General features: G+C 61.0%; 102 protein-coding genes and 3 pseudogenes (2 of these 105 running past the window's edge). 40 read left to right on the top strand and 65 right to left on the bottom strand.

The window, feature by feature from the left end; genetic code table 11:
- The 3 genes from ACTORR_RS25685 to gstA form a co-directional block, all read left to right on the top strand.
- Positions 1-824, top strand: the 3' end of a protein-coding gene (locus ACTORR_RS25685; RefSeq protein ID WP_313364241.1) for an ABC transporter permease. 898 nt of this gene lie to the left of the window's left edge; only the last 824 of its 1,722 coding nucleotides appear in the window; the start codon falls outside the window, past its left edge; the stop codon is at positions 822-824.
- 9 nt (positions 825-833) lie between these two features.
- On the top strand, positions 834-2,138 hold the full coding sequence (locus ACTORR_RS25680; protein WP_313364242.1) for an ABC transporter ATP-binding protein: 1,305 nt from the start codon (positions 834-836) through the stop codon (positions 2,136-2,138).
- 121 nt (positions 2,139-2,259) lie between these two features.
- On the top strand, positions 2,260-2,865 hold the full coding sequence (gstA, locus tag ACTORR_RS25675; RefSeq protein WP_054883315.1) for a glutathione transferase GstA: 606 nt from the start codon (positions 2,260-2,262) through the stop codon (positions 2,863-2,865).
- 62 nt (positions 2,866-2,927) lie between these two features.
- On the opposite strand, the gene ACTORR_RS25670 is transcribed toward gstA, so the two are convergent.
- The 4 genes from ACTORR_RS25670 to ACTORR_RS25655 all read right to left on the bottom strand — a co-directional run bounded on the left by ACTORR_RS25670 (position 2,928) and on the right by ACTORR_RS25655 (position 7,696).
- Complete coding sequence (locus ACTORR_RS25670) at positions 2,928-3,422, bottom strand: DUF1543 domain-containing protein (protein ID WP_054883316.1); 495 nt, start codon at positions 3,420-3,422, stop codon at positions 2,928-2,930.
- Between the two features lie 139 nt (positions 3,423-3,561).
- The gene (locus ACTORR_RS25665) at positions 3,562-3,930 is read right to left on the bottom strand and encodes a cytochrome d ubiquinol oxidase subunit II (protein WP_313364243.1); all 369 of its coding nucleotides are present in this window, start codon (positions 3,928-3,930) and stop codon (positions 3,562-3,564) included.
- Positions 3,931-3,939: 9 nt separating this feature from the next.
- Entirely contained in the window at positions 3,940-5,316 is a 1,377-nt protein-coding gene (locus ACTORR_RS25660) for a cytochrome ubiquinol oxidase subunit I (RefSeq protein ID WP_313364244.1), read from the bottom strand.
- Positions 5,317-5,341: 25 nt separating this feature from the next.
- Positions 5,342-7,696, bottom strand: coding sequence for an FdhF/YdeP family oxidoreductase (locus ACTORR_RS25655; RefSeq protein WP_441344019.1), 2,355 nt, complete (start codon positions 7,694-7,696; stop codon positions 5,342-5,344).
- A gap of 178 nt (positions 7,697-7,874) precedes the next feature.
- On the opposite strand from ACTORR_RS25655, the gene ACTORR_RS25650 reads away from it, so the two are divergent.
- On the top strand, positions 7,875-8,384 hold the full coding sequence (locus tag ACTORR_RS25650; protein ID WP_054883320.1) for a ferritin-like domain-containing protein: 510 nt from the start codon (positions 7,875-7,877) through the stop codon (positions 8,382-8,384).
- 41 nt (positions 8,385-8,425) lie between these two features.
- On the opposite strand, the gene ACTORR_RS25645 is transcribed toward ACTORR_RS25650, so the two are convergent.
- Complete coding sequence (locus tag ACTORR_RS25645; protein ID WP_313364246.1) at positions 8,426-9,301, bottom strand: manganese catalase family protein; 876 nt, start codon at positions 9,299-9,301, stop codon at positions 8,426-8,428.
- A gap of 61 nt (positions 9,302-9,362) precedes the next feature.
- Complete coding sequence (locus tag ACTORR_RS25640; RefSeq protein ID WP_054883322.1) at positions 9,363-9,716, bottom strand: general stress protein; 354 nt, start codon at positions 9,714-9,716, stop codon at positions 9,363-9,365.
- A 309-nt stretch (positions 9,717-10,025) separates the two neighbouring features.
- Here ACTORR_RS25640 and ACTORR_RS25635 point away from each other — a divergent pair, with 309 nt between their 5' ends.
- Complete coding sequence (locus ACTORR_RS25635; protein WP_313364247.1) at positions 10,026-10,244, top strand: hypothetical protein; 219 nt, start codon at positions 10,026-10,028, stop codon at positions 10,242-10,244.
- A gap of 94 nt (positions 10,245-10,338) precedes the next feature.
- Here the strand turns inward: ACTORR_RS25635 and ACTORR_RS25630 are convergent, their stop codons facing one another.
- Complete coding sequence (locus tag ACTORR_RS25630; protein WP_313364248.1) at positions 10,339-11,415, bottom strand: M28 family peptidase; 1,077 nt, start codon at positions 11,413-11,415, stop codon at positions 10,339-10,341.
- 299 nt (positions 11,416-11,714) lie between these two features.
- On the opposite strand from ACTORR_RS25630, the gene ACTORR_RS25625 reads away from it, so the two are divergent.
- The gene (locus tag ACTORR_RS25625) at positions 11,715-11,924 is read left to right on the top strand and encodes a general stress protein (protein ID WP_054883325.1); all 210 of its coding nucleotides are present in this window, start codon (positions 11,715-11,717) and stop codon (positions 11,922-11,924) included.
- Positions 11,925-11,988: 64 nt separating this feature from the next.
- Here the strand turns inward: ACTORR_RS25625 and ACTORR_RS25620 are convergent, their stop codons facing one another.
- Positions 11,989-12,147 (bottom strand): hypothetical protein, encoded by a 159-nt coding sequence (locus tag ACTORR_RS25620; protein ID WP_178075564.1) that lies wholly within the window; start codon positions 12,145-12,147, stop codon positions 11,989-11,991.
- A gap of 36 nt (positions 12,148-12,183) precedes the next feature.
- Positions 12,184-12,345, bottom strand: a complete 162-nt coding sequence (locus ACTORR_RS25615) for a hypothetical protein (protein ID WP_313364249.1) — start codon at positions 12,343-12,345, stop codon at positions 12,184-12,186.
- Positions 12,346-12,513: 168 nt separating this feature from the next.
- On the opposite strand from ACTORR_RS25615, the gene ACTORR_RS25610 reads away from it, so the two are divergent.
- Positions 12,514-14,307: a glycoside hydrolase family 15 protein gene (locus ACTORR_RS25610; protein WP_313364275.1), complete on the top strand. Its 1,794-nt coding sequence runs from the start codon at positions 12,514-12,516 to the stop codon at positions 14,305-14,307.
- Between the two features lie 10 nt (positions 14,308-14,317).
- Here the strand turns inward: ACTORR_RS25610 and ACTORR_RS25605 are convergent, their stop codons facing one another.
- The 5 genes from ACTORR_RS25605 to ACTORR_RS25585 all read right to left on the bottom strand — a co-directional run bounded on the left by ACTORR_RS25605 (position 14,318) and on the right by ACTORR_RS25585 (position 18,604).
- Complete coding sequence (locus ACTORR_RS25605) at positions 14,318-15,457, bottom strand: glutathione-independent formaldehyde dehydrogenase (protein ID WP_099814529.1); 1,140 nt, start codon at positions 15,455-15,457, stop codon at positions 14,318-14,320.
- A gap of 252 nt (positions 15,458-15,709) precedes the next feature.
- Complete coding sequence (locus ACTORR_RS25600; protein WP_441344018.1) at positions 15,710-16,234, bottom strand: ProQ/FinO family protein; 525 nt, start codon at positions 16,232-16,234, stop codon at positions 15,710-15,712.
- 120 nt (positions 16,235-16,354) lie between these two features.
- Positions 16,355-16,705 (bottom strand): hydroxyisourate hydrolase, encoded by a 351-nt coding sequence (locus tag ACTORR_RS25595; protein WP_054883329.1) that lies wholly within the window; start codon positions 16,703-16,705, stop codon positions 16,355-16,357.
- Entirely contained in the window at positions 16,702-17,205 is a 504-nt protein-coding gene (locus tag ACTORR_RS25590) for a nucleoside deaminase (RefSeq protein ID WP_262110143.1), read from the bottom strand. The genes ACTORR_RS25595 and ACTORR_RS25590 overlap by 4 nt, the downstream gene beginning before the upstream one ends.
- A gap of 61 nt (positions 17,206-17,266) precedes the next feature.
- Positions 17,267-18,604 carry a nucleobase:cation symporter-2 family protein gene (locus ACTORR_RS25585; protein WP_441344017.1) on the bottom strand — a complete coding sequence of 446 codons (1,338 nt, stop codon included), beginning with the start codon at positions 18,602-18,604 and terminating at the stop codon, positions 17,267-17,269.
- Between the two features lie 182 nt (positions 18,605-18,786).
- Here ACTORR_RS25585 and ACTORR_RS25580 point away from each other — a divergent pair, with 182 nt between their 5' ends.
- Positions 18,787-19,701 (top strand): LysR family transcriptional regulator, encoded by a 915-nt coding sequence (locus ACTORR_RS25580; RefSeq protein WP_313364252.1) that lies wholly within the window; start codon positions 18,787-18,789, stop codon positions 19,699-19,701.
- A 10-nt stretch (positions 19,702-19,711) separates the two neighbouring features.
- On the opposite strand, the gene ACTORR_RS25575 is transcribed toward ACTORR_RS25580, so the two are convergent.
- The 3 genes from ACTORR_RS25575 to ACTORR_RS25565 all read right to left on the bottom strand — a co-directional run bounded on the left by ACTORR_RS25575 (position 19,712) and on the right by ACTORR_RS25565 (position 23,804).
- Positions 19,712-21,097, bottom strand: coding sequence for an MFS transporter (locus ACTORR_RS25575; RefSeq protein ID WP_054883333.1), 1,386 nt, complete (start codon positions 21,095-21,097; stop codon positions 19,712-19,714).
- 77 nt (positions 21,098-21,174) lie between these two features.
- Complete coding sequence (locus ACTORR_RS25570) at positions 21,175-22,758, bottom strand: aldehyde dehydrogenase (NADP(+)) (RefSeq protein ID WP_313364253.1); 1,584 nt, start codon at positions 22,756-22,758, stop codon at positions 21,175-21,177.
- A gap of 98 nt (positions 22,759-22,856) precedes the next feature.
- Complete coding sequence (locus tag ACTORR_RS25565) at positions 22,857-23,804, bottom strand: LysR family transcriptional regulator (protein WP_262110135.1); 948 nt, start codon at positions 23,802-23,804, stop codon at positions 22,857-22,859.
- A 115-nt stretch (positions 23,805-23,919) separates the two neighbouring features.
- Here ACTORR_RS25565 and ACTORR_RS25560 point away from each other — a divergent pair, with 115 nt between their 5' ends.
- Both ACTORR_RS25560 and ACTORR_RS25555 read left to right on the top strand, forming a co-directional pair.
- The gene (locus ACTORR_RS25560) at positions 23,920-25,101 is read left to right on the top strand and encodes a fumarylacetoacetate hydrolase family protein (protein WP_313364255.1); all 1,182 of its coding nucleotides are present in this window, start codon (positions 23,920-23,922) and stop codon (positions 25,099-25,101) included.
- Between the two features lie 19 nt (positions 25,102-25,120).
- Entirely contained in the window at positions 25,121-26,905 is a 1,785-nt protein-coding gene (locus ACTORR_RS25555; protein WP_441344016.1) for an IlvD/Edd family dehydratase, read from the top strand.
- Positions 26,906-26,921: 16 nt separating this feature from the next.
- Here the strand turns inward: ACTORR_RS25555 and ACTORR_RS25550 are convergent, their stop codons facing one another.
- Positions 26,922-27,314: a RidA family protein gene (locus tag ACTORR_RS25550; RefSeq protein WP_313364257.1), complete on the bottom strand. Its 393-nt coding sequence runs from the start codon at positions 27,312-27,314 to the stop codon at positions 26,922-26,924.
- A 123-nt stretch (positions 27,315-27,437) separates the two neighbouring features.
- Here ACTORR_RS25550 and ACTORR_RS25545 point away from each other — a divergent pair, with 123 nt between their 5' ends.
- Both ACTORR_RS25545 and glsB read left to right on the top strand, forming a co-directional pair.
- Positions 27,438-28,346, top strand: coding sequence for a LysR family transcriptional regulator (locus ACTORR_RS25545; RefSeq protein WP_313364258.1), 909 nt, complete (start codon positions 27,438-27,440; stop codon positions 28,344-28,346).
- A 103-nt stretch (positions 28,347-28,449) separates the two neighbouring features.
- Positions 28,450-29,358 (top strand): glutaminase B, encoded by a 909-nt coding sequence (gene glsB / locus ACTORR_RS25540; protein ID WP_441344015.1) that lies wholly within the window; start codon positions 28,450-28,452, stop codon positions 29,356-29,358.
- 17 nt (positions 29,359-29,375) lie between these two features.
- Here the strand turns inward: glsB and ACTORR_RS25535 are convergent, their stop codons facing one another.
- Positions 29,376-30,500 (bottom strand): sensor histidine kinase, encoded by a 1,125-nt coding sequence (locus ACTORR_RS25535; RefSeq protein ID WP_262110131.1) that lies wholly within the window; start codon positions 30,498-30,500, stop codon positions 29,376-29,378.
- 150 nt (positions 30,501-30,650) lie between these two features.
- Between ACTORR_RS25535 and ACTORR_RS25530 the strand changes: the two genes are divergently transcribed.
- Positions 30,651-31,013 (top strand): response regulator, encoded by a 363-nt coding sequence (locus tag ACTORR_RS25530; RefSeq protein ID WP_313364259.1) that lies wholly within the window; start codon positions 30,651-30,653, stop codon positions 31,011-31,013.
- Positions 31,014-31,127: 114 nt separating this feature from the next.
- Here ACTORR_RS25530 and ACTORR_RS25525 read toward each other — a convergent pair.
- Positions 31,128-31,622, bottom strand: a pseudogene (locus tag ACTORR_RS25525) (homocysteine S-methyltransferase family protein); the annotation flags it as partial.
- Between ACTORR_RS25525 and ACTORR_RS25520 the strand changes: the two are divergent.
- Positions 31,622-31,960: pseudogene (locus ACTORR_RS25520) on the top strand (transporter substrate-binding domain-containing protein); the annotation flags it as partial. The pseudogenes ACTORR_RS25525 and ACTORR_RS25520 overlap by 1 nt on opposite strands.
- Positions 31,957-32,778 carry an amino acid ABC transporter permease gene (locus ACTORR_RS25515; protein WP_313364260.1) on the top strand — a complete coding sequence of 274 codons (822 nt, stop codon included), beginning with the start codon at positions 31,957-31,959 and terminating at the stop codon, positions 32,776-32,778. The pseudogene ACTORR_RS25520 and the gene ACTORR_RS25515, both read left to right, overlap by 4 nt.
- Positions 32,779-33,033: 255 nt before the next feature.
- On the opposite strand, the gene ACTORR_RS25510 is transcribed toward ACTORR_RS25515, so the two are convergent.
- Complete coding sequence (locus tag ACTORR_RS25510; protein ID WP_313364261.1) at positions 33,034-33,528, bottom strand: GNAT family N-acetyltransferase; 495 nt, start codon at positions 33,526-33,528, stop codon at positions 33,034-33,036.
- A gap of 221 nt (positions 33,529-33,749) precedes the next feature.
- On the opposite strand from ACTORR_RS25510, the gene ACTORR_RS25505 reads away from it, so the two are divergent.
- The 5 genes from ACTORR_RS25505 (at position 33,750) to ACTORR_RS25485 (ending at position 37,693) form a co-directional block, all read left to right on the top strand.
- On the top strand, positions 33,750-34,658 hold the full coding sequence (locus tag ACTORR_RS25505; RefSeq protein WP_313364262.1) for a DUF2167 domain-containing protein: 909 nt from the start codon (positions 33,750-33,752) through the stop codon (positions 34,656-34,658).
- Between the two features lie 304 nt (positions 34,659-34,962).
- A complete protein-coding gene (locus ACTORR_RS25500; protein WP_262110122.1) occupies positions 34,963-36,126 on the top strand; it encodes an AAA family ATPase in 1,164 nt (387 codons plus the stop codon).
- 121 nt (positions 36,127-36,247) lie between these two features.
- Positions 36,248-36,631, top strand: a complete 384-nt coding sequence (locus ACTORR_RS25495) for a hypothetical protein (RefSeq protein WP_313364263.1) — start codon at positions 36,248-36,250, stop codon at positions 36,629-36,631.
- A gap of 450 nt (positions 36,632-37,081) precedes the next feature.
- On the top strand, positions 37,082-37,324 hold the full coding sequence (locus ACTORR_RS25490; RefSeq protein ID WP_060513428.1) for a hypothetical protein: 243 nt from the start codon (positions 37,082-37,084) through the stop codon (positions 37,322-37,324).
- A gap of 102 nt (positions 37,325-37,426) precedes the next feature.
- Positions 37,427-37,693 carry a DUF3077 domain-containing protein gene (locus ACTORR_RS25485; protein WP_313364264.1) on the top strand — a complete coding sequence of 89 codons (267 nt, stop codon included), beginning with the start codon at positions 37,427-37,429 and terminating at the stop codon, positions 37,691-37,693.
- 581 nt (positions 37,694-38,274) lie between these two features.
- Here the strand turns inward: ACTORR_RS25485 and ACTORR_RS25480 are convergent.
- The 5 genes and pseudogenes from ACTORR_RS25480 to ACTORR_RS25460 form a co-directional block, all read right to left on the bottom strand.
- Positions 38,275-38,460 (bottom strand): annotated as a pseudogene (locus tag ACTORR_RS25480) (aldehyde dehydrogenase family protein); the annotation flags it as partial.
- A gap of 280 nt (positions 38,461-38,740) precedes the next feature.
- A complete protein-coding gene (locus ACTORR_RS25475; RefSeq protein WP_313364265.1) occupies positions 38,741-39,346 on the bottom strand; it encodes a fumarate hydratase C-terminal domain-containing protein in 606 nt (201 codons plus the stop codon).
- 10 nt (positions 39,347-39,356) lie between these two features.
- Positions 39,357-40,229, bottom strand: coding sequence for a fumarate hydratase (locus tag ACTORR_RS25470; RefSeq protein WP_054911565.1), 873 nt, complete (start codon positions 40,227-40,229; stop codon positions 39,357-39,359).
- Between the two features lie 60 nt (positions 40,230-40,289).
- Positions 40,290-41,492, bottom strand: coding sequence for a 3-oxoadipyl-CoA thiolase (pcaF, locus tag ACTORR_RS25465; RefSeq protein WP_313364266.1), 1,203 nt, complete (start codon positions 41,490-41,492; stop codon positions 40,290-40,292).
- 32 nt (positions 41,493-41,524) lie between these two features.
- A complete protein-coding gene (locus ACTORR_RS25460) occupies positions 41,525-42,865 on the bottom strand; it encodes an MFS transporter (RefSeq protein ID WP_441344014.1) in 1,341 nt (446 codons plus the stop codon).
- A gap of 234 nt (positions 42,866-43,099) precedes the next feature.
- Between ACTORR_RS25460 and ACTORR_RS25455 the strand changes: the two genes are divergently transcribed.
- Both ACTORR_RS25455 and ACTORR_RS25450 read left to right on the top strand, forming a co-directional pair.
- Entirely contained in the window at positions 43,100-44,374 is a 1,275-nt protein-coding gene (locus ACTORR_RS25455) for an OprD family outer membrane porin (protein ID WP_161892640.1), read from the top strand.
- An 83-nt stretch (positions 44,375-44,457) separates the two neighbouring features.
- Positions 44,458-45,309, top strand: a complete 852-nt coding sequence (locus ACTORR_RS25450; protein WP_054911569.1) for an alpha/beta fold hydrolase — start codon at positions 44,458-44,460, stop codon at positions 45,307-45,309.
- A gap of 54 nt (positions 45,310-45,363) precedes the next feature.
- Here ACTORR_RS25450 and ACTORR_RS25445 read toward each other — a convergent pair whose 3' ends face one another.
- The 7 genes from ACTORR_RS25445 to ACTORR_RS25415 form a co-directional block, all read right to left on the bottom strand.
- The gene (locus ACTORR_RS25445) at positions 45,364-46,128 is read right to left on the bottom strand and encodes an enoyl-CoA hydratase-related protein (protein WP_054911570.1); all 765 of its coding nucleotides are present in this window, start codon (positions 46,126-46,128) and stop codon (positions 45,364-45,366) included.
- Positions 46,128-47,015: an amidohydrolase family protein gene (locus ACTORR_RS25440; protein ID WP_313364268.1), complete on the bottom strand. Its 888-nt coding sequence runs from the start codon at positions 47,013-47,015 to the stop codon at positions 46,128-46,130. The genes ACTORR_RS25445 and ACTORR_RS25440 overlap by 1 nt, the downstream gene beginning before the upstream one ends.
- A complete protein-coding gene (locus tag ACTORR_RS25435; RefSeq protein WP_313364269.1) occupies positions 47,015-47,656 on the bottom strand; it encodes a carboxymuconolactone decarboxylase family protein in 642 nt (213 codons plus the stop codon). The genes ACTORR_RS25440 and ACTORR_RS25435 overlap by 1 nt, the downstream gene beginning before the upstream one ends.
- A 3-nt stretch (positions 47,657-47,659) precedes the next feature.
- Positions 47,660-48,871, bottom strand: coding sequence for a CaiB/BaiF CoA transferase family protein (locus ACTORR_RS25430; RefSeq protein WP_313364270.1), 1,212 nt, complete (start codon positions 48,869-48,871; stop codon positions 47,660-47,662).
- 16 nt (positions 48,872-48,887) lie between these two features.
- Positions 48,888-49,568, bottom strand: a complete 681-nt coding sequence (locus ACTORR_RS25425) for a glutathione S-transferase family protein (RefSeq protein WP_313364271.1) — start codon at positions 49,566-49,568, stop codon at positions 48,888-48,890.
- 86 nt (positions 49,569-49,654) lie between these two features.
- Positions 49,655-50,281 (bottom strand): glutathione S-transferase family protein, encoded by a 627-nt coding sequence (locus tag ACTORR_RS25420; RefSeq protein ID WP_313364272.1) that lies wholly within the window; start codon positions 50,279-50,281, stop codon positions 49,655-49,657.
- Positions 50,278-51,036: a GntR family transcriptional regulator gene (locus tag ACTORR_RS25415; RefSeq protein ID WP_082416100.1), complete on the bottom strand. Its 759-nt coding sequence runs from the start codon at positions 51,034-51,036 to the stop codon at positions 50,278-50,280. Before ACTORR_RS25415 ends, ACTORR_RS25420 begins: the two co-directional genes overlap by 4 nt.
- 192 nt (positions 51,037-51,228) lie before the next feature.
- Between ACTORR_RS25415 and ACTORR_RS25410 the strand changes: the two genes are divergently transcribed.
- The 3 genes from ACTORR_RS25410 to ACTORR_RS25400 are packed head-to-tail and all read left to right on the top strand — an operon-like array spanning position 51,229 to position 54,489.
- The gene (locus tag ACTORR_RS25410) at positions 51,229-52,755 is read left to right on the top strand and encodes a 3-hydroxyacyl-CoA dehydrogenase (RefSeq protein WP_441344013.1); all 1,527 of its coding nucleotides are present in this window, start codon (positions 51,229-51,231) and stop codon (positions 52,753-52,755) included.
- Between the two features lie 9 nt (positions 52,756-52,764).
- A complete protein-coding gene (locus tag ACTORR_RS25405) occupies positions 52,765-53,544 on the top strand; it encodes an enoyl-CoA hydratase-related protein (RefSeq protein WP_313364877.1) in 780 nt (259 codons plus the stop codon).
- A gap of 45 nt (positions 53,545-53,589) precedes the next feature.
- Entirely contained in the window at positions 53,590-54,489 is a 900-nt protein-coding gene (locus ACTORR_RS25400) for a 2-hydroxyacid dehydrogenase (protein WP_441344012.1), read from the top strand.
- Here the strand turns inward: ACTORR_RS25400 and ACTORR_RS25395 are convergent.
- From ACTORR_RS25395 to hpaH, 7 genes are all read right to left on the bottom strand, one after another.
- On the bottom strand, positions 54,479-55,924 hold the full coding sequence (locus tag ACTORR_RS25395; protein ID WP_313364875.1) for an aldehyde dehydrogenase family protein: 1,446 nt from the start codon (positions 55,922-55,924) through the stop codon (positions 54,479-54,481). The genes ACTORR_RS25400 and ACTORR_RS25395 overlap by 11 nt on opposite strands.
- A gap of 68 nt (positions 55,925-55,992) precedes the next feature.
- Complete coding sequence (locus ACTORR_RS25390) at positions 55,993-56,940, bottom strand: fumarylacetoacetate hydrolase family protein (protein ID WP_313364874.1); 948 nt, start codon at positions 56,938-56,940, stop codon at positions 55,993-55,995.
- Positions 56,941-56,962: 22 nt separating this feature from the next.
- Positions 56,963-58,270, bottom strand: coding sequence for an MFS transporter (locus ACTORR_RS25385; protein ID WP_313364873.1), 1,308 nt, complete (start codon positions 58,268-58,270; stop codon positions 56,963-56,965).
- Between the two features lie 43 nt (positions 58,271-58,313).
- Positions 58,314-59,180 (bottom strand): hypothetical protein, encoded by an 867-nt coding sequence (locus ACTORR_RS25380; RefSeq protein WP_313364872.1) that lies wholly within the window; start codon positions 59,178-59,180, stop codon positions 58,314-58,316.
- Between the two features lie 15 nt (positions 59,181-59,195).
- Positions 59,196-60,671 carry an aldehyde dehydrogenase family protein gene (locus ACTORR_RS25375; RefSeq protein ID WP_313364871.1) on the bottom strand — a complete coding sequence of 492 codons (1,476 nt, stop codon included), beginning with the start codon at positions 60,669-60,671 and terminating at the stop codon, positions 59,196-59,198.
- Between the two features lie 47 nt (positions 60,672-60,718).
- Complete coding sequence (locus ACTORR_RS25370; protein WP_313364870.1) at positions 60,719-61,516, bottom strand: aldolase/citrate lyase family protein; 798 nt, start codon at positions 61,514-61,516, stop codon at positions 60,719-60,721.
- Positions 61,513-62,316 carry a 2-oxo-hept-4-ene-1,7-dioate hydratase gene (hpaH, locus tag ACTORR_RS25365; protein WP_054911584.1) on the bottom strand — a complete coding sequence of 268 codons (804 nt, stop codon included), beginning with the start codon at positions 62,314-62,316 and terminating at the stop codon, positions 61,513-61,515. Before hpaH ends, ACTORR_RS25370 begins: the two co-directional genes overlap by 4 nt.
- A gap of 121 nt (positions 62,317-62,437) precedes the next feature.
- Between hpaH and ACTORR_RS25360 the strand changes: the two genes are divergently transcribed.
- Entirely contained in the window at positions 62,438-63,352 is a 915-nt protein-coding gene (locus ACTORR_RS25360) for a LysR family transcriptional regulator (protein WP_313364869.1), read from the top strand.
- Here ACTORR_RS25360 and mhpT read toward each other — a convergent pair.
- From mhpT to glcE, 4 genes are read right to left on the bottom strand one after another with little or no spacing between them, the layout of a single operon-like run.
- Complete coding sequence (gene mhpT / locus ACTORR_RS25355; RefSeq protein WP_313364868.1) at positions 63,349-64,572, bottom strand: 3-(3-hydroxy-phenyl)propionate transporter MhpT; 1,224 nt, start codon at positions 64,570-64,572, stop codon at positions 63,349-63,351. The two genes, ACTORR_RS25360 and mhpT, sit on opposite strands and share 4 nt — an antisense overlap.
- A 60-nt stretch (positions 64,573-64,632) precedes the next feature.
- On the bottom strand, positions 64,633-66,102 hold the full coding sequence (locus ACTORR_RS25350) for an FAD-linked oxidase C-terminal domain-containing protein (RefSeq protein ID WP_313364867.1): 1,470 nt from the start codon (positions 66,100-66,102) through the stop codon (positions 64,633-64,635).
- A complete protein-coding gene (gene glcF, locus ACTORR_RS25345) occupies positions 66,095-67,345 on the bottom strand; it encodes a glycolate oxidase subunit GlcF (protein WP_313364866.1) in 1,251 nt (416 codons plus the stop codon). The genes ACTORR_RS25350 and glcF overlap by 8 nt, the downstream gene beginning before the upstream one ends.
- Positions 67,336-68,457, bottom strand: coding sequence for a glycolate oxidase subunit GlcE (gene glcE, locus ACTORR_RS25340; protein WP_313364865.1), 1,122 nt, complete (start codon positions 68,455-68,457; stop codon positions 67,336-67,338). The genes glcF and glcE overlap by 10 nt, the downstream gene beginning before the upstream one ends.
- Positions 68,458-68,660: 203 nt before the next feature.
- On the opposite strand from glcE, the gene ACTORR_RS25335 reads away from it, so the two are divergent.
- On the top strand, positions 68,661-69,602 hold the full coding sequence (locus ACTORR_RS25335) for a LysR family transcriptional regulator (RefSeq protein ID WP_313364864.1): 942 nt from the start codon (positions 68,661-68,663) through the stop codon (positions 69,600-69,602).
- Positions 69,603-69,644: 42 nt separating this feature from the next.
- Here the strand turns inward: ACTORR_RS25335 and ACTORR_RS25330 are convergent, their stop codons facing one another.
- Positions 69,645-70,907 (bottom strand): OprD family porin, encoded by a 1,263-nt coding sequence (locus ACTORR_RS25330; protein ID WP_313364863.1) that lies wholly within the window; start codon positions 70,905-70,907, stop codon positions 69,645-69,647.
- Positions 70,908-71,068: 161 nt separating this feature from the next.
- Complete coding sequence (locus ACTORR_RS25325) at positions 71,069-72,088, bottom strand: AraC family transcriptional regulator (RefSeq protein ID WP_313364862.1); 1,020 nt, start codon at positions 72,086-72,088, stop codon at positions 71,069-71,071.
- A 277-nt stretch (positions 72,089-72,365) separates the two neighbouring features.
- Here ACTORR_RS25325 and ACTORR_RS25320 point away from each other — a divergent pair, with 277 nt between their 5' ends.
- From ACTORR_RS25320 to ACTORR_RS25310, 3 genes are all read left to right on the top strand, one after another.
- Positions 72,366-72,683 carry a type II toxin-antitoxin system PrlF family antitoxin gene (locus ACTORR_RS25320; protein WP_313364861.1) on the top strand — a complete coding sequence of 106 codons (318 nt, stop codon included), beginning with the start codon at positions 72,366-72,368 and terminating at the stop codon, positions 72,681-72,683.
- Between the two features lie 541 nt (positions 72,684-73,224).
- Positions 73,225-74,589 carry a site-specific integrase gene (locus ACTORR_RS25315; RefSeq protein ID WP_064590676.1) on the top strand — a complete coding sequence of 455 codons (1,365 nt, stop codon included), beginning with the start codon at positions 73,225-73,227 and terminating at the stop codon, positions 74,587-74,589.
- A gap of 126 nt (positions 74,590-74,715) precedes the next feature.
- Complete coding sequence (locus tag ACTORR_RS25310) at positions 74,716-75,711, top strand: hypothetical protein (protein WP_148661755.1); 996 nt, start codon at positions 74,716-74,718, stop codon at positions 75,709-75,711.
- 193 nt (positions 75,712-75,904) lie between these two features.
- Here ACTORR_RS25310 and ACTORR_RS25305 read toward each other — a convergent pair whose 3' ends face one another.
- The 4 genes from ACTORR_RS25305 to ACTORR_RS25290 all read right to left on the bottom strand — a co-directional run bounded on the left by ACTORR_RS25305 (position 75,905) and on the right by ACTORR_RS25290 (position 79,179).
- On the bottom strand, positions 75,905-77,383 hold the full coding sequence (locus tag ACTORR_RS25305; protein ID WP_281690738.1) for a YfjI family protein: 1,479 nt from the start codon (positions 77,381-77,383) through the stop codon (positions 75,905-75,907).
- 3 nt (positions 77,384-77,386) lie between these two features.
- Positions 77,387-77,644 carry a helix-turn-helix transcriptional regulator gene (locus ACTORR_RS25300; protein ID WP_281690739.1) on the bottom strand — a complete coding sequence of 86 codons (258 nt, stop codon included), beginning with the start codon at positions 77,642-77,644 and terminating at the stop codon, positions 77,387-77,389.
- A 313-nt stretch (positions 77,645-77,957) separates the two neighbouring features.
- Positions 77,958-78,167, bottom strand: a complete 210-nt coding sequence (locus ACTORR_RS25295; protein WP_081272913.1) for a helix-turn-helix domain-containing protein — start codon at positions 78,165-78,167, stop codon at positions 77,958-77,960.
- A 319-nt stretch (positions 78,168-78,486) separates the two neighbouring features.
- Positions 78,487-79,179 (bottom strand): YagK/YfjJ domain-containing protein, encoded by a 693-nt coding sequence (locus tag ACTORR_RS25290; protein WP_064590685.1) that lies wholly within the window; start codon positions 79,177-79,179, stop codon positions 78,487-78,489.
- Positions 79,180-79,876: 697 nt separating this feature from the next.
- Here ACTORR_RS25290 and ACTORR_RS25285 point away from each other — a divergent pair.
- The 5 genes from ACTORR_RS25285 to ACTORR_RS25265 all read left to right on the top strand — a co-directional run bounded on the left by ACTORR_RS25285 (position 79,877) and on the right by ACTORR_RS25265 (position 83,860).
- The gene (locus ACTORR_RS25285) at positions 79,877-80,206 is read left to right on the top strand and encodes a hypothetical protein (RefSeq protein WP_064590696.1); all 330 of its coding nucleotides are present in this window, start codon (positions 79,877-79,879) and stop codon (positions 80,204-80,206) included.
- Between the two features lie 71 nt (positions 80,207-80,277).
- The gene (locus tag ACTORR_RS25280; protein WP_064590699.1) at positions 80,278-81,246 is read left to right on the top strand and encodes a DUF932 domain-containing protein; all 969 of its coding nucleotides are present in this window, start codon (positions 80,278-80,280) and stop codon (positions 81,244-81,246) included.
- A gap of 75 nt (positions 81,247-81,321) precedes the next feature.
- Positions 81,322-82,326 (top strand): YqaJ viral recombinase family nuclease, encoded by a 1,005-nt coding sequence (locus ACTORR_RS25275; RefSeq protein WP_064590702.1) that lies wholly within the window; start codon positions 81,322-81,324, stop codon positions 82,324-82,326.
- Between the two features lie 76 nt (positions 82,327-82,402).
- Positions 82,403-83,317, top strand: coding sequence for a recombination directionality factor (locus ACTORR_RS25270; RefSeq protein WP_064590705.1), 915 nt, complete (start codon positions 82,403-82,405; stop codon positions 83,315-83,317).
- A gap of 45 nt (positions 83,318-83,362) precedes the next feature.
- Positions 83,363-83,860 carry a JAB domain-containing protein gene (locus ACTORR_RS25265; protein WP_064590708.1) on the top strand — a complete coding sequence of 166 codons (498 nt, stop codon included), beginning with the start codon at positions 83,363-83,365 and terminating at the stop codon, positions 83,858-83,860.
- Between the two features lie 337 nt (positions 83,861-84,197).
- On the opposite strand, the gene ACTORR_RS25260 is transcribed toward ACTORR_RS25265, so the two are convergent.
- The 7 genes from ACTORR_RS25260 to ACTORR_RS25230 all read right to left on the bottom strand — a co-directional run bounded on the left by ACTORR_RS25260 (position 84,198) and on the right by ACTORR_RS25230 (position 91,790).
- Entirely contained in the window at positions 84,198-84,866 is a 669-nt protein-coding gene (locus ACTORR_RS25260; protein ID WP_064590712.1) for an OmpA/MotB family protein, read from the bottom strand.
- An 11-nt stretch (positions 84,867-84,877) separates the two neighbouring features.
- Complete coding sequence (locus tag ACTORR_RS25255) at positions 84,878-86,827, bottom strand: hypothetical protein (protein ID WP_064590715.1); 1,950 nt, start codon at positions 86,825-86,827, stop codon at positions 84,878-84,880.
- Positions 86,824-88,095 carry a hypothetical protein gene (locus ACTORR_RS25250; RefSeq protein WP_064590718.1) on the bottom strand — a complete coding sequence of 424 codons (1,272 nt, stop codon included), beginning with the start codon at positions 88,093-88,095 and terminating at the stop codon, positions 86,824-86,826. The genes ACTORR_RS25255 and ACTORR_RS25250 overlap by 4 nt, the downstream gene beginning before the upstream one ends.
- 21 nt (positions 88,096-88,116) lie before the next feature.
- Entirely contained in the window at positions 88,117-89,058 is a 942-nt protein-coding gene (locus ACTORR_RS25245) for an ATP-binding protein (protein ID WP_064590722.1), read from the bottom strand.
- Between the two features lie 320 nt (positions 89,059-89,378).
- The gene (locus tag ACTORR_RS25240; protein WP_064590725.1) at positions 89,379-90,527 is read right to left on the bottom strand and encodes a hypothetical protein; all 1,149 of its coding nucleotides are present in this window, start codon (positions 90,525-90,527) and stop codon (positions 89,379-89,381) included.
- 28 nt (positions 90,528-90,555) lie between these two features.
- On the bottom strand, positions 90,556-91,365 hold the full coding sequence (locus ACTORR_RS25235; RefSeq protein WP_064590728.1) for a ubiquinol-cytochrome C chaperone family protein: 810 nt from the start codon (positions 91,363-91,365) through the stop codon (positions 90,556-90,558).
- A gap of 155 nt (positions 91,366-91,520) precedes the next feature.
- Positions 91,521-91,790, bottom strand: coding sequence for a hypothetical protein (locus tag ACTORR_RS25230; protein WP_064590730.1), 270 nt, complete (start codon positions 91,788-91,790; stop codon positions 91,521-91,523).
- A 121-nt stretch (positions 91,791-91,911) separates the two neighbouring features.
- On the opposite strand from ACTORR_RS25230, the gene ACTORR_RS25225 reads away from it, so the two are divergent.
- Positions 91,912-92,784, top strand: a complete 873-nt coding sequence (locus ACTORR_RS25225) for a helix-turn-helix transcriptional regulator (RefSeq protein WP_064590733.1) — start codon at positions 91,912-91,914, stop codon at positions 92,782-92,784.
- Between the two features lie 19 nt (positions 92,785-92,803).
- Here ACTORR_RS25225 and ACTORR_RS25220 read toward each other — a convergent pair whose 3' ends face one another.
- Positions 92,804-93,682: a hypothetical protein gene (locus ACTORR_RS25220; RefSeq protein WP_064590736.1), complete on the bottom strand. Its 879-nt coding sequence runs from the start codon at positions 93,680-93,682 to the stop codon at positions 92,804-92,806.
- Between the two features lie 110 nt (positions 93,683-93,792).
- On the opposite strand from ACTORR_RS25220, the gene ACTORR_RS25215 reads away from it, so the two are divergent.
- Positions 93,793-94,902 (top strand): helix-turn-helix transcriptional regulator, encoded by a 1,110-nt coding sequence (locus ACTORR_RS25215; protein WP_064590738.1) that lies wholly within the window; start codon positions 93,793-93,795, stop codon positions 94,900-94,902.
- Here ACTORR_RS25215 and ACTORR_RS25210 read toward each other — a convergent pair whose 3' ends face one another.
- The 3 genes from ACTORR_RS25210 to ACTORR_RS25200 are packed head-to-tail and all read right to left on the bottom strand — an operon-like array spanning position 94,903 to position 101,862.
- The gene (locus ACTORR_RS25210; RefSeq protein WP_064590741.1) at positions 94,903-98,670 is read right to left on the bottom strand and encodes a DEAD/DEAH box helicase; all 3,768 of its coding nucleotides are present in this window, start codon (positions 98,668-98,670) and stop codon (positions 94,903-94,905) included. It abuts the gene before it with no gap.
- Positions 98,654-100,648, bottom strand: a complete 1,995-nt coding sequence (locus ACTORR_RS25205) for a hypothetical protein (protein ID WP_064590744.1) — start codon at positions 100,646-100,648, stop codon at positions 98,654-98,656. Before ACTORR_RS25205 ends, ACTORR_RS25210 begins: the two co-directional genes overlap by 17 nt.
- The gene (locus tag ACTORR_RS25200; RefSeq protein WP_064590757.1) at positions 100,645-101,862 is read right to left on the bottom strand and encodes a hypothetical protein; all 1,218 of its coding nucleotides are present in this window, start codon (positions 101,860-101,862) and stop codon (positions 100,645-100,647) included. The genes ACTORR_RS25205 and ACTORR_RS25200 overlap by 4 nt, the downstream gene beginning before the upstream one ends.
- A 204-nt stretch (positions 101,863-102,066) precedes the next feature.
- Between ACTORR_RS25200 and ACTORR_RS25195 the strand changes: the two genes are divergently transcribed.
- The 3 genes from ACTORR_RS25195 to ACTORR_RS25185 all read left to right on the top strand — a co-directional run bounded on the left by ACTORR_RS25195 (position 102,067) and on the right by ACTORR_RS25185 (position 105,862).
- Positions 102,067-104,163: an AAA family ATPase gene (locus ACTORR_RS25195; protein WP_064590760.1), complete on the top strand. Its 2,097-nt coding sequence runs from the start codon at positions 102,067-102,069 to the stop codon at positions 104,161-104,163.
- An 84-nt stretch (positions 104,164-104,247) separates the two neighbouring features.
- The gene (locus ACTORR_RS25190; protein ID WP_064590764.1) at positions 104,248-105,270 is read left to right on the top strand and encodes a helix-turn-helix transcriptional regulator; all 1,023 of its coding nucleotides are present in this window, start codon (positions 104,248-104,250) and stop codon (positions 105,268-105,270) included.
- Positions 105,271-105,325: 55 nt separating this feature from the next.
- Positions 105,326-105,862, top strand: coding sequence for a GIY-YIG nuclease family protein (locus ACTORR_RS25185; RefSeq protein WP_281690743.1), 537 nt, complete (start codon positions 105,326-105,328; stop codon positions 105,860-105,862).
- Here ACTORR_RS25185 and ACTORR_RS25180 read toward each other — a convergent pair.
- The 4 genes from ACTORR_RS25180 to recB form a co-directional block, all read right to left on the bottom strand.
- Positions 105,859-106,641, bottom strand: coding sequence for an SIR2 family NAD-dependent protein deacylase (locus tag ACTORR_RS25180; protein ID WP_081272915.1), 783 nt, complete (start codon positions 106,639-106,641; stop codon positions 105,859-105,861). The genes ACTORR_RS25185 and ACTORR_RS25180 overlap by 4 nt on opposite strands.
- Positions 106,642-107,151: 510 nt before the next feature.
- Positions 107,152-107,745: a tetratricopeptide repeat protein gene (locus ACTORR_RS25175; protein ID WP_064590769.1), complete on the bottom strand. Its 594-nt coding sequence runs from the start codon at positions 107,743-107,745 to the stop codon at positions 107,152-107,154.
- Positions 107,746-108,036: 291 nt separating this feature from the next.
- Entirely contained in the window at positions 108,037-110,130 is a 2,094-nt protein-coding gene (gene recD, locus ACTORR_RS25170; protein ID WP_064590771.1) for an exodeoxyribonuclease V subunit alpha, read from the bottom strand.
- Positions 110,127-112,740, bottom strand: the 3' portion of a protein-coding gene (recB, locus tag ACTORR_RS25165; protein WP_064590773.1) for an exodeoxyribonuclease V subunit beta. Its footprint extends 1,061 nt past the window's final position; 2,614 of the gene's 3,675 nt are visible here — the last part of the coding sequence; its start codon lies off the right edge, out of view; it ends in the stop codon at positions 110,127-110,129. Before recB ends, recD begins: the two co-directional genes overlap by 4 nt.

Here is a 112,740-nt window from a genome sequence, read left to right as displayed (position 1 = left end):
AACTGGCCAAGGGCGTGCAGAGAACCATGGGCTGGTTCGCCCAGCGCCACGACGGCACCGTGGCGCGGCGCCCGTGGCTGCGCCTGCCGGCCTGGTGGCCGCGCGCCTGGGACATCCTCCTGGTGCTGGCCTGCGCCTTTGCCTTTTTCCGCCTGGGGCTGTTCGTGCACCAGGACGTCGGCTGGGGCGAAGCCCTGCACGTGCTCGGCCTGGGCCTGATCACGCTGTGCCGGGTGATGCTGCTGATTGGCCTGGCCTCGCTGGTATGGGTGCCGCTGTCGATCTGGATCGGCCTGCGCCCGCGCTACTCGCAGAAGGTGCAGGCGCTGGCGCAGTTCCTCGCCGCCTTCCCGGTCAACCTGCTGTTCCCGCTGGTCGTCCTGCTGCTGGTGCATTTCCAGCTCAGCCCGAACATCTGGCTGAGCCCACTGATGGTGTTCGGCACCCAGTGGTACATCCTGTTCAACGTGGTGGCGGGGGCTGCGGCCATTCCCTATGAACTACGCCTGGCCGCCGACAACCTTGGCCTGCGCGGCTGGCTGAAATGGAAGCGCGTATACCTGCCAGCGGTGTTTCCCAGCTTCGTCACCGGCGCCATCACGGCCAGTGGCGGTTCGTGGAACGCCAGTATCGTCGCCGAGTACGTCAGCTGGGGCGACACTTCGCTGGTGGCCGACGGCTTGGGCAGCTACATCAAGCAGATGACCGATGCCGGCGACTTCCACCGCATTGCCCTGGGCATCGGCGTGATGTGCATCTATGTGATGCTGCTGAACCGCTTGTTCTGGCGCCGCCTGTACCTGCGCGCCGAAAGCCGTCGTTGAGGACCTGCCATGAAACAACCACCGCTGATCCAGCTCAAGGGCGTGAGCAAGGCCTTCCGGGCCGCCGACGGCACGCCGCGAACCATCCTCGAAGGCGTCGACTTGCAGCTGCGCGAGCGTGAAATCGTCGCCCTGCTCGGCCGCTCCGGTTCGGGCAAGTCGACCCTGCTGCGGATCATCGCCGGCCTGATCGGTGCCGACCGCGGCACCGTCACCTACCGCGGTCAGCCGATCCACGGCCCGCTGGGCGGTGTGGCCATGGTCTTCCAGACCTTCGCGCTGTTCCCCTGGCTGACCGTGCAGCAGAACGTCGAACTCGGCCTGGAGGCCCAAGGTGTGAGCCCGGCCGAACGCGAGCGCCTGGCCGACGCCGCGCTTGAACTGATCGGCCTGTCAGGCTTCGGCGGCGCCCTGCCACGCGAACTGTCCGGCGGCATGCGCCAGCGCGTGGGCATCGCCCGTGCCCTGGTGATGAACCCCGAAGTGCTGCTGATGGACGAGGCCTTCTCGGCACTTGACGTGCTCACCGGCGAAACCCTGCGCGACGATATGCTCGAGCTCTGGGAGGAACACCGCATCACCACCCGCAGCATTCTGGTGGTGTCGCACAATATCGAGGAGACGGTGATGATGGCCGACCGCATCCTCATCCTCTCCAGCGACCCGGGCCGGGTGCGCTCGGAACTGCACATCGACCTGCCGCGCCCGCGCAACGCTGACTCAGAAGAGGTCCGCGCGCTGATCGACGAGGTCTATGCGCTGATGACCCAGCGCCCCGAGGCCATCGCTGCCGCAGGCGCGCCACCGGCCGTGGAGCTCGGCTACCGGCTGCCCGACGCCGATATTGCACGGATGGAGAGCGTGCTCGAACTGATCGCCGGCGAACCGTTCAACGGCGAGGCCGACCTGCCGCACCTGGCCGAGGAAACCGAGCTGCCCGACGAAGTTCTGTTCCCGATCTACGAGGCACTCGGCCTGCTCGGCTTCGCCCAGGTGGTCGAGGGCGACATACGCCTCACACGCCACGGCCGCAATTACGTGACCGCCCGCCAGGCGCGGCGCCAGGACCTGTTCGCACGCCAGTGCAAGGGCCGCGTGTCGCTGATCGGCTACATCCTCGACAGCCTGCACCTGGAGCCTGCCGGCCTGCAGGAAAAAACCGTGCTCGACCGCCTGACGGAGTACATGGACGCCGAGGAAGCCGAGCGTGTGCTCAAGGTGGCCATCGAGTGGGGGCGCTATGCCGAGCTTTATGAGTACGACTTCCACACGCGCCGCCTGACCCTGGCCCGGGAAATCATCGATGAGCAGTGACTGTGCTGGCCGCTGGTCAGCGGTTTGCCAGAGACCCTGCTTTGCTGTCATAACCTGAGCGCTGCACAGCGCCTCACCACGCCAGCCGTATCCCGGCTGGCCCACTCAATGGGAGAAGACCATGAAGCTCTTTTACTCGCCGGGTGCCTGTTCACTCTCGCCGCATATCGTCCTCAACGAACTGGACCTGCCCTACACCGTCGAAAAGGTCGACCTCAAGACCCATACCACGGCCAGCGGCGCGGATTTCTACACGCTCAACGCCAAAGGCTATGTGCCAGCCCTGCAGCTGGATAACGGCGAGGTCCTCACCGAGGGCCCGGCCATCATCCAGTACCTTGCCGAGCACAAGCCCCAGGCCAACCTGCTACCGCCTGCTGGCACGCTGGAGCGCGCGCGGGTGCAGGAATGGCTGAACTTCATCGGTACCGAGCTGCACAAGACCCTCGCCGCGTTGTTCAACCCGAGCATCAGCCCGGAGGCCAAGAGCAAGACCATCGAAACCTTCGGCAAACGCCTGGGGTTCGTCGACAAGGCGTTGCAGGGCAAGGATTACCTGACCGGTAACGCTTTCAGCGTGGCCGATGCCTACCTGTTCACCATCGTCAACTGGGCGCCGATGCTGAAAATCGACCTCTCGCCCTGGCCAACGGTGGTGCAGTTCCAGCAGCGCGTCGCCAACCGCCCGGCCGTGCAGAAAACCCTGAAAGCCGAAGGCTTGATCTGACCCGCACCAGGTTCGAGCGGCCAGCCCTTCGCAGGCCTGCGCCGCTCGCCTGGCTGGCAAGGCTATCCCAGGACGATGTAGTCGTTGCGCTGCACGATCCCGGCATGCGGCCCTTCAACCAGGTGCACATAGCGGCCGCCCACTTCATCAATGGGCAAGCAGTCGTCAACGTCCAGCACCGCATCGGTGTGGGCCTGCGCCCAATGTGACAGGATCTGCCGCTTGCCTTTTGCCTTGGCCTCGCGTTTGTCCCTGGCCACGACCAACAGATAATGATGCGCTTCGCCGAACGTCTGCGACTCGTAGCCCCCCAGGTTGATGAAGTAAAGGCGCGGTGCATCGGGTAATGGCGCCAAGCTGCTCAATTCCACCCGCCAGCCCTCGACGCCATCGACAGCCATCCAGGCGTCGATATGCATGCCTTTAAGGCTGCCGAACCAACTGTCACGCAGTTGCGGGTAGGCTTGTTCAAGCGTATCGGCCACCACGAAAGCGACATCGTGCACCTCGATTCTTGCCCGAGGGTGTTTACCGCCAAGCAGCACTACGAAAAGCATTCATTACCCCTGTCATCGGCTTCTGCTCAGGATCGGCATCTGCAAATACCTTGTCATGTGAGGTAAGCCCAACACTGGCGAACCATCGACACGTCGATAGCATGGAGGTTATCAGGGTTTGTGCAGTAGTACTGGAAGGTCAAGGCTGCGCGTTGGCTTCTTCGCGGGCGCCCGCTGCCACCCGGATTGCTGTTCGGTTCAATGCCATGGCACGCATGATCAGCGCCAGGAACATGACGATGAAGGGTAGGTACAACGCCGGTAGCAGCACCGCATACGCCAGCGGAAACAGCGCCAGCAGCCCTCCGCCACCCAGCACCAGCCAGGTTTCGTTCGCGTCCCAGATGGGCAAGATCGACACCGCCATGGCGCGTCGTCGCCCGGCGCTGCGGGTCAGCCCCAAGAGAATACCGACGCCCAGATCCGTACCGTCGAGCAGCACGTAGCTGAGCACCGAAAACGCGAGAGCGGCAGCTGAAAGCAAAACGATCACGTCACCTTCGAGCATGGGCGCACCTCATGACCTGTCGATTTCATCCGCAAGGGTCGGCTGCGGTTCTGGCTCCCCTGCCTTGGCAGGATGACGCAGGATGCGCAGCAATACCCACAAGCCGATGCCGAACACCACCAGATAAAAAACCAGAATCACGCCGGTAGCGCCGACGGCCTGCTCCCTGGATACAGGCGATACACTGTCAGCCGTTCGCAGCACGTTGTAGACCGTAAAGGGTTGGCGGCCAACCTCGGTGACCACCCAGCCACTGATCATGGCGATGAAACCGGCCGGCGCCATCAGCACGCAGCAACGGTGCATCCAGCGCGCCGTGTACAAGCGCTGTCGATGGCGCAATACCAGGCTGGTGATGCCGAGGACGATCATCAGCAGCCCCAGGCCCACCATCAGGCGAAAGGCCCAGAACACAATCGCGACAGGCGGGATGTCCTGCGGCGCGAATTCCGTGAGCGGGGTGATCGAACTGCTCAGGTCATGGCGCAGATACAGCGATGCTACGCGTGGAATCGCCAACTCGAAATGATTGCGCCGCTCGGCCATGTCGGGTAGTGCAAACAACCGCAGCGGTTCACCTGCGCCAGGTGCAGGGCGCACCCATGCGCCCTCCATCGCAGCCACCTTCTGTGGCTGGAACCGCAGCGTGTTCTCGCCATGCAGATCGCCTGCCACAAGCTGAACAGGTGCGAGTACGGCAAGGGTCCACATCGCCATGCTGAACTGTAGCCTGGCATGACGGTTGGAGGGCTCGCGCAACAACTGCCATGCACTCGCGCCAGCGATGAGCAAGGCGGTGGCCAGGAAGGTGGCCAGCATCATATGGGCGAAGCGATAAGGGAAAGACGGGTTGAAAATGATCGCCCACCAATCCTGCGCGATAAACCGCCCATCCGGGCCAATGCCGAAACCGCGCGGTGTGTGCATCCAGGCGTTTGCCGACAGGATCCAGAACGCACTGATGATGGAGCCGACAGCCACCGCGCAGGTGGCAAAAAAATGCAGCTTGGGTCCCACCTTTTTCATGCCGAACAGCATGATCCCGAGGAAACCTGCCTCCAGGAAAAACGCCGCCATCACCTCGTAGAACATCAGCGGCCCGAGGATTTCCCCTGCCTGGGTGGAAAGCCGTGACCAGTTGAGACCCAACTGGTATTCGAGGATGAGGCCTGACGCCGTACCGATCGCGACGTTGAGCGCGAACAGCTTCAGCCAGTACCGGTAGATATCCAGATAGACCTGCTGCCGGCGCCACAGCCACAGCGCCTCCAGCACCAGCAGGAAATTCGCCAGACCAATGCTGAACGCCGCCAGCACGATATGAAAGCTGATGGTCACGGCGAACTGGGCCCGTGCGGCCATCAGCCCCCATTCGACACTCTCCATAGGGCTCCCTCTGCTCGACGACCCGCTACACGACCTGGTCAGTTGCGGGCACGGCATGCTCGAGATCATCGGCATCTGGCTGCGCAGCGATCAAGATCACGGGCACCGATTTCGCGGCCGGTACCTTGCTGCGTCTGGCGTGGTGCCATAGCGGGACGAGCGCATTGGACTCCGGGTAGTAAGACGCAGCGCACCCTTCCGGGATGTCGTAGGCGATGATCTGGAAAGGCCCTGCCTCACGCCGCACAGCCGGTTCAATGGCCGTGCGCAAGCGCACCCAGCCGCCCGGCACGAAGCCCAGGCGTACGATATCGTTGCGGTTGAGGAACACCACTTTGCGCGTGCCCTTCACGCCCCTGAAGCGATCATCGTAGCCGTACACCGTTGTGTTGAACTGGTCATTGCTGCGCAGCGTCATCAGTTGCAGGACATTGCGGCCCGCCTCCCCGGTCAGGACATCATCATCCTCGTCCAGCGATGCGGGCGTAATGAACCGGGCCTTGCCCGACGGCGTGGCCCATTGGCGCTGCGCCGCACCCAAGGGCCGATGAAACCCACCGGGCTCCCACATGCGTGTTTCAAAGTCATGGAAGATGTCCGGATAGACTTCGCTGATGGCCTGGCGAACGCGTGCGTAGTCCTGGCTCCAGTGCAGCCAGGGTATGGCGACGGCGTCGCCCAGCGTGGCGTCGGCCAAGGCGGCGACAATCGCCAGTTCCGAGCGCAACTGCTCCCCTGCCGGTTCTGCAGTGCCACGCCAGGCGTGAACGCAACCGGTACTGTCTTCAGTGGTGTACGTCTGCTCGATGCCACCCTGGCGGTCGATTTCGATCCTGCCCAGGCAGGGCAGCAGCCAGGTGTGTTCAGCGGGTACCAGGTGCGTGCGATTGAGCTTGGTGGCGATCTGCACGCTCAGACCAAGCCCCGCCCACGCAGGCTCCATTCGACTTGTGTCGGGCACCGCGCGCAGAAAGTTGCCGCCAAGCCCGATGAACCCCTTCACACTGCCATTGAGAATGCCCTCGCAGGCCTCGACCGTGGTCAGGCCTTTGTGCTCAGGGACCTTGAAGCCGAACAGTGCCTCGATCTTGTCCTTGGGCACCTTTGCCGGGTCTTCGGTGATCCCTACGGTGCGCTGGCCCTGCACATTGGAGTGCCCCCTAACCGGGCAGATACCGGCTCCCGGCTTGCCGATATTGCCGCGCAACAACAGCAAGTTGACCAGCATTTGCACGTTACCTACGCCGTGCCGGTGTTGGGTCATGCCCATGCCATAGACGATCATCACCTTCTCGCTGCGCGCATACACCGTGGCGGCGGCCTCCATCGCGCTGCGGCTCAGGCCGGACCGGTGCTCCAGCTCAGCCCATGCATAGCCCCGCACCTGTTCCATGAAGTCGACCAGGCCCTCGGTATGTTGCGCGAGGAAAGCGTGATCCAGCACTGGCGGCTCGCCGTTGATTTTCGACCGGTCCTCCATCTCCAGCAGGGCCTTGGCAATGCCCATGACGGCAGCGGTGTCGCCGCCGATGGCGACCTGGTGATATTGGGTGCTGATGGCCGTGGATTTCGGACCGAGCATTTCAGTGGGGGACTGGGGATTGACGAAGCGCTCCAGTCCCCGCTCCCGGATCGGGTTGAAGGTAATGATCGGAACGTTGCGCTTGCGCACCTCTTGAAGCGGATGAAGCATGCGTGGGCTGTTGCTGCCGACGTTCTGCCCGAAGAAAAAGATGCAATCGGTGTGTTCGAAATCGGCCAGTGTGACCGTGCCCACCGGCACGCCAATGCTTTCCTGCAAGCCCACCGACGTGCTTTCGTGGCACATGTTGGAACTGTCGGGAAGGTTGTTGGTGCCATAGGCACGGGCAAACAGCTGGTAGATGAATGATGTCTCGAGCGATGCGCGCCCTGACGCATAGAACACCACCTCGTCGGGGCTCAGCGCACGCAGTTGCGTGGCGATTGCCTCGGTAGCCTCCCCCCAGGTCGTCACCACATACCGATCGGTGTGCTTGTCATACCGCAGCGGATGGGTAAGACGGCCGTGCTGCTCCAGCTGGTAATCCGTCCAGCCACGCAATTCGCTGAGCGAATGCGCCGTGAAGAACTCGGGTGAGCTGCGCAACGCGGTCAATTCCCACGCCGTCGCCTTGGCGCCGTTTTCGCAAAATCCCAACGCGTGGGGATCGCCAGGCTTGGCCCATGCACAACTGACACAGGCGAAACCTTTGGGCTTGTTCTGTTTGGTCAACGCACGCGTGCCGTTGATCAGGGTCTGCTCGCGCCAGAGGATGTTCAGCACCGAATGGGCAGACCCCCAGCCTCCCGACGCAGAGGTATAAGGTCGAAAATGCGAAGTGCCGTGGATCATCCTCATGCCGACCTCGTCTCGTTATATGTATCTAAACGTTACGAGTACGACGCCTACCTTAAGTTCGGCGCTGCTGCCCGGTGGAATCCGCTTCTGCCCATGCCCCATTCGTCGATTGAACTGAGCGCGGCGCCGCTGAACGCTCTCCCAACAGATACCTATCACTGGATGCGAGGTACTGATCATGGCAAGTGCGAAAGAAAACCTGCTCGACTGGCTGCGTGACGCCCATGCAATGGAGCAACAGGCCGAGAGCATGCTAAAGGGACAGGCAGAGCGGCTGGAACATTACCCCGAGCTCAAAGGCCGCATCGTCAAACACATCGAAGAGACTCAAGGGCAGCAGCGCGTGCTGGTCGAATGCATCGAGCGCCTGGGCGGCAGCACCTCGACCTTGAAGGATCTGGCGGGCAAGCTCATGGCGTTCGGGCAGGCGGTCGGCGGGATGACCATGAGCGATGAAGTGGTCAAAGGGGCGATGGCAGGCTATGTGTTCGAAAACCTGGAGATTGCCTCCTACACGGTGCTCATAGAAGCCGCCGAAGCGGCCGGCGACAGCGCGACGGCGCAAGCCTGTCGTTCGATCCTCAAGGAAGAAGTCGCCATGGCCGAATGGCTCAAGGCGCATCTGCCGGAAGTAACCCGCGCATTCCTGGCCCGCTCGGCCGACCCTGATGCAGAAGCCAAGCGCTGAATACGCATCCCGCGCCGGACGAACTCCGGCGCGGGCATTTCTCATTGCTGCCCACTGTTCACTTTGCCGAGTTCCGCTCCGGTCAGAGGTTGCGCATCCGGGGCCGACTGGGTACGCAGCTTCATGGCTGCGAGGGTGTCTGCGCCGCGTTCATCTAGCTGGACACTGGCCGAGCCATCGCCACCATCCACAGCGGGACGCGGCTCATCGACGTAAATCCAGTCCTGCCCTTCATTCCAGGCCCCACGCATCTCCCCGCCCTGGGACAGGTTGAAATACGTGCGATTGAGCTCAGGGTCGCCGGGCAACTTGCCTTGCGGGAAGTTTGGCTGGATAGCGTGCAGTGCTTTTTCGAACGACATCTGGTGGGCGATCTCGCGGCTCATCAAGAAGCCCAGGGCATCCTTGATGCCGGGATCATCGGTGACATTGATCAGCCGTTCATAGACGATCTTGGCGCGCGCCTCGGCGGCAATGTTCGAGCGCAAGTCGGCCGTCGGTTCGCCAATGGTGTCGATATAGGCCGCGCTCCAAGGTACCCCGGCGGAATTGACCAACGGGGCACCGGCACCGTATAGCAGGCTGGTGACATGGGAGTCATTGCCGGCGCCGGTCAGCGAGCGGTACAGCTCGCCCTCGGCCTCCACGCCTTCGGCCAGGCTGCCCTTGGCGCCTTTGTTGAGCATCACCACAATCGAGCCGATGATCTCCAGGTGGCTGAGCTCTTCGGTGGCAATGTCGTAGAGCATGTCCTTGCGTCCTGCGTCATCCTCACTGACCGCCTGGGTGAAGTAGCGCATCGCGGCGGCCAGTTCGCCCTGCGGCCCGCCGAACTGTTCAAGGAGCAGATTAGCCAGGCCGGGGTTGGGTTGTGCCACGCGCACGGTGTATTGCAATCGCTTGTTATGCATGAACATAAGCAGGTCCTCATCAGTGCGCCGAGGGCAGCTGGGCTGCCCCCTGCACTTTCATGGATGATCAGCGGTTGTCATCACTCTTGCGACCGCCGCCGTGGCTGTGCTGGCCACCTACACGGCCGGCTTCGGAAGCCTTTTCGCGGTCATTGGCGAAATTGCCCCCTGACGCCTGGCCACCTTTATGGCCCGCTTCGGAGGCACGCTCAGGGTCGTTCTTGAAATTGCCTCCCGAGGCCTGCCCCCCTTTGTGGCCTGCTTCAGAGGCGCGTTCCGGATCGTTCTTGAAGTTGCCGCCTGACGCCTGGCCGCCTTTGTGCCCGGCTTCGGAAGCCTTTTCCCGGTCGTTGGCGAAATTGCCAGGATTGGTGTTTGCGTTGCCGCCTTGATTACCGCGGTTGTCCTGATTGCTAGCCATGATTGACACCTCATGTCGGTAGGTACACACAGGAAGATCTGTGTTTATCAGTGACCGGTACCAAGCGCCGCATCGTGCATTGAATTTCGAAAAGGCGGACGAAACGCGCTAATCAACGCACGCCTCTATTTTTGGCAAAAGGCTGCTGGTGCTTGGGTATTCGCAGTGCCGATAAAGGCGACTCTCAATGCCATGGCCACGACCAACTGCGGCATTACAGCCGACCATCAACCGGGGTGAACGGATGCGACTGCGCCACGATCAACCAGAAGGTTCGCGCCACTATCTATCTGCAAAGGGACATTCGACATGGCCAGCTACCTGTACTTGATCAGCTACATCCTCGACAACCAACCCGGCACGTGCGAGTTGCGCAGTGAGCAGGAAGACCTCAGTCGCGAAGCTGCCCGCGATTATCTGCAGGGCCTGCACCGCAACGAGGCGTCATCCTTCACTGATGTTCAGGTTCAGCGTCTTGAACATGACCATGAGCCCGGCACATCGCCAAGGCATTACCAGCAGCCGTGACGGGCTACCGGCACGGCCGTGATGTCCGAACGGATAGCTACGTTGAGATAGCTTCGTTGAGATAGCTTCGTTGTGACGTCGGTCTGAGCCAGGCTCACGCTGTTGTCCGTTGCGGACCGCCAGCCGTCGAGCCTGCCAGATACTCCACCAGCGTCGCAGCGCACGCCGAAATACCCTCCACCGGCACCATCTCGAAACCGTGGGTGTTTTCAGTGGGAATAGCGATGCAACCCGCCTGGGCATCAATGCCCGTGCTCAGCACCGCACTGGCGTCGGAGGCAAAATCCACCAGCAGTGCCGACTGCGGCGCATAACCTGCTCGCCGGCTGGCGGCGATCAACGCCTGAACGACGGTGCGGCTGTAGTAGCCCTTCTGGTCGCCGGTATTGATGATCGGGTTGACCGAGAGCTGCGTACCGTATTCTTCCAGCACCGGCCCCACCTCGACCGCGATGGTGGTTTCGCCTGGCAGCCTGGAAGCCGCGTACAGGGCGCCGGCATTGGACTCCTCCTCCAGGGTGGTCAGGACGAACCAGACGTCTTGCCGCAGCTGTTGCCTTCTCTGGTGCAGCAGCCGTGCGCAGTGGATCACCGCCGTCAACGGCGCCCGGTCATCGAGGAAATGAGCCGCGATACAGTCATTGACCCGGAAGGGTTTGCGCCAATGCTGGCTGAGCACCACACGCGTGCCAGGCCGCACGCCTGCTTGCTCCAGCTCGGCTTTTGAGGTGCGGGTAACGACGTAGACATCCTTCCACTGAACATTGCCTGCCAGCACATCTCGCCCGTTCGAAGTACGACCGCTGTTATGCATCGAGCCGTAAGACAGAACACCTGGCAGGGTCTTTTCATCGCCCAGGATATCGACAGGACAGACGCCAAAACTGATGGGCTGCGCCCCGCCCAGGGCCAGGACTTCCAAGGTGCCGTCAGCACGAACGTTCTTGACGATCATGGCGATCTCATCAAGGTGAGCCATGACCCGGATGGCTGCATCAGGGTCACAGGCACGAGACGCTCGAACGACCCCGATCACATTCCCGGCCCTGTCGACATAGGCCTCGTCGCACACGTCTTCCAACGCTCGCAGGCAGATGGCCCGAACTTCATCTTCCTGGCCGCCCGGGCCACGGGCGTTCAGCAACTCAGTCAGCAACGCTTCAATGTCCAACGGTCATCCTCCTCTGCTGATCGCTAGCGGTTGACCTGAACGTCGTACGCCACGTTCAGTTGCGTCCTGCCAGCGTGGCGAGCCAACGGGGATGACCAGTTTTTGAACTGACAAAGGCCGGGACGCTGATAAAACAGATTGCAGATACTGGCTGCCCAGGCTCTGCGGCGCGATTAACTCCAACTCGGGTCCTTTCATGCATTTCGTCCGGCAACGGCGAATTAGCGGGAGCATTGCCCCCTGCCGAAGCGTCGGAGTTGAACACAGACTTTCCTGTGTGCCACATGAGGTGAAAGATCATGGCTAACAATCAAAGCAACCGTGGGCATCAAGGCGGTACCGCACAGAACAACCCAGGCAATTTTGCCAATGACCGGGAGAAAGCATCCGAGGCAGGCCGCAAGGGCGGCCAGGCTTCCGGCGGCAACTTTGCCAACGACCGCGAACGCGCATCGGAGGCTGGCCGTAAAGGCGGACAGAACAGCCACGGCGGCGGTCGCAACAGCTAAGGGCATCGGCCTTTGCTGAATGTGCCGGGGCGAGGCATCGCCCCGGCATTTTTTTGCACCGCGCTCAGAGCGATTGGCCATCGTCGCCGATGTCTTCCTCAGCCTCTGCGGCATCGGTGGCATCGGCGTCATTCAGCGGCGGTGAAGTGGGTTTTTCCGGATCGTTGATGAAAGGCACACCACTTGGGCCGTGCTCTTCGAGCCCTTCAGTCTTGGGTTGCATGGCAAAGCCTCCAGGTCGGCATGGTGGGGATGAAACTCAGCGCTTCTGTCGCCCGTGGCCACGCGCCGTTTTCTGAGCAGTGGAGTCATGCGATGTACCGGTCGAGCCATCGGGCCGACGGGCATCGTTATCCCGCTCCTGTTCGCCACTAACCTTTGTTTGCGCGCCTGGCTGCTGCGGTTGGGCTTGTTTGGTCATGTCGCACTCCTCGTTTTTACTCATTACAAAAGGGAAGCCGGCGTGAGGCGCAAAGTTCAGGCGAGGTATGGGAACGGCGGATAAACGAACTTGGCGCGCAATCGGTATGTCCCACACAGAACACGAGCTCTCGCAGGCATGCCGATGGAAAGACAACCGATCGAGGGGATGCAATACGGTGCGCCTCAGCGGGACGAAGGGGGCTGGCTACCCCTGGAAGAATACGGCGCGCTGGGCGATGGACGCTCCGTTGCACTCATCGGCCTGGACGGCTCCATCGACTGGTGGTGCGTCCCCCATATGGACTCCCCGCCCCTGTTCGACAAGCTGCTGGCCCCGCAAACGGGCGGCTACTTCTCGATTACCCCCAGCGCGCCGTTCGTTGCCGAGCGCCGCTACCTGCCCGACAGCAATGTGCTCGAAACCACCTTCATCACCGATGAGGGTCGCGCCCGCCTTACCGAGTCCCTGAACAGCGGCCCTGCCGGCCGGTTGCCCTGGGCCGAACTGGCCAGGCGCATCGAAGGCATCGAAGGGCAGATGGACTTGCACATCGCCATCGATTTCGGCACCCAGGCCGATACGGTCAGCCCCTACCTGGCACCGAATGACAACGCATGCGTGTTCCATGCAGGCCGCATACTCGGCATGTTCCTGCATGATCACCAGGTACAGGTCAAGCGCAAGGACGACCTGGGCGTGCGGGCCTCGCTCAGCGTTGCCGCGGGGCAGCGCACAGTGGTCGCGATCATCGCCGGGCGTGATGAGCCACTGGTAGTACCGCCATTAGCCTTGATCGATGAACGCATCGATGGCTCGCACCGGGAGTGGTGCCAATGGTCCAGGAGCCTGGTCTACGATGGCCCGTACAAACCGCTGGTCGTGCGCAACGCGCTGGCACTCAAGCTGCTGCTGTCCTCGCCCAGTGGCTCGATCATGGCGGCAGCCACCTCATCGCTTCCTGAACGCATCGGTGGCAACAAGAACTACGACTACCGGTTCGCCTGGATCCGTGATGCCGGCTACACCATCGAAGCGTTTCTGAGCATCGGTGCGCAGCCAGAAGCCAAGGCCGCCTTCAGCTGGTTGCTGCGTCGGCTGGATGAACACGGGCCACGGGTGTTCTATACCCTGGACGGGGCAATCGGTGCTTGCGTGCGCCCGGTCGACCTCCCCGGCTACAAGCACTCGCCGCCCGTGGTCGGCAACGATGCCCGTGACCAGCTGCAACATGGCGTATTCGGCGATATTTTCGAAACTGCCCGCTGCTTCATCGACTGCGGCAACATTCTCGACTCGCCCAGCGCCATGATCCTGTCGGCACTGGCCGACCAGTGCGCCGACGGCTGGAGACAGCAAGACGCCGGTATCTGGGAACTGCCGGACAAGCAGCATTACACGATGTCCAAGATCAGCTGCTGGCAAGCCTTGAGCCGGGCCATCGAGCTGGCCGATGGCGGCCACCTGCCCACCACCTGCCGGGAACGCTGGGATCGCGAGCGGCAACGCGTTCAGGCATGGATTGAAGCCCACTGCTGGAGCGAGGCACATCAGGCGTACCTGTTCTACCCAGGCAGTGATCGGCTGGACGCTTCGCTGGCACTGGCGGTGCGCTTCGGTTACCCCAGCGTGGAACGGCTACGCAGCACCCTGGAGGCGGTACAGGAGGAGTTGGGTGCCGGCCCATTCCACTACCGCTACAGCCAGGCCAAGGAGGAGGAAGGTTGTTTTCTGGCCTGCACGTTCTGGGTGATCGAGGCCTGGGCCATCCTCGGCCAGCAAGCGCGAGCCGAGGCGGCCTATGGCAAAGCGTTGGGCGCACTGTCGCAGGGGGTGGGCATCTACTCGGAGATGGTCGACCCAAAGAATGGACAGTACCTAGGCAACCTGCCGCAGGGCCTGAGCCACCTGGCCGCGCTGCGGGCAGCGTTGGCCATCGGTGGCTATCGCCCTGAACGATGATGCCCTCGGCTCAAGCCGCTGGCTTGAGCACCACCTTCGTCCAGCCATCATCCCTTGCATCGAAATGCTGGTAGGCCTGCGGGCCTTCAGCAAGCCTCAGGCGGTGAGAAATAATCTGCGAGGGCTTGGCCCGCCCATGGTGGATAAGCGCTGCAAGACGGCGATTGTACGCCTTCACATTCGCCTGGCCGGTGCGGATCTGCTGGCCTTTGAACCAGAACGCGCCGAAATCGAAGGCCATCTTGCCCTCTTTCGCCAAGTCGTTTTTCGCACCAGGGTCTTGCGGCACGAACACGCCCACGACACCTATGCCACCGGTGGCCTTGGTCGAAGCGACCAGGTTGTTCATGGTGAGGTTGTTCACTTCATGCCCATGCTTGTCACAGCACTGATAGCCGACGCACTCGCACCCGCGGTCGGTGCCTCTGCCATGGGTCAGGTTGAGGATCTCTTCCACGGCCTTCTGCTCCACGGCGTTGATGGGGGTTGCCCCAAGCTGCGCGGCAAGCTGCAGGCGGTCTGGCTGGTTGTCGACCACGAACACCTGAGAGGCACCTTTGATGATGGCCGAATGCGCCGCCATCAGCCCGACAGGCCCGGCACCATAGATCGCGATGCTCTCGCCAGGCTGCAGGCCGGCCAGCTCTGTGGCATGCCAACCGGTGGGGAAAATATCGGAGAGCATGACGTAGTCATCTTCGCGCTCCTCGGCATCTTCCGGCAGGACCAGGCAATTGAAATCTCCATAGGGCACGCGCAGCAACTCTGCCTGGCCACCCTGATAAGGCCCCATGTCGGCGAAACCATAGGCAGCGCCGGCAGTGCCCGGATTGGCGGTCAGGCAAAATCCCGTGAGCCCTTTTTCACAGTTTTCGCAGAAGCCGCAGCCGATATTGAATGGCAGGCAAACGCGATCACCGACTTTGACCCGGTCGACCCCGGCGCCTACCTCGATCACCTCGCCGAGGTTTTCATGGCCGAATACCCGCCCGGTTTCGAATGACGTTCGCCCCTCATACATGTGGAGGTCGGAACCGCAAATGTTGGTGGTGGTAATGCGTACCAGCACGTCTGTTGGCTTCTCGATCATCGCGTCCTTCACATCCTTGACCGCGACGTCACGTGGGCCGTTGTACACGATGGCTTTCATAGGTTGAACTCCCGAATGTCAGAGGCGACCGAAAGGCGCCCTACCCTGTTGAGGTAACTGCTGAGGTTCAGGTGTTCAGTGCGCTGCGTGACAAGCCAGATCAGTGGCACTAATGGCTGTCGCCCTGGTTTCAGGGGGATGGCACGGGCTGCGCCCGTGTTCGCGGGAAAAAGCCGCTTCCACAGGGATCGCACATTTGAGCAGGCCCAGGCGCCATCCGGTTGGATGGCGCAGGGCCCAGCGCGAAGTGGCTCAGTCCGCAGTCGGTTCCACTGCGGTATCGGCGACAGGGGCCGGGGCCGGGGCCGGGGCAGCGGCTTTGGCTTTGGCGCGGTCCTTGCGGCCTTTGCCGCGCTGGCGTGCCGCCTGTTGCTTGGCGTACAGCGCCTGACCGGCGGTGACAACGCCTGCGGGCTGGCCATTCAAGTCCAGGCGCGAAGCACCTTCGACCATGCTTGCCCAGTAGCGGTTGCCGCGGCACCAGGTCGAGATGCCCAGCTTGAGCTGCTCAACCGTGATGCCGAGCAGCTCCAGGTGTTGCTCGGCATCCTTGAAGATGCCCTCCTTGAGCGGCACCTTGGGCGCCGGGTTGACCGGGAAAGCCAACGGGAAATGCTTCTGCAGTGGCCAGATCGCTTCCACCGCCGGGTCCTGCTCACGCGCCTTGGCCTGCGAGGCGGGCTTGCGCTTGGCAGGGCGCGGGGCGTCGGCCTTTGCCTGGTGCTCTTTTTCAGACCGCAGGCGGTCACGTAACTCAGCTAGTTGTTCAAAACCCATCGTATTTCACTGCTTCTACGTTGATTGCGTGGCGCAAGGATAAGCCATGCAGCGCCGGGTAGCAGCAGAAAGAGGATGAATCGCTGCGGATTTAGTCACCAGGCATGGCCAGACGCAGCGTCAAGCGCCACCCCGGAAGCAGCTGACGCCCCAGGCGGTGAGCTTGAAAGGCAAGTGATAGTGCGCCTGGGGATCACCGATCCCGAAGCGGTAGATGAGTTCGTCGATAAAGGGGATTTCAGGCAACGGCGTCCCCATTTCCCGATAAAACCGGGCCACCTGCAAACGCACTTCATAGACGCCGGCCCCGAACAGCGCGTTCATCTCCGCCAGCCCCGCCCATTGGCCGCGCGCATCGATGATGCCCTGCGCGATCGGCGCGCCGCCCGCGACGCCGATGCTCAGGCGCAGCCCTTGCGCGGCACGCCCGCTGGCAATGTCCACCACGTGCACGGAGACGCCGCCGTTCATGCCCAGAACCCCTGGTGGGCGGTCGCCGCCTCGTTCTCAAGCAGCGGGCCATGCACCTGCACCGTGCGCTGACCGCGGGCGAACACCTCGCGGCACGGCAGCGAAAACGTGGGGTTTTCCGGGTGCGCACCGGTCAGCCCGAGCAAAGCATGTTCCGACAAGGCATAGACCACCCGGCCAATGCCGGTCCAGTACACCGCGCCAGCACACATGCAGCAGGGCTCGGCGCTGGTGTACAAGGTGCAGCCTGCGAGTTGTTCCGGTGTCAGCAGCCTGGCGGCACGCGCCGCTGCGACCAACTCGGCATGCTGGGTCGGGTCGCCCTCCGGGGGCATGGAGTTGTTGCCGGCGCTGGCGATGATCTGCCCTTGCGCATCGGCCACCAGGGCAGCAAAGGGGTGTCGGCCGTCCTTGCGCGATTGCTCGGACAGGCGGATCGACTCGCGCAGCAGGGCCAGGTCCAACTCGGAAAGCTCGGCGCCGGAGCGGGTGAAAGTCATGGCGGTTACTCCTTGTACGGCAGGTGAAAGCGCGCCGGCTGGCGCGCATGAAAAGGCAGGCTCACTTGGCCAGGCGGGTATCGATGGCGTCCTGGCTGCGGGGTGCGGCTGCACGGTTGAGCAGCAGGTTGAGCAGAATCGCGCTGACCGCAGCCAGGAAGATCCCGCTTTCCAGCACCAGCTTCAGCGGGCCGCTGACATGCTCGAACAGCGCCGGCATCGACATCGGCAACACACCGATGCTGACCGAGACCGCCACCACCAGGCCGTTGCGGGTCCCTTCGAAACGGACACGGGCCAGTTCCTGGATGCCCGCCACCGTGGTCATGCCGAACATCACGATGGCGCAGCCACCGAGCACTGGCGTCGGCACACTGGCGATCAGCGCACCCAGCTTGGGGAACAGCCCCATCAACACCATGATGGCGCCCGCTGCGGCGACCACGAAGCGGCTCTTGACCCCGGAAAGCGCGATCAGGCCGGTGTTCTGCGTGAACGCGTTGTAAGGGAAGCTGTTGAACAGGCCACCCAGCATGGTCGACAGGCCATCGGCGCGAAACGCGTTGCCCAGGGTGTGCGGGTCGGTGGGCTTGCCGGTCAGCTTGCCGATGGCCAGGCAGTTGCCGGTGGTCTCGGCCATGATCACCAGCATCGCCAGCAGCATGATCAGCACGGGCGTGAAGGCGAACTGCGGCATGCCGAACGCCATCGGCGCGCTGAGCTCGAACCACGCGGCATCGCCCACTCGGCTGAAATCGGTCATGCCGCAGGCCGCAGCCAGCACGCTGCCGGCAATCAGCCCCAGGAGCACGCTGAGGTTGCCGATGAAGCCACGAAAACGGGCGTGGATCACCAGCGTCATCGCCACCGTCGCCACGCCCAGCATCAGGTTGGCCGGCTTGCCGAAGTCCGCAGTGCCTGGCTGCCCTCCTCCAAGCCAGATGGCCGCAGCCGGCATCAGCGAAATGCCGATGACGGTGATCAGGCTGCCGATCACCACTGGCGGGAAGAACCGCAGCAAGCGGCTGAACAGCGGCGCGATGGCGATGGTGAGCGCACCGGCGGCGATCACCGCACCGAATACGTGAGGTAGCCCGAACTCTTTGCCGATCATGATCATCGGCGCCAGGGCAATGAACGAGCAGCCCTGGATCAGTGGCAGGCGTGCGCCGAAACGCCACAGCCCGAGGGTTTGCAGCAAGGTGGCGACACCCGAGGTGAGCAGGTTGGCATTGATCAAGGTCACCACCTGGGCCTGGGTCAGCCCCAGGGCACTGCCCAGAATCAGTGGCACGGCGACGGCACCGGCGTACATCACCAGCACATGCTGCAGGCCGAAGCTGAACAGCTGCCGCGCAGGCAGTATTTCGTCCACGGGATGGATAACTGGTTGGCTCATGTCGTGAATCTCCTGAAGTGCGGCTCTTTTTATTGTTGAAGGCGCCCGGAGTGACATGCAGCGCAGAGAACGGGTGGCAGCTGCCGCCGATGTCGAGGTGGAGAATCCTGTGAAATCACCGATGGAGCAAATGATTAACCATCGTTACTATCGATGGATCGACCCGTGGACAGGATCAGGTGATGCGCTTTTCGCTGGAGCAGTTGCAGGTGTTCGTCAGCGCCGTTCAGGCCGGCTCGTTTTCTGCCGCAGCGCGACGACTGGGGCGCACCCAGTCGACGGTCAGCGCGGCCATCAGCAACCTGGAAACCGACCTGGGCGTGCAGCTGTTCGACCGCACCAGCCGCATCCCGGCCTTGACCGCGGCGGGCCATAAACTGCTACTGCGTGCCGAGGGCATCCTTGAGCGCTGCTACGCCCTGGAGGGCAGCGCCGACAGCCTGGCAGGCCAGGTGGAAGCCGCGCTGACCCTGGCGATCGAGGTGCCCTATGGCCCGCTGATAGCGCCCTTCAGAGGCTTCGACGAGGCGTTTCCGTTTGTCGACCTGGCGATCCGCCACCCGCTGCACGGCGACGTCAGCGAAATGATCCTGACCGGCGAGGCCGACCTCGGGGTGAGTTTCGCCCAGCCCGGCTACCCGCCGGAGCTGGCCTTCCAGCAGCTGGGCAAGCTGATCATGACCCACGTCTGCCACCCGCAATTCGCCTTGGCGCGGCAGGGACCGGTCAGTTTCGCCGACCTCAACGCCCATCGCCGGCTGGCGTTTTTCGCCCATGCCGACAAGCTGCCCAGCAGCGAATACCTGCGGGCCGGCCAACTATGGCGGGCGGAGAGTTACCTGGCATTGGTCGAGATGGTCCGCGGCGGGCTTGGCTGGGCAACCCTGCCGCGCCTGTTGGTGCAGCGCGAGCTGGAAAGCGGGCAGCTGGTGGAGCTGCAACTGGAGGCCTACCCCCACACCGACTGGCTGGTGGGGGTGGACCTGCTTTGGCATCGCAAGCGTCAGCCTGGCCCGGCGGCGCGTTACCTGCGTGAGTGCCTGCAACGCAGCAAGGTGTTCGAGCTGGACCGCATGGGCAAGTCGACCACCCTGTGACTGGCGCCGCTCAGGCTGCCTCCAGCTCCAGCTGCTTGCGCGGCTCGGCAGCCGAACGCTTGAGCATCGCGGCGGGGATCGCCAGGATCAGCAAACCGCTGACGAACAGGCACAGGCCCAACACGTAGGTGCCGTCGTTGATGTTACCGGTCAGGTTCTCCGCCATTGCCGTGATCATCGAGCCGGTGAAGCCCGACAGGTTGCCGATGGCATTGATCATGCCGATGCCCGCCGCCGCCGCGACACCGGACAACACCGTGCCCGGCAGGGTCCAGAAGATCGGCATCAGGCTCAGCACACCCGACGCGGCCACGGTCAGGAACAGGATCGACAGGGTGACGTCATGGGCGAACGCGGCGCTGAGGATCAGCCCGCAGCCGCCGATGAAAGCGGGGATCGCGGCATGCCAGCGGCGCTCGCCGGTGCGGTTGGAGTGGCGCGCATTGAGGAACATGGCCACGATCGCCACGCTGTAAGGGATGGCGGTCAGCAGGCCGATCTCCAGGCTGCTGGTCACGCCCGCGCTCTTGATGATCGACGGCATCCAGAACGCCAGGCCATAGAAGCCAGTATTGAAGGTCAGCAGGATCAACACCAGCAGCCACACCCGCGGGTTGAAGAACACCTCACCGAGCCGCGAGACCTTGCCGTCCGCTTCCTGTTGCAGGTTGGCCTTGAGCAACTGCTTCTGCGCAGCCGACAGCCAGGTGGCCTTGTCGATGTTGTCGCACAGGCAGGTGAACACCACCACGGCCATGATCACCGAAGGCACGCCCTCGACCAGCAGCATCCACTGCCAGCCGGCCAGGTCATGCCAGCCATCCAGGCGCGTCATCAGCCAGCCTGACAGCACCCCACCGAGGGTGAGGCTGACCGGCATCGCCATGAGGAAACCCGACATGACCCGGCTCTGCCGATGGGTCGGGAACCAGTAGTTGAGGTAAAGGATCACGCCGGGGAAGAAACCGGCCTCGCAGATGCCCAGCAAGAAGCGCAGCACGTAGAACATGGTGCTGGACTCGATGTGGAAGAACCCGGCCAACGGCTGGGTGAACGCCACCGCCATCGAGATGATCGCCCAGCTCAGCATGATCCGGGCGATCCAGAAGCGCGCGCCGTAGCGATGCAGCAGCAGGTTGCTCGGCACCTCGAACAGGAAGTAGCCCCAGAAGAACACGCTGGCACCCAGGGCGTAGACGGTGTTGCTGAACTGCAGGTCGTCGAGCATGCTCAGCTTGGCAAAGCCGATATTGACCCGGTCCAGGTAGGCGGCGATGTAACACAGCAGTAGGATCGGCAGGATACGCAGGATGACCTTGCGGTAGGTGCGGTCTTCGAACGCCTGATCGGCGGTGGGGGCGGTAGATGGATGAGCCATGGCCAAGCCTCGTGGCATGTCGTGCATGCCTGATTGTTGTTATTGGAAGCCCACCGCTGCAGGCGCAGCCGGTGGGTGATTATCAGCAGCGGTAATCAGCGAATCGGGTCACGGCTGGGCTGGCCGTCGACCAGGCGCAGCAAACCAAGCGGGTTGGCATCGCGCAGCGCCTCGGGCAGCAACGCGTCGGGGAAGTTCTGGTAGCACACCGGGCGCAGGAAACGGTCGATCGCCAGGGTGCCGACCGAGGTGCCACGGCTGTCGGAGGTGGCCGGGAACGGGCCGCCATGGACCATGGCATCGCATACCTCGACGCCGGTCGGGTAGCCGTTGACCAACACGCGGCCGGCCTTCTGTTCGAGCACTGCCACCAGCGGCGCGGCGTGCGCCAGGTCGTCCGGCTCGCCGATCAAGGTGGCGGTCAGTTGCCCGCCCAGCGCCTGCAGCGCGGCCAGCAACTGGGCCTGGTCGGCGAGTTCGACCAGCACGGTGGCCGGGCCGAAGATTTCCTCCTGCAGCAGCGCTTCGCCAGCCAGCAACAGCTGGGCATCCGCCTGGAACAGCTGCGGCCAGGCCTGGTTGCCCTGCTGCTCGGCGCCAGCCAGCAAGCGCACGCCGGCCTGCGCCTTGAGCGCGGCCACGCCGTGGGCATAGCTGGCCAGGGTGCCGGCGTTGAGCATGGTCTGTGGTGGCTGCTCGGCGATTTGCGCAGCCAGCTGCTCGACAAAGGCGCTGAAGGCTGGCGAGCGCACCCCCAGCACCAGGCCAGGGTTGGTACAGAACTGCCCGCAGCCGAGCACCATCGAAGCGACCAGCTCGCGGGCCACGGCCTCGCCGCGCACGGCCAGCGCCCCGGGCAGCACCAGCACCGGGTTGATGCTGCTCATTTCGGCGAACACCGGAATCGGCTGCGGCCGCGCCGCCGCCATGTCGCACAGGGCGCGGCCGCCCTTGAGCGAACCGGTGAAGCCCACGGCCTGGATGGCCGGGTGCTTGACCAGCGCCTCACCGACCCGGCCACCGTAGATCATGTTGAACACCCCGGCCGGCATGGCACAGCGCTCAGCGGCAGCGACGATCGCCTCAGCCACCCACTGGGCCGTGGCCATGTGGCCGCTGTGGGCCTTGAACACCACCGGGCAGCCGGCGGCCAGCGCCGCAGCGGTGTCGCCACCGGCCGTGGAAAACGCCAGGGGAAAGTTGCTGGCGCCGAACACTGCGACCGGCCCCAGGCCCATGCGGCACTGGCGGATATCCAGGCGCGGCAGCGGGGCACGCTGGGGCTGCGCACGGTCGATGCGCGCGCCGAGGAAGTCACCGCGGCGCAACACCGTGGCGAACAGCCTCAACTGGCCGCTGGTACGCGCCCGCTCACCCTGGATACGGGCGGGCGGCAAGGCCGTTTCCTGGCATACGGTAGCGATGAAGTCGTCACCCAGGACATCGAGGGCATCGGCGATGGCGTCGAGAAATTCGGCGCGGCGAGCGGCGGGCAAGGCCCGGTACACGGGGTAGGCAGCTGCAGCGGCCAGGGCAGCGGCATCAACTTCTTCGTCGCTGGCCTGGTAGAACGCGCCTGGCAGTGGCTGCCCGGTACGTGCATCGACACTGTACAAGGCCGCCTGACCGGTGGCGGGGCGAACCCCGCCGATGAATTGCTGGCCTGCGTGGGACGTCATGGATGATTCCTCGGCATTGCGAAAGACATGGGTCGCTAATCTAGGCGGCTGTGCGATGCTTTCCCAATGGCATTTATCGATCATCCGATAACGGTGCGTTATCGCTCCCCTTCCCCTCGGCCCGCGTGGGCCAGCAGGATCTCAGCGAACTCCAGCGCCGCGCCGCTCAACGGCTCGCCCTTGCGGGTGAGGATGCCGTAGTCCTGCGGCGCCAGGTGCAGCGGGGTGTCGAGGTTGACCAGCACCCCGCTGGCCAGGTGCGGCTCGACCATCGCCTGGGGCAACATGCCGATCATCGGCCCGCCCAGCAGCACCTTGAGGAAGGTCTGCATGGAGATGGTGTCGATGGTATTGCGCGGCACGGCCACGCCCGCCTCGGCGAAGGCCCGCTCCATGCGCCCGCGAATCGGGGTGCCCTTGGGGTAGAGAATCCACGGCCACTCCAGCAGCTGCGGCAAGGTCACCGGCCCGGCAGCGCTCAGCGGGTGCTGGTCGTTGACCACAAAGCAGAACGGTTCCGGTGCCAGCGGCTGGAAGTCGAAGCGCTGGTGCTGGGACGCGTCGGTGAAGCGCGCCACGGCCAGGTGCAGCTGCTTGTCTTCGAGCATGGCCATCAGGTGATCGCTGGTCTGCTCCACCACTTCGATCGACAGCAACGGCTTGCGCTGCTTGATGGCGACGATGGCATCGGGCAGCGCCACGGCGGTGGCGGCGAAAATGCCGCCTACCTTCAACTGCCCGTGACCGCCCTGGCGCAGGCTGTCGATCTGGTCGACGAAGTTGCGCGCATCGTTCAACGCCACCTGGGCATAGCGCAGCACCTGCTCGCCAAGCGCCGTTGGCGGCATGCTGCGCGGCAGCCGTTCGAACAGGGCGAAGCCGAGCAAGTGCTCGATTTCCTTGAGCATCTTGCTGATCGCCGGCTGGGTCAGGTTCATCTGCTGCGCCGCAACGTGCATGTTGTGCGTGCGCCCGAGGGTCTCGATCAGCAACAGGTGGCGGAACTTGAGCCAGTTGCAAACGTGGGAAAAGGAAAGGTCCGACATGCACGCCCCTGTCGCTGCGATAACCGCTTGTTATTGAATGGTGAGATTAAGCCATTGGAGTTTATCGCGCCGCTTGCCTAGCGTGCAGCTCTCACGTTCCGAGAGATTGCGATCCATGCCGATGACCCTCACCCCCGCCAATACGCTGCCTGCGGACGGCCTGACCGGCACCCTGATCGGCCGCGCCTGGACCCCGGGCGAACCTGGCGGCCCCTCGCCGATCACCGTGCGCCCGGACGGTGTGTTCGACCTGTCCGAGCGCTTTGCCACCCTGAGCCAGCTGCTGGAAAGCGACGACCCGTTGCACGCCGTGCGCAGCACCCCGGGCCGCTTCCTGGGCAGCCTCGAAGCGTTGCTGGCCAACAGCGGCGAAGCGTTCGACGCCCAGCAGCCCTACCTGCTCGCCCCGGTCGACCTGCAAGTGATCAAGGCGGCCGGGGTGACCTTCGCCGCCAGCATGATCGAGCGCGTCATCGAAGAGCAGGCAGCCGGTGATGCCAGCAAGGCGGAGGCGGTGCGTGCCACCGTGCATTCGGTGATCGGCGACAACCTCCGGGCAGTGCGCCCAGGCTCACCACAGGCGATGGCACTCAAGGCCCTGCTGATCGAGCAAGGCATGTGGTCGCAGTACCTTGAGGTGGGCATCGGTCCCGATGCCGAAGTGTTCACCAAGGCCCCGGTACTGGCGGCCGTCGGCAGCGGCAGCGCGATCGGCGTGCACCCCGGCTCGGCATGGAACAACCCCGAGCCCGAAGTGGTGCTGGCCGTGGACAGCCGCGGACGCATTCACGGCGCCACCTTGGGCAACGACGTCAACCTGCGCGATTTCGAAGGCCGCAGTGCGTTGCTGCTGAGCAAGGCCAAGGACAACAACGCCTCGTGCGCTGTCGGCCCGTTCATCCGCCTGTTCGACGACAGCTTCGACCTGGACGCGGTGCGCCACTGCGTGGTCGACCTGGAAGTCCAGGGCGAGGGCGGCTACCGCCTGGTCGGCAGCAGCTCGATGGACCAGATCAGCCGCGACCCTGAAGACCTGGTGCGCCAGACCCTCAACGCCAACCATCAATACCCCGACGGCTTCCTGCTGTTCCTTGGTACGCTGTTCGCCCCCATCGAAGACCGTGACCAGCCGGGCGCGGGATTCACCCACAAACCGGGTGACCGGGTGCGCATCGCCAGCCCCCTGCTCGGCCAGCTGCACAACCAGGTGACCACCAGCGACCAGGCTGCGCCGTGGACCTTCGGCCTTGGCGCGATGATGCGCAACCTGGCCGCCCGCGGCCTGCTGCAGCGCTAAAACAACAAGAGAGCATGACATGACCGATACCGCCAAACGCCCGCGCAGCCAGCAATGGTTCGACGACCCGAGCCACGCCGACATGACCGCGCTGTACGTGGAGCGTTACATGAACTACGGCCTGACCCGCGACGAACTGCAGTCGGGGCGGCCGATCATCGGCATCGCCCAGACCGGCAGCGACCTCACCCCGTGCAACCGCCACCACATCGAACTGGCCCAGCGGGTCAAGGCCGGGATCCGCGATGCCGGCGGCATCCCCATGGAATTCCCCGTCCACCCGATCGCCGAACAGAGCCGCCGCCCCACTGCCGCCCTGGACCGCAACCTGGCCTACCTGGGGCTGGTGGAGATCCTCCACGGCTACCCTCTGGACGGCGTGGTGCTGACCACTGGCTGTGACAAGACCACCCCCGCCTGCCTGATGGCCGCAGCCACCACCGACCTGCCGGCCATCGTGCTGTCGGGCGGGCCGATGCTCGACGGGCATCACAAAGGCCAGCTGATTGGCTCGGGCACGGTGCTGTGGCACGCCCGCAACCTGATGGCCGCAGGCGAAATCGACTATGAAGGCTTCATGGAAATGACCACCGCCGCCTCGCCGTCGGTGGGCCACTGCAACACCATGGGCACGGCGCTGTCGATGAACGCCCTGGCCGAGGCCCTGGGCATGTCGCTGCCGGGCTGCGCCAGCATCCCCGCGCCCTACCGCGAGCGCGGGCAGATGGCCTACGCCACCGGCAGGCGCATCTGCGAACTGGTGCTGCAGGATGTGCGCCCGTCGTCGATCATGACCCGCGAAGCCTTCGAAAACGCCATTGCCGTGGCTTCGGCACTGGGCGCCTCGAGCAACTGCCCGCCGCACCTGATCGCCATCGCCCGGCACATGGGCATCGAGCTGTCGCTGGACGACTGGCAGCGCATCGGCGAAGACGTACCGCTGCTGGTCAACTGCATGCCGGCCGGCAAATACCTGGGCGAAGGCTTCCACCGCGCTGGCGGCGTGCCGGCGGTGATGCATGAACTGCGCAAGGCGGGCCGCCTGCACGAGGCCTGTGCCACAGTCAGCGGCAAGACCATCGGCGAGGTGGTCAGCGATACGGTTACCAGCAACCGCGAGGTGATCCTGCCGTTCGACGCGCCGCTCAAGCACAATGCCGGGTTCATCGTGCTCAGCGGCAACTTCTTCGACAGCGCGATCATGAAGATGTCGGTGGTTGGCGAGGCCTTCCGCAAGACCTACCTGGCCGAACCTGGCAAGGAGAACAGCTTCGAGGCCCGCGCCATCGTGTTCGAAGGCCCGGAGGACTACCACGCGCGCATCGACGACCCATCGCTGGACATCGACGAGCGCTGCATCCTGGTGATCCGCGGCGCCGGTACCGTGGGTTACCCCGGCAGCGCCGAAGTGGTCAACATGGCGCCCCCGGCCGCGCTGATCAAGCAAGGCATCGATTCGCTGCCGTGCCTGGGCGACGGTCGCCAGAGCGGCACCTCGGCCAGCCCGTCGATCCTCAACATGTCACCGGAAGCGGCGGTCGGCGGCGGCCTGGCGCTGTTGCAGACCAACGACTGGCTGCGCGTGGACCTCAACCAGCGCCGCGTCGACCTGCTGGTGGACGATGAAGAAGTGGCACGCCGCCGCGCCGCCTGGAAGCCGAACATCCCGGCTTCGCAGACGCCCTGGCAGGAACTCTACCGCCAGCTGGTGGGGCAGTTGTCCACCGGCGGCTGCCTGGAGCCGGCGACGCTGCACATGCGCGTGATTGCCCGGGAAAGCGGGATGCCGCGGCATTCGCACTGAGCGTGAGGGCCGCGCATCAGGGTAGCCTGGCAATGACTTTGATCTCGAAGTCGAAGCCTGCCAGCCAGGTCACCCCGACCGCGGTGACCGTCGGGTAAGGGGCCTCGCCCCAGAACTCGGCGGCGACCGCCCAGAGGGTTTCGAAGGTGGTGTCGGGGTCGATCATGAACAGGGTGGTGTCGATCACATCGGCGAAGCTGCAGCCCGCCTCGGCCAGGATCGCGTTGAGGTTGGCAAACGCCAGGCGCACCTGCGCCGCCAGGTCGGGCTCCGCCGAGCCATCCTTGCGGCTGCCCACCTGGCCGGACACGAACAGCAAACCATTGGCGCGAATTGCTGGCGAGTAACGGTGCAGGTCATACAAGGCGTGGCGGTCAGGCGGGAAGACGGCATCGCGTTGAGGGGTCATGGCAAAACTCCGGGTGGGTTACGGTGCAGCCACTGTAGAAAGGCCGCCTGCGCGGATAAACGGGCAATACTGGTCATGACTGTTTGTATAATCCAAATAATCCCGACCTGATCGAGCCCTCAAATGGACCGTATCAATGCGATGCAGGCCTTCGCCCGCGTGGTGGAAACCGGCAGCTTCACCAAAGCCGCAGACACCCTGGGCATGAGCAAGACCAGCATGACCCAGCTGGTGCAGCAACTGGAGGCCCGGCTGCGCGTGCGCCTGCTCAACCGCACCACGCGCAAGGTCAATGTCACCGCCGATGGCGCTGCCTACTACGAACGCGTCGTGCGGCTGCTGGCAGATATCGACGATGCCGAGACCAGCTTGTCCAGCGCTTCGGCAGCGCCACGCGGGCGCTTGCGGGTCGATGTCCCCAGCCCGCTGGCGCGCCTGCTGCTGATTCCCGCCCTGCCCGCTTTTTATGCCCGCTACCCGGACATCCAGCTGACGTTGGGTGCAAGCGACCGCATCGTCGACATCATCGAAGAAAACGTCGACTGCGTGGTGCGCGGGGGCGAGATCACCGACCAGTCCCTGATGGCGCGACATGTGGCCGACCTGAAGCTCGGCGTCTACGCGACCCCGGGTTACCTGCAGGAGGTTGGCCGGCCCCTGCACCCACGGCAACTGGAAGAGGGCCGCCAGCGCACGGTCAGTTACCTGTGGTTTCGCACCGGCAAGGCGTTGCCACTGGTCATGCAGCGCGGCGAAGAGCGCGTCGAGGTCCAGGGCCGTTCGATGCTGACAGTCGACGACGGCAACGCCTACCTCGCGGCCGGCCTCGCAGGCCTGGGTGCGCTGTGGCTGCCGCATTACATGGCCAGGCCGCACCTGGCCAGCGGCGAACTGGTGGCGCTGTTCGAGGACTGGAAGATGGCGCCGATGCCGCTGTACCTGGCCTTCCCGCCCAACCGCCATGTCAGCGCCAAGCTGCGGGTATTCATCAACTGGGTCGTGGAACTGATGGCCGAGCACGCCGGGCCATGATCACCGGTGCCATTTGTGCATCCGCGTGTGATTTCTGCCGTGCGATCTGCGTCACAAGCGCAACCCCCTCGAGGTCGTCCGGGGACTGATAACAAGGCCTTCCATGCAAACGCTGTTGAACGAGTTTCTCGACGAAGTGCGCCCTTTGATCGGCAAGGGCAAAGTGGCTGACTACATCCCGGCGCTAGCCGACGTGCCTGCCAATCAGCTGGGCATCGCCGTATATGGCAACGACGGCAGTTACTACTGCGCAGGCGACGCCCTGGTGCCGTTCTCGGTGCAGAGTATTTCCAAGGTGTTCAGCCTGGTCCAGGCGATCGGCCACTCCGGCGAAGCCATCTGGGAGCGCCTGGGCCATGAGCCCTCCGGCCAGCCGTTCAACTCGCTGGTGCAGCTGGAGTTCGAGCGTGGCCGCCCGCGCAACCCGTTCATCAACGCGGGCGCGCTGGTGATCTGCGATATCAACCAGTCGCGCTTTGCCGCGCCGACCTTGTCGATGCGTGATTTCGTCCGCCGGCTGTCGGGCAACCCGCACATCGCCATCGATGCCAAGGTCGCCGATTCGGAGTACCAGTTCCGCGCGCGCAACGCCGCCATGGCTTACCTTATGCAGTCGTTCGGCAACTTCCATAATGAAGTCGAGACGGTGCTGCGCAGCTACTTCAGCTACTGCGCGCTGCAGATGAGCTGCCTGGACCTGGCGCGGGCCTTCTGCTTCCTGGCCAACGACGGGTTCTGCAAGCACAGCGGCGAGCAGATCCTCAGCCGGCGCCAGACCCAGCAGGTGAACTCGATCATGGCCACCAGCGGACTTTACGACGAGGCAGGCAACTTCGCCTACCGGGTCGGCTTGCCCGGCAAGAGCGGCGTGGGTGGCGGGATCGTGGCCATCGTACCGGGGCAATTCACCGTGTGCGTGTGGTCGCCGGAGCTGAATGCGGCGGGTAATTCACTGGCGGGGATGGCGGCACTGGAGCTGCTCAGCGCGCGGATCGGGTGGTCGGTGTTCTGACCCGTGCAGCGGGTTCGTCAAGCGTCAGACAGGATGACCTCGAATAGCGTCCCCTGCTCCGCTGTCGACATGACCTCGATCCTGCCGCCATGGCTGGCGACGATCTCCGCCGCGATGAACAGGCCCAGCCCAAGCCCGGCAGCTGAGCCCCGCTCGCCCTCCGCATAGCTGGAGTAGCGACCTTCGGGTTTGAACAGATAAGGCATCACGGCCTCGGGAATCGGCTCTCCCGAATTGTGCACGCGAATGCGTGGCACACCGGCCTCATGGGCCAGCGAGACACGGATGGGAAGCGTCGAATCGCCATGGCGCAGGGCATTGCCGATCAGGTTGGAGAACACCTGAGCCATGCGTTCCGGATCAAACTGGCCAGTAATCGGCGCGGCCTCCTCCAATACGATTGTCGCCTCAGGGGTGGCCGCACGCAGCTCCTGGATGACCGAACGACAGATCGCATTCAACTCCACCGGCTGCGGGTGCACCGGAATGCCCGTGCCCAAGTTGCAACGCGCCAGGTCCAGCAGGTCGTTGACCATGTTGTTGGCACGGCGGGCACTGTTACATACCTGAGAGGCCAGCAGCTTCACCTTCTCGTCTGAAGCGCCCTGGCGCAGGATGAGGTCGCCGGCCATGAGCACCGCGCCCAGCGGCGAGCGCAGATCATGACCCAGCACGGCCAGGACCATCTTGCGGGTAGATTCCACAGCGGCGCCGTAGGCTGCGATGGATTCGACCAGGGCCTGGTCTATCGCCTCGTTGAAGCGGATCATGTCCTGGACGTGATGCGCGTCCTGCAAAGTCTCTTGTGCCAGCCATAAAGAAAGCACGCTGGAGCGCAAGGCCCGGTACTCCGCGACCATCTGGTCCATGGAAAAACCGGCAATCAGGCGCGTCACCGCATGGGACTGAGCTGCCGTGTCGCTGGACTTTTGAGGGGCCCGGCCTTGCGCTTTCTCGGCCTGTTGATAGGCCGTCTGAGCGGTGCGCATGTCGGCGGCAACGGTACGCAGGATATTTTCCGAATGGTTTCTGAGGCCGACTGAATCCTGCTTGGGCAAAGCCGTCTCGACCGAGCGGGCAAAGTCTTCCCAGGCCAGGAGAATGCTCTCCATGTCGCTCTCGATGAAGTCATACAGTCTCATTGCGATCCTCGCCCATCACCCTGTTCAAACGTCCAACCAGACTAGCCCAGGAACTGCCACGGGCAAAGAAACCGCTTGAGCGCCTTCCGTCAGCTTTCGGAAACGCCTTGTTATAACCCGCATCTAGATGGCAAGGGACAGGGGGAAGCGATGAAAAGCCATGTACTGGTAGTGGAAGATGACGACATCCTGCGGTGGTTGATGAGCGAAGCAGTAACGCACTTCGGCCACCGCGTCACCGACTGCGCCAATGCCGATGACGCCTTGGCGGCCTTGGCGCGCCTGCCAAACCTGGCACTGGTGATTACCGATGTGCGCATGCCTGGGCACATGGATGGTCTGGGCCTGGCCAAAGCGATCTGGGCGGAACACCCCGAACTGCCTGTGATCATTGTCTCGGGCCATAGCGTCGTCCCCCCCGGCTTTCTCCCGGCCAATGCGCGCTTCATCCGCAAACCCTGCACACTGGACATCCTCAACAGCGCAATCGCAGAGCTGCTTCCCGCCCACTGATCTCCACTGCGGACACGATCCTTGTGGGAACGGGCTTGCCCGCGAACACGGGCGAAGCCCGTGCCATCCACCATGGTATCTTCCACCCGGCCAAACGCCGCGCCACAGTGCCTTTCAATCCAGGCCGCGCTTGATCTCGGCAATATGCTCGGGCCCGATGCCACAGCAGCCGCCGATCAGGCTCGCCCCACGCGCCCGCCAGTCGCGGGCCCACACCAGGTAGCCGGGCGGGTCGAGGTCTTCCCGCAGTTCATCCAGCCCATCGTTGGCCGTGGCTTGCTTCGGTTGCGGCGGCAAGGCATTGGCGTAGGCGCCGATGGCGATATCCGCCTGGCGAGCGTCGATCACCGAGCGCGCCACCTCCAGCGCCGCGCCGATGACTTCCGGCTGGCTGCAATTGAACAGCACCGCCGCAACACCTAGGCCGGCCACCGCCTCGATGGCATCGGCCACCGGCTCGCCGGAGCGCAGGCGCGGCACGCTGTCGACCTCTTCGTCCTGCAAGGTGAACGACACCCAGAATGGCTTGCCGTCCGCTGGCAAGTGGCTGTGGATAGCCCGCACCTCGGCAATCGTGCTCTGGGTTTCCGCCAGCCACAGGTCCACATGAAGGTGCCGAAGACCGCCACATCGACTACCCGTTCGAGGCCGTGCAGATCGCCCCCTACGACACCGACAACGTCGCCTTCCAGGACCTCGGCCTGGGCGCTGGCGTGCGCCTGGATGCCATCCTCACCAACCTGGTGACCGCCAAGCCGCGCCTGGACCAGGACAACCGCTTCAAGCTGGCCGGCGCCCCGCTGTATGAAGAGCCGAATTCGGTGGCCATCGAAAAAGGCGACCCGGAGTGGGACGCCAAGGTGCGCCAGGTGTTCGCCGAGCTGAAGGCTGACGGCACGCTGGCGCAGATCTCGCAGAAATGGATCGGCGCCGACATCAGCAAATGAGCACTTTCCCCCCTGCCCCCAAACCCGTGGCCCGCGCCACGGTTGCCGGCCTGTTCGGCTTCCGCACCCGGTTGTACCTGACCTGGCTGGCGCTGTTCGCCCTGTTCGTGGCGTTCTTCCTCAGCTTCGATCTGAAGTTCGCGATCATTGTCGAGAAATTCCCCAACCTCGCCGGTTTCAAGCTCGGGCCAAACGGCTTTTTACAAGGCGCAGCGCTGACCTTGTTCCTGTGCCTGTGCTCGATGGTGGTGTCGGTGGCATTCGGCTTTGCCGCCGCGCTGGCGCGCTTGTCGAACAGCGCGATGCTGGTGGGCATCGCCAGCTTCTACACCTCGTTCTTCCGCGGCACCCCGCTGCTGATCCAGATCCTCCTCATCTACCTGGGCCTGCCACAACTGGGCCTGGTGCCCGGCGCCATCAGCGCCGGCATCATCGCGCTGTCGTTGAACTACGGTGCGTACCTGAGCGAGATCTTCCGCGCCGGCATCCTCGGCGTCGCCCGCGGCCAGCGCGAAGCCGCCCTGGCACTGGGCCTGCGGCCGGTGCAGATCTTCACCAGCATCGTACTGCCCCTGGCCATGCGCGTGATCATCCCGCCCACGGCCAACCAGTTCATCTCGATGCTCAAGGACTCGTCGCTGATCTCGGTGATGGGGGTTTGGGAAGTGATGTTCCTGGCGCAGTCGTATGGCCGGTCGAGCTATCGGTACCTGGAGATGCTGACCACGGCGGCGGTGATCTACTGGGTGTTGTCGATCCTGCTGGAGCTGGTGCAGGCACGCCTTGAGCGACACTTCGGCAAAGCCTACCAGCGCTGACCTGCCCTGTGGGAGCGGCTTCAGCCGCGATGGGCCGCAAAGCGGCCCCAGCTACCGCAGCCCTCACTCAGCGCCTGGCGGAATCCCATCCTTGTTCTTGTCCTTGAGCCGCGCTTTTTCCTCTTCGGTCGAGTGAGCAGGCACATCGGATTGTTGCTGATCCTGTTTCTGGTCTGTCATGGCATAGCCCTCACAATTGATCCCTGAATTGTGAATGCGCGGACCAGATAATGGTTCCTCAATAAACCCACTGGATCAGGTCTCTTCCTGCTTGTAAATCCGCAACCCCCGCGCCTGATAGTTACTCAGCGCAGCAGGATGATCCAACGTGCAGGTATGCACCCAAACCCGCTCTGTACCCTGCCACGCCCACGCGGATTGAATAGCGTGACTCAACAGCGCCCCACCGAAGCCACACCCCAGGAACTGAGGCGCCAGCCCGAAGTAGCGGATTTCACTGTTCCGCCCATCCGGCCGGTAAAGCTCGTAATAGCCCGCTACCGCACCCCGGTGATAGGCAACCCAAGTACGGTGGCCTTCCTGCTCAACGAGCGCCTGCCAGTCTGACAGCGTCCACACATCAAGATCGCCCCATTCCCAAGCCGTGCCCACCAACTGGTAGAGAAACCGATTGAGTTCCGGCTGAGGCACTTCACATTCGATGATTTGAAGGTCATGAGGCTGAGGCTTTGCCTTCAGCTCGGAGGGCGAGGTCATTTCCAGGTAATACGTGATGCAAGACTGTTCCATTCAACGATCCTTACTGTTAATGGCAGGCGGACGGCTATGACCAGATCGTGGCCCTGCAGGAGCGAGTTCACTCGCGAAGAACCCAACACGGTCTATGGCAACGACTGCGCCAGTGTTCGCACTAAAGCCAGACGCATTGCATGAACATGAAATTCTGGCGTTTTGCCAGCTCTTTCAGCTACCCTGCGCGGCCAAATTGATTCAAATTGTAAGGGACTACGATGAAACACCTGCGCCAGCTGTTGGCGGCAGTGTTGCTCTGCGCAACCACTTTGCCCGCCATTGCCGCCAGCACCCCCGCGTCTGCGCCAACCACCAGCGAACAACCGCAGCAAACCGCCGAACAGTGGCTGGCCACGCTCAAGCCCCAGCACGGCAACATCACCCTGCCCAGCGGTATCGCCAGCCTGCAACTCAACAACGAGTTCTACTACCTGTCGCCGGCCGACACCGAGCGCCTGCTGACCGAAGGCTGGGGCAACCCACCGGGCTTCAAGACCCTCGGCATGATCATCCCGACCGCCGTCAACCCACTGGCGGACAACGGCTGGGGCGTGATCATCAGCTACAAGAACGATGGCCACATTTCCGACGATGACGCCGCCAAGATCGACTACGCCGAACTGCTTGAGCAGATGAAGGCCGAAGACGAGGAAGACAACAAGGAGCGCCGCAAGCAGGGCTATGCCGGCCTGACCCTGTTGGGCTGGGCCGAGCCACCGAGCTACGACCAGGCGACTCACAAGATGTACTGGGCGCGCGAGTTGAAGGCCGAAGACGCCGACCAGACCACGCTGAACTACAGCATCCGCGTGCTGGGCCGCGAAGGTGTGCTGGAGCTCAACGCCGTGGCGGCGATGGCCGACCTGCAGACCATCAAGCACGAAACGCCGAAGATCCTCGCCTTCACCAACTTTACCGACGGCAACCGCTACGCCGACTACGACGCCAAGACCGACAAGCTGGCGCCATACGGCCTAGCCGCCCTGGTCGCCGGAGGCATCGCCGCCAAGGCGGGGCTGTTTGCCAAGATTGGTGTTGCCTTGCTGGCGTTCAAGAAGTTCATCGTCTTGGGCTTGTTGGCTATTGCCGGCTTCTTCCGCAAGCTGTTCAAGCGCAAGCAAGCCTGACGCTGGCCTGGCTCACCCTTGCTGGGTGGGCCACGGCCGCGATTGTTCGAGTCGGTTTATGGGGCTGAGCAGTCACATATTGTTACGCCATCAGGCTAATAAAATGAGATTTAGCCCCTTCCTTGCAGGACCTTTCCCAAAGATATTGCCGACGCCCAATTTTCGTTGCACATGGTCAATGTGGATCCTAATCTCGGCCGGTCGCTGCCAATTTTGACCCCACTCCCGAAGCCGACCTGACCAGTGGTAACGCCGCCCCAGTTCAGCCACAGTCGGCCACTTAGTTCAACCTGGGACGCACCGGATGCTCACAACCCTCGCCATCGGCAACTACCGCTCGATCAACCACCTTGTGTTGCCGCTAGGCCAACTCAACCTGGTGACCGGTGCCAACGGCAGCGGCAAATCCAATCTCTACAAAGCCCTGCGCCTGCTCGCCGAAACCGCCCAGGGCGGCGTGATCGAAGCACTGGCCCGCGAAGGCGGACTGGATTCGACCTGGTGGGCCGGACCTGAGATGAGAGCGCGCATGAAGCGCAGTGAAGTGCCCATCCAAGGCCAGCATCCGAGCGACGTCAAACGCCTGCGCCTGGGTTTTGCCACTGAAGATTTCGGTTTTTCCATCTCCCTCGGCCTGCCGATTCCCCTGCCCTATCCCAGCGCCTTCATGCTCGACCCCGAGATCAAGAGTGAAGCCATCTGGGGCGCCGGTGCCTACCGGCCGGCTTCCTTGTTGGTGGAGCGCAGAAACGCCATGGTGCGTGCCCGCGAGGGCAAGAGCTGGACGGTGCTCGATCAACATGCCGACAGTTGTGAGAGCTTCTTCAACATCGTCGGCCGCCCACGGCAAGCACCGGAGATCGGCGAGCTACGAGCCTTCATCAACAGCTGGCGGTTCTACGACCACTTCCGCATCGACCGCGATGCGCCCTGCCGACAGCCTCAACTGGGCACCCGCTCGCCGGTGCTGCACCACGACGGCCGTAACCTCGCCTCGGCGCTGCAGACCATTATCGAGATCGGTGAAGTTGAAGACCTCGTAGCTGCACTGGAGGACGCATTCCCCGGCAGCCGCCTGGAGATCGATGCGCCACCGGGCGGCCTGTTCAGTGTGCGACTGCATCAGCATGGGCTGCTGCGCCCGTTGGGCGGCGCCGAGTTGTCGGACGGCACGCTGCGCTATCTGTTGCTGATGGCCGCGCTGCTGACGCCACGGCCGCCATCGCTGATGGTGCTCAACGAACCGGAAACCAGCCTGCATGCCGACCTGCTCCCGGCCCTGGCGCGGCTGATCATCCGCGCTTCGCAGCGTAGCCAGGTGTGGGTGGTGTCGCACAGCAGGCCACTGATCGAGGCGTTGACGGCGTGCGAGGGGTGCAATGTGCTGGAGTTGGAGAAGGTACAAGGCCAGACCCAGCTGCGCGGGGTTGGGCTGTTGGATGAACCGCTATGGCGCTGGATAGACTGATACATGAACGATGCGGGGCTGGGCCAGCGTTTCACTGGTAGTATGCGCCCCGGTTTTATTCCCCAGTCCGCAATCACAGTGCTGCGGCATCATTCGCCAATTTCATCTTTCGGGGTTACGGGTGTCGTTCATCAAGAAGCTTGTTGCTTTTGTCGTTCTGCTTGCTGGGTGCGGATATGTAGCCGTTGCATGGAATGAACATGCGGCATTCGAAAAAACCGGGGAAAGCCTGATCCGCCAACTGGGCTCACAAATCGTTACCGATCTTGGGCGGATGAACAGCCAATGCAGAGCCGTGGCCAGGATCGACTCCATCGCCATCGAGGCGGACGGGCTATTCGGGAAGAAGGGCTCGGCAGTGCTGTACATTTCCGGGAAGAACGACAGCGGTATTGCCATTGAATACGGTATGAAAACCGTGGGCGACAAGGTTTGGGTCCAACCTGTGAATCAAGTTTCCGCGCAGTTGTCAGTCATGCAATTTGGCTTGAAAAGCTGCAGCTAGAAAAGCGCATCAGGTGGCGATGAGGTATGCCGCCAGGCGCGGCGCTCGATCTCATAGGCGCTAAAGGAATGGAGGCAGGCACCTGCCAGCCCTGACACTCCCTCACATCTTGTTACGCCCTGTGGCTAATAAAATCAGATTTAGCCCCTTCCTTGTAGGACCTTTCCCAAAGATACTGCCGACGCCTGTTTTTCGTTGCATACGCTAATAGTGGACTCTAGTCTCGGGACGTCGTTGTCATGCAACGACCGGGTTTAGCCGCCCGATATCGTCGGACACCACAGCCATGCAATACCGAGTAATCGGCATTAGCGCCTTTATGGCGGCTGTGCGCGGGGCACCTTCGGGTGCGCCGGGTGCCTGACGTCCCGGTCGGCTAACCCGCGTACAGCTGCCACCTATTCGTTTAGCCGCGGTTGGTGGTTGCTCCATTACGACAGGAGCCACACCATGCTGAAGATCGTTCCCGATCCGCCCCACAATCTCCACTCCCTCGAAGACACGCTGATGATGGCCGCGGACTACGCGCTTTGCGCGGAAGTAGTCGCCCAGCAGGCAATGCTGATGCAGCCCAAGTCTCCCGTGTCGCTGTTGATCATGACGTCAATGCACGAACTCGAGACCCTGCGCAAATTGCTCGAATCGGCGCTGGTTCAAATCCAGAAACCAGCCGACCCGCAGACGCTGCATTAATACGCATCATGATCCTGCCTGGACTGACGGGTTCTCTTCAGGTCCCCAGCTTGCGAGCGATCGGGCCAGCCCAGGCAGCTACAACCTCAGGGAGATCAACCAATGGCCACAGAAGAAACCAAGTTCACAGTAGGCAAAACCACCTTCTTCCAAGGTGATAACCAGACCCATCCCCTCTTCCGCATCGAACCCGGCATCCCCTGCCAAAGCGCCCGCGAACAAGCCTCTGAACTGATGGGCTACGTCCGCGACCTGACCATCGACGGCCTGATGGAAGACAAACCCCAGCTGCTCTGGGCCTCGCACTACCTCAGCGCCCTGGCCAAGGCCCTGCTCGATGATGCCGAACTGGGCATGATGAAAGACTAAAGTCGTGCCACCCGACCCTGTGGGAGCCGCGCTTGCCGGCGGATTTTCTGCTGCAACTTTGTGCAGCTCCATAAGGGTCAGAGCTCGCAGATCACGGACACTGATGGGGCCTTTGCTGTCAATCACCTTGGCTAAGTCAGCCGGGGTAATCAACGAATAATCCAGAGCCCGTGCATCGCGGCGATAGACCTCGAGGTCATGCCTGAGCAGCAGCTCCCAAGCTGTTCCCTCCGCAGCGGCAACCAGCGATTTGAGGACACTTTCCGCCAGTCTCTCACCCGACAGCCTGATCGACTTCATCACCTTTGCGGTGTCGACCCTAATACGATCGTAGTGCCCTTCCATTGAAGGCGATCGGGCGATGAAAAACTGCATCAAGAGGGTGCTGATGCTGATCGTAGTAGAAGGCTCGGTACTGAAGCCTTTAAGAGGGTAGTCGTCGACGATCAAACGGTGGATCGTATGGTCATCGGCCACCTCCAATGCTCGGGTGAAGTCATCACTGAACAAGCCCGGCTCAATGCAAACACCGAAGTATGCCCACTGAAGTCGATCCGAGATGATGGTGGATAGAGCCTACCCTCATGGGCCAGCTCGGCCACGCGTAGGGCGCTGAGGGTGGTTTCCTTGGCGGGTTTGACCACGATCGAGCAACCGGCAGCCAGCGACGGGGCGATCTTCCAGGCCAGCATCAGCAGCGGGAAGTTCCAAGGCAGCACCAGGCCGACCACGCCGATGGCTTCGCGCACGACTATGGTCACAGCAGCGTGCAGCCTGACTCGCATGGAATGGGGCTTGGCCTACGTGCGGGCTTGGTTATCGTCACCGTGGCTCTATTGCTCGACCGGCTATCAAGAGGGCTGCTTAGCTGTCGGACCGGAACACAACTACACTAAGCCCTGGAAAAATGGCGCGCCGTTTTGGCCTGCCACGACTCCATGACAAAAGAGAAATATCCGTTGCATCCGACTCGTCGCTTCAGCAATGCCCTAAAATAGCCTTCACCACTGCTCGCCGACCCTGTGACGATTCAGCGTGTCGCTCCACCTATTGGGTTTGGGCTTGAAGTTCTGTCAAAGCTTTGCCTGCCTTGAAGCCAGCAGTCTCTGCAGTCTGTGCGTAGAGACTGTTCCCATGCGAATCAATGGCAACCACTGCCGGCCCCAGGCCGTTCACATTGATTCGAGAAAGCCGATAGTGCGTGACCATCTCCGGCCAGCCGACCTCGACAACCCGCTGAATCGCCCGGGACAGCAAGGTGCAGCCGCCACCCAGGAAAGACAGGTATACGCACCCGACCTTCCTCATTGCCTCGACGCTATGTTCATCCAGGCCACCTTTGCCGCCGACCACCCGAAGGCCGAAACCCTCGATCAAGGTTGGCATATACGGGTTGAACCGGGTGCTGGTCGTGGGGTTGATGTAGAGCATCTCGAAACGCTCGCCCTCCCCTTGGCTGTATCCCCCAAGATGAAAAAGCGCTTGGCCGCGCAACTCGACAGGGGGGGCCTCGCCGCTTTCCAGGCAGTGCATCAACCGCTGGTGCGTGGGCAGGCCGGCGGTGATCACCACGTCGCCGTCAACCACCACCAGGTCACCGGCACGAAGGGAACGGATAGCGTGTTCATCAAATGGCGCTTGAAGCCGCTTCATAGGGCGTTCCTCACTCGAAATAATCGACGCGGCCGTCCGGGTGGATCCGGGCGGAACGACGTCGGTTGATCCAGCAGTTGAAGCACACGGCCACCGGCGTGAAACCATGGCCGGACGCGTAATCCACGTGCACCGCCATGGCCGTGCTATCGCCCCCGGTGCCCATGGGGCCGAACCCCGTGGCATTGACGGCTTGGCGCAAGCGTTCTTCCATGTCCGCCAGCACTGGCTCGGGGTTGGATGTTCCGATCTGGCGCAGCATGGCCTGCTTGGCCAGTTTCGCGGCGTAGTCGAAGGTGCCGCCAATCCCGACACCGATCACCACCGGAGGACAGTGCTGAGGGCCAGCCTTGAGGACCACTTCCATGACATACCGCTCGATGTCTTCGAGGCTTGGAAAGGTGAAGATTTCCAGTGCTGCCCAGCGCCCGGAGCCCAGAGCCTTGGGTGAACAGGTGATCTCGACGTAATCAGCGTCATCGATCAGTTCGAAGGTGGTGATGGGCATGTCCTTGCCCGCGTAGCCACGCTCAAGGGTCAGCGGGTTGGTCACATGGGCCAGCATGGGTGGCTGGATGGTGGCGACGAGGTCGCTGAAACCATCGGTGATGGCCTGCTTCACCGGCCCATCGAAATTGACCTTGGTGCCAACCTTGACGAAATACACCGGCACGCCCGAGTCGGAACAGACAAAATGGTTTTCCTCTTCCGCCGCGCGAGCGCTGGCGATCATGATGTCCAAGGTCTGGCTTGCGGTCTGGTTGCGCTCCACGGCCTTCGCCTGGGCAAGTGCCCGCTTGGTGTCTTCAGGGATTTTCTTCAGCGAGCGCTCATAGAGTTCGGCAGTCACTTGGCGTAGCAAGTCCGACGAGATGGTACCCATTACAGGCTCCTCAGCATTTTTCTTGTAAGAAGCCAGGCAAGCCTGGCTTGAGGTGTTGCGTCAAACGCGTTCGAAAGCCAGCGCCAAGCCCTGGCCGACCCCAACGCACATCGTTGCCAGGCCGCGCCGGCCGCCCTGCTTTTCCAGGGCGTGAATGGCGGTCATCACCAACCGTGCACCGCTCATGCCCAAGGGGTGACCGAGGGCGATGGCACCGCCATGCGGGTTCAGGTGCAGGGCGTCGTCGGCGATGTTCAATGCCCTGGCCACGGCCAGGCTCTGGCTGGCGAACGCCTCGTTGAGCTCAATGACATCAAAGTCGCCAATGTTCAGTTCAAGCCGGGCCAGCAGTTTCTGCACGGCTGGCAGAGGCCCGATACCCATGACCCGTGGCGCCACCCCCGCGCTGGCCATGCCCAGCACCCGGGCACGTGGGGTGAGGCCATGGCGCTCGACCGCCGCTGCGCTGGCAAGGAACATGGCGGCTGCACCATCGTTCACACCCGAAGCATTGCCTGCGGTTACGGTGTTGCCCGCACCGTTCACCGGTTTCAACGCCGAAAGTGCCTGCAGGGTGGTTTCCGGGCGCAGGTGCTCGTCCTGGTCGACGATCCGTTCGCCCTTGCGCTCACGCACGACCACAGGAACGATTTCTTCAGCGAAGAAACCACTGCGCTGCGCCTGCGCCGCGCGGGCCTGGCTACGGTTGGAAAAGGCATCCTGGTCTGCACGGGAAATACCGTATTGCGCGGCAACGTTGTCCGCGGTCTGCGGCATGCTGTCGACGCCATACTGCTCGGCCATCGCCGGGTTGACGAAGCGCCAGCCGATGGTGGTGTCCTCGATGCTCAGCGCACGGGAATACGCCGCCTCAGCCTTGCCCATTACAAACGGTGCCCTGGACATCGACTCAACGCCACCGGCAATGGCCAAGGCCATTTCGCCGCAGGCAATTGCCCGGTAGGCCGTACCCACTGCGTCCAGCCCCGAGGCGCACAGGCGGTTCAAGGTCACCCCGGGCACAGATGCCGGCAACCCGGCCAGCAGCGCGGCCATGCGCGCCACATTGCGGTTGTCCTCACCCGCCTGGTTGGCACAGCCCAGGAACACTTCCTCGATGGCCGTCAGGTCGACCCCAGGGTTGCGGGCGATCAACGCCTTGAGTGGAACAGCGGCCAGGTCATCCGCCCGCACGCCCGCCAGGGCCCCAGCAAAACGCCCGATTGGCGTACGGACGGCATCGCATATGAAAACATCACGCATGTGCATCGTTCCTGTGCAGATCCTGAAGCGGATCAGTTGGCTTTGACGACGGGCTTGCCGGCTTCAGCCGGGGTGCCCAGCAGGATCATCGCGGCGCCGGTCAGCATCAGCACGCCATAGGCGGCCTGGGATGCGGCCATGCTGCCGGTCAGATCGATCAGTGCACCCACCAGCGCCGGCATGAACACGTTACCGACACCGGCCAGCGTGGTGACCAGGGCGATGCTGCCCGCTACTGCCTTGCCGGTCAGCAGGCTGCCGGGCAATGTCCAGAACGGACCGGTCGCACCCAGAACCGATGCGGTGGCGACGATCAGCAGAATCACCGAGACAGTGGTGCTGGGTTGCAGAATGGCCAGGGTCAACCAGCCAAGCGCCGAAATGCTCAAGCAGATCGCCACATGCCAGCGGCGCTCCATGACCTTGTCCGAATGCTTGCCCACCAGGTACTGCGCGATCACACCCACCATGAACGGCAGTGCCGACAGCAGGCCGACATGGAACAGGTCGGTGATGCCCGTTTTGCGAATGATGGTCGGCACCCAGAATGCAGCCGCCACTGCGCCACTGAAAACCGCCAGTGCGGTGAACGCCAGCACATACACACGTTTGTCCTTGAACGCGCCCCAGAGGGAATGGTGTTCGTTGGCATTGCTGGTGTCATCTGCCGCCAACTCGTCGAGGATGACCTGGCGCTCCTGCTCGGACAGCCACTTGGCTTCCTTGGGCGAGTTGTCCAGCAACAGGTAGGTGGCAACGCCCATCACGCAGGCCGGCAGGCCGGCGACCAGGAACAGGATCTGCCAACCCTTCAGGCCGAACAAACCGTCCAGGTGCTGCATGATGCCGCCCGCCAGTGGCCCGCCGATCATGCCGGAAATAGGGATCGCAGCCATGAACATCGCCGTTACGCTGGCTCGGCGGTTACGCGGCACCCACAGCGTGAGGAACAGCAACACCCCCGGGAAGAAGCCCGCTTCGGCCACACCCAGCGCAAAGCGCAGGATGTAGAACATGGTTTCGCTTTGCATCATGGAGAACGCCGCACAGGCGATACCCCACATGATCATGATGCGCAGCACCGTCTTGCGAAAACCGATGCGCTGCAGCATCAGGTTGCTAGGGATCTCGAACAGGATATAGCCGACGAAGAAAATGCCGGCGCCGATGCCGTACACCATTTCGCCGAAACCAAGGTCAGTCATGAAGCCGAGCTTGGCGAAGCCGATGACGTTGCGGTCAATCAGTGCCAAGACGTAGCAGATCATGAGCAGTGGCAGGATCTTCCATTTCACACGGGCGAACGTCCGCTGGGCGAACTGTTCGTCGGTGTAAGCCTGGACGGCATCTGCACTTTCGCGCGCTGTGATCATTGTGGGTTGCCCTGTTGTTGTTATCGGTTTTGCCGTCACATGAGCGTGCCGCTCAGTGTACGGCTATCAGCCAAGCCCTGGGCGCTTGCTGTGGTCCCATGAGACCGCTGCACGACCTAAAAGTCAATAGGTCATTTTTATAGCCTATTGACTTTTAGGTCGTCCTCGCCGGTAATTGTGGTGGGCTGACGCGATGCCAGCCGATAGAAACGCCCCCACATAGGACAGGTAACAATGACAACAAACCTGAACCGGCAACTGCTGACGCTGACCACACTTACCCTCGCCGTGTCGTCAGGCGTACAAGCCGCTTTTCTCGATGACAGCAAGACCTCGGTGGACTCCAGAACCTTCTATTTCCAGAACGATTACCGCGATGGCAGCGGCCAGAACCGCGTCGAAGAAAGTGCCCAGGGCCTGACCTTTCGCTTCCAGTCTGGCTACACCGAAGGCGACATTGGCCTGGGCCTGGATGCAGCACTGATGTACGGTTTCAAGCTCGACTCAGGTCCGCAGCGAAGCGGCTCTGGCCTGCTGCCGCGTAACGCCGAAAGCCGCCCGGGTGGCCCCAGCTATGCCCGCGAGTCACAGGACGAATACAGCAAACTGGCCCTCACCGCGAAGCTGAGGCTCTACCAGGACACGCAAGTGCTGGTCGGCACCATCAACCCGAGCCTGGGTGTATTGCAGCCAAGCACCACCCGGCTGTTCCCTCAGGACTTCCGCGGCACCCAGGTCACCAACACCTCGATCAGCGGGCTGACCCTGCGCGCCGGCAGGCTCGACCGCGCCCGCCACCGGGACTCCACCGATTACCAGGGCATCGGTATCGCCTACGCAAACGGGCAATACCCACGCACCGACAACCGCGACTTCAAATACGCCGCAGCGGACTACGCGTTGGGCAAGGATGTGGTGCTCAGTTACAACATCGGTGAGCTGGAAGACGTCTACCGCCAACACTTCGTCGGCATCAAAGGCAAGTTGCCGGCGGGGCCGGGGCGCCTGGTCAGCGACATCAGGCTGTTCGCTTCCCAGGAAGCTGGCGCTGGCGACGCCGGCACTATCGACAACCGGGTGTACAGCGGGCTGTTCGGCTACGAGTGGAACGGCCACACGCTGCAGGCGGGCTACCAGAAGGTCGATGGCAAAGGCGCATACCCGCAGCTGGAAAATACAGCCACCTACCTGCACACCGAAATGATGTTGACCAACTTCGCCAAGCAGAACCAGGCTTCATGGCTGGCGCGCTATGACTACAACTTCGCGGCTGCCGGCCTTCCCGGGCTGATGCTGACCGTGCGCTATGTGAAAAGTGACAACGCCCAGGTCGTCGGGGTGCAGCAGGATGGCCGCGAGCGGGAACTGGATACCGACATCGGCTACGTGGTGCAAAGCGGCACGTTCAAGGACCTCGCCGTGCGCTGGCGCCATGGCGTGCTGCGCAGCAATTACCAGCGCAACAGCGACCAGGACCGCCTGATCGTCGACTACAGCTTCAAGTTCTGATCCAGCTCATTCCACCCTCCCCCACGCCGGCCACGCTCTGGCGGGTGGGGTGCAGGGGCTTCTCCCCAACCGGAAGGTGTTCAATGAAACTGTCAAAATTAGTCGCCCCTCTGAGTGTCTTGTGCGCAATCGCGCTCGCCCCGGCCGCCTGGTCGCAGGGCAACATCGCCCACCGTACTATCCAGCATGCCGACGCCACCATCGCCTACTCGGTACAGGGCCAGGGGCCGCTGGTGATGATCCTGGCCTCCACTGGCCGCGGTAGCGCCGAATTCGCCCCATTGGCCGAGCAACTGGTGCGCCGCGGCTATCGCGTGGTCTTGCCCGAACCCAGGGGTGTGGCAGGCAGTAAAGGGCCGATGAAAAACGTGACGTTCCACGATTTCGGCGACGACTTCGCCAACGTGATCGCCGCCGAAGGCGGCCCGGCAATCGTTGCCGGGCATGCGTACGGCCAGTGGATCGCCAAGACCATCGCCAGCGACCACCCACAGGCTGTGCGCGGGATCGTGCTGCTTGCCGGTGGCGCACGCCAGTGGCCCAGCGAGCTGTCTGATGCCATCACCCGGATCAACGCCGAGCAAACCCCCGAGGATGAAAAACTCGCCGCGTTGCGCCTGGCCTTCTTCGCCGAAGGCAATGATCCGCGCCCCTGGCTGACCGGGTGGCACCCGCAGGTCACCCAAAGCCAGCGTGAGGCACGTGCCAATACCCCCAAGGAAAGCTACTGGGCAGGCGGCAGCGCCCCGATCCTGGACTTGCAGGCTGGCGCCGACCCCTTCCGGCCCGAGCGCTCGCGCATGGAAACCAAGGAGGAGTTCGGCGACCGGGTGACGATCAAGGTCATCCCACATGCAAGCCATGCGCTGCCGGCGGAGAAGCCTTTGGAAACCGCCGACGCCATTGCCGATTGGGCTGATGGCTTACCTCGGTAAGCGTGACGAAAAAAGGGAGATCATCACTGATCTCCCTTTGCGCCCCCCGCCTGATCAGCGCCCAACGAACACCGGGGCGCGCTTCTCCACTACAGCCCGGGTCGCTTCGCGGGCATCCTCGGTCGCCATCAGCCGGGTGCTGTAGCCCTGCTCGACCTGATAGCCGTCTTCTACCTGCATGAACTCGATCTCGTTGAGCGACGCCTTGCCCATGCGCAAGCCCAGCGGGCTCTTGCTCGCGATCAGCCGGGCCAGCTCCTGGGCCCGCGACATCAGGGCCTCAGGCGCCAGAACCTCCTCGACCAGGCCAATGCGCAGCGCCTCTGCGGCGTCGATCGGCAGCCCGGTGAAGAACATCTTGCGCAGGTTGCCCTGCCCGATCAAACGCCCAAGGTGCGCGCCGCCGCCACAACGGCCGACGTTGATTTCCGGCATGCTGAACTTTGCCCGTTCGCTGGCGAGGCGAATATCGCAGACTGCCGCCAGTACCGTTCCGGCGCCCAACGCAGGGCCGTTCACCGCTGCGATCACCGGTACGGCGCACTGGCGTACCGCCGCGAAACATTGCCGCACGACTGCCGCACGCGCAGGGTCTTCATCGACGGTCGCGGCAAGGAACTCGTGCAGGTCCAGGCCAGCACAGAAGGCCCGATCACCGGCAGCGGTGAAAATCACGCAGTTGACCGCCGGGTCGCTCCCCAGCCGGGTGAACAGTTCGCCGATAGCCTGGTAGTGGGCCAAGGTGATTGCGTTCACCGGTGCACGGTCCAGCGTGACTACCGCCACGCCCTCGTTGATCTCAAGCTTCAAATCTTGCATCACGCGCTTTCCTTACTGTCGAAACCGAAAAGGTGGGCAGGGTTGTCCACCAGGATCTGACGAATGATCGCTTCGTCCCCTACCCAGTTCATGAACACGTCCAGCAACTGGCCGACGTCCGGCGATTGTTCGGCCATGCGCACAAAAGGCCAGTCAGACCCCCACAGCAGCCTGTCAGGCCGCTTGTTTACCAGGGCCTGGTGGAATGGCTGCAGCTCGGCGTATGCAGGTGCCTGCCGGGACACCCGGCAAAGCGACAGCTTGGCCCACACCTGGCCGCTGTCGAGCAGGGCCAGAAACTGCTGGAACGCCGCGCCTTCCACGCCGGCCGCCACATCGAATTGCCCCATGTGGTCGAACACGATCGGCATGTCGAGATGCCTGACCGTTTCGAAGACACGCGGGCAGTCCTGGGCCTTGGCCCAGATGTGCGCGTGCCAGCCCCGTTGGCGCATGCGTGGCGCCAATTGGCACAGGGTATCTACGCCTATGCTGCCGGCGTAACGCTTGCCGCTGCTGGGGTCGAGCATCTCGATAAAGCGCAACCCGCGTACCCCCGCCTGATGCAAGGTGTCGAGGCTGGCGTCGCTGATGCTTGCATCGGCAACGGCGATGCCCCGTGCCCGGCCGGCCAGCTCACCCAGGGCATTGACCAGGGCGCGGGTATCGGTGCCGTAAGGTGCCGGCTGCACCAGCACGCCCCGGTCCAGGCCGACGCTGTCCAGCATCTGGCGATAGACCTTGGGCGCCGCCAATGGAATCGCATAGGTGGCCGGGCCGGTGGCAAAGGTGTCGAGCGGGCCGAAGACGTGGCTGTGCACGTCACAGGCACCCGCCGGCACGCTTCGAGCGGTGTGCGCCGGCATGCGCGGTTCAATGGTGTCCATCAACGCTCCCCCATCGCAGGGTGTGCGCCAGCCTGGAAAACCGCCGGCGCCGGCTCTGTCAAACGCGGTAAGCCGCACTGGGCATCGGTTGCCACTTGCAGGGGCGCCTTGACCTCATCGGGCAGCGGAATACGGTGCACGTTCAGGGTCATGGCAACCAGCGTGTAGTAGCCGATCACCGAAGACAATTCGACCACGCCCACCGTGCCCCAGCGCGCATGAATGCGCTCGTACACGTCTTCCTGAACATCGCCATGCAGCTGCATCTGCCGGGCGAAGGTATAAATGTCCCAGGCCTCCGAGTCGTCGAACACCGGCGCCTCCCCTGCTGCAATGGCGTCGATGATCGTGCTCTGCAACCCGGCCTTGGCTGCGTCGTCGGCGTGAATATGCCATTCAAGCTGGCCATTCCAGCGCCGCGCAGTGACCAGGATCGCCAGTTCACTCAAGCGTTTGGGCAACACCGTGTCGTAACGCAGTACTTCGCCCAGGCGCTGCCAGCGGTCAGCCAGCACCGGGTTATGCATGGCGGCCCGCAAAGGGCCCACAAGGCGCCCGCGGGGGCCACGGACAACGGCTTCATACACTTCAGCCTGCGCCTGGGACATGGTGCGGGCATCGAACAGCGGAATTCTGGCCATGACTCACTCCTGCGAGGCGGCGGTTGAAACAGGGATCGTGATGCCAAGCTCACGCAACACCTCAGCCGTGTGCTGGCCCAACAGCGGCGGTGCACGGTTGAAATCCAGGCTGGCATTGCGCATGCGAATCGGGCTTACCACTTGCGGTACCACGCCGGCCAGTGGGTGGGGCAGCTGGCGCAGCATTTCTCGGGCCTGAACCTGCTCGTCGGCGAACACCATGGGCACCGTGTTGATCGGCCCGCACGGCACTTTGGCGGCTTCCAGCGCGCTCAGCCATTCCTGCAGCGGGCGTTCGGCAAGCCGCTCGGCGATAAGGCGCAGCAAGGACGGCAGGTTGTCGACCCGGGCCTGGTTGGTGGCATACAGGGGGTCGTCGGCCAGTGCTGGCGCTGCAATCACTTCGCAGAAACGCCGGAACTGACCGTCGTTGCCTACCGCCAGCACGATGTGGCCATCGGCGCACTTGAAAACATCTTGTGGCTGGATGTTCGGGTGGCGATTGCCAGCGCGCTGCGGGGTCTTGCCCGATACCAGGTGGTTCATGGCCTGGTTCGCCAGCACCGCCGTCTGCACATCCAGCATGGCCAGGTCGATGTACTCGCCCTCACCGGTGCGCTCGCGGTGCGCCAGTGCAGCCAGCACCGCCACGGTGGCATACATGCCGGTCATGATGTCGACGATCGGGATACCGACCTTCTGTGGCCCACCGCCCGGCAGGTCGTCCCGCTCCCCGGTCACGCTCATCAAGCCGCCCATGGCCTGGATCATGAAATCGTAGGCGGCGTTGTCACGCTTGGGTCCGGTTTGCCCGAACCCGGTAATGGAGCAGTAGATGATATCCGGCTTTACCGCCTTGAGATCGTCGTAACCCAGCCCGTAGCGGCTCAAGGTACCGACCTTGAAGTTCTCCAGGACTATATCCGACGCGGCCGCCAGCTCCCTGACCACCTGCTGCCCGGCCGGGTCCGCCAGGTCGACGGTGACCGAGCGTTTGCCGCGGTTGACCGACAGGTAGTAGCCGGCTTCTTTCGTCGCGTTGCCTGCTTGGTCTTTGAGGAAGGGAGGCCCCCAGGTACGGGTGTCATCCCCGACCTCGGGGCGCTCGACTTTGATTACGTCAGCACCAAGGTCAGCCAGAACCTGTCCCGACCAGGGGCCTGCCATGATCCGGCTCAGATCGAGAACGCGGATATGTGAAAGTGGGCCTGCCATGTTATGGACTCCAGAGTTAGGTAGCGCTCGGCGCGTTGTCATCACGAATTGCGGTCGCGACCACGGCGGGGCGCGACTGGAACTGCTGATACCAGTGCGCCAGGGCCGGATGGCCAGGGCGCCAGGCAATGAATGACCAGCGAAAATCCAGCTGGCCAAGCGCACAACCGATGGCGATATGGCCTAGCCCGAAGGGTGCGGCTTCAAGCTCGGCAGCCTGGGCTTCCAGGGCGGCGAGCACGGCTTGGCATTTTGCGTTGAAGGCATTGAGAAAGGGGTCGTCGGCACAGTCGTGGGGCAAGCCACGGTCGATGTACCAGTTGCGCCACAGCAACAGCACATCGATGAATCCGTCGCCCAGCGCTTGCCAGGTCATGGCTTGCAGGTACCGGGCACGGTCGGCCGGGACCAGCCTGGTGCCATTGTGCAGGCCATCGAGAAAGTCACAGATGACACGCGAGTCGTAGAGCTTGCGGCCATCGGCCAGCACCAGCGTCGGAATCTTGTTCAGGGGGTTGTCGAGCATGACCTGCTCATTGAGCTGGTTCATGCCCACGACATTGCGCACGCAGGTGACGCGGTCGAGCAGACCCGTTTCGTGCAGTACGATCATCACCTTGCGTACGAACGGTGAGCGCGGCGACCAGTGCAGGGTCATCGCTTGGCTTGCCGGGTGGGGATTAGAGACAAAGGTCACTTTTGATCCTATGTGCTAACTTTATGACCTTTTCAGTATAGACCTATCTGAAAAGCGCTTGCCATCCCCCGTGCAATGATTTTTTCTCAGGCGTGCGCAGGCGCGCTCAACCGGCTGGATTCGCGCGCCTCGAAGCGCTGCTGCCATTGGGCAAGCTGGGGGTGGCTGGCATGCCACGGCACGTCGGCGAAGCGAACCGCCAGGTAGCCCAGGGCGCAGCCGATCGCGATATGGCCAATACCGTAGGCAACCGTATCCAGTTGCGCCACCTCATGCTCCAGCAATTGCAGGGTCGATGAGAGCTTGAGTGCGCTGGCGTGCAGGAAGTCCTGCTGCTGCTGGGCCTCGGGCCGCTCACGTTCATGTCGCCATGCAATCAGCGTGTCACACAAGCCATCGCCCAACGCCTGCCAGCGCAAGGCTTGCCAACGCCTGTCGGCCTGCTGCGGGTACAGCCCCGGGCCGTGCCCGAGGGTATCGAGGTATTCACAGATCACCACAGAATCGAACAACACCGAGCCGTTACCCAGCTCCAGTGTTGGAATGCGCATCAACGGGTTGATCGCCAGCAGCGCAGCATTGGGCACGTGCCGGGAGACCTTGGTGCGCACACAGCGCACCTGGCCTGCCAGCCGGTGTTCATGGATCACGCACATGACCTTGCGCACGAACGGCGACAGTGGCGACCAATGCAGCGTCATCCGGCCAGTCATACGCTGACCTTGACGTCGAGCCTGACCACGTCACCTCGGTATACCCCATCCCCGACGAACACCAACCGCCCCTGGTCATCGATGGCAGACCGGTAACAATAGGCAACCGGGGCATTGAGCGGAATCTCCAGCGCCTCTGCAGTCGCCAGGTCTGCCGTGCCAATGGTGATGGTCTGGTGCACTTCCTTCAGCGTCAGGCCGGGCAGGTCCTTGAGGATTCGCAAGGTCGTGTGGGTTTCAAGCAGTTTCGCCGGAATCTTGCGCACCAGCCGCGCATCGATGAATGCGTTACCGATGTAATACGGTTTGCCTTCGCGCAGGTGGCGGCGCCGCCAGCACCGGTACTCCGGTGCCATTTCACCGATCTTGTGCTGCACATTGACAGGCTGGGCCTTGACGTCGAAAGACAGCACCTCTGTCGTGACCCCTTCCGGTGACAGCAACAGCCCCGACCAGTCGGTGGGCACTTCACACCACATCTGCTCTTGTGGCTGCTGGATGACGAAGGTGCCCTTGGCACGGAAGCGCCGTATCAGCTTGTCCTCTTCGAGGATGTCCAGCGCTTGACGCACCGTTGCGCGAGCCACGCTGCACTCCGCGGCAAGGTCATCCACCGTGGGTATCTGCCCGCCTACCGGCCACAAGCCTTGCTCGATCCTGCGGCGGAACAACGTGGCCAGCTGGATGTAGCGGGCTACGCCACTGCGGCTGAAATCAATGCCTGACTTGCTGGCCAATGCATCTAGGTCTTTCATCAATTCGTCTCGTCTGTGAGCCCCGTGGGGCATGCCTTGATCGCGCGGCGGCAGTATCGCATAAACCATAGGTTTGCATTATTAGCCTTTAAGGTCCATTGGCATTTAATTCTATAGGTCATCCTATTGACCTTTAAGGCCTCGTGTACGTACAGTGTTGGCATCATTCGCACTGTCACACGGGTATCAGGCATGAGCACCGTACTGAGCAAAACAGCCAGCATTGGCATCATAGGGGCAGGCACGATGGGTGCGGGCATCGTCGCCGTGGCCTTGCGAGCCGGGCATGCCGTGTACCTGCACGACACGCGCCAGCAAGCGCTGACCCAGGGCGCCGAGAGCGTCACCGCCTCGCTGGATCGATGGGTCAAGCGCGGGCACCTGACTGCCCGGCAACGGGACGAATGCCTGGCCCGGCTGACCCTGGCAGCCGAGTTGAGCGAACTCTCGGCGTGCGCACTGGTGGTGGAAGCCATCATCGAAAACCTGGAAATCAAACAACAACTGTTCAGCGCCCTCGAAGCAGTGGTCGGCGAGCACACCATCCTCGCCAGCAACACCTCCTCCATTTCGATCACGGCGATCGCGGCAACCTTGCAAAGGCCGCAGCGCATGGTCGGCATGCATTTCTTCAACCCGGCAACGGTGCTGCCGCTGGTCGAGGTGGTCAAAGGCGAAGCCACCTGCGCAACCGTGGTAGCCCAGGTCAGTGAACTGGCCACCCTGTGGGGCAAATGCCCAGTCGAGTGCAAGTCAACGCCAGGCTTCATCGTCAACCGCGTGGCCCGCCCGTTCTACGGCGAAGCCCTGCTGGGCCTGGAAGACCAGGTGGCGCCTGTTGCGGTAATCGATGCCGCATTGCGCGATGCAGGCGGGTTTCGCATGGGGCCGCTGGAGCTGATGGACCTGATCGGCCACGACACCAATTTTGCGGTGACGCGAAGCATTTACGACGCTTTCTTCCAAGACCCTCGCTACCGCCCTTCGCTCACCCAGAAAGCACTGGTGGACGCAGGGTGGTTGGGCCGCAAGACCGGCCGCGGCTTCTACCGCTACGACCCGGGTTCGACGCCCGATGGCATCACCTATGAAGCCGCTTGCCCGCAACCGACGCTGGTCCAGCAATTTGGCGATTTTCCTGGGGCGCAGACCGTTCGGCACTTGGCCGAGGAACGTGGCTGCCATATCGAAAGGCACAACGGCGACGGCTACCTGATGGTCGACGGCGTGCAGCTACGCCCTTGCCTCGGGCTGACAGCCATCGCGCTGGCGACCGCCCAGGAACTGGACCAGGTCGTGCTGTTCGACGCCTCCACCCACCTTGAAGCAGCCTCCCTGGTCGTGCTTAGCGGCGCCGACACCTGCAGGCGCGCCTCCCTGGATAGCGTGGTTGGCTTTTTCCAGGCGCTGGGCAAGCAGGTGGTCATCATCGACGACGTGGCGGGCATGCTCGTGACACGCACGCTGTGCATGCTTGCCAACGAAGCGGCGCAGGCCGTCAGCCAAGGCATCGCAACCGCGCAGGCGGTCGACCTTGCCATGCTCAAGGGGGTCAACTACCCGGTGGGCCCGCTGGCCTGGGCCGACGCATTCGGCAACCACAACGTGGTCACCGTGCTGGACAACCTGGCCCGCGCCTGCCCCGATGGCCGCTACCGCGCCAATGCGCTGCTGCGCCGCAAGGCACTGACCAACACGCCCTGGAACCACGCTGAATAGAGCCCCAACATGCCTTCGACAAACCCCGTTCACCAGCAGATTCACACAGATGGCTACGCCATCATCACCCTCGACCGGCCAGAGCGGCGCAACGCCCTGAACCTGGAAATCAAACAGCTGCTGGCCGAGGCCGTAGAGGCACTGGCAGGCGACCCGCGCGTGCACGCCCTGGTCATCACCGGTGCAGGTGGCTATTTCGTCGCCGGCACAGATATCGCCGAGATGCGCGACATGACCCCCACTCAACACACGGCCCTGCAAACCGGACGCCTGTTCGAAGTCGTCGACCGCTGCGAAAAGCCGGTGATCGCCGCGGTCGAGGGCTACGCCCTGGGTGGCGGCTGTGAGTTGGCCCTGGCCTGCGACATCATCATTGCCTCGCGCACGGCGCGCCTCGGCCAACCGGAAATCAACGTTGGCATCATGCCAGGGGCAGGCGGCACCCAGCGCCTGCTGCGCACCATTGGCAAGTACCGCACGGCGTTGCTCACCCTCACAGGTGAACCCCTCAGCGCTGAACAGGCCTTCAATGCCGGCATGCTTTCCGAAGTGTGTGACGAAGGCGCTGCACTGCAGCGCGCATGTGCCATCGCCGCGCGTATCGCCGCTCAGCCGCCCTTGGCCGTGCGGGCGATCAAGGCACTGCTGGCCACCGGTGAAGACGCCCCCCTGCATAGCATGTTGAAGCTTGAAAGAAGCGCCTTCGTGCAACTGTTCGACAGCGAAGACCAGAAAGAAGGCATGACTGCCTTCCTGGAAAAGCGCAAGCCAACGTATCGCGGGCACTGATGCCTGCTGCGGCAGGGCGAAACCCACCTACAAGGACCATTGAACATGCCGACCATCGTCAATCTCGGGCCCATTCCCGACATGCTGGAGCGCCGCCTGCGAGCGCGCTTCGAGGTGTGCCCCATCGCGCAGGCCGAAGCGCCCGAGCAGATCGAAGTGGCCGTGACCACCAGCATGGTCGGTGCCAGTGCTCAGCAGATGGCCCTGTTGCCGCGTTTGCAACTGATTCTGTGCAACGGTGCCGGCCTGGACCGCATCGACTTGGCTGAAGCGGCAGCACGGCACATCGAGGTGTTCAATACCGCCGACGCGGTTACCACAGACACCGCTGATTACGCCGTGGCTTTGCTGTATGCAGCCAAGCGCAGGGTTACCCAGGCGGATCGCTTCGTCCGGGCCGGCCAGTGGGGCAAGGAAGCCTTCACACCCACCCGCCGCGTCAGCGGCAGCAAAGTCGGCATTGTGGGGTTGGGCAAGATAGGCACGCTGGTGGCCCAGCGCATGCAGGGGCTGGGGCTTGAGGTGGGCTACCACACGCCCAGGCCAAAACCGGCAGGCGGGCTTGCCTATTTCGATCACATCGAGCAACTGGCGGCCTGGTGTGATGTGCTGGTGCTGTGCTGCCCCGCAACCCCCGCCACCGACCGGCTGGTCGGTAGCCAGGTGCTGCAGGCGCTAGGCAGCGCCGGCACGCTGATCAATATCTCGCGAGGCTCCGTGGTCGCGGAAGATGACCTGATCCAGGCGTTGAGCCAAGGCATCATCGCAGCCGCGGCGCTGGATGTGTTCGCCGGCGAACCGGCACTCGACAGCCGCCTCGCTACCCTGCCCAACGTCATTCTCTCCCCGCATGCAGCTGCCATTACCGTTGAAACCAGGGCCGAGATGGCAGCGCTGCTGTACCAGCGCGCTGCCGCTCACTTCCGGGCCGGGCTCACGGGTTGATGTAGCTGGTTTTCACCTGGGTGAAGAACTCGGCCGCATAACGGCCTTGCTCCCTGGGCCCGTAGCTGGAGCCTTTGCGCCCGCCAAAGGGCGCATGGGGGTCGACCCCTGCGGTCGGCGCGTTGACCATGACCATGCCGGCTTGCAGCGCGCGCTTGAACCGCGCAGCCTGCTTGAGGGAGGTCGTGCACACCCCGGCCGACAAGCCATAAGGCGTTTCATTGGCCACGGCCAACGCCTGCTCGGCATCCGCCACCCGGATCACCGCCGCCACCGGGCCGAAAATCTCTTCCTGGCAGATACGCATGGCCGGCGAAGCGCCAACGAACAACGCGGGCGTCAGGTAGAAGCCGGGCTTGCCCTCGACCTCTGCAATGGCCTGGCCGCCGTACACCAGCTCAGCGCCTTCGCGCTGGCCCAGCTGGATATAGTCGACGTCCTGGGCGAGTTGCGCGGCATCCACCACCGGGCCAATCCGGGTTGCCGGGTTGCGCGCATCGCCCACCTGCAAGCCTGGCAGCTTCGCCAGCATCGCCGCCACAAAGCGGTCATGGACCTTGTCGGTCACGATCAGCCGTGACGATGCCGTGCAGCGTTGCCCGGTCGCGTGATACGCGCCGTCGAGGGCGCAGGCCACGGCCACCTCGATATCGGCATCATCCAGCACCACCAGTGGGTTCTTGCCGCCCATCTCCAGCTGGAAGCGCGCCATGCCACCTGGGCGGGCGACTGCTGCTTGCGCCACCTTGCGGCCAGTACCCTCCGAACCGGTAAAGCTGATGGCCGCCAACCTGGGGTCGTTCAGCAGCACATTACCGATCTCGCGGCTGCTGCCCATCACCAGGTTGAAGGCGCCGGCCGGCAGCCCAGCGCGGCTGATGATTTCAGCGAGCACCCAGGCACAACCAGGCACCAGTTCAGCGGGTTTGAACACCACGGTATTGCCGTAGGCCAAGGCTGGGGCGATCTTCCAGGCCGGAATCGCCAGCGGGAAATTCCACGGGGTGATCACCGTCACCACGCCTATTGGTTCACGGGTAATCTCCACCGTCATACCCGGGCGGGTGGAAGCCAGCAGCTCGCCTGGCAGGCGCAGGCACTCACCGGCAAAGAACTTGAAGATCTGCCCCGCACGCAGCACCTCGCCGCGGGCATCGGGCAAGGCCTTGCCCTCCTCCCGTGCCAGCAAGTCTGCCAACTCGTCACGGCGGGCCAGAATTTCGCTGCCGATGCTGTCGAGTGCATCGCTGCGCTGTTGTGGCCCCCATGCTGCCCACTGCGCCAGCGCCTGGCTGGCGGCGGCAAACGCCGCTTGTGCCTGGGCTTCGCTGGCGCGTGCGTAGTGCCCAATGATATCTCGGGTATCAGAGGGGTTGATGTTGGTCGAGACCGCCTGGCCCTCGACCCATTTTCCGTCGATGAAATTGCAATACATCGCTTTGGGCTACTCCCACATCCTAAAGACCGGCAGCGCTCACCCCGCGCGGCGCTGCCACTGGCACATCAGCCCCGTTCGCGGGCGCGCGCGAGGTTGTCCTTCAGTAACGACGGCACACGCTCGTCGAACCCCAGGGCCACACGGCGAACTTCCGGGCTGTCGGTGGGTTGATGGCCGACACCCAGCGCACTGGCGCGCGGTGCGTCGATGGCAATGACCTGCCCACGAATGCGGCCGATGCCGGTCACCTCGCACTCCACCACGTCGCCCGCGTCGATACTGCGCGAGTGGCACGGCGTGCCCATGAGAATGACGTCGCCCGCCTCCAGGGTGATATGCCGCGCCAGGTCGGCGATCACGTAATGCGGGCCCCAGATGGTTTCGTCACCGATGTGGGCCTGCTGGACCACCTGGCCGTTGACGTAGGTGCGCAGCGTCTGCTCGAACAGGTTCACCCCGCGCACGATGCCCGGGCCGATCGGCAGCAGCGTGTCGGCGCCTTTGACGCGCAGCATGCTGCCCTGGTCGGTGTCGCGGAAATCCTGCAGGCCCATGTCCAGCGCCGGGCAGAAACCTTCGATGTAGGCCCAGGCTTCATCGGGGGTGACGTTACGGCAGTTGCGCCCGATCACCACGGCGTACTCGCCCTCGTAGTTCAGGTACTGGCAGTCTGCGGGTTTGTGGATCTGCCCCTCATGCCCATTGAGCGACGTGCGCGGCTTGACGAAATACGTCGGGGTTTCGGTGGGCTTGGCCTTGTTGCGCGTTTCGAAACTCCGCGAGCTGTAGCTGATGTGCACAGCGATGATCTTGCCGGGGTTGACCGGCGGCAGGTAGGCCTGGCCTTCGGCAGCGATCACCCGACCATCGTCCAGGCGCAATTGCCCGGCCGCGTCACCTTCCTCGATCAGCGTGCCCCAGCACGCGGTGCCGCCCAACAACACCCGGCGTCGCTCGACACGGGGGCCACGCATGACTTCAGGCAAGGCCTGGAGTGGAAACTCGAAATCCATTTTTTCTAACCTCTTGAAATGTTCAGCGCTTGCCAGTGCGCACGAAAGCGACGACCACCAACCCGGCCATCAGCACGAAGCCGGCAATGATGTACATGGCGCTGGCGGTAGTACCGGTATTGGTCTTGACCCAGCCCACCAGGTACGGGCTGAAGAACCCTGCCAGGTTGCCGATGGAGTTGATCAGGGCGATCCCGGCAGCGGCAGCCACGCCGCCCAACATGCCCGTGGGCATGGACCAGAAGATCGGCGCCATGCTCTGCAAGCCCATGCTGGCCAGGGTCAGGGCGAACATCGCGGCCATGGTGTTGTGCTGGAACACCACCGCCAGGGCCAAGCCCAATGCCCCGGTGCTGGCAGCCGCGCAATAGTGCCAACGGCGCTCGGCGGTACGGTCGCTGTGGCGGCCGACCAGGATCATCGCAACCACGCCGAAGGCGTAGGGGATCGCCGACAACAAGCTGATGTGGGTGGTGCTTTCAACCCCGGTTGCCTTGATGATCGAAGGCAGCCAGAACCCAAACCCGTACTGCCCCATGGAGCTCCCGAAATAGACCAGCGCGAACATCCACACCAACGGGTGGCGTAGCACTGCCCCCAGTGACAGCTCGGTCTTCACCTTGCTTTCGCTGTCGATGCGCGCCTGCAGCAAGGTCTTCTGTTCGTCGGTCAACCACTTGGCGCTGCTGATACGATCGTCCAGGTAGAACAGCACCGCTACCCCCACGATCAGCGACGGTATCGACTCGACCACGAACAGCCACTGCCAGCCGGCCATACCGTAGCTGCCATCGAGCGAATCCATGATCCAGCCCGAGAACAGCCCGCCAAGCAGACCCGCCAGCGGTATCGCCGACATGAACAGCGCCATGATCCGGCTGCGGCGGTTAACCGGGTACCAGTAGGTGAGGTAAAGCACGATGCCGGGGAAGAACCCTGCTTCCGCGGCGCCCAACAGAAAGCGCAGTATGTAGAACGCGGTCTGATCATGGACCAACGCCATCGCACCGGTGAGCAACGCCCAACTGATCATGATGCGCGCGATCCAGCGGCGGGCGCCCACGCGGTGCATGATCAGGTTGCTCGGCAGCTCGAACAGGAAGTAGGCGAGAAAGAACACGCCTGCACCCAGGCCGTACACTGCCTCGCTGAACTGCAAGTCGTCCATCATCTGCAGCTTGGCGAAACTGACATTGATTCGGTCAAGGAACGCGATGACCAGGCACAGGCACAAGAAAGGAATCAGCCGCCGCGTCACCTGGGAATAGGTGGCTTCTTCAATGTCCAGCGCGGCCAGCGGTAGCGGGCCGGTAACGGCATTACCGTTCATGGGTTTGCCTCATCTTATTATTGTAGGGGTGGTTGGAAATCGGTCAGACGTCGAACCAGACGTGGATGTTGCCGGTACCGCGGGCGTTCTCGTATTCCGACAGCGCAGTACCCTTGCCCTGGAACTTGTCGCCACCCAATGCACCCAGCATCTGCAGGTAATGGGCACCGAACGCTTCCCACGGCTGGCGCCGGTAGTCCTCATCCCAGCGCGCCAGAATCTGGTCATGGCGCCCTTCGGCCATCAAGGCGATAGCGCCTTTGTCACTCTCCATGGCCGCCGCGGAAGACACGTTGCTTTCATGGAAAATGCGCGGGTTGTTGGGCTTCCAGTCGATGCCGTTGAACTTGTGGCTCAGCGCACCTGATGCCAGCAGCACCACGCGCAGGTCACTGCGCCGGATGGCCTCGCCCACCGCCTCGCCCGACTGCAGGAACTGCGGCCATTCGCAGTTCTGACAGGAGCTGACGGTGACCACGGGAATGTCCAGGGTTTCCAGGTGCAGCAGCTTGATGACGTTGATCGTCGCGTACTGGCGCTCCAGGTCTGGGTGGGCGATTGCCCGGTTGTAACCCCCCTGCTCGCGGGACACCTGCTCGATGGCTTGCGCCAGCGACGGGTAACCACGGTAGGCATAGGGCACCCCATGCAGGTACCACGGCATTTCATCTGAGGTGTAGCGCCCTTCATAGCGCGCACTGGCATCGACCAGGTGATAACCGGTGGTGAACCAGTGGCTGTCGAAGATCACTACCACATCGGGTTTGAGCGCCTGGATTTTTTCGCGTACACGCGCAAACCCGGCAATCAGGTCAGAGTCCTCCCCGGCGCCCATGGCGCGGCGGAACTCTTCACATTGCATCAGGCCCGGGTGGTGCGACACAATCGCCGCGCCGACTATTTGTCCCATTTTTTGTTTTCCTTGTTATCGCTGGCTGAAACTGGCGCGGAACGGCTTTTGCGGCACCACCACGTCTTTCACGTCGCAGAAGAACTCGAAGCTCCAGTCGCCCCCCTCGCGGCCGATGCCGCTGCGCTTGATGCCGCCAAACGGTGCGGCAAGGTCGCGGATACCGAAGCTGTTGACCCAGATGAAGCCGGTGCGCACCTGCTGCGCGACGGCCGTGGCGTGTACGGTTTCGCCATAGCACACCCCGCCGAGGCCGAAGTCCGTGCCGTTGGCCATGGCAACGGCTTGCGCGTCGTTGCTGAAGGTCTGCAGGGTCAGGACAGGACCGAACACCTCGTTCTGGACGATCTCGTCGGCCTGCTCGACGTTGCCGACCAGGGTCGGCTGCAGGTACTGGGCACCGTAGCTGTGCTTGTCACCGCCCCAGAGCACCTGCGCCCCGCTACTGACCGCACGCTCGATAAAGCCCTGGATACGCTCGACCTGGCGCGGGTGAATGACCGGCCCCACCTCGGTCGCCGGATCACGAGGGTCGCCCACCACCAGGTTTTCCACGTAACCACGCATGGCGGCGACGAAACGCTCGGCAACACGCTCATGCACCAGCAGCCGGGTACCCGCCAGGCAGACCTGCCCGGCATTGCGATACATCAGCGCTGCGGTGGCAGCAGCGTTATCCAGGTCGGCATCCTCGAGCACGATGAATGCGCTTTTGCCACCCAGTTCCAGGCTGCAGGGCACCAGGTTGGCAGCGGCAGCGCCGGCAATGACCTTGGCAGTGGGCACGCTGCCGGTGAACGAAATGCGCGCGATCCGCGGGTCGCTGACCAGCTTGGCCCCGGTTTTCGCCCCGGTCCCTTGCACGATATTGAGCACCCCGGCCGGCAAACCGGCGGCATGGGCGGCGTCAGCCAGCAACGAGCTGGTCAGGGGTGCCCACTCCGGCGGCTTGACGATGCAGGTGTTACCGGCTGCCAGCGCCGGCCCCAGCTTCCAGGTGGCCAGCATCAACGGCGAGTTCCACGGCGTGATGATCACGGCCACGCCGGCGGGGTCATGGTGGATGTGGTGGGTCGCCTGCTCAGTTTCCAGGCAGCGATCCTGCAGGGTGAGCGCGTGCTCGGCAAACCAGCTGATGTTCAGTTTGGCGCGGTTGATCACACCATGGCGCATGCGCGACAGCAGCACGCCGGCGTCGGTGCTTTCCAGCAGGCAAAAGGCGTCGGCGCGCTTGCCGATCTCTTCCGAAAAGCGGTCGAGGTACACCTTGCGCTGCGCCGCGCTGAGTGCACTCCACGACGTGAAGGCACGCTCGGCGGCCACGATCGCGGCCTCCACATGCTCCGCCTCGCCCTCGGCGATATGGCCCAGCACCTGCTGGTCGATGGGGCTGAAAAGCTCAAAGGTGGTCGCCGAGGCGATCCGCTGGCCGTCGATATAGTGGTCCGGGGAAACCTGTACACCGGCCACGTCAATAAGGGCAGATGGCATCGATAACTCCATTTTGTCGTTGTTGAAGGTCATCAAGCGCCTGGGGCTCAATAACCGGAGGAAGCAGGTGCGGCCTCGGAGGCGGGTGCCCGGACGCGCCCCAATAGCGTGCGTGCCGATTGCGCCAGCAGCGTGGCATCCACCCCTACGGCGACGAAGCGTGCGCCGCGCGCCGTGTAGCGCTGTGCCAAGGCAAGGTCGGTACTCAGTACGCCGGCCGCTTTTCCTGCAGCGTTCACCACGTCGATCGCCTGCTCGATGGCGGCGACCACCTCAGGGTGCCCCGGCTGCCCGATCAAGCCCATCGAAGCGCTCAGGTCGGCAGGCCCGAAGAACACGCCGTGCACCCCCTCTACCGCGGCGATCTGCTGCACGTTGGCCAACGCCTCTATGGTTTCCACCTGAACCAGCAAGCACACCCGCTCGTTCGCCTGGGTCAGGTACTGCGCATCGGCGCCCCACCGTGACGAACGGGCAAGGCCGCAGCCCACACCCCGCACGCCCTGCGGCGGGTAGCGCATGGCCCGCACCAGGTCGCGCGCTTGTTCGGCGTTTTCGACCATGGGCACCATCAGCGTCAGGGCACCGGTTTCCAGCACTTGCTTGATCAGGGCCGCATCCCCGTGCGGCAGGCGCACCACGGGGTGCCCGGGATAGGCTGCAAGGCTTTGCAGGGTCGCCAGAATCGTGCGCAGATCGTTAGGGCCATGCTCACCATCAATCAACAGCCAGTCGAACCCCGCGGTAGCGCAGACTTCAGCGCTGTAGGCATCGGCCAGGGCCAGCCACAACCCGACTTGCGCAGTGCCGAGGGCCAGCGCTTCGCGGAAGGAACGGGCGGTCATACGAACCTCAGCGAGATCGAACCGAGCGGGCCGTAGTCCGCATGGAAAGTGTCGCCAGGCGCACATGCGACCGGGCGCGTGAACGAGCCACCCAGGATGATCTGCCCGCTTTCAAGGCCTTCGCCATGCAGGGCAAAACGGTTGGCCAGCCACGCCACGCCATTGCCGGGGTGGTTGAGCACCGCCGCCCCCAGCCCCGACTCTTCGATGACCCCGTTCTTGAACAGCAACGCACCAGCCCAGCGCCAGTCCACCTGGTCGGGCCGCATCGGCCGGCCACCCAGGATGATCCCGGCGTTGGCTGCGTTGTCGGCGATGGTGTCGCGCACCTGGCGGGGCACCTTGCTATCGCGGTCGAACTGCTCGATTCGCGCATCGATCAGTTCAAGGGCAGGCATCACATAGTCAGTGGCGTTGAGCACATCGAGCAAGGTCACGTCAGGGCCACGCAGGGGGCGCGCAAGGATGAACGCCAGCTCGACCTCCAGGCGGGGCACGATGAACCGCGACGCCTGCACTTCAGAGCCGTCGGCCAACAGCATGTCATCGAGCAAGGTGCCGTAGTCGGGCTCGGTGATCTGTGCCGAGATCTGCATGGCCCGTGAAGTGAGGCCGATCTTGTGGCCAATGACCTTGCGCCCCTGGGCAAGCTGCAGCGCTATCCATTCGCGTTGAATGGCATAACTGTCGTGGATCGTCATATCAGGGAAGCGTTGGGAAAACTGCCGCACCTGTTGGCGCGAAACCTGCGCTTCGTGGAGTTCGGCAGCCAACGCCCGATGAGTTGATCGCTCAAGCACTGTGGGTGTCCCCCGGCCATGAGTGGCCTGTTGTCGTTGTGGATTGAGGGGATTCTTACGGATTGACTTAGCAATAAAAAGCAATGAAAGTTGCTGTTAAATCAACCTGGGCTTGATAATCATGGCTTTCTTGCGTTTCACCCTGCGCCAACTGGAAACCTTCGTCTGCGTGGCAGAACTGCGCAGCTTCGCCGGCGCCGCAGAGCGCCTGGGCATGACGCCGCAGGCCGTAAGCCAGCTCATCGCTGAGCTGGAAAAGGTGCTGTCGTTCCGCCTGTTCGATCGCTCCACCCGCAAGGTCAGCCTCTCTGCGGCAGGCAGTGACTTTTTTGCCTCGGTGCAAACCACCATGCGCCACGCGCGCGCCTGTGAAAGTACCGCTTCCGATGTGCGCAACCGGGCTGCGGGCGTGGTCCGGATCGGTGCGCCCCTGGTGCTGGCCAGTCGCGCGCTACCTGCTGCGATAAAGGCCTATGGCCTGACCCACCCCAAGGTCGTGGTGCGCATCCGCGACCTGCCGGTGGAGATGCTGGCCGATGCCGTCGCGGCAGGTGATGTGGACTTGGCGCTGGGCCCGGATCGCCCGGTTGGCACGGATGTTCGTCGCCAGGCCATGTTCGAGAGCCGCTGGGTGTTGTTCTGCTCGCCGGACCATGCGCTGGCCAGCAGGGCCAGGGTCACCTGGCACGATCTGCATGATATTCACCTGGTGGCGTCGGGCCGGGACCACGAACGCAGCGTACTGCCCATGCACGCTAACGCACCGGAGGCGCTGCGCATCAGCCCGGTAGAAATCGTGGACAACATCACCACGGCGCTGGGCATGGCCGAACAGGGGCTGGCAGCCACACTCGCCCCTGCCTATGTGGGTTGCCTGGCCAGGCACTACGGGCTCAAGACCTGCAACGTCGAGGACCCGGAGACCTTGCGTTCGGTGTGCCTGTATCAATCCACCGTGCGCAACCTTTCGCCCGCTGCCGACGGCTTCGCCGAATTCCTAGGCCTGTGGCTGAAAGAATGGGCCAGCCAGCTCTAAACCTGGGCGGGTACGCCGTGCTGCACCGCGTGGTGCCCCCGCAACAGCCACAACACCGCCCCAGCGGCTACCAGAATGCCAGGGGTTGCAGCCATCAGCACGGTGGCTGCGCCGCTGCCAGCGGCCAACATCTGCCCAGCCAGCAAAGGCCCGCTCATGGAGCCCAGCCGGCCGACCGCCACGGCAGCGCCTACGCCGGTGCCGCGAATGGCGGTTGGGTAGAACCGGGGCACTAGGGCGTACAGCACCAACTGCCCACCAATGGAGAAAAAGCCTGCGGTGAAACCTGCGACCAGCATGCCGGTGAGGTGCCCGGAAAGGCCTAGCCCGGCGAGCGCCACGAGAATGCCGCAGTACATCAGCACCACCAGCATCGCCACATTCCACCGGTCGAGCAGCCGCCCGAGCATCAGCGCACCCAACGTCCCGCCCACGTTCAGCACGATCTGCACGGTGGCTGCGTCGACCCGGCTGAAGCCCAGCCCCCTCAGCAGTGTGGGCAGCCAGTTCTGCAGGATGAACAGCACCATCAGCGTGAAAAAGAAGCCGACCCACAACAGCAGCGTAGGTGTGGCGGTGTCGCGCTGGAACAGGCCACGCCAATCGGCCTGCTGCCGCGCGCCGGCTGCTCGTTGCGCGCTGAATGCACGCGACTCAGGTAGCCACCGGTAGAGCAGCGGCATGATCAGCAATGGCCCGACACCGCCCACGATGAAGACTGTTTTCCAGCTCTCCTCGGTGCCGGTCAGGCCGATGCCGGCCGCCAGGGCGCCGCCCAGCGGCATGCCGCAGTACATCAGGCTGACGGCCGTGCCATGCAGGCGCTGTTCAACCGCTTCGGAGCACAATGCAATCAGGTTGGGCATGGCTGCGCCCAGCCCCAACCCGGTCAGGAACCTGGCGCTCAGCAGGGCCTCATAGTTCCAGGCAAGGGCAGTAGCCAGCGAGAACAGGCCGAACAGGCTCACTGCGGCCATCAGCACCCGCTTGCGGCCAACCCTGTCCGCTAGCCAGCCGCCCACCAGCGCGCCAGGTAGAAGCCCGATGATGCTTGCGCTGAACACCAGGCCCAGCGCACTTGAAGAAAGGCCGAAATGGGCCGCCAGTGACGGGCCGGCGATACCGGCAGATTGAATGTCCATGCCTTCGAGCAGCGCGACTATGAAACACAGCCCGATGGTCAACATGGAGGAGCGCGCAGTGCATGTCGTCGTGCTCATGGTGTCACCTTTTATTTGTATTGTGGGTGGTTACAGGTGCCTGGGCGTTGCAGGCAGCACCTAGAAACGAGGCAGGTCCGGGTGCGCCATTTGCCCTTCGTGGATATGCATGCCGCCAAGTTCCGCACAGCGATGCAGAGTGGGTATTGCCTTGCCGGGGTTCAGGATCGAATGCGGGTCGAACAGCGTGCGGATCTGCGCGAACACCTCCAGCTCGTGCGCACCAAACTGCCAGCACATGCCGTGAAGCTTCTCGGTACCGATACCATGCTCACCGCTTATCGAGCCGCCGGCCTCCAGCGCCAGCGCCATGATCCGGTCCGCCAGCGCCATTGCCCGCGCCTCCTCGCCCTGGTTGCGGCTGTCGTAGCGCAACACCGAATGGAGATTGCCGTCGCCGGCATGGAAACTCTGCACCACCTCGATCGCCGCCTCGGCGGCCATCTGGTTGATACGGTCCAGCACTTCACCCAGCAGCCGACGGGGTACTACGCAATCGGCCACATACACATCCCGGGCCGTTCTCAGCAAGGCCGGCAGGATGTTCTTGCGCGCCGCCCACAGTTCGAGCCGCTCATGCTGCTCATCTGCCTGGCGCAACTCCAGCAGTCCATGCTGCCGAAAGATCACCTGGATCTGTTCTGTCCAGGCGGCGATCTCGGCGGCCTGGCCATCCAGTTCGCAGAGCAGCGCGCCGCCTGCATCCGTACGCAGCTTCAGCCCCGGCGAGTAACTGTCGGCAGCGATCAAGGACGCGTTATCCATGATTTCCAGCCCGGCAGGCACAATCCCGGCCCCGATGATAGCGGTCACAGCGTTGCAGGTGTCTCTTGGCGTGGAAAAAAAGCCCAGCAAGACACGAATTTTCGACGGCACAGGTAGCAGGCGCAGGCGCGCCTCGGTAATCAGGCCCAGCAGCCCTTCCGACCCGGTCAGCAACGACAGAAAGTCAAAACCCGGGGTATCCAGCGCAGCACTGCCCAGGTCGAGCACCTGGCCTGCCCCGTCGACCATTCGCACGCCCAGAAGGTTGTTCACCGTGAGCCCGTACTTGACGCAGTGCACGCCGCCTGCATTCTCCGCCACATTGCCGCCAATCGTGCAGGCGCTCTGGCTGGACGGATCGGGGGCGAAAAACAGGCCATGGGGTTGCGCGTGCTCGGAAACCGCCACGTTACGTACGCCCGGCCCGGCCAGCGCCTGCCCGGCGGCAGCCAACACGGTGACAGCGCGAAGCCGGTTGAGGCCCAGCACGACACTGCCCGACACAGGCGTGGCCCCGCCAGAGAGACTGGTGCCGGCCCCCCGTGGCGTGACGGCTATGCGATGCTGCGCACAATAGCGCAGTACCTGGCAGACCTCGTCTTCATCAGCCGGCAGTACCACAGCCATGGGCCGCTCGCACAAATGAAACAGCGCATCGCACTCGTAAGGGACGAGCGCCGCCGGCTCATCGATCACCCAGCGATCGCCCACAATCGCCTTGAAGGCATCGACGGCACACTGGCGCGCACGGTTGTGTTCAGGCATGTGAGCATTCCTCGTCAGGTAGACGCTGCGCAAGCAACTCCAGCCAGTGGCCGACCTCGACCGGGCTGGCTTTCTGCAGGTGCAGGATGCAGCCCACGTTGGCCGACACCACCCGTGAGGGCTGGCCGGCGGCAAGGTGACCCAGCTTGCGCGTGAGCAGTTCTTCACTGCGGTCAGGCTGCAGCAGCGAATACGCGCCCGCAGAGCCGCAGCACATGTGCTCCTCTTGCACGGGTATCAATGTGTAGCCCGCCCGGCGCAGAATGGTTTCTACCTGCGCTTTGGCCCGCAGGCTGTTGCGTAAGCTGCACGGCACGTGAAAGGCCAACCGCTCCTCACCTGCTGCCAGCGGTTTCAGGGCAAGGGGTCGCTCAGCCCACAGCGCATTGAGGAACGTGCCAGGGTCCTGCACCAGTGCACTAACCCGCGCCGCCTTGGGCGCGTAGGCCGGGTCATCGCGCAGCAAGTGCCCATAGTCCTTGAGCTGCGCACCACAGCCGGTAGATGAAGAGAGGATCGCTTCCGCGCCCCGCTCTATCGCTGGCCACCAGGCATCGATATTGCGCCGCATGGCCGCTTTGGCGGCTTGCGGCGCATCCAGATGCTGGCTGAGTGCCCCGCAGCAGCCGCCGCCCGAAGCGTGCACCAGGGCAACGCCAAACCGGTCCAGCAACAGGGATAGCGCCGCGTCATGACCCGGCGTAAACACCGGCTGCACACAACCCTGCAGGCTCAGTACATGGCGCGCGTGCCTGGGCGCGAGCCCTGTTGCCAGTGCCGGGCGGTCGGGTACCAGGGCACGCAGGCGGCCTGGCAAACAGGGCTTCAACGCCCAGCCGATACGCGCCAGGGTGCCAAGGGCAGGCCTGCAGGTCATCACCGAACGAATGGCCATACGCTCGGCGCGCTGCCAGAAGGGCCGCGGCTGTTGCGCGTTGATCAGTTGCTGCCCCAAGTCGATCAGGTGGCCATACTGCACACCTGACGGGCAGGCAGTCTCGCACGCCTTGCAGTGCAGGCAGTTGTCCAGGTGCCCCCGCGTACCGGCCGTTGCCGTCCCGCCCTGAAGGGTGTCACGGATGAGGTAGATTCGGCCTCTTGGGCTATCGAGTTCGTTTTCCAGCATTTCATAGGTCGGGCAAACGGAAGCGCACAGTCCGCAATGCACGCAACTCTCGACCAGGGCCGCAGCCTGGATTGCGCTATCGCTGGCGATCAAACGTTCATGCAGGTCTACACGCATTGGGTATTCTCTTTGGCAGCGTCACGCAAAGCGCCGCGATCGAAGATCCGGCAGGGGTCGAAAATATCCGCCAGGCCATGGCTCAACTGGGTCATGCCGGCGGACAATCCGTGCCAGTCCCCGCCTGCAGGCGCACGCCAGGCCAGCGCATGCCCGCCATGGTTTTGGGCCCAGCCATGAAGGTGCTGATCGCCGCTGGGCAGCCAAGTCCAGCGCAGACCCCCTGCCCAATCGATCGCACCCGTCGCAGGGTGCAGCGGTGCATCCGGGCGCACGCTTGCCCTCCACAGCGTTTGCCCTGGCCTTGGTCGAAAAAAACCATGCTCACGATGAGCCACACTGCGCCAGAAGGCCGCCCCATCAGCCACTTCGGCATACTCACCTGCCAGGTTCGCCAAGGCGTGACGAACGCTGTAATCGCTACCGCTGTAGCGCAGGAACAGGCGGCCACCCACGTAAGCCGATGCGGAAAGCAGGCCAGGCCCCTGGCCGCCCGCCAGCATCGTGGCCAGCGCCGTTTGCGCGGTACAGGCCGTGGCCACCGTCACCTCTGCCGCAGGCCGCGGCATCACGCGCAGCGTCACCTCGAGCAGCGCCCCCAGCATGCCGCGGCTGCCGCCCGCCAGGCGCGCCACGTCGAACCCGGCGACGTTCTTGACCACCCGCCCGCCAAAACGCAGGTCCCTTCCCAGGCCATCGACCAGCCGTACCCCGATCAGGTGGTCACGCAGTGCCCCTGCATAGGGCCGCCGCGGGCCCGACCACCCCAGCGCCACCGCCCCGCCTATGCTGTTGGTCTGCTGCACCACTGGCTCGAAACCGAGCATCTGGCCGTGCTCGGCCAACACTTGCTGGAGCAGCGCGACCGGGGTGGCGCACCGAACGGTCACGACCAGGTCACTGGGGTCGTACTCAACGATGCCGGTGTGCCCCTGCATGGAAATCACGGCAGCCTCGGTGGCCGCGTGGCTGTGGGTGCCGGCGCCGCGAATCTGCAGCTTGGTGTGGTCTGCGCGCGCCCGGGCGAAGTGCTCACGCAGCCAGGGGACGGCATCGCGTGCATCGGGTAGACGATGGTCGCCTGCGCTAGGCGTTGAACCGAAGGCTGACATGTAAGGCAATCTCGTGTTTTTTATTGTGATTCGCTGGCCAACGCCAGGCTTTGGCAGACGTTAATGAAGGCCAGCGCGCAGGTCGACTGACTTATTTTCCCCAACGCATGAGCCGTAGCTCATGTGCTTTTGGCGCTGTATCGAACGCTTCATGCCGATACAATCCAGGCACCGGCAATTGCCGCAATCGCCCCCGGACCACAATGACTGATAGTGACAACAAAGCGCTGCTGGACAGGTTCTTCCGGTCATCGCTGAGCCTCAAGCAACTGCGCATACTGGTAGCGCTTGCCGACCTTGGGCAGGTGCGCAAGGTGGCTGAAGCCATGAACGTCAGCCAGTCTGCTGTTTCCAAGCAACTGGCGGAAATACAGGAAGGTATCGGGCACCCTGTGGTCACGCGGGTGGGCAATCGCCTGGCGCTGACACCGGTGGGGCTGGCCCTGATCAGCAGCGCCCGGGGCGTGCTTCATCATCTGGAACGGGCGCAGCATGAAATTCTTGCCCTGCGCGAGGGCAAAGGTGGGCACCTGGTGCTAGGCACTGTGTCATCGGTGTGTGCGACATTGGTGCCTGGCGCGCTCAACTACCTGTACGAGCATGCGCCCTCGGTGTCGATCAAAGTGGAAGAAAACACCGCCGACAAACTCATCCCGCAGCTGGTCGACCGTTCGATCGACATGGCCATTATCCGTATATGGCAACCCTTGGCAGTGGCGGGTATCTCCCAGCAAACCCTGATGCATGAAGCACTGGTCATCGTCGCCGGGCCTGATCACCCGCTCGCACGGCAGGGCGTGGTCGGCTGGGAGCAGACCGTCAAGTACCCCTGGATCGTGCCGAACGCTGGTTCACCCGCACGTGAAGCACTGGAGGCGATGCTGGCCATGCATGGCTTGAGGTTGCCTGGCGGGACCATAGACTCCATTTCCATGACGCTGATCGTCTCGCTGCTGGCCCACAGCCGGCACTTGTGCTTGCTGCCCGAGCACTTCGCCAGAAAACTGCAAGCCAGAAACGAGGCGAGTATTTTGCCAGTGAATACCGCAAACCTTCTGTCTGAAGTACGGGCAGTGTGGTTTACCGCCAACACCAACCCGGCACTCAACACCCTGCTGCGTTGCCTGGCGTACGCCTCAGCGTGATTCGATGGTGTGAGGGGGCGTGCTCGCCCCTCCCTACCCGGCTCACCAGAGCGCTATCTGGTACCCCAGGATCACCCGGTTCTCGTCAAGATCGGTGGTCAAGCCATTGCCCGAGCGGAACGACACATTCCGCCAACGCAGGCTCAAATCCTTCAATGGCCCCGACTGTATGACGTAGGCGATATCCATGTCGCGCTCCCACTCATGCCCGTCCGTCACGCCGCTGGCTTCGATACTGCGACCTTGTACGTAACGCGTCATGAAAGTAAGCCCGGGCACGCCCATGGCCGCAAAGTTGTAGGTGTAGCGCAACTGCCACGCGCGGGTGTTCTGTTTTGCAAAGGTATTGTGCGTGACCAGGTTGACCGAATAGGGGTCGGCACCTGCCAGGAACGGAAAGTTGCCGTCCCCAGACAATTTCTGCCAGCCAGCACTGAAGCCATGCCCTTGGGTATCCAGTGTGGCCATGCCATTGAGGAAGTCGTTGTCGATGTCGCCCCCTATGGCCCGGCCTTCATCGAGGCTATGGAAATAGCGCAGATCGGTCACAAGCTTTAGCCCAGGGGCTATTTCAGCCGTGTGATTCAGGCCCACGAAATGCTGTGCATAAGCGTCTTCCAGGCGCGCGTAGTAATAGCTCAGCGACAGGTCTTTGTTGACCGCGTAGGCCCCACCCGCGAAATCAAAGTCGCCAGCACTCAAGCCGTTGTATGCGTAGGCCATGTCCTTGTTACCGGTCGAATCGCGAAGGTTGACCCGGGTCAGCTGGCCAAGCGTCAGGCTAAGGTTGTCGACATCCTTGGATGTCAACATTGCCCCCGTGTAGCGCGTGGCCAACAGCCGGGTATCGTTGTACATGACCACAGGCAAGTTGGGCTGCAACGAACCGACCGACAGTTGCGACTTGCCTAGTCGCATCTTCGCGGTCACGCCGGCTTCAGACCATTCGTTCTCTGCTTTGCCATCACGCCCCAGCACCAACAGGTTGGTGCTGCTACCGCGTTGGCCTGCATCGAGTTTGACGCCCATTTGCGCAATAGCATCAACGCCGAACCCCACTACCCCGTCGGTGAAGCCCGAGTTCAAACGCAGCGTGAAACCCTGCCCCCAGTCGCGCATGGGCTCGGGGCTTCCCGAGTTGCGCAAATCACGGTTCATGTACATATTGCGGGCATCGATCACAGCGTGGCTGTCGCTGATAAAATCGGCCCTCGCACTATTGATGGTCAGTGAAGACGCACAGAGACAGATACTCAGTTTTGCAGTAACGCCAAGTTTTTTTTTCATTGTTTTTATTTGCAACATGACCCGCTGCTGGCAGGCGGGCTTGCCTGAGGAAGTAGCGCCTGGCCACGTCAGCACTGACCGATGAAGCCCAGGCAATCCAGCACCCTCAGGCTACCGAGACGCTCAACACGGCGTTAGCCGATTCCAGCAGAAGCTATCCAATTCAAGCGAATTTGTAGCTATCGCCTTGGGGTTGTGGATGGAAGCTCCCCGAAGCGCAGACGATAGTGTTCGCTGAATCGGCCGAGGTGGTTGAACCCCCAGGCCTCCGCGATCTCAGACACCAAACGATCAGCCCCGCTGCACAGCAACTCATTACGCGCAGCATCCAGGCGCAGCGCCTTGACGTACTGCATGGGTGACAGCTGAAGCGCGCGCTGGAAGCCTTCGCTCAGAGACCGAACGCTGACTCCCGCTGCGCGAGCAATATCTATCAGTTTGATATCCTCACGAAGGTGCTCTCGGATGTACCCCTCTGCGCGTTTCACATGGCGAGGCATCAAGGGTTGCGGACCGAATCCGTCCCCGGGATCGGCATGAAGTGCATGCATGAGTGTGAATAGCGCGCTCTGCTGAAGAAACTCCAGCGTGCGAACATCTGGCACAGGCTCAGGCCCGATCATGTAAGTCATCAACAAATTCAGGAAACCGATCCAACGCATCTGCGCCGTACCACCCGCTTGCAACATAGCATCGAATCGCAGCGGCTTTGCCGGTAAGCCCCCATGAAATTCCGCGCAAGCCGCCTCGATCAATGCAAGGGGAAATTGCACATGCAAGCGCCAACTGTCGGCACTGAAAGCCTTGTTGGTACGATCTTCCAGTGAATCAATCATCACAAGGCCCCCACCACCAGAGTACACACCTTTAGGGGTATGGATGGTCGCGCTTCCTTGTAACTGGGTACTGACCAGCAAAAATGACGTTGGGTCTTGGTCAAGAATTACAGGTACGCCAAATCGCAGACTCGCCACCTGCAAATCACCGATCGAACGGCGCTGCCACTGCATGGCGAAGGGGCCATCGGAGTTATGCACGGCAAGCCGGTTATCGCTGTAATTGGCTGCCAACACGTCTGAGGCCACGCGCGCATCGGAGGCTTCAATGTGATCTCCCGTCAAGCTCAACGCGGCTTGAGCATAGGTGCGTAACAGCGAAACAGCGTGGACAACGCCGCTGCAAGAGGCCAGGGTTGCCACGGTGCACCTCTCTTATTGTTGTGAATGTTTATTTTGTAAGCATTCAGCAGAGGCGAGTCAATCATTGGATATATAACCAACCATTTGTGGATCAATCCGCGTCAGACTCAAAACTCGCGGCACCGTAAATGCTCCGATCGTGTCCTAAGGGGTGGTGTAACTCATCCTGGTGTGCTTCCGAGCTTTCACCCTGCTTATGCTTGATCAGCAGAAAACCAAGATTGACCAAGTAAGGATTATTCCTTACCCCTTGATCAATACATCCGGGAGAACCCACATGCCTGCCATCCACGAAATCGCCACGCTGACCTCGAAGGGCCAGGTCACACTGCCCAAATCCGTTCGCCAGTTGCTGGGCATTGATACAGGCGGCAAGATCGCATTCGACGTACGCGGGGGCGAAATCGTGGTCAGCCGCGTAGAAACCACCCACGAAGACCCTGCCATCGGTGCGTTCCTGGGTTTGCTGGAGGCTGACATCCGAAGCGGACGCAACCTCACCACCCTACCGGAAGACTTGGCGCAAGCCATGCTCGCCAACGCAAACCACTGCGTAAACCTGGACGAAGATATCGATGGTGAGGTCGCGCTCTGATGCTGCGACATGGCTGGACACTGTTGTTCCATGAAGGTGTGACTTTACAGCTACGCAAATTGCAAGAAGCACTCACAAAGGCAAGCCAGCATTTCTAATACCACCGTCGCATGCAATCAAATCAGTAGCCCGCTTCGCAGTTCGGATCCTACGGAGCACTAAATCGTATCCCCTGACAACGCCAGCTTGAGACCGCTGAAATTCGGTGGGGTAAAAAGTGGGGTAAAAATGCGCTGGGAGAAAAAACGTTGGCCATAAAAAATCCAGTCACCGCTAAGTGACTGGATCCTTTGGAGTATTTTGGTCGGGACGGAGTGATTCGAACACTCGACCCCTTGCACCCCATAAAGGTAAATACCCATCCTATCTGATTCAACCTCATCCGAAGCATAATGCTCAAACCCCTGTTTTACTGGATTTTATCCATTCTACTGTCCAAAATAGCCCACAGCTGTTCGAGGAAAGCCGATCTCAATTGGCAACGAATTGGCAACCAGAGAATCTCAATTGGCAACCAATTGGCAACGGAAAAACTAACCAAATGGCCAAGATTACAGACCGACAAATGACCGCCAAACCCGGGGCCAGTGACAAGTGGCTCAGTGAAGTTGCCATCTGGGGGCATGGCAGCCTGGTCGCTCGCATCACCACCAGCGGAGAACGCCTCTTTTATTTCCGTTACGCGAACAGCATCGGTGAACGTATCACCTATCCCATCGGCACCTACAGCCGTGAGGGGCTTGAGGGAACCATGACCCTGGCCGAAGCTGGCCAACGTGCGAAGGAACTTGCTGGCCTGCACAAGGCAGGAGTTCGGGATATCCGGGAGCATTTTGAAGCTGAAGAGGCCGCGCGCGTGGCCACCCGGGACGCCGAGCTCGCTCGCCTAGCAGCAGAAAAAGCAGCCGCAGAAGCGGAGCAAGCCCGACAGGCCGCAAGAAAAAGCGTCTCCGAGCTATTCGAACACTGGGCCACCGTCGACCTAATCAACCGCAAGGATGGTGGAGCAGAGGTTCGCCGCATGTTTGAAAAGGACGTTTTGCCATTGTTAGGCAAAATAGCCGTAGCAGACGTAAAAAAAGGGCACATCACCGAAGTGACCGATGCCCTTCTCGCTCGCGGCGTCAACCGTATGGCCAAGCTGATCCTTAGCCTGATGCGACAAATGTTTCGGTTCGCAGTAGATCGAGACCTGATTGAGCACGATCCGACTGCCAGCATCCGTAAGGCCAAGATTGGCGGCAAGGAAGTCGAACGCGACCGAGTGCTGAGCGATGATGAGATCCGCGCCCTAGCCCTGCTCACTCCTGAAGCCGGCCTACTCCCGTCCACCGAAGCTGCAATCTGGGTTGCCCTCTCCACCTGCTGCCGCATTGGAGAACTGCTCAATGCACGCTGGGAGCACCTTGATCTCGCCAGAGGCATTTGGCTCATACCGGCAGAGAACAGCAAAAACGGAAAAGCCCACAGCATCACGCTCTCTTCATTTGCCATCCGGCAGTTCAAAAAAATCAGAGTACTTAACAGTCACTCCGCTTGGTGCTACCCCAACACGGAAGACAGCGGCCCGGTCTGTTCCAAGACCGTAACCAAGCAACTTGGCGACAGGCAGCGCCAGCCTGATCAGGGAGTGATGAGTAATCGTAGCGCCAAAGCACAAGCCCTCTTGTTGAGCGGAGGGAAATGGACCCCGCATGATCTGAGGCGCACCGGCGCCACTATCATGACTGCCTTGGGAGTACTTCCTGAAGTAGCAGAACGGTGCCTGAATCACACTGAAGAAAACAAGGTTAAACGCACCTATCAGCGTCATAGCTATACAAAAGAGATGGCTGACGCTTGGCACAAGCTTGGACTACATTTGGACCAAATGGTCTCAGAGACTCTCGTCACCGCATCTTTATAAGATATTGTTGCACCCGTATAGTCCACAGAACCTGCAAGAGACGACTTTAGCAACAGACGTTCGATCTCACCTCTCATGCTGGCCCCACTACACTGAGGCCCCATTCGAACAATGAGGAGTATAAGCTTGTCTTTCCGGAATGAGCGTGGACCAAAGCCAGATATGCGTACAGCGACGATATTACTCGCCCAAGCTGAAAACGTCGAAAAGCAGGTACGTGATCTGCAGAAGATCGCTTTGCCTGCACACCAACAACACGCGCAGTGGTTGTATGAAAGGATGGAAAGCCTAGAGATCCAACCTTCGCAAGATCAACAAATCGAGCTGACTATCCGACAAGGTAAACATGCGATTGACGAGCAATTATCCAAGCATTCCGAGATAGCTTTACGCCAAGCAGTCTATGTGAAATATATTTATAAAAATCATTTCATCCCAATAAGTTCCCTAGAAGCCGCTGCAACTGATCATATCCTGCAGAAGATGATCAATGCCCTGATGCTATCCAATCGCCACTTGGCGATGCTCGAAGCACTCAAAAATCTGGAAAGCAAGCACTACAGCAATCGAGCAAGCGCCGGGGGACAGGGCAAGAATCAGCAGCCCTCTAATAGCATGAAATCACTGCTTCTTGAATCCATGATCCGAGGCATGATATATAACGACCCTAAATTTAAAAAATTGGATAAAACCGTAGCTGCCGACGAAATGGCAACACGCATTTTCAAAGCCAACAAAGAATACCAAATGTTAGACATCACCAACCTCGAAGACTTAAAATTCCAGGTTCGCAATGTCCTGTTTGATATTACTCGCACTGTCACCCGAGGCAGTCAGCGACAAGCGGATCGAGAACAATTAGGATACTCGCTGCGCCATTCGTTTCCCAAGCAGGATACGGAAGAGTCACGCCAGATGGATCTAGATGCCGCACGCACCCTGGGGCGTATTGAAGGCGTGCGAGCAACATTAGCTCTGCAACTTAAACAGCGCTTTGGGGAATTGCCGAAATCAGCAATTGAAAAGCTGGAGGCTACAAACGACATGGATCAACTGCAAACCTGCGCAGAGCAGCTAGCAGAGGTCCGATCGCTGGATGACGTCATCCAGAAACTCCAGTGAACGAAATTCACCTATAATGAAACGCCATCCTAACGGGTGGCGCTCTCGACTTACACGAAACGGCAAAACTTACAACACACCTGCAAGAAACCGAGCCTTTCAGGCTAATCATCATAATCGAGACCTCAAAACAAACTTATACCTCGACATCTATCCTGATCTCGACACAACATCACGAAGGACCCATACACCCCTAAATTGAAGACTTGTAAGGAGAGATAATAGTCCTAGGAGAAAAGTTACTCATCGAATACTCAGGAAAAATATCGAGACATGTAACATTTCCAAGCTTTGACAGCAAAACCTTACCCTGCGTCGAGAGTACCTCAATGGCCGAATCTAACCGCTTTACTTTTCGTAACTTCCCAGGCCCCTTTTGCAGTATGATATTCTTTGCTACAAATCTATCACCTGCCTCACGCCTTACTTGTAGCCAGTCATCCAACTCTTGTGCGTCGATCTCTTCCTGAGGCAGCGATGTAAACAGACGCAGAAACTCGCCAGAGTACCAAAAGCACACATCAGCAGCAGCATCCAAGGTCTCCAGAGCTATATCACCACTCCCTCTCTCAAAGAAATGAAACAGGGCAGCCACCCTTGCAATATTGTCTGCCAACTTTGACGCATGATCACCCATACCAAAAAACCTTCCTCCCGGCCCAATACCCGACTCAATCGCATTGAAAATTTCTATCCATTTTTGAGCCGCCGCCTGAGAAAACCTAATCACTAACCTGGACCTAGCCGGATCCATCAAGAATCCAACACTTTCTTTAAGTATCTCCCCAATGCGCTCAGAGAATTTCTCGCAACAATTCCAAGTGACCACCCCTCCACCAATCAATCTAGTTCCCTGGGTCGATCTTGGATTGCAAACCAAAAACCTAGCCCACAAACCAGATCCCCGTGATATCTCTCCATTCTTTTCCATATAACTCAAGAAAGTTTTTTCTTGAACCATTATCGATACCGTCAGACGAGCTCTTAGCTCGTAGCTTTCAGACGATACTCGATCAACAGTTATTGCATCCCCACTCCACAAGGCATTCTGCTTCGACAAATCATTAAATGCCTTGCCACTCAACACTCCCCCACCCTCACTAGAAATTAGCCCTGCTGCAGGAATGTTCTGATATAACCCCAAAAACAAAGCCTCTGAGGTAGCATCTTCGTAGATTAACTTAAAACGTCTAGGCTTGACCGGCTCATTACCCATATGCGCCATAAATATCTGATATTCGTCACCTTCCTCTTCATCACCTGAACGAAGTATTTCCTTCAACATGGCCTTCCGGCGAGCCTCCCAGACTGACCATTTCGCATTCCATTCAGAAAGCTTCTTAAGATAAATCAAATCCTTTTCATCCTGAAAATTGCGAACTCCTCTAAGAAATATATTCTCCGCCGTAGACTTCCTCTCTCCAGAGTTCGCAATCGTCAGCAGCATCAGCGATGCTGGAACTATTTGTCCATTCGGCTTACAAACATCAATCAAACCTTGAGAAGCTGTAGCGATCGCCGTCAGAGCAGATGAAAAAACGAGTGCCCTCGGGGCCTTTATATGCCCTTCCGCCTCATCCACCGCACTCACTATCACCGGTAAAGACATATACCTTGGAAAGCCCCCCTCCAAAGCAGAGCCCCCCCAAGACCCAAAGCTAGAGAAACTCATAAATCAAACACCTTCAGAGATCACGACAAAATCTTCCTGGCCTCTTTGAGACCTAGATCCAATCCACCGATATATATCTTCCTCAACCCAACCCACCGCAAACCTCCCCAACTTAATTGGCTTTGGGAATGTACTATCGTATCTAGGCGACATTGGATTTAGTCGGTCATAAATTGTCGATCTACTCAGCCCAATGCACTCTCGCAACTGCCGAATGCGTAAAATTCTTAATGTTGATTTACCACTACTTTCGTTGCCCATCACCACGCCCTCTTCAGTTGCGAACTCAATAGGGAAGGACTCTACAGCCCGTGCCACTAGGAGTCGTCAGGGATGCTAAATGGGTTTTCCAAAGCTAAGCAGATGTATTGACATTTTAGAAACACTGCGATCTAGAAATTGTCATCCTAGTAGCTTGTCCCCACCCCACCGGATTTAGCCGGGACCACTGCAGCTGCTATTCCTGCTATTAGTAGCAGGAATAGCAGTCTTGCTTGCCGTTCAGATCCCTTCCGTCCTTCGGAACCCAGTCGCCCCATAGCCAGGAAAAACGTTGACTCTCAGTCAGAACGACTCAGGGGGCCACTGATTGCCGGTCGATCCACAACTGCAGTAAGGCTTTTCCAGGCCCAGTGGGATGACGTCGCCCCTGCTCCCAGTCCTGCAGCGTGCGAGCGCTGACCCCCAAATGCGCAGCGAGCTCTTGCTGGGTTAGCCTCAAGCGTTGGCGCAAGCAACATGCAAGCCTGATGATGCTTGAGTCTGGCGTGACTCCGTGACACATCTTTGGCCGTTTATGCGGGAAGATCTCCGAGACTTCGAAATTAGACGAAGCAGCTCCAGCTAAAGGTAATGTGTAATTTGACTCCGGCGCTGTATTTACCCTCGCATGCCATGGGAGAGGAGCAGCCCGGACAGATGGAGATGAACTCTCCGGTTCATACCGAAGCTCCTGGCACTGTTGTTCATACTCAGGATGTTCGGCAAGAAATTTACGACGCCAATAATCGCTGTAGCTCATACGAAAGACTCCTATCTAGTGAGTTATAGTGCGGCAATGCCGGACCATACAATAGGTAAATTGAACAGGTATGCCGCAGCACTCAGATTCGGCTGGTAGTGAACACAGCAAAGCCTTGCCCTAACTCTTGCGCCTTGCTGTACGTCTTGCACAAGTAGCTCATAGCGTAGACAACCGGCCTGAGCGAGTCAGGAAAGCGTCGATCCAAGCACTGGTAAACCCGCCCACTTAGTTTGTCTTGGCAGGCATGTACTAGCCCTGACATCTCGTATTCAGAACAACCAATTGCCCAGGCCCAAGCACGCACGACGCGATGAAACAAGTTGTTCCTACTATAAGTACCGTCGTCGCTAGGCCCGTAGTTACCTAGGCCCCCGATGGCGTCGTAGTTGAGCAGCAACATGACGTGGTAATGCGGTGCTTGACTGCTGTTACGCTCTCGACACCAGATGTAGCGGATATCAGTCGTGTACTTTGTACTCGCCCAGGTCAGCTCTTTACTTAGATGGTAGAAGAAGCGACTCATCACCTCATTGCTGACGAGCGCATCTGACGGCATCAGGCCGACGGGGTAACGCAAGTCTACCCTACAGACCAAGGTACGGGCCTGTACCGAGAGACAGCTTTGCAAAGTTTCAAGTCCACGCTCCAGGTAGTTTTCAATCAAAGGGCCGTGTGTCAGCTGCTGCTGCACAGCGAAACCACGATACTCGTTGCCGTAGTGTAGTTTGAGTTTAGTATTGATTGGGTGACGCTTCGGTTGATGATGAAACATAGTTAATTTCCTGTCGGCCGTATATGGAGGACTCACCGGCAGGCACACGGGACCAGGTGCACTCAAGCACCTTGTTTCGACTTATACGCCTGGACTATCAACACGTTGACTTGCAGTCAACACTGCACATTGTTCCTGCAATTTATGGCAGATCTGTATTGCAAACAAATAACATGATAGCGCTCTATTGGTGAACGATATCTATTACGGTAGAATCCATAGCAACCACATTAATTACTGGTTACTGCATCGATACTTATTAGACGCATACTACTTAAACCGTAACAGTAGCGATGCCGCACATGCAAAAAACCCAAGGAATAGACCTCATTAGAAACCCACCCCCAGGATAACAGCAAGAAAACTCAAACAATAAAACCCAAAAAGATTCCATTTTCATTAAAAGCAAAAGCCGTATGAGCCGACAGGCGTGTGCCGCCTGCAAAATTAAGTCATGTAGACACCTCATACCACCAACACGTAAAAACTTACGACACTGCCGTATTAATGTCACCACGAGGACTTTAAAGGGCAGTTATAAACGGCTCTGCCGTACATAGACGATCCGATACGAGCTGAATCAAAAAAATCTCAGATCTATATCACCTCTGTGAACGCCCCACAGTATCAAATGCCGTCGGGAATTTGGCGTGCCAGCTCTTGGCTAAGCACGCTCATCACTTGAGAGGATCTGGATATGTATACCCCTTGCCCAAGCTGCAATTCGGGACGAATCATCACGAAAAATATCGGTAAACAAACAGGCGGATTAATCGGTGCTGCAGGCGGTGCCGCCAGTGGTGCTGCCGGTGCCCTATCGGGCGCCGAAGCCGGCGCGCTACTGGGAGTTGTCGGTGGGCCGGTGGGCATTGCTATCGGCAGCATCGCCGGGGCGATTTTGGGTGGCCTGTTTGGCGGGGTCGCGGGCGGCATTGCCGGGGCCACGCTGGGTGAGCAGCTCGATGACAAGATCCTGGCTAATTATCAATGCCTGGTGTGTGGCTACAGCTTCAGCGTCAACCGTTAAGCCGTTGTGAACAGGCGTCGCTTGTTGATGAAACGACGCTATTTCCCACTTCTTCGTAAGGAATAATTCTCATGGCTCATCTCGTTGAACAAATGGCTTACGTTGGCGCTACCCCTTGGCATGGCCTGGGTAACCACCTGCCCCGCAAACAACCTATTGAGGTCTGGCAGCGTGAAGCCGGCATGGACTGGCAGATTCTGGAAAGCCCAGTCCACTTCAAGTCGGACGCGGTCGGCCACCTGGGTGCCATACACTCCTTCCCTAAGCAGAAGGTGCTCTACCGTTCCGACAGCAAGGCTCCTCTGTCGGTGGTCTCGCAGCGCTATCACACGGTGCAACCGCGAGAGGTTCTGGAGTTCTACCGCGATCTCACCGAAGTCTCCGGCTACGAGTTGGAAACGGCCGGCGTGCTCAAGGGCGGGCGCAAGTTCTGGGCACTGGCGCGTACCGGGCAAGGTACAGAGCTGAAGGACAACGACCAGGTCAACGGCTACCTCCTGCTGGCCACCTCCTGTGATGGCACCTTGGCCACCACAGCAACGCCAACCACCGTCCGCGTGGTGTGCAACAACACCCTGACCATCGCCCTGGATGGCAGCAGTCGCGCCATCAAAGTACCGCACAACACTCGCTTTGACCCAAAGACAGTGAAGAGGCAACTGGGCATCGCCGTCTCGCAATGGGACGAGTTTATGTACCGCATGCGCGCACTGTCCGAGCGCAAGGTGCAGTGGCATGAGGCATTGGGTTACTTCATGAACGTGATGTGTGAAACCAGCCCGACCGGCGCTCTGCCGGAGCAACTGCCCAACGAGCGCGCCCTACGCAAGGTCCAGGAACTGTACGAGGGCCGCGGTCGCGGCAGCCAACTGGACTCAGCACGCGGCACTGCTTGGGGCCTGCTCAATGCCGTGACCGAGTACGTCGACCACGAGCGCCGTGCCCGCAGTAACGAGTACCGCCTGGACTCGGCATGGTTCGGTCAGGGAGCACAGATCAAACAACGCGCCCTGGATGCCGCTCTGCAACTCGCCGCCTAACCCTTACTTACCTCACCCCTTGCGCCCGGTCAGCCATGTGCTGGTCGGGCGTTTTTATACCAGCAGGTAAAAACGATGAAAGCAACGTCATTGAATAGCAGCACCTGCCAGAAACGCCCCGCCCTGCGCCTGGTCAGCACCAAGGAGCTGCCCCGCGAGGACTGGTTGCAGATCCGCAAGCAAGGCATCGGCAGTTCGGATGCTGCCGCTGCGGTGGGTCTGAATCCCTACAAATCGCAGCTGGAGCTATGGCTGGAGAAGACCGGTCGCGATGCCAGCATGCCCAAGGTCGATCCTCACGATGAGGAAAGCCCGCTGTACTGGGGCAATGTGCTGGAGCCTATCGTGGCCTGGCATTACAGCAAGCGCAGCCTGCACAAGGTCCGACGGATCAACGCGGTGCTGCAGCATCCCGATCCGGCGCTGCCCTGGATGCTCGCCAATATCGACCGCGAGGTGATCGGTACCGACGATGTGCAGATCCTAGAGTGCAAGACTGCCGGCATAAACGGGGCACGCCTCTGGAAAGAGGGCGTGCCCGAATATGTGCAACTGCAAGTCATGCACCAGCTTGCAGTTACTGGCAAACATGCCGCTGATGTGGCGGTGCTGCTCGGTGGCCAGCATCTGGAAATCCATCGCATCACACGCGACGAGGAGCTGATTACGCGGCTGATTGACCTAGAACGGCTGTTCTGGGACTACGTCGTCAGTGACACCCCGCCACCGGCCGATGGCACAGCGTCTGCGGAAGCGGCTTTGCGCTGCCTCTATCCCGAGGATAACGGACAGACCCTGGACTTCAGCCAGCACACGGAACTGTCCAGCACCTTTCTTGAACTCAAATCTGTTCGTCAGAACATTGCTCAGCAAGAAACACGTGAGGCACAGCTTAAGCAAGTTCTGCAGCAGGCCTTGGGGGAAGCCACCCGTGCAGAGTTTGCCGAGGGCTACATCAGCTGGAAGCAGTCCAAGGACAGTATTGGTCTGGATGTCGAACAGATGCTCAAAGACAAGCCGTACCTGCAGGCCCGCTATCCCAAGACCAACGCAGGCAGCCGTCGCTTCCTGATCGGCTGAAACCGTCTGCTCACCCTAGCCACCGGACCGTTCACGTCCCGGTGGCTTTTTTATTTTCAGATCAAGGAGCACCACCATGCTCAAAGGTTTAGCCATCACTCCGCCGGTACTCGGGCGCATTTCCATCGGTAAGGTCGTCGAGAAAAACGGCAAGCGTCTGCCTGAGAAAGATGATCAGTTCACCATCACCTCGCAAGTCCAGAGCCGTGACGGCTGGTTAATGCATCCACTCAATGAGGAACTGCGCAATGGCCAGGATGGCAAGCTACGCAGCATTCCCATCCGATTGCTGTTCAACGAACCGGACCTCAACTTTCGCGCGGACTACAGCCTGTTCGACCGTACCACCGGCAGGCCGTTGTGCGTCGGCAACGGTGAAACGTGTAAGCGCTTGACCAAGGACGGCATCCAGTCGCTGCCCTGCCCTTCACCTGATGGCTGCTCACTGGCCCAAGGCAATGCCTGCAAGCCTTACGGTCGGCTGAACGTGGTGATTGGCGATGACGACCCACTGGGCAGTTTTGTGTTCCGCACCACCGGATTCAACAGCATTCGCACCCTAGCAGCGCGTCTGCATTACCTGCAAGCCATCTCTGGCAATCGCCTGGCCTGTCTGCCCCTGGAGCTGCGTCTGCGCGGTAAATCCACGCGGCAGAGCCATGGCACGCCGATCTTCTACGTCGATATCACAGTGCGCAGTGGACTGCCCCTAGAAGACGCCTTGCTCGCCGCCAAGCAACTGGGGGAAGCCCGACAAGCCTCGGGCTTTGACCAAAGCGCCTTGGACCACGCGGCCCGACAGGGTTTTAACAATGGAGCCTTTGAAGACAGCGAGGAGGACACCGGCGCCATTGTCGAAGAGTTCTTTCCCTCTACTGAAGACCCACCCAGCAACGCAGCCCCCCAGCTGACAGCGTCTTCAAAGCCCTCACTGGCTCAGAAGTTGGAGACTCAGTCTATCGGGCACAGCACGAGGCCTTCAGTCCAATAACGCTTTTTTCAACCTCCCCAGCATGCCTCGTCCAGGAGTACCGTCATGAAATATCACAAGCTCAAAGCCGGTGAAGCGAGCGGCACCTACGTCATGGAATCACCCGTCACCGAAGCCGACATCCTGCAGATGGCGCAACAACTGGCCATGAGTCGCCTATCTAAAGGCCGGGCCCTGACTGAGCCGAAGCAGGTCTTCAGCCACCTGCAAACACTGTTGCAGTACCATGAGTATGAGGTCTTCGCTCTGCTGCTGCTCGATTCCAAACACCGGATTATAGGCTTTAGAGAGCTGTTCAGAGGCACCCTGGATGGGGCTAGCGTGTACCCGCAAGAAGTGGTCAAGATCGCCTTGGAACACAACGCCGCGGCCCTCATTATGATTCACAATGATCCCTCCGGAGACCCGGAGCCCAGCCAAGCGGATCGCACGCTTACCACCGTCCTCAAAAACGCTTTAGACATGGTCGGCACCCGAATATTGGATCATGTGGTGGTGGGTCATAAAGGCTGCGTGTCATTGGTCGAACAGAGCTATCTATAGAAACCTTCTTTATCATTCTCCATTCATCCGATGGCCTGCACCAGACCTTGGTCGGTGTGGCCCATCGACATCAGTTGCTGCCGCTTCAGGAGAGGTGTCATAAGCATCATTCACCTTTCTTTTTTTTGCTATTTGCCTTGTCGGCATTCTAGCAGCCTGTGCTGCCGCCGGGCTTATAGGGGGGGTCATACTTCGCACTCTGCTACTGATTGCCCTGCTGCTAGCCCGCTGGATGTTCGGTAGGCTAGAGAAATGCCTGACAATGTCGCCTCAGTGCTGCACTTATCCTAACAGCAGACCTGGGCGGGAGATTTTCGCCGCCGCCCCGGTTTGTCCTTTATTTTACTAAGCTGAGTTCGGACTTTGGCTCATCTGGTGTGATCCAGCGGACTTCGATGCGGCGCTGCTGGGCGTCCTCCGGCGCGATACCGGGTATGGGCTGTGAGTCACCATAACCGGCCACCACCACACGTCTCGCCGTAGCAGGATCGAGATTACCAACGATCAGCTTGCGCGCTTCACGAGCACGAGCGGCGGAGAGAGTGAAGTTGTCGTCGTAGACCGTACAATTGGCTTCGAAGTTGGTCACTGGACGCAGCACCGGTAGGTTGTCGGTATGGCCTTCTATGTAGACCTGAGCACCACGGAACTGCGCCAGAAACTGCGTGACCGCCGCTTCGATGCTTTGGAAGGCTTCGCGGGACTGTTCAGTGATGCAGGCACTGCCGCGACCGAATACACCGTCGCGCAACGTCAGCTTCTGCGCCTCCAGGTCCAGTGCCACCAGGCCGGCACCGGCGGTGCCTTTGAGCGAGTCCTGCAAGGCCCCGAGCAAGTGCTCGACCTTCTGCCGCTGGCTGGCACTGCTCTGGGCCTGTTCCTGTTGGTACTTGAGGTCCGAGTAACTCTTCTGTAGCACCGCCATCACCAACAGCAACATGACCACTGCCATGACTCCGGCCATCAGGTCGGCAATTGACACCCATTCATTCGGTTTGTCTTTCATCGCCCGTCACCTCACAAGGCCGTTTCGATCTGCACCGCAGTCGGCTGCGCACGGTCGAGGACATGGAGCTGGGCAATGATCTCGCGAAGTGACTGGCTAATCTCACCGCCGGTGTGGCGCTGCTGGTTGTGCTGGACAACGTTGCTCAGCACTTCCAGGTTCTGATCGATCTCTTGCAGACTGCGACCGATCATGTCGACCCGCGCGGCCAGTGCATCCACAGCCGGTTGCAGCGGGCTGCTGTGTTGCATCGTCATCAGCTGTGCGACCAGCCCCTTGATTTCGCTGGCGGCCAGCTCGGCCTGTTGAGTGACCCCTTCGTAGCGACTGTCGAGGGCGACCATGCGCCGGCCGCTTTCGGAAACGGCCTTGAGGCCCGAGAGGATTTTTTCACGCAGGTCGCCCACCAGGTGGGTCATGCCTTCGACGTTGACTTGCAGGGTTTCACTGGAACCCTGGAAGCTGGCATGGGCATTACGTTGCAGGTTCAGCGATTCCTCGTTGGACTTCTTCATGCCCTCCATGGTCTGGCCTACGTTGTTCGACAGGCTGTTGACCGCCGAGGAAATGCCCAGCGTGGCTTCGGACAGGCTGGCGGACATCTGCGTCATGTTGTCGGTGAAGCTGCTGCCCATCAGGCCAATGGTCTCGCCCAGGTCTTGCTTGAGATGACCCAGCACGCCGGCGACACCCTCCTTGAAGTCAGCAATGGCTTGCTGCAGGTCACCTGCCGAGGCGCCGATGGTGCCCGCGGCGCTGGCCATCTGTTCAGCCGCGCCGGAAATGGCTGCAAGGTTGCGGCTGTTACTGTCGATCAAGTGTTCCATGGCCTGGCGCGTGGCTCGACCATCTTCAAGCTGTTGCTGGTTCTGCTCGCCGTGCTCCTGCAGTCGGGCATCGATGGCGCCCAGTGCAGTCAGCGTCTTCTCGCCGGTGCTGTTCAACGTGTGCAGCGCCGGGAGGGCACTTGCCAGTGTCTTGCCGCTCGCTTGCTGGGCCTGCAGGACGTCCTGCCGGACCTGGTTGCCGGCCTGGGCTTCCTGTACCAGGGCTTGCCTGGTCTGGTTGCCGGCCTGGGTTTCCTCTACCAGGGCCTGCCTGATCTGGTTTGCGGCCAACTGATCCTTCTGCAGTTTCTGCAGATTCTGATTGCCAGTCTGTTGCTCCTGCAGCAGCCCCTGCAACGTCTGGTTGCCGGCTTGCTGTTCCTCCAGCGACGCTTTCAGGGGCAGCAGCAAGGCGTCGATGCTGGAGCGGTTGTCCGCGAGCGCCTGCTGGGTCGTGGCGGCGTAGTGCTTGAACAGGCGTGCCTGCAGCTCCAGCAACTGCCGTTGACTCTCGTTCTGAGCGGCAAGGTTCTGATCAAGCCGGCCCAAGGTTTCGAGCAGCGTCGCCTGCGCTTGCTGGCGTTCGCCCTGGCGTTGCAGGCGGCTGCTGTCGAAGGCCTGCTTCATCTGCCCGACACACCAGCGCAGGCGCCGCTCTTCGTATCCGTTGCTGGCGGCATAGGCTTTGAGCAGCAGGAAGGCGAGGATGCCCCAGGTCGAGGTCTTAAACTTGGTACCCAGGCCTTCCATCATGCCCATGAGGTTGGTCATGGCATTGTCCATGCCGCCCCCGGCACTGGCTTCGACCAGAATCGTCGAGGCCTTGTTCAAAGCGATGCCCAGGCCCAGGAAGGTACCCAGCAGGCCGAGGATCAACAGGATCCCGGGCATGAACTCGATCATTTTTTCGCCGGGGCTGGCCACCGCGGCACTGATCTCGTTCACTGAGCCGTGCTCCACGTCCAGGTCGTCCTGGCCGCCGCCGTTCCACTTGCGTTCCCAGGTCTGTTCCCGTGCCCCGCGCTTCAACGCAATCACGGTCACCAGCGAAAGGATTCCGATCAGCCCGGCGAACAACAGTTGTAGCGGGTCTGCTGATGGCAGCAGAAAGGTGAGGATCTCCTGAAAATTCACGCTGCCACCTCGACCAGGCGGCTGGCACGTTCACGGCTGGCTTCTTCGAAGATGTTGGCGAAATCGATGATCAGGCTCTGTTCGTCTTCGGTCAGCTCTTCCCAGCGTTTGCCATGCTGGGCACAGTCGATGATGATCATGCCGACCTCCTGGCTGTCGGTCAGCAGGTACGCATCGTCGGCGAAGTCTTCGGGCGCTTTCTCGAGCACCTGCAGGAACCCCTCAGCGGCGTAGACATAGTTGCGCATTTCCTGGTTGCGCTTGCGCAGTTGATCCATCTGCGCCTTGAGGGCCGGCAGACGGGCCTGGATATCGGCCAGCGCGGCCTTCTCTTCGGCAGAAGGTTCGCCGAGGTTCTGGCTGATCTTCAGCTGGCGCTCCTGAACCTGCAGCTTGGCCACCGACTCACTGAGGGTTTTCCAGTCCTTCTCCTGCTGCTCCAGGTTGCAACCCCAGGCCATGATCAGCTCTTCGAACACGAACGGAATCAGCTTTTTGCCGAAACGTGCGGCGATCACTTCATCCAGGCGCACCGCCTGGGCATCGCTGACCTGAGGTTTGGCCTTGAGCAGCTCTGAGGCGATCTCGACCAGGAACAGATCGTCACGATTGATCGCGTCCAGGTCCTGGGCGTGAATCAGTCGCTGCTCAGTGTCCTTGAGCAGTTTTTGCGAGGCGCGCAGGCGCAGGTAGTGGTCGAAATCGCTGATGTTGTTGTTTTCCAGCACCTGCTTGATACGCGTGCTCAGCTGGGCGTACTGGGTGATCAGGGTTGCCAGGTCCAGGGCACGGCCAGCTTCGCCGCGCACGTCCTCGCGGGCTTCGCGCAGCACTTCCTCGTGGGTCGCCGCCTGCGCCATTTCTTCATCGTTCAAGACCACGTCGCGCAAGATTTTGGCCTTGGCGATGGCCCACTCGACGGCAGCCTTGACCTGCTTGGCCAGTGCGGTCTTTTCCCAGTTCAGCAACGCCTCCAGGGCCTTGTCGAAAGCCCGGATGGCCGTGGCCACCCAAGGGAAGGTCGGCAAGGCGACGGTTGCCCATTCGGCGGCGATCTTCAGCGCCGGCCTTACGACCGTGGCGATGAAGGGCTTGACCTTGTTCCACACCTCCTTGACCTTGCCGACAAAGGATTCGGCCTTGGTCGCCATCCAGTCCAGTGCATCCCTGGCCTTCTCACGTACGGTATCGTACGTGGTGCGCACCACCTCTACCGCCGCCGCACCGACGCTCTTGATGGCGCTCCAGCAATCCGAAAAAAAACCCATTGTTCAGTCCTCGTGATGTCGTCAGTCGATACCCAGCAGGGCCTTAGCCCGCTTGGCATCCTTGGTGGCGTGGGTGGTGTGGGTGGCGACCTGCCGCTGGGCGGTCTGTACTTCGTCGATGGCCAGCTGGATATGGGCCATCTGCAACTGGGCCGGGCTGCCTTGCTGCTCAGCCGTCAGCAAGGCCTTGGGCAGCGCCAGGCGCATGCAGGTGCGGATCTCTCGACCCGACAGCCCTTCCGATTGCATGGCCGCCTCGGTCAACAGCAGATCGCGCGGCGAGCCCAGGGGAATCTGCTCGACCAGAAAGCGCGACCACAGCTGCTCGCGGGCAGCCAGGTCGGGCAGACTGAACTCGATGTGATAGCCGATGCGACTGCGAAACGCTTCATCGTAGTTGCCGGCAAAATTGGTGGCGAAGACCACAATCCCTTCATACCGCTCGAGCTCGATCAGTAGTGTCGAGCGCATGGCATTGACCTCGTTGTCGACCCCCTGGGTGACCGAAGACAGGCGCTTGCCGAGCAAGGTATCGGCTTCATCGAAGAACAACAGCGCGCCGGTCTCGGTCGCCTGAGCGAACGCTGCCTGGATATTGCGCGCGGTGTCGCCCATGAACTTGCTTTCCAGTTCAGCAATTCCCAGCGCCATGAACGGCAACCCGAGCTGACCGGCCAGGGCCTCGGCGCACAGGGTTTTTCCGGTACCGGGCGGGCCATAGAAGTTGAGGATGGCGGTCATGCCCATCGGGTCGACGGCAGCGAAGCCCCAGTCCTGGTAGATCGTGCGATGAAAGCGCAGGCGCGCCAAACACTCGTCCAGTTGCAGACGTGTCCTGGCCGACAGCACCAGATCATCGTTCAACGTGAAACGTGTTGGCCTGAGCGTGAAGGTCGGGGCGTTAATAGCGGGATCGGCCACGCGTGGTGGCGCCGGATTCTGGCCAGGAGAGTTATCGTGCATGGAGTTAGCCTGTGAGACATGGGGACGCGTGGAGACAGTCGTTCTACCGACTGAAACCGCGCGCGGATGATGAACAGGTGATGAGCTGAACGCAGAAGGCACCAGAGGGCGGTCCGCTGGTGAGGCCGAAGGTATCCAGGGCTGATATCGGGCACTTGAAGCCGGAACCTTCGGCGGCCCAGGACATGACTACCAAAGCACCTCGCTGACGTATCCAATGCATGTTCATCCGTGAAGCTTTCAGACAGTACAGCGCTTTGACATCAAAGTGCTGGCGAGACTACTATGGTTAATAGCCATTTGCCACTACCACTTAGTTGTCACGTGGCAGAGGCTTGATAAGCTCCAACCACCTCATTACCTCGCATCTCTATCGTCAACATAACGGGCGATCGCTGCTCGACCAGCAATTGCTGCATCTTCCCGATATCGCTTTTTGCGCTCGCCATGAACACGGGCAGCGTCTCCTCCTCCCACTCCCTCAAGGACAAGCGGTTTGCCTGGATCGTGGACTGGGAGTCCAGGTAAGAGGAGAGTTTGTTGACTCGGTCCTCGACAGCGCCCTTGAAGGTGGACAAGTGCCCATGCGCCCCCAGGAAGTCAGCCGCCACCCTGTCGAGCGTCGCCTGACGCTGTTTAACCACGGCAGCTTCTCCAGGGAATGAGCCCAACAGCCGGCAGGCCACCAACCGGGTTCCCATACACAGCCTCCACTCCTCTGCTCGCTCATCGGATTCGCTCTGCATCTTTTTCAAGGCTGCCGTCAATCCCGCCGTGGTTTCGAAAAGACCCGGCGCTTTGTGCTCCACAGCTCGCTTGGCCAGCGCCACCAGCTCGCCCTCCAAGTGATCATGGATCGCGCCTAGATCCACTTCGATATCTTCCAGCTTCTGCCTGATCGCGGGGTTCAACTCGCCGGCCAGCACCAGAGGCGTGACTTGCCCGAGGTAGTTCAGCGCTCCTTTGACCTTGGACTTGCGCTCCTCGACCTGAAACCTGGCAATGCCCTCCACCCCCGCCTGGATCTCGCTGAGCTTGGCACTGATATCGGCCAAATGCTTTTGCGCCACGACAGCAGACGCGATCTGGAACATCGCAGCAGAGCTGACCAATTGCTTGAGCCGTTCAGGTTCGAACAAGGTCGCATGCTCGCGGATCCTTCCGCCCTGGATTGAGAAAGCGCGATAGCCGTCGCCATTGGCGACCGAGGCGAGAGGGCCATCGATGACCACCTGCATATAACGAGACTGAGCAACGTCTTTGGCGACAATCAGATTGGGCAGTGTTTGCAGCAATGGACCCAATCGGTCGATGCCCAAGCTGGCAGCATCGACCTTTTTGGCGCCAGCGGGAATGAGTTGCTCCGTCGCTAGCTGGACACTCATCAGGGGCTGCTCGGCAGATCGCCCGATCAACCAGGTCGCTTGCTCGCTATTGGCGGCGCTGGGTACTGGGAGGTTGTTTTCCATCACGGGCTCCAGATTCAGATTGGATTGATCATTGCGCCAACGCCGCACCACATTCGCCGCAGAATCGGGTGCCACGCGTACTGCCCGCCTTACAGGCGGAACAAGTGACCAGCGCGCTCTTCTGCCGGATGTAGGCGATCTGCACGACGCAAGGCACCGTTACCCGGTAGGCCTGGCTCGCCAGGGTGTGAGCCCCCGCAATACCCGTCAGTGCCACACCCACAGGACCAAATGCCAGCCCGGCTGCCCGTCCCGCGATGATATTGGCACCAGCAGCCAAAGCGCCGCCCATTGCCAACCGGGCGAACGCATTGTTTGCCAGAAGCGCGGCCTGTATGGCGGCAGGCCCACCGCGTCGTATGGCTGCCTGAATCGCGGCGAACGATACGCCTAGCACACCTGTCTCATTCTGGAAGCCCTTGGAGAAATCGGCCTGCTCTTGCGGCGACATTTTCTCCCAGGCCTGAGAGAGCAACTTCTCCAGCACCTTGAGCTCCAGGCTCGTCACCGGCTCGTCCTTACTGCTCGTCCCACCCACATGGCTAAGCACGTCGGCGACGATCTCGGCATAGGGCACACCGTTGCGACGGAAAAGGTTGACGATGCTATTGCCGCCATAATGCTGAAGCTCACGAATTAGCAGCAACAGTACGCCTCTGGAAAACTTGCTCTTCTTTTTCGCCGACTCAAGTGCTTCGCGCACTTCACTTGCCATCGACAACCGCCCCTTGCCCGAGTCGGTCAAGAAGTCGACTAAAGCGGACACATCAGCTGGATCCGCGTCACTGAGCAGCTGCAAAAGCTCAGTGTCCCCATTGATATCAATTTCGCTTTCCATCAACCACCCCTCGAAATCCGTCCAGGCAAGCCGCTGCCAGCAGTCATAGTTTCTCGGCACGCTATCGGCGCCACGCCGCAAAACTTTAGCCAATCACCCCTGTCAGTCGGGGCCTTCACGAGCGTTCGTTTCTAGCCGGCGCCCGGCTTGCCTGTTCATCGCAGCTTGCTGGGCAGCCTGGGCGCAGTACCTTGCAGGGCTCGCATGCGCTGCAGGAGGTGGGCATTGAGCCGTTGCTGGACGCGCAGGCTTCTCTTGAGCTCCCGGTTTTCACTTTCACAGATCCGTGCCCAGCGCATCGACTCCCGGCACTTTCCGACGGTCTGCCAGATCTCCTGCAACCGCAGGTACTGCACCAGCAGCGTCAGCAAGATCCCGCCCATCAGTACCAGCGCACCCACTGCCACCCAGTCATACATATCCATATCTCACCACCCCTTCATGTGGCCATTTGCAATCAACACCACAAAAACGATATGTCGCTTTTAACGACAGGTCTATAGTGTGGACTTGTACAGGTAAAGTATTCGCTCACACGGAGGCGCCATGAAACGCAAACAATCCATCTCGCAAGTCCGCTGGGACCTGGCACTTCGCTATCGCTTGATCGAGACCGTGGCCTGGTGGGAGGGCCGGTTGACCACGGGTCACTTGATGCAGAGCTTCGGTATCAGCCGCCAGCAAGCCTCGAAAGACATCAACACCTACATCACCGAGCATGCGTCAAGAAACTTGACATATGACAAGCAGATCAAGGGGTACGTGCCGACGCGCTCGTTCAAGCCGTGCTTCATCGACCGCAGTGCAAGCGCCTACCTCGACCTGCTTTCACAGAACAACGAGCGAGCGCCACACGTCGAAGGACTGAAGCTGGCGTATGCCCATACCCTCGTGCTTCAGGTGCCCGATCGCAGTGTTCAACCCGAGATTTTGCGGCCGCTGCTCAAAGCCTGTCGGGAAGGCCTGCGCCTTGAGATGGAGTACGTCTCGCTTGCCAATCCCAAGCCGGAAACGCGGATCATCGAGCCGCACACGCTGGTGTACACCGGAATGCGCTGGCATGTTCGCGCTTACTGCGAGAAGAATGGGGCCTATCGCGACTTCGTGCTCAGCCGTATGCGAGGAGAGCCCGGGCTGCTGGAGAGCAACGGAAATGACATCGCAAAGGACCAGGCCTGGAATACCGAAGTGTCAGTGATCATTGAACCGGACTCACGCCTGGGCGAGGCACAGAAGGCGATCATTCACCATGACTACGGCATGGAAGATGGTCGGCTGGAGATCGTGACCCGCCAGGCCCTGGTGAAGTACGTTTTGCAGCGGTATCAGATCGACCCCAAGAACCTGGACCCGAAACCGGAAGCCCAGCAGATCATGGTGAAGAATCTTGCTGAGCTCAAAGCCTGGTTATATGACTGAACCGAACAGCACGCTTCGCTCACTCGGCAGCCGTGGCAGCCCCCAGGTCATAACCGATCATGAACAGCGCCTGTTCGATGGCACGCAAGGTCTGGGCAGACGTCGCGCCAACGCGGAACGGGTTGCCGGCGTTGAGCACATGGCAGGCAACCTGGCTCAAAATCCAGCTAGCATTCATGTTCCAGCGCGCATGGTGCGAACCCGAGCGAAGCCGCTGGAACTGAAGCGTTCCGACGCTGGGGTTACGGTTCTTCGGGGTAACCGTATTAGCCCCCTCTTTTGCCGCTGCCCAAGGGAAATTCAGACCCGCCGGCACCTTGGTAAGCCCCTTCGCTTTGCAGTACTGCACGACCAGCATGCCCAGGCCCGCGGCCACGCGACTGTCGTAGATCACAAAATCAGGGCACACGAGCGAGTAGATCTTGGTCATCCCGGAGTTGAACCGCAGGGTTTTGGCGCGAAGGATCGGGGCATCGGGGTCCTTCTTGATCAACGCTGCTTTCACATCCTGCACCATGCGCCCCAGCCCAGCCTTGTTTTCCTTGAGCCACTGGGCGTTGCGTGCCGTGACACCGCCCCAGGCCATGACATCGAGTGCACTTTGCAGCATCAGATCATCGTCGCTGCCAGCGGCTAGCAGATCGCGGCGCAAAGCCTCCAGTGCATTCGAGTTACTGACCGAGTCCACGCCAGGATTGAACGAAAGACGGGCGTTGCCAGGATGATTCCAGGCGTAGGCCTGGTAGGCACCGTAGAGGCTGTCGCAGGACCATTCGTTGCCCGTGCGGCGATCGACGTACGCATGCTTGGCCAGGGTCGGGGAGTCCAGTTCGGTCGCGAGCCAGCCTATGAATTCAGGGACGTGAGGAAGGGTGGCGTGGGCTTGTTTGGCTTTCATCATTACTCCTGTGGGCTGGCGCTCAGCGCAGAATTGCGTGCCAGCGAGAAGAATGGTATCTATCGATACGACACTATTTTGTCCGTATTTTGCCCGCGAGGAAAATTCCATTGGCTGCCGCTAAATACACCGCACCCAATCGCGAGAAACGCCGCAAATTCATCAGGGATATTCTCCATCGTGCCGGGGGCGAACTGACGACCAAGAAGATTCATGCGGCCCTGGAAGCGTCCTATCCGCAGTACTGCAGCAGGACAACCCGCCGTGACCTTGAAGCCCTGGCCAGGCAGAAAGTGATAACGGAGGTCACGAAAGGGAGAAAAGACCTCAGGGCCCGCTACTGGAAGCTCAACGGCGCGAGCCTCGACCTTGTCCTTTCGCCTGCAGAGTCCATGACGCTCACCGCCATCTTCCAGCATGCAGAACGCTTCGGATTTAGTGCTGCGCTGGGCGAGTTGGCCACGTTGCGCAACTACGCCGCCGACTCGGTCGTTGCCGGCGCCAAACGCAACCTGCTGGCCGAAGGACGTATCAGGACAGGAACCCGGTTTACCGTGCTCAATCCGGGGGACTACAACACCGAACACCTCGAGACCATCCAAAATGCCATGAGGAATGACGAGTCTCTGGAGCTGGTGTACAGGCCACGAGAAGCCGGCGACGTAACCTGCACCTACCTGCTCAAGCCGTTGACGCTCTCCTACCAGGACTCGAACGTTTACCTGACGGCATACGTCGACAGCGAGGAGTGGCCAGAAAACAAAACGCCTGAAGCGGGAGCCCCTCGTGGCAAGTACAGCAGCAACGGGCCTGGCACTACCTGCGCACTCATGCTCCACCGCGTAGTCAGCGTCCGCACGACGGTGGCCAGCATCGCCGAACCACCGGGCTACGATCCCCAGTCAACGGAAGCACAGCGGGACCTGATGACGATCCATGGCGACGGGCCTGTCGACCTGAAACTCAGGTTGAGCCCCAATCTCCACAACCGGCTCACCGAGAACCCATTGTCTGTCAGTCAGGTCATGACGCTGGATGAACAGGGATGGATATTGGCGTGCCGGCTGGACGACACCCAAGGGCTACGCCTGTTCCTGCTCAGCAATGCGGCAGACATCGAGGTGCTGGCTCCCGCTCAACTACGTGCCGAGGTGTACAAGACACTGCGCAATGCACTGGGCCAATACGAACGCCCGGCGCACGAAAGCCACTCGCACTGATCAGTCGTCGCCGCCGATGTCCCCTTCCCGCCCCATCAGTACGTGTCCCAGCCTGTCGGCCTGGGACGCGACCTGATGGGCGATATACATCAGTTCTTCTTCATTGAGGTGTTGCACCGGGTGGCACGCGCGTACGCTCAGCTCCTCATCATGGTCGACATGAAAGTCCACAAGTTCAAAACGGGCGTTGCGACCCAGCGTGTGCTCCACCAGGGGGGACTGACTGAACCGTTTGAACGTGGCCAGTTTTCGGGTCCATTTACGGTTGACCACCTTGGCGCTGAACATCACGTACTGCCCCTTGAACCCCCATCGTACCAATTGGTATCGCCCCTCCAGCTTGAAACAGAACTCAAGCCGCCAGGTCGATAGACGCCGCACACTCATGCGCTCCGTGTCGTGTACCAGCCTGTCCACCATCTCGTGGACACGCAGCACAGTTTGCTCGGGGCATTTACTGGATGCAGGCCGCGTACCTGAGGCACGCTGATAGACGTCAAGAATTTCGTCGCCAATCAGCACACCGTCGCTGCCCGCGTAATTGTCGACGCTGTACTGCACCGCCAGTCGCCTTGAGCTGTCGGTGCCCGGAACCTGCGACAGGCGCCTGAACGGATCGGCCTGCAGTGCCTGAACAAAGCGCACACGCCCGATGGGGCTGTCGATATCGCCCGGGTCTTCGATCTCACCGGGCAAGGTCGCCGATACCAGCAATTCAGCCATGCCAACGGCGCTGCGCACCGTGACGCACGGCGCGCCAGCGTGTGGGGGCTTGCGACCCGTCGTGGACAAGTGCCAGCCATCGCCAGCCTCCCTCACGAACAGCTGCGGATCACCCGTCAGATCCCTGAGCGTGGCCCCCAACTGGTTTTTGACATGAGCCAGGCGCCGCTTCATAGCATCGGCCTGGTAGCTTATTGCCCGACTGCAGTCATCGCCCTGAATATCGTTGTCCGTGATCTCATAGTGGCTGGTCAGAAAATCAAGGATTTGCGGCTGCACGGGGGCCTGGTCCACCACCTCTTCATGCAGCTCCAGCTCGCGCTTGAAGCGCGGACCTTGTTGGCCCACGGCATGCAGCGTTTGAATGAAGGCGTTCATGTTGGCGGCAGCCTGACGCACTTGATAGAACTCCATGCTTTGACGGATGTGCGGAAAGCCGACCTGAATGAAATGCTCGGCATAACCGGCACCGGCCGAATGCATGCGTCGATGCGCCAGCGAGCCGACCCGGTCAACACGGCCGACCTTTTGCTCCAGGGCGATAGGGCTGGATGAAATACCGTAGTGGACGACGCTGTCGCAGAAGGTATGCAGGTCTTCACCTTCCTGAAAGACATCGGTAGATACCAGCACTCGGGGATAACCCGGCATGCGGAACAGGGCGGCAATCGCTGTACGGCTGCCGCTGTTTTCGCCGGTCGCACCGCGAATGGGTGATGTGGAACGGACCTGGCTGGCCAGGTACTTGGTCAGGCCGCTCACCGGCCTGGAGTACACCTCAGGAAAATTGAGCTTGATCAACAGGTCCAGGTTCTGGGCGGTGTCACGCAGTATCTGGTAACTGCTGAACGGGGTGTGGTCTGCCTGTTGGACCGTCAACAGCCCGGCCAGTGCCGCGATGAACGAACCATCTGCATCACCGTCCCGTTCCCTGCGAGCGTGCCTGAGTGAATACAGGTCGATGAAAGGATGATCCACACGGCATAGCACCCCCAGCAGTTCCTGGTGGGTACTCAGCCTGCGTAGTAGCCGGTCGACCTCACCACTGTTCAACGTGGCCAGTTGGGTGAATGTCTCGGCGCTCCATTGCGGCGCCAGGCCCCTGAGCTCGTCATGGCCTCGCAGGCTGTCCCAGAGCGTTGAACGCGCAAGCTCACGGGCAAGCCCTGAAGGCTCAGCCAGGTCGCACATGGCCTGAAACCCTTCGAACAGTACATTCAGCACGTGCCTTGCGACCGTCGCAGCCCCGTCCCCTCCCTCGGCGACGGCCCGCAGATACGCATACTGCGCCAGTCGATAACGCTGCCCAGGGCTGGCAACCGACTCGCTCTTGCCAATCACGCCCCAGTCGATAGTCAACGAGTTCACCACTGGCATGCCCGGCAGGGAGACCCAGTTCGTCTCGAACAAGCGGCTTTGCAACAGCGTGCTACGGAAGTAGGACGGCAACGGCCCCAGCCTCGTGTCACCGTCCAGCTCAGGATTCTGTCCTCGATAGAACCAGGTAAAGAAATTGTCGCTGCTGGCCGACGCTTCGAACCCGTCGGCGGCCTCATTCTCAATGAGCGAGTGACTGCGTTCGACTGTGCGCGCCCGGTATCGCTGGAAAATCCTGGCAACGGCATCATCGCCACCGATGTAGTCACCAATCCAGTGGTCGTAGGCTTCTTCGAGTTTGAACTTAAGCTCCGAGACGCTGCGTACACGGCGGACGAAAATCAATTGTTTCTTGCCTTCGACAAACGCCAACCGGTGTGTCTGCTGGCACACGCTGTCCATTTTGGGGTGCGGCGGCCTGCGCTTGAAGGACTTCTCGTAATCGTCCACCAGGTATTCGACGACACTGCGGTCTGCCGCGTCGCGTGACGAATCGCCTTCGCTCACGGCCTCAAGACCGTCGAACTCCACGGGCTGGTTCTTTTCGCCTGGCAGATAACTCTCGAACGAAGCCAGCATCCCCAGTTCAAAGCGATTCGAGCAATTCTCCTGCAGATGCTCGCTGACCTTCTTCTGCAACAGCGCGGCGAACAGCTTTTGCGCAACGGTCAACTTCACCTCCGCAGCCTCCCCGCTGCGATGCTCGCGGCGATACATGTTGCGCGTGTGGGCCACCTTGTCGAGGGTGAGGGTATTGAGGCGACGGACCAGCAAGCGACTGAGCGCCGCACGCATGTCGGGATCGGCCGGATCGCTCCCCTGAGGCAGGTCTGCCTGGCGATTGAAGCCGAACAATGCGAGCTGGTTACGCAACTGACCCAGGTCGCGATCGAATGGCGTCGCCGACAGCAGCAACAGTCGCTTGATCCGTCGGTTGTCGCCCAGCAAGGTCGCCAGCAAGCGGTTACGGTCGCTGCTTTCACGGCCGGCACGCAGGTTGTGCGCCTCGTCCACCACAACCAGGTCGAAGCGCGGCAGCATCTTGCCGAGCGCCTGCATCCAGACGTCCTTGACCTTGCGTTTGAGCTCAGCAGGCTTGCTGTTACCGCTCATAGCCCTCAGTTGCCTGACCAAAGGGGCCATCAGGTCCCGATACTGCGGCATTAACTCTTCAAACTGCCGGGTGCTGTTCAGCACCTGAGCAACCGTGTTGCCCAGCGCAAAGCTGAAAATCGATGTGCAGAGGAACATATCCCGCTCATTGCCACTGGCGACTGTCTGCACCAGCTCGGACAGGTTCCGACAGTCCTTGAAGGGCGTGACCGGACCGCCGCCCAGCCCTTTGACCGCCAGATCATCGAGCCGATAGTTGCTTTGCACGAACGCTCGATAATCCTTGATCCATTTGTCGCGAACGTTGTTTTTCGGCAACAGGTACAGCACCCGCAGACCAGGGTTAAAATGCCGCATCAAGGCAGCCACACCAAGGCCTATATAGGTCTTGCCCATACCGACCTCATCGGCAAGGTAGGCTACCCGGTGGTCCGCAAGCTTGTTGTACAAGGCGACGGCGCCCAGCAGCTGCTGCTCGGCCAGCCCCTGGAGGTCGCGGTTGTTGCCTGAAAAATCAATAACTGCCTCGGCCGTGGCCTTATTGATCCGCTGCATGGGAAACATCCTTCTTGCGTGAATTCGCAGCGCTCAAGGGACGCTGAAATTGAGCCCTGAACCAGTCAAGAAAACGCCTGCCTTCAGCCTCGTCGAGGTGACCCAGCAGCTCGTCGTTTTCCAGCTCGGTGATGACTGCCTCTACGCCCCTGACCAGGGTCACGCAACTGTGCCCCGGATACCGGTTCAACACGCTCTGCATGCTGACCAGCGTCAAATAGCGCACAACCAGCGTTTCCTCATCGCGGCCGCCATCCTTCACGCTGTCCAGCATGGCCTGCAAGGAATCGGGCTGACAGCCTGCGAGGTAATACGCCAGCTTTTTATGATTGCCCTCGGCCTCAGCCAGCGCCAGTGTGCGTTCCAGTTGCCAGAACGCACTGTTGACCTGTGAAAACTCTGAGAAAAAGCTCCTGCCCTCCCCCTCATCCACCATTTCCGACAACTGTTCATCCACCACGTCGTTGGCGCGACGCCTGCTGAGCAGCTGCCGGGCCAACTCGCCAAACTGGCTGATCTTCTTGCTCAAGCGCATCTCGATGAACAGACGCAGCAGGCTTTGCAGGTCCATGGCCGGCAAATGGCTGGGACGACGGTAGATGTTGTACTGCGAGACCATGAGCCAACGCTCCACGCGATCGGTGCCTGACTGCCAGCGTACGTTGAGCAGTGAAGAACGCTGCAGTTGCTCACGTAACGCCGGCAGCGGCTGCGCTATCTGCCCGGCCCGATCGAAACCCAGAGTGCCGATGCTGCATTGCGAACTGTCCAGAAGCACCAGATCGCCGCTGATCGACTGCTGAGCCGTAACCTCCAGCACCTGACTTTCCCAGTCGTAGGCCAGGCGCAAAACGGGCATCGTCAACCCGTCCAGTGGTTCGGCGGTTTGCAGGCCAGGGTCGGCCGCAAACCCCGAGAGACTGACCGGCGAAGGTGCCAGCAACGGCACAAGGTCCCGCCCCTGGAGCAGGAACCCTGACTCGACGTTTACCTGAAATGCCTTGTGGCTGAAATTCACCGAACCGACGAATTGCCAGGGCCGTTTGCCCAGCCCTTGAAAAATCTTGGCGTGAAGACGACGAAACGGCTTGTCGTGCACCTTGTGGCTGTTGTGCCAATGCCCGGCCCAGTCGCACCATTGATCCACGTGGAAGGCACTGAACACTGCCGGATCGACCAACGCACGCCGCTCTTCGTCATAGGGCAGCAACAGGCGCACTGTCGCAAACTCGCTCATCAGCTCTTGCGTACTGCCACAGGTGGGCGTCTCGCCGAAAAACGGGCTGATGATTTCCAGCGTGCCAGACGCTTTCGCAGCCGATGGCGCTCGCAGGTGCTGATGAATGAAGTCGAGAAATGCCAGGCGCTCAGGTGCCGCCCCTGAGAAATAAAAGCTGCAGTCAGGATCATCGGCACTCGGCGACCACCCTGCCTGCACCTCGACAATACCGTTTAGAGCCGGTGTCGGTGTGGCGGCCTGGAAGAATTGCAATGCACGACGCAGCGGCTCAAGGACATTGCCTGGAGCACGGGTCGCCCGAAGTTCGACAAAGTGGCCAACCTCGATGTTGTCCCACCACCCCGCCTTGGTCAGGTTGAATGACCCTGCCGCCAATACGATAACCGGCGCATCGTCATCCTCCCCCTGAACCACAAGGATCGCCAGCTTGGAATGTTGACAGCCATTGCCGACCCGTATGGGCAAGTAGTCGACTTCCAGGCGACTGCCGGCGGCAGGATTGAACACATCCACGTCATGGGCCACGGCGAAACGCCGGGCCTTGTCCTGCATCAAGGCCTGCAACTGGACATAGCGAATTTCATCCTGACTTGAGAGCGCTTGATCGCCCAGGAGCAAAGGAATGACTTCGAGCTCGAAAAAGTCCGGTTCAAAACTGTAGGTCGTGAAGAAGGCAAAGCGCACTTCACGCTCACCGATGCACTGGCGAAACGCGTCACTGATGGTATGTGCTTTCATGGGTGACCGGCCTTGGCAATGGCGAGGAAGGCGTGAAGGAAAAAGCTGTAGTCCCACGCCTGATGACAATGTGCAGCCAGATCCTCAGGCAGGCTGGCGCGATCGACAGGGACCCTGACCCTGAGCCTGTCGCCCTCCCAATGAAGCCAGGCCGCCCCTCCCCGTGCGCCCGTCACAGCCGAATTCTGCTCCATGAGCTGGTCGATGACCCGACCCGCATCGCCATCATTGGCGGCATCGGTCAAACACTGGAGAAAGCGGGCATGAGGTAGACCGGGCCGGTCCCAACCCGGGTGGATAAAGGGCGCACCAAGCCGCGAGCGCAGGTCTTTGACCAACTCACTGCGGGTTCGCCCGTTCTGCATTTGCAACCAGACGACCACGATGTTGGCGAAGACCAGAAGCGGTTGCAACGACAGGATCTGCCTCAGAACGTCCTGCACCTGCGCATCGACCTGCTTGGCGGCCACCGCCCAGCGAGCGAACAGTCGAGCCGATACAGGTTGCTCGGCGGACACTGGCAACCATTGCTGAACCGCCTCATACAACGCCAACTGCAAGGGCCGCGCGCCGGCATACCGCAGCAGCGCCGACACCAGTTGTTTACGCATGCCTTGATGATCGAGCAGGGCGGCAAAGCTACCAGCCAGTGGCGACAGCTGCGCTTTTCTTACCGTGCCCTGGCTCGCCAGTTCGCCGAATCGCTGCCACTGCGACAGGCCAAAGGTGTCTAGCAAGGCATCCGTCAGGGCGATCCCTGCGCCGGTCAAGCGCCTGTCGCTGCCCTTGATCAGGCCGGCCTCCTGCAATGCCGAGGAATACAGCCCCCACAATCCGTAGCTGAGTTGATTGCTGAGGATCTGGGCTTTCTTGTGCATGCCCAGCGCCATCGAGTCGCGCCTGAAATTGGCAACGGCTAGCTGGCGACCTAACAGGCTGGCCTGCACAGAGGCATCCAGTCGCAGGTAGGCAGCCAGTTGCTCGGCCCTGGCATAACGTTCCTGTATATCGTCAAGGGAGCGGGATCTGGAACCTTCATGGGCATAGCGGCAGGCCAGGAGAGCCACAATGAAATGGTCAGCACGACTGGTCACCGTGGTCAGGTTACCTACTAGCTTGCGGCCCACAGCGCTCCAGATGGACTCGATGGCCAAGGGGTCTCTGGATCCCTTTGGACGCAACCTGTCATCGAGCAGGGATAGAACGGTAAGCATCAACACACATCCTTGAGAAAGACACAACGCATGGCAATCATTGCATCTGATCCCGACAATCTACGTCGTGGTCTGCAACCATTGGACTGGCCAAATCAAAATTGCAGGCAATATGCCATCTTTACTCTCTGACGGCGATAGAGACGACACATTCTGACTACCATCTACACCAAGCTGACGGCTCTACAGCAAGAGGAGATCAGTATGGCCGCCCGTCTAAACCCTTTCGCAAACGGCAGCTACCGTGCGGTAGATACTTGCGCGCTGTCGATCAAGTGGAGTTTCCAGCTCTTGCTAGAGCTGGGTGGACATCGCACTTTCATCGGCCGACACGGTTTCAATGACGATGACCTGGCCCATGAACTGGGCCTCGCCCAATGGGTAGACGATGACCGTTACAACCCATCCCTAGCCCTGTCGACGCTACGAAAATGTGCCCGCAGCTTTCCGGAAGATCACCCAAGCACCCCGTACCCGGACAATCTTGCAGGCAACCTCGAAGCGTTGGGCGACTTGCTGGCGTTGCCCGACGCCGAGCTACAGGTGCTGGGCTTCTGCGTGCTGATGCACAGCGATCCGACGCTTAATGACGCTACCGACCAATTGGGCATGCTGGGATTCAACCGGGCATTGAAAGTGCTGTCCGTATTGCTGGCCCTGCCCCTATCACAGGTCGAGTCGTGCCTTGCGCATGACAGCACACTGATGCGCACTGGGCTGCTGGATATCAGCTCCAGCAACCGTGCGGCGATGGCGCTCAGTTCGATGCTATCGATCAGCAATCCGGACCTGCCAGGCTTGCTGCGTTTCAGCAAAGGGACGCCACTGGAGCTGTTTGCTTATGCATTCCGCGCCAGTCCGCCCGGCACCTTGAGCTGGGAGCACTACAGCCATATCAGGCAGCCACTGGTAATCGCCGAACGCTACCTGAGCAAATCCCTTGCCCAAGCGCGAGCCGGCGTGAACATACTGCTGTACGGCCCTCCCGGCACTGGCAAGACGCAACTGGCGCGCCTAATCGCCAGCCGGCTGGACAGCGCACTCTATGAAGTCGCTTGCACCAACAGCGACGGTGACCCCGTCTCGGCCAAGCAACGCCTGTGCTCCTTGCGCGCAGCCAACAGCGTGCTGCATTCCCAACGAGCCGTGCTGGTGCTCGACGAGATCGAAGACATCTTCCAGGTAGCGGAGGCAGCTGTCAGTAACCGCTCGCAAAAAGGTTGGATCAACCGCATGCTCGAAGAAAACGCTCTGCCGTGCTTCTGGCTGAGTAATAGCATCGAAGCGATCGATGCTGCCCACATACGGCGCTTCGATCTGGTAATTGAAGTGCCCAACCCACCCTTAGCGCAACGCAAGCAGATGCTGCGTGAATGTGGCGGTGGCAAGGTTAGCGACGCTTTGGTGGAGCAACTGTGCGCCCATGAGCAGATCACCCCGGCTGTACTAGAGCGCGCCGTGCGCGTTGGGCTTAGCGTGGCCCCGCGCGCCAGCAAGGTACTGGACAGTACTATTCGCTGCATCGTCGACGGCACGTTGAGGGCGCAGGGATTCGAAAAGCTGCAATGTACCGACCAGGGGCTGCCTACGTTCTACTCGCCAAAGTGGGTGAATGCCGACCAACCGCTAGACGGTTTGGTAGACGGCCTACGCGCCCATCCTCAGGCACGCCTATGCTTCTACGGCCCGCCCGGAACCGGCAAGACCGCGTTCGGCCAGTGGCTGGCGCAAGCGTTGGACAAGCCGCTGATGGTCAAGCGAGTATCCGACCTGGTGTCGCCCTACGTGGGCATGACCGAGCAGAATCTGGCGAGCACCTTCGAACGCGCCCGACAGGAAGATGCCGTCCTGCTACTAGACGAGGTTGACAGCTTTTTGCAGGACAGGCGCAAGGCTCGGCAAAGCTGGGAGGTCACCGCCGTCAATGAAATGCTCACGCAGATGGAAAGCTACCAGGGGCTGTTCATCGCCTCCACCAACCTGATCCGCGACCTGGACGAGGCGTCTCTGCGGCGCTTCGACCTAAAGGTGCATTTCGGCTACCTCAATACAGCCCAGGCCCAGGCCCTATTCGCCGCGCACCTCAAAGCGCTGTCGCTTAAGGACCCGCAACAAAGCGCAACTGGACGATTGCGCAACGAAGCATTCCTAACCCCTGGTGATTTTGCAGCGGTGGCACGACGTGCGCGTTTCAAACCGTTCGCCAATGCCGACGAACTGGCCGCCGCGCTGCTGGCCGAATGCCGCTTGAAGGCCACCGGCCAGCAACGCTCTATTGGCTTCCAGCAGTGGACGCACTAAAGGTCGTCCTCTCGACGCCGATAGGCAGATAACCTGTCATACTGCTAGCCAGTGGCCAGCCTTTACACAACAAGGATGCGTTTTGTGCCCTCTACCAAGACCCACAACGCCTTGAGCCGTCAATGGGAGCTGCTACAGCAACTTCCCAAACGCTCTCCCGGCATCACCGTGACTGAATTGCATACCCGCCTGACGGCTGCTGGCTACTCAATCAGCCGCCGCAGCGTCGAACGCGACCTGCATGACCTTTCTCTGGTGTTCCCGTTACAATGCAACGATGCAGGCACACCATTCGGTTGGTTCTGGAAGCCAGGTGTGAGTGTCGAGTTGCAGGGCATTACTCTGACTGAAGCGGTGAGCCTCACTCTGGTGGAGGATGCTGTTCGCCCGTTGCTACCGGGGAGTATGTTAAGCACGCTAGAACCACGCTTCGAGCACGCTCGGCAAAAGCTCAGAGGCCTCGGAGGCGATAACCCTGCCGCTCGCTGGCCCAACAAAGTGGCAAGTGTTCGACCTGACTTCAATCTCCGCGCCCCGCAGATCCAGCCAGAAACCCTAGAGGCCCTGCAGCACGCATTGATTAGCGAACAGCAGGTTCGGTGTCAGTACTACTCTGCGCACAGCGACAAGCAGAGCGAGTTGACCCTCAATCCGTTGGCCATCGTACAGCGCGGACTGGTCACCTACCTGATTGCAACCGCAGCCCCCTACACCGATGTCCGGCAATTCGCGGTACACCGCTTCCGCTCAGTGAAGGTGCTCGACTCGACCTGCCAAGGGCTGGAGTCCTTCGAGTTGCAAACCTACCTCGCCACCGACGCCTTGCACTTCGGCAAGCCGGAAAAAATCTGCCTCAAGGCCTGGGTGAGTGAGCAGCAAGCTCGTTTGATTCGGGAGACGCCTTTGAGCACAGATATGGTGCTTGAGCCGTTGGCTCAAGGCTTCCAGCTTCAAGCGACTGTAACTAATACCTGGCAACTGCACTGGTGGATTCTCTCACTAGGAGATTCATTCGTGGTACATGAGCCTGCAACACTTCGCCAACAAGTGTGCGACTCATTACGCCGCGCTGTCGCAGCGTATGAGCATGAGGATTGCTCACTGTAAGCAGTCGGCATAACTCGTCACGTGTTCAACCCAGCTCGAATGAAGTAACAACATCATGCTAAATTCTTCCATGCTGAATAGTATTGCCACCCAGCTACACAACCTGGCCGCGGGCGTTCAAGAGGCAACTATCGATGAGTCCTACCAGGTAAGCATTCCCTTTAGTGCAATCCACAATGGCAATCGCGCTACGTTGCTGGAGAAACTGAAATCCTTGTCCGCCCCCAAAGGGCGTTACATATATCAATTCACCGTCGAGCAAACTTTATCTGAAACTCTGCATCAAGCATTTAAGGCGGCAAAGTCAGCCGGGAGAAATGATCGGGCCTACTGCCGAGTAAATGCTGCCTCTGCATTGCTGTATGTTGGAAGCTCCACAGACCTGCACTCACGAATCAAGCAGCACTTGGGATTCGGCAACAAAGGCACCTATGCCATGCAGCTCTGCCACTGGTTGCCAGAACTAGAAGGAGCGTTGAACATTCAAGCATGGCGGTTCGCTCAGAATGTCGACAATAGCGTCATCCAAGCCATTGAGGATGGTTTATGGGCACTGAATAGGCCTATGTTCGGCAGGCAAGGTGCTCGCTAAGCTATCGGTCGGCTAGGAAACCTTTGCTCTTCGCTCATCTGGTCAAGTAAGCGCGGTAGAATTTCTGCCGCTCTACCGACCAGCCTAAACGCCTTCTCCTCTTCAAACGCCTCGGAGTCGAGATTGATATGCACAATCAAAGCACCGTGCTCTCTAGCGATTCTGGGAATTTCTGCCGCAGGTTGAACCAAGCCCGAAGTCCCGATTGAAAGCAGCAGATCACAATCTTTAGCAGCTGCTAGCGCTTTGCGCCAAGGCTGCTCCGGTAGTGACTCCCCAAACCAGACCACCCCAGGTCGGATTTTACCGTTGCAATGCTGACAGCGTGGTGGCTCGATCCTGCACATATTCTTAATTTCATGCTCAGCCTCTATATTCCATTTATAGGGGCGCGCACACGCAAAGCAACGTGGCGTGTTCAAGCTACCATGCAAATGAATGACCTCATGACAACCCGCCCGCTCATGTAAATCGTCAACATTCTGGGTAATTAGCGTCAGCTTGGGCAATTGATCAGAAAGTTTAGTTATAGCCAAATGGGCAGGATTAGGGATAGCGGCAAGTACCATCGCTCGTCGCCATTCGTACCACCCCCATACCAACGCAGGATCCATGCGAAAGGCATTGGCAGCCGCCAAAGCAGCGGGGTCAAATGATTCCCATAGACCGCTTAAGGCATCGCGAAATGTTGGTATGCCACTCTCTGCCGAGACACCCGCGCCTGTGAACACCACCACATGATGCGCGCGACGTAAACGCGCCCCAAGAAACTCAATCATAAGTCGCCCTTATCTCCACAACCTCGCGTACCACTCGGCCAGTATGCGGTCGATCGCGCTAGTTGCTTGCAAGCTCAACGCATCATGCCCACATCGCTCACACCAGTCTGCTGGGCTTAGGGCATCGCTCAGTGGCGCAACCGTCTTCTTCCAGCCACATTCGCAGCATACTAATGTAGAAGGTCTTAGTCTTACAGGCATAATCGGCCCTCTCAATTACGCTTGAAGTGAAATAGAATTTATAACTTTTAAACTACAGGAAGCAAAGCCCTCAAGATCTCCACCTGGCGCTGTAGTTGCTCTACGTGCGCTTGCTCCGCTCGCAGGGCTGATCTGAGCTCGCGGTTCTCCTCAATGTGGAAATAGGTACTCTGCCGCTGCTCCTGAATGTTAACCTGCCAGTGGTTAATCAAACTCGAGAGTTTAGTATACTGCAAATACTGAAATAACAGCAAAATCAAGATCAGACTTAGCAGCGCATACATGCTCCAAGCTCCAATGATCATGCCTTTAACCCCTAAACAATGCAGATTCGACTGCCTTTCGGTACCAGTAAGCAGCCTGTTCAAAATTCGGCGCCTGGCCCTTTGCACCAGTCTCGTACAGCCGCCCCAGCGCTTTGCCCGCCCAACTGATACCACGATCATATGCGTGTTCGTAATAGCAGGCCGCAAGGTCGTGATTAATAGCTATTCCTCGACCGTGCCAGGCTTGCTCAGCAAGATTGAACGCCGCCTCACCTGAACCCAACACATACGCAAGTCTAAGCAAACGTCGGGCAAGAACGTAATCGACAGACAGTCGACTACCATTCATCCAAAGCCACCCCAGATCATTGATCGCATCTGGATCAGAGGCTAGCGCATCATCACGCAGAGATTCATAGAGACAGCCCAGCAATGAGGGATCTTGGAAATTAGTCAGTGGACTGGCCACAACACCTATCATTTTATGGACCCCATCGATTCTCAGTCTTGGCCCCCTTAAAGAAGGCATCCCGATAATATCGACAACGCATGGAAATCGCCTCTCAACAAAGCGCACGCACTCTGCACGGGGCAGCAGCGCATCCAAAAATTTAAAGACCTTATCATCTGGGCTCATTCGGACAGCCTTCTATTTGATCGCTCGACAAGCCCATTCTCGAGACTCAAACGACATCTTGTGTCGTAATTGAACAACGACACATTCCGTCGTAAGCGATCCTCATTGTGAGGGCTCACCTTCAACCAGAGCAGAATCAATGAAAACGTACCGAGCCTTTATGCAACGTGTAGTTGCCACCGCCGGCCCGCAGGCCAATTTCACCATTACAGTTCAGGCAGTAACCTCTACCATGGCAAAGGTCACTGCCGAAGCCCAATACCCAGGTTACAAATGCCTAAATGCTCCTACTCAGGTGCGGTAAACGCTCCTCAGCCCGTCCTGCAACTGCAGCGCCAACCCGCTAGTACGCTGCACATTGCGGCTCACCGCCCCCTCGAACACCCCTGGGCTGGCCTCTATCAAGCTGAACCATTGCTTGGCCCGGGTGATGGCGGTGTACAGCAGCTCCTTAGTCAAGACCGGGTTCAGCGCATCGGGCAATACCAAGGCCGTGTGGTTGAACTCCGAACCCTGGGACTTGTGCACCGTCATGGCAAACACTGTCTCGACCTCCACCAGCCGGCTTGGCATCACGAAGCGGACTCCACCGTTGCCATCATTGCGCGGGAAGGCTACGCGCAACGCCCGCTCAGCGTTGGGACCTGGCACCCAGAGGGCGATGCCAATGTCACCGTTCATCAAGTTCAGGCTGTAGTCGTTGCGGGTGACCAGCACCGGTCGCCCCTCGTACCACCCCTGCTCGCCTGCCAGCAGTTCGCAGCGGTGCAGTTCTGCGGCAACCCGCTGGTTCAGCCCCTCAACCCCCCAAGGCCCACGGCGCAGCGCACAGAGCAGGCGGAACTCATCGAACGCGGACAATACGCTGCCAGCCCAGCTGGCCCACAGGCCACTGTCCCAGAGCGTATCACTTGCAGGGCGCAGGTCCCGTAGCTTCTCAAGGTAATGACGGTAACCCGGGGCATCGCCTTTGCCATTGATGATCACGTCAGTGAGCGCGGCATCATGCTCGCCACGCAGCTTGAGGTTGCACAACTGCGCGGAGGGCTGTTCCAGCAAGTTGCGGGCTTGAGCGACATCTTTTTCATTGACCAACTTCGCCAGGCGCCCGATCCCTTGCTGGGGATCGAAGCGCCGCGAGTAACGCAGCATGACGGTCTGCTGCGCCAGTGGGTCGCCCAGGCCGGCTGCCAGTTGCAAACCAGGCGCATTGAGCGCCTCGCCACTGTGGGTGTTCAGCCAGGCCGTCGTCTGCTCGCTGTAGCCGCCCTTTTCAGCCTCACGGCACAAGTCGCCCAACACCGAACCGGCATCCACCGACGCCAGCTGGTCCTTGTCACCCAACAGGATCAAGCGCGCCTGACGGGGCAAGGCATCCAGCAGACAGGCCATCATTTCCAGGTCGATCATCGACGCCTCGTCGACCACCAGCACATCCAATTCCAACGGCTTGTCACGCTGGTGAATGAAGTTACGCGAATCCGGTCGACTGCCGAGCAAGCGGTGCAAGGTTGAAACATCTGTCGGTATCGCCTCGCGCACCTTGGCGCTGACAGGCAATACACTTACAGCCTTGCCGATGGACTCGGACAAGCGCGCAGCCGCCTTGCCGGTGGGGGCGGCGAGGCGGATGCGCAGTGGTTTTCCTTCTTCCACCGCAGGGGCTTGCAGCAACCCCAGCAGGCGCACCACCGAGGTGGTCTTGCCCGTACCAGGACCACCAGTGATGACACTGAAATTGCCTCGCGCAGCCAGTGCGCACGCAATCTTTTGCCAGTCGCTGCAGCGTTCGCCGTTGATCTCAAAAGCATCTGGGAACAAGGCATCGAGCCGGCTGGCGAGTTTTTCCGGCGTAGCCGTGGCAATACTCAAGCGTGCGCTCAGGGCTTGGGCGATGCTGCGCTCGTAGTTCCAGTAACGACGCAAGTACAGGCGCTGTCCTGCCAATACCAACGGGCGCTCAGGGCTGAGCTGCTGCCCGTCCCGGTCCTCGACCAACGGGCTCGCGGCCAGCGCCCAGCGCCATTGTTCAACACGCAGGCCGAGCAACCATTGCGACGGTAGCTGGTTGCCCTCCTCTCCCTCAGGTGGCAACGACAACACAAAGTCTGGGGCATTCAGCGTTGCCGCCAGGTCCAGGCAGGAATGCCCGCGACCGAGTTGGTGGCTGGTCATCGCGGCGGCCAACAACACACAGGCCTGGGCCTGAGGATCTTGCTCAAGGATGAAGGTCACGAACGAGCGGTCCAACGCACGCAACCAGCCGCGGCCCACCCAGTTGTCCAGTTGCTGCAGCAGCGCAGTGTTGCTAGCCTCACCAATGAATACCGGTGCATGATCGACCGTGCGTTGACTGTTGCTGAGTTGCTTAAGGGTTTGGCTCATGCGCTGACCTCCGTGTGCTGCCCCATGAAAAGTTGGTCCAGCTGTTCTATCAGTTGCCGTGGCGGCCGCTCGAAGTGCACGCCATGGGTGAGCGCCTGATGCCCACGGATGAACAGGTACAACGCCCCGCCCATATGCTGCTCGTAGTCATAGCCTGGAAGACGCAGCTTAAGCTGACGATGCAAGGCCAGCAGGTACAGGCACAACTGCAGGTCGTAACGCTTGTCCAGCATCGTCGCGGCCATCGCCTCAGCGGCATAGGCATGGTCGTTGCTGCCCAGCCAGTTGGATTTGTAGTCCGCCACGTAGAAGCGGCCTTGGTGTTCGAACGTCAGGTCGATGAAGCCCTTAAACATGCCGTTCAACTCATTGGGGGCCAGCACAGGGCGCGGTGCACCAGCCAAGGTGTACCGGCGCACCAGCGCATCGAGGCGCTGGACGTTCACGTAGTGGCTGGAGAACCAGAACTCCATCTCGACCTGGTAGGTGCTCAGGGCCGAGAGTGTGCTCTGGGTACCGTTGAAGCGCAGCGGCGCATTCAGATAGCTGCCCAGCCAGGCGGACAATGGTTCGATCCAGTTCTCCCAGTCGCGCAGGTTGCAGCGCCGGGCCACGGTGTTGTGCAAAGCTTCGAGATCACCAGCAGCCTTGGCGAAGCCTTCCCGGCCGGCCCATTCGAACAACCCGTGCAAGAAGGTGCCCGGACCCGCCCCCCGAGGGAAACCGTGAATCCCGACCCCCACAGGCAAGCTTTCAGCGTCGCCCTCCTCCTGCAGATTGGCTTCGAGCGCGGTCGCCGGCTCAAGGCTGATAGCCGAGTCAGCTCCCATCAGCACATGACCGTCCGCAATGGCCAAGGCGGAGTAGCTGGCAATCCACCAGTTTGCCGCAAGCGTATGCACGGGACGCAAGGCCGGCCCGACACTGGGCAGAGCAGGCGCCACGTGGACACTGTCGGTTGCGGCGGGTGCGCTGCACACGGCAATGTCGTTGCAGCCGTATGCCAACGCCTCGACTACGCCAGCCAATTGGTCTGGTGCTATTGCGCCCTCGCCCGCCAGCAGGTAACCCAAACCCGCCTTGTTCAAGTCTGTCGACCTTCCTCCAGCCCTGGAGCCCTGAGGGGCAACGCAAATCCAGGTGGCATAACGGGCGCGGGTCAGGGCGACGTAGAGCAGGCGCATTTCCTCACCCATACGCTCATCGTTGGCAAACCCTTGTGCCGGCTTTGCCGAGTCCCCCTTGGCCAGCTCAATTACCAGGCCATCGTCGTCATGGAACATGGGCGGTGCCGTGCTGCGGCCATCGATCGCTCTGGCGCTACAGGCAAATGGCAACATCACCAACGGGTATTCCAGCCCCTTGGACTTGTGCACGGTAATAACCTTGATCAGGTCCGAATCGCTTTCCAGGCGCAGAATCTCTTCTTCACTCTGGCCATCTACCTGCTCGGCCAAGTGGCGGATCAGCGCATGCTCGCCATCGAGCTCGGCGGCGCTGCGCTGCAGCCACTCGGCCAAATGCAGCAGGTTGGTCAGGCGGCGCTCCCCTTGGTCTTCCAGCAGCAAGCGGGCCGGGACCTTGAAGGTGGCAAACAGCTTGCGCAGCATGGGCAGCACGCCTTGTTGCTGCCACAACGCACGAAAATCCCTGAATCGCAGGACTTGCTGCTCCCAGAACAATTCATCCTGGTTCAATAGCTCCAGCGTCTGCCATGGCAGGCCAACGCTGCGAGTCGCCAGCGCTGCGCGCAGCAAGCGGTCACTGGTGGGTTGCGCGCAGGCCCGCAGGATGTACAGCAGGTCCTGGGCCTCTTCGCTGGCAAACACCGAGTCCCTATCGGACAGGTAGACACTGGCCAGCTGCCGGTGCGCAAGCGCTTTACGAATGGCTTCGGCCTCCTTGCGATTGCGCACCAGAATGGCGATATCGGCAGGCCGCAAGGCGATGATTTCGCCATTGGCCGCCCGCAAGCCCGAACGTTCAGGGGCGGCGGGGTCGAGCCAGGCCTGAATCGCCGATGCCGATGCTTCGGCGGCCTCGCGCAGGTATGTGGCGTTATTGATCACGCCATCGGTTTGCAGTTGCCAGAAGGTCAAGGCAGGTTGGTCTTTACCCGCGATCTGCAGCACATCGTCGCGGCCATTGGCATTAACGCTGGTGAACGGCACTGGGTTGCCTTGGCCCTCTTCGGCGAACCGAAACGCACCGCGGGGGTGGCCTTCGGCGTAGCTGAAGCAGTGGTTGACCGCCTCTACCATGGCCTGGGTCGAACGGTAATTGGTACCCAGCGTGTAATGCCGGCCAACCGTGGCCTCACGCGCCTGCAGGTAGGTGTAGATATCTGCGCCACGGAAGGAATAGATCGCCTGTTTCGGGTCGCCGATCATGAACAGGCCACTGTCATCCAGGTTGTCGGGAATGCGGTAGATAGTATCGAAGATCCGGTACTGAACCGGGTCGGTGTCCTGGAATTCATCGATCAAAGCGACCGGGTACTGCTGGCGAATGGTCTCGGACAGCCGAGGGCCGGACGGCCCTTGCAAGGACTGGTCAAGGCGATTGAGCAGGTCGTCGAAACCAATTTCGGCACGGCGGCGTTTCTCTTCA

The organism is Pseudomonas sp. SAR267 (genome assembly GCF_052077595.1).
Lineage (GTDB): Bacteria > Pseudomonadota > Gammaproteobacteria > Pseudomonadales > Pseudomonadaceae > Aquipseudomonas > Aquipseudomonas vlassakiae.
The sequence above is the reverse complement of the archived record's forward strand: the minus strand, read 5'-3'. Positions and strand labels throughout refer to the sequence as shown.

Bases quoted from the DNA above. Each gene is read 5' to 3' on its own strand.
- ACTORR_RS25680 (WP_313364242.1), top strand. From the start codon at position 834: ATGAAACAACCACCGCTGATCCAGCTCAAGGGCGTGAGCAAGGCCTTC.
- gstA (WP_054883315.1), top strand. From the start codon at position 2,260: ATGAAGCTCTTTTACTCGCCGGGTGCCTGTTCACTCTCGCCGCATATC.
- ACTORR_RS25670 (WP_054883316.1), bottom strand. From the start codon at position 3,422: ATGCTTTTCGTAGTGCTGCTTGGCGGTAAACACCCTCGGGCAAGAATC.
- ACTORR_RS25665 (WP_313364243.1), bottom strand. From the start codon at position 3,930: ATGCTCGAAGGTGACGTGATCGTTTTGCTTTCAGCTGCCGCTCTCGCG.
- ACTORR_RS25660 (WP_313364244.1), bottom strand. From the start codon at position 5,316: ATGGAGAGTGTCGAATGGGGGCTGATGGCCGCACGGGCCCAGTTCGCC.
- ACTORR_RS25655 (WP_441344019.1), bottom strand. From the start codon at position 7,696: ATGAGGATGATCCACGGCACTTCGCATTTTCGACCTTATACCTCTGCG.
- ACTORR_RS25650 (WP_054883320.1), top strand. From the start codon at position 7,875: ATGGCAAGTGCGAAAGAAAACCTGCTCGACTGGCTGCGTGACGCCCAT.
- ACTORR_RS25645 (WP_313364246.1), bottom strand. From the start codon at position 9,301: ATGTTCATGCATAACAAGCGATTGCAATACACCGTGCGCGTGGCACAA.
- ACTORR_RS25640 (WP_054883322.1), bottom strand. From the start codon at position 9,716: ATGGCTAGCAATCAGGACAACCGCGGTAATCAAGGCGGCAACGCAAAC.
- ACTORR_RS25635 (WP_313364247.1), top strand. From the start codon at position 10,026: ATGGCCAGCTACCTGTACTTGATCAGCTACATCCTCGACAACCAACCC.
- ACTORR_RS25625 (WP_054883325.1), top strand. From the start codon at position 11,715: ATGGCTAACAATCAAAGCAACCGTGGGCATCAAGGCGGTACCGCACAG.
- ACTORR_RS25620 (WP_178075564.1), bottom strand. From the start codon at position 12,147: ATGCAACCCAAGACTGAAGGGCTCGAAGAGCACGGCCCAAGTGGTGTG.
- ACTORR_RS25615 (WP_313364249.1), bottom strand. From the start codon at position 12,345: ATGACCAAACAAGCCCAACCGCAGCAGCCAGGCGCGCAAACAAAGGTT.
- ACTORR_RS25610 (WP_313364275.1), top strand. From the start codon at position 12,514: ATGCAATACGGTGCGCCTCAGCGGGACGAAGGGGGCTGGCTACCCCTG.
- ACTORR_RS25605 (WP_099814529.1), bottom strand. From the start codon at position 15,457: ATGAAAGCCATCGTGTACAACGGCCCACGTGACGTCGCGGTCAAGGAT.
- ACTORR_RS25600 (WP_441344018.1), bottom strand. From the start codon at position 16,234: ATGGGTTTTGAACAACTAGCTGAGTTACGTGACCGCCTGCGGTCTGAA.
- ACTORR_RS25595 (WP_054883329.1), bottom strand. From the start codon at position 16,705: ATGAACGGCGGCGTCTCCGTGCACGTGGTGGACATTGCCAGCGGGCGT.
- ACTORR_RS25590 (WP_262110143.1), bottom strand. From the start codon at position 17,205: ATGACTTTCACCCGCTCCGGCGCCGAGCTTTCCGAGTTGGACCTGGCC.
- ACTORR_RS25585 (WP_441344017.1), bottom strand. From the start codon at position 18,604: ATGAGCCAACCAGTTATCCATCCCGTGGACGAAATACTGCCTGCGCGG.
- ACTORR_RS25580 (WP_313364252.1), top strand. From the start codon at position 18,787: ATGCGCTTTTCGCTGGAGCAGTTGCAGGTGTTCGTCAGCGCCGTTCAG.
- ACTORR_RS25575 (WP_054883333.1), bottom strand. From the start codon at position 21,097: ATGCCACGAGGCTTGGCCATGGCTCATCCATCTACCGCCCCCACCGCC.
- ACTORR_RS25570 (WP_313364253.1), bottom strand. From the start codon at position 22,758: ATGACGTCCCACGCAGGCCAGCAATTCATCGGCGGGGTTCGCCCCGCC.
- ACTORR_RS25565 (WP_262110135.1), bottom strand. From the start codon at position 23,804: ATGTCGGACCTTTCCTTTTCCCACGTTTGCAACTGGCTCAAGTTCCGC.
- ACTORR_RS25560 (WP_313364255.1), top strand. From the start codon at position 23,920: ATGCCGATGACCCTCACCCCCGCCAATACGCTGCCTGCGGACGGCCTG.
- ACTORR_RS25555 (WP_441344016.1), top strand. From the start codon at position 25,121: ATGACCGATACCGCCAAACGCCCGCGCAGCCAGCAATGGTTCGACGAC.
- ACTORR_RS25550 (WP_313364257.1), bottom strand. From the start codon at position 27,314: ATGACCCCTCAACGCGATGCCGTCTTCCCGCCTGACCGCCACGCCTTG.
- ACTORR_RS25545 (WP_313364258.1), top strand. From the start codon at position 27,438: ATGGACCGTATCAATGCGATGCAGGCCTTCGCCCGCGTGGTGGAAACC.
- glsB (WP_441344015.1), top strand. From the start codon at position 28,450: ATGCAAACGCTGTTGAACGAGTTTCTCGACGAAGTGCGCCCTTTGATC.
- ACTORR_RS25535 (WP_262110131.1), bottom strand. From the start codon at position 30,500: ATGAGACTGTATGACTTCATCGAGAGCGACATGGAGAGCATTCTCCTG.
- ACTORR_RS25530 (WP_313364259.1), top strand. From the start codon at position 30,651: ATGAAAAGCCATGTACTGGTAGTGGAAGATGACGACATCCTGCGGTGG.
- ACTORR_RS25515 (WP_313364260.1), top strand. From the start codon at position 31,957: ATGAGCACTTTCCCCCCTGCCCCCAAACCCGTGGCCCGCGCCACGGTT.
- ACTORR_RS25510 (WP_313364261.1), bottom strand. From the start codon at position 33,528: ATGGAACAGTCTTGCATCACGTATTACCTGGAAATGACCTCGCCCTCC.
- ACTORR_RS25505 (WP_313364262.1), top strand. From the start codon at position 33,750: ATGAAACACCTGCGCCAGCTGTTGGCGGCAGTGTTGCTCTGCGCAACC.
- ACTORR_RS25500 (WP_262110122.1), top strand. From the start codon at position 34,963: ATGCTCACAACCCTCGCCATCGGCAACTACCGCTCGATCAACCACCTT.
- ACTORR_RS25490 (WP_060513428.1), top strand. From the start codon at position 37,082: ATGCTGAAGATCGTTCCCGATCCGCCCCACAATCTCCACTCCCTCGAA.
- ACTORR_RS25485 (WP_313364264.1), top strand. From the start codon at position 37,427: ATGGCCACAGAAGAAACCAAGTTCACAGTAGGCAAAACCACCTTCTTC.
- ACTORR_RS25475 (WP_313364265.1), bottom strand. From the start codon at position 39,346: ATGAAGCGGCTTCAAGCGCCATTTGATGAACACGCTATCCGTTCCCTT.
- ACTORR_RS25470 (WP_054911565.1), bottom strand. From the start codon at position 40,229: ATGGGTACCATCTCGTCGGACTTGCTACGCCAAGTGACTGCCGAACTC.
- pcaF (WP_313364266.1), bottom strand. From the start codon at position 41,492: ATGCGTGATGTTTTCATATGCGATGCCGTCCGTACGCCAATCGGGCGT.
- ACTORR_RS25460 (WP_441344014.1), bottom strand. From the start codon at position 42,865: ATGATCACAGCGCGCGAAAGTGCAGATGCCGTCCAGGCTTACACCGAC.
- ACTORR_RS25455 (WP_161892640.1), top strand. From the start codon at position 43,100: ATGACAACAAACCTGAACCGGCAACTGCTGACGCTGACCACACTTACC.
- ACTORR_RS25450 (WP_054911569.1), top strand. From the start codon at position 44,458: ATGAAACTGTCAAAATTAGTCGCCCCTCTGAGTGTCTTGTGCGCAATC.
- ACTORR_RS25445 (WP_054911570.1), bottom strand. From the start codon at position 46,128: ATGCAAGATTTGAAGCTTGAGATCAACGAGGGCGTGGCGGTAGTCACG.
- ACTORR_RS25440 (WP_313364268.1), bottom strand. From the start codon at position 47,015: ATGGACACCATTGAACCGCGCATGCCGGCGCACACCGCTCGAAGCGTG.
- ACTORR_RS25435 (WP_313364269.1), bottom strand. From the start codon at position 47,656: ATGGCCAGAATTCCGCTGTTCGATGCCCGCACCATGTCCCAGGCGCAG.
- ACTORR_RS25430 (WP_313364270.1), bottom strand. From the start codon at position 48,871: ATGGCAGGCCCACTTTCACATATCCGCGTTCTCGATCTGAGCCGGATC.
- ACTORR_RS25420 (WP_313364272.1), bottom strand. From the start codon at position 50,281: ATGACTGGCCGGATGACGCTGCATTGGTCGCCACTGTCGCCGTTCGTG.
- ACTORR_RS25415 (WP_082416100.1), bottom strand. From the start codon at position 51,036: ATGAAAGACCTAGATGCATTGGCCAGCAAGTCAGGCATTGATTTCAGC.
- ACTORR_RS25410 (WP_441344013.1), top strand. From the start codon at position 51,229: ATGAGCACCGTACTGAGCAAAACAGCCAGCATTGGCATCATAGGGGCA.
- ACTORR_RS25405 (WP_313364877.1), top strand. From the start codon at position 52,765: ATGCCTTCGACAAACCCCGTTCACCAGCAGATTCACACAGATGGCTAC.
- ACTORR_RS25400 (WP_441344012.1), top strand. From the start codon at position 53,590: ATGCCGACCATCGTCAATCTCGGGCCCATTCCCGACATGCTGGAGCGC.
- ACTORR_RS25395 (WP_313364875.1), bottom strand. From the start codon at position 55,924: ATGTATTGCAATTTCATCGACGGAAAATGGGTCGAGGGCCAGGCGGTC.
- ACTORR_RS25390 (WP_313364874.1), bottom strand. From the start codon at position 56,940: ATGGATTTCGAGTTTCCACTCCAGGCCTTGCCTGAAGTCATGCGTGGC.
- ACTORR_RS25385 (WP_313364873.1), bottom strand. From the start codon at position 58,270: ATGAACGGTAATGCCGTTACCGGCCCGCTACCGCTGGCCGCGCTGGAC.
- ACTORR_RS25380 (WP_313364872.1), bottom strand. From the start codon at position 59,180: ATGGGACAAATAGTCGGCGCGGCGATTGTGTCGCACCACCCGGGCCTG.
- ACTORR_RS25375 (WP_313364871.1), bottom strand. From the start codon at position 60,671: ATGCCATCTGCCCTTATTGACGTGGCCGGTGTACAGGTTTCCCCGGAC.
- ACTORR_RS25370 (WP_313364870.1), bottom strand. From the start codon at position 61,516: ATGACCGCCCGTTCCTTCCGCGAAGCGCTGGCCCTCGGCACTGCGCAA.
- ACTORR_RS25360 (WP_313364869.1), top strand. From the start codon at position 62,438: ATGGCTTTCTTGCGTTTCACCCTGCGCCAACTGGAAACCTTCGTCTGC.
- mhpT (WP_313364868.1), bottom strand. From the start codon at position 64,572: ATGAGCACGACGACATGCACTGCGCGCTCCTCCATGTTGACCATCGGG.
- ACTORR_RS25350 (WP_313364867.1), bottom strand. From the start codon at position 66,102: ATGCCTGAACACAACCGTGCGCGCCAGTGTGCCGTCGATGCCTTCAAG.
- glcF (WP_313364866.1), bottom strand. From the start codon at position 67,345: ATGCGTGTAGACCTGCATGAACGTTTGATCGCCAGCGATAGCGCAATC.
- glcE (WP_313364865.1), bottom strand. From the start codon at position 68,457: ATGTCAGCCTTCGGTTCAACGCCTAGCGCAGGCGACCATCGTCTACCC.
- ACTORR_RS25335 (WP_313364864.1), top strand. From the start codon at position 68,661: ATGACTGATAGTGACAACAAAGCGCTGCTGGACAGGTTCTTCCGGTCA.
- ACTORR_RS25330 (WP_313364863.1), bottom strand. From the start codon at position 70,907: ATGTTGCAAATAAAAACAATGAAAAAAAAACTTGGCGTTACTGCAAAA.
- ACTORR_RS25320 (WP_313364861.1), top strand. From the start codon at position 72,366: ATGCCTGCCATCCACGAAATCGCCACGCTGACCTCGAAGGGCCAGGTC.
- ACTORR_RS25315 (WP_064590676.1), top strand. From the start codon at position 73,225: ATGGCCAAGATTACAGACCGACAAATGACCGCCAAACCCGGGGCCAGT.
- ACTORR_RS25305 (WP_281690738.1), bottom strand. From the start codon at position 77,383: ATGAGTTTCTCTAGCTTTGGGTCTTGGGGGGGCTCTGCTTTGGAGGGG.
- ACTORR_RS25300 (WP_281690739.1), bottom strand. From the start codon at position 77,644: ATGGGCAACGAAAGTAGTGGTAAATCAACATTAAGAATTTTACGCATT.
- ACTORR_RS25295 (WP_081272913.1), bottom strand. From the start codon at position 78,167: ATGTGTCACGGAGTCACGCCAGACTCAAGCATCATCAGGCTTGCATGT.
- ACTORR_RS25290 (WP_064590685.1), bottom strand. From the start codon at position 79,179: ATGTTTCATCATCAACCGAAGCGTCACCCAATCAATACTAAACTCAAA.
- ACTORR_RS25285 (WP_064590696.1), top strand. From the start codon at position 79,877: ATGTATACCCCTTGCCCAAGCTGCAATTCGGGACGAATCATCACGAAA.
- ACTORR_RS25280 (WP_064590699.1), top strand. From the start codon at position 80,278: ATGGCTCATCTCGTTGAACAAATGGCTTACGTTGGCGCTACCCCTTGG.
- ACTORR_RS25275 (WP_064590702.1), top strand. From the start codon at position 81,322: ATGAAAGCAACGTCATTGAATAGCAGCACCTGCCAGAAACGCCCCGCC.
- ACTORR_RS25270 (WP_064590705.1), top strand. From the start codon at position 82,403: ATGCTCAAAGGTTTAGCCATCACTCCGCCGGTACTCGGGCGCATTTCC.
- ACTORR_RS25265 (WP_064590708.1), top strand. From the start codon at position 83,363: ATGAAATATCACAAGCTCAAAGCCGGTGAAGCGAGCGGCACCTACGTC.
- ACTORR_RS25260 (WP_064590712.1), bottom strand. From the start codon at position 84,866: ATGAAAGACAAACCGAATGAATGGGTGTCAATTGCCGACCTGATGGCC.
- ACTORR_RS25250 (WP_064590718.1), bottom strand. From the start codon at position 88,095: ATGGGTTTTTTTTCGGATTGCTGGAGCGCCATCAAGAGCGTCGGTGCG.
- ACTORR_RS25245 (WP_064590722.1), bottom strand. From the start codon at position 89,058: ATGCACGATAACTCTCCTGGCCAGAATCCGGCGCCACCACGCGTGGCC.
- ACTORR_RS25240 (WP_064590725.1), bottom strand. From the start codon at position 90,527: ATGGAAAACAACCTCCCAGTACCCAGCGCCGCCAATAGCGAGCAAGCG.
- ACTORR_RS25235 (WP_064590728.1), bottom strand. From the start codon at position 91,365: ATGGAAAGCGAAATTGATATCAATGGGGACACTGAGCTTTTGCAGCTG.
- ACTORR_RS25230 (WP_064590730.1), bottom strand. From the start codon at position 91,790: ATGGATATGTATGACTGGGTGGCAGTGGGTGCGCTGGTACTGATGGGC.
- ACTORR_RS25225 (WP_064590733.1), top strand. From the start codon at position 91,912: ATGAAACGCAAACAATCCATCTCGCAAGTCCGCTGGGACCTGGCACTT.
- ACTORR_RS25220 (WP_064590736.1), bottom strand. From the start codon at position 93,682: ATGAAAGCCAAACAAGCCCACGCCACCCTTCCTCACGTCCCTGAATTC.
- ACTORR_RS25210 (WP_064590741.1), bottom strand. From the start codon at position 98,670: ATGCAGCGGATCAATAAGGCCACGGCCGAGGCAGTTATTGATTTTTCA.
- ACTORR_RS25205 (WP_064590744.1), bottom strand. From the start codon at position 100,648: ATGAAAGCACATACCATCAGTGACGCGTTTCGCCAGTGCATCGGTGAG.
- ACTORR_RS25200 (WP_064590757.1), bottom strand. From the start codon at position 101,862: ATGCTTACCGTTCTATCCCTGCTCGATGACAGGTTGCGTCCAAAGGGA.
- ACTORR_RS25195 (WP_064590760.1), top strand. From the start codon at position 102,067: ATGGCCGCCCGTCTAAACCCTTTCGCAAACGGCAGCTACCGTGCGGTA.
- ACTORR_RS25185 (WP_281690743.1), top strand. From the start codon at position 105,326: ATGCTAAATTCTTCCATGCTGAATAGTATTGCCACCCAGCTACACAAC.
- ACTORR_RS25180 (WP_081272915.1), bottom strand. From the start codon at position 106,641: ATGATTGAGTTTCTTGGGGCGCGTTTACGTCGCGCGCATCATGTGGTG.
- ACTORR_RS25175 (WP_064590769.1), bottom strand. From the start codon at position 107,745: ATGAGCCCAGATGATAAGGTCTTTAAATTTTTGGATGCGCTGCTGCCC.
- recD (WP_064590771.1), bottom strand. From the start codon at position 110,130: ATGAGCCAAACCCTTAAGCAACTCAGCAACAGTCAACGCACGGTCGAT.